Source organism: Chitinimonas koreensis (assembly GCF_014353015.1).
Lineage (GTDB): Bacteria > Pseudomonadota > Gammaproteobacteria > Burkholderiales > Chitinimonadaceae > Chitinimonas > Chitinimonas koreensis.
In genome coordinates, this window is sequence record NZ_CP060704.1 from 5,410,399 (window position 1) to 5,521,589 (window position 111,191).

General features: G+C 69.3%; 99 protein-coding genes, 1 other RNA gene and 3 pseudogenes (2 of these 103 only partly in view). 43 read left to right on the forward strand and 60 right to left on the reverse strand.

The window, feature by feature from the left end; all coding sequences use genetic code 11:
- From H9L41_RS23025 to H9L41_RS23045, 5 genes are all read left to right on the forward strand, one after another.
- Positions 1-709: the 3' portion of a helix-turn-helix transcriptional regulator gene (locus H9L41_RS23025; protein ID WP_028447467.1), read on the forward strand. 287 nt of this gene lie to the left of the window's left edge; 709 of the gene's 996 nt are visible here — the last part of the coding sequence; its start codon lies off the left edge, out of view; its stop codon occupies positions 707-709.
- A 148-nt stretch (positions 710-857) separates the two neighbouring features.
- Positions 858-1,244, forward strand: a complete 387-nt coding sequence (locus H9L41_RS23030; RefSeq protein ID WP_051319290.1) for a BlaI/MecI/CopY family transcriptional regulator — start codon at positions 858-860, stop codon at positions 1,242-1,244.
- Between the two features lie 23 nt (positions 1,245-1,267).
- Complete coding sequence (locus H9L41_RS23035; protein ID WP_028447465.1) at positions 1,268-2,821, forward strand: M56 family metallopeptidase; 1,554 nt, start codon at positions 1,268-1,270, stop codon at positions 2,819-2,821.
- Positions 2,822-2,914: 93 nt separating this feature from the next.
- A complete protein-coding gene (locus H9L41_RS23040) occupies positions 2,915-4,033 on the forward strand; it encodes a S41 family peptidase (RefSeq protein ID WP_034607742.1) in 1,119 nt (372 codons plus the stop codon).
- 233 nt (positions 4,034-4,266) lie between these two features.
- Positions 4,267-4,749, forward strand: coding sequence for a DUF6328 family protein (locus tag H9L41_RS23045; RefSeq protein ID WP_051319289.1), 483 nt, complete (start codon positions 4,267-4,269; stop codon positions 4,747-4,749).
- Positions 4,750-4,848: 99 nt separating this feature from the next.
- Here H9L41_RS23045 and H9L41_RS23050 read toward each other — a convergent pair whose 3' ends face one another.
- Positions 4,849-5,577 (reverse strand): GNAT family N-acetyltransferase, encoded by a 729-nt coding sequence (locus tag H9L41_RS23050; protein WP_028447463.1) that lies wholly within the window; start codon positions 5,575-5,577, stop codon positions 4,849-4,851.
- 114 nt (positions 5,578-5,691) lie between these two features.
- Positions 5,692-6,627, reverse strand: a complete 936-nt coding sequence (locus tag H9L41_RS23055) for a LysR family transcriptional regulator (RefSeq protein ID WP_028447462.1) — start codon at positions 6,625-6,627, stop codon at positions 5,692-5,694.
- 115 nt (positions 6,628-6,742) lie between these two features.
- Here H9L41_RS23055 and H9L41_RS25920 point away from each other — a divergent pair, with 115 nt between their 5' ends.
- Positions 6,743-7,378 (forward strand): MBL fold metallo-hydrolase, encoded by a 636-nt coding sequence (locus H9L41_RS25920; RefSeq protein ID WP_308419553.1) that lies wholly within the window; start codon positions 6,743-6,745, stop codon positions 7,376-7,378.
- Entirely contained in the window at positions 7,375-7,728 is a 354-nt protein-coding gene (locus H9L41_RS25925; RefSeq protein ID WP_373282131.1) for an MBL fold metallo-hydrolase, read from the forward strand. The genes H9L41_RS25920 and H9L41_RS25925 overlap by 4 nt, the downstream gene beginning before the upstream one ends.
- A 128-nt stretch (positions 7,729-7,856) precedes the next feature.
- Here the strand turns inward: H9L41_RS25925 and H9L41_RS23065 are convergent, their stop codons facing one another.
- Complete coding sequence (locus tag H9L41_RS23065) at positions 7,857-8,273, reverse strand: RidA family protein (RefSeq protein ID WP_028447460.1); 417 nt, start codon at positions 8,271-8,273, stop codon at positions 7,857-7,859.
- 208 nt (positions 8,274-8,481) lie between these two features.
- Here H9L41_RS23065 and H9L41_RS23070 point away from each other — a divergent pair, with 208 nt between their 5' ends.
- Positions 8,482-9,423, forward strand: a complete 942-nt coding sequence (locus tag H9L41_RS23070; RefSeq protein ID WP_028447459.1) for a LysR family transcriptional regulator — start codon at positions 8,482-8,484, stop codon at positions 9,421-9,423.
- 69 nt (positions 9,424-9,492) lie between these two features.
- On the opposite strand, the gene glmS is transcribed toward H9L41_RS23070, so the two are convergent.
- Entirely contained in the window at positions 9,493-11,316 is a 1,824-nt protein-coding gene (glmS, locus tag H9L41_RS23075) for a glutamine--fructose-6-phosphate transaminase (isomerizing) (protein WP_028447458.1), read from the reverse strand.
- 221 nt (positions 11,317-11,537) lie between these two features.
- Positions 11,538-12,905 carry a bifunctional UDP-N-acetylglucosamine diphosphorylase/glucosamine-1-phosphate N-acetyltransferase GlmU gene (gene glmU / locus H9L41_RS23080; protein WP_028447457.1) on the reverse strand — a complete coding sequence of 456 codons (1,368 nt, stop codon included), beginning with the start codon at positions 12,903-12,905 and terminating at the stop codon, positions 11,538-11,540.
- Between the two features lie 454 nt (positions 12,906-13,359).
- Between glmU and H9L41_RS23085 the strand changes: the two genes are divergently transcribed.
- Together H9L41_RS23085 and H9L41_RS23090 are read left to right on the forward strand one after the other, a co-directional pair.
- Positions 13,360-15,195, forward strand: a complete 1,836-nt coding sequence (locus tag H9L41_RS23085; RefSeq protein WP_034607740.1) for an ATP-binding protein — start codon at positions 13,360-13,362, stop codon at positions 15,193-15,195.
- Positions 15,192-16,463, forward strand: coding sequence for a response regulator (locus tag H9L41_RS23090; protein ID WP_034607739.1), 1,272 nt, complete (start codon positions 15,192-15,194; stop codon positions 16,461-16,463). Before H9L41_RS23085 ends, H9L41_RS23090 begins: the two co-directional genes overlap by 4 nt.
- Positions 16,464-16,662: 199 nt before the next feature.
- Here H9L41_RS23090 and H9L41_RS23095 read toward each other — a convergent pair whose 3' ends face one another.
- From H9L41_RS23095 to mnmG, 13 genes are all read right to left on the reverse strand, one after another.
- Positions 16,663-17,088 carry a F0F1 ATP synthase subunit epsilon gene (locus H9L41_RS23095; RefSeq protein WP_028447456.1) on the reverse strand — a complete coding sequence of 142 codons (426 nt, stop codon included), beginning with the start codon at positions 17,086-17,088 and terminating at the stop codon, positions 16,663-16,665.
- 11 nt (positions 17,089-17,099) lie between these two features.
- Positions 17,100-18,518 carry a F0F1 ATP synthase subunit beta gene (gene atpD / locus H9L41_RS23100; RefSeq protein ID WP_028447455.1) on the reverse strand — a complete coding sequence of 473 codons (1,419 nt, stop codon included), beginning with the start codon at positions 18,516-18,518 and terminating at the stop codon, positions 17,100-17,102.
- A 148-nt stretch (positions 18,519-18,666) separates the two neighbouring features.
- The gene (gene atpG / locus H9L41_RS23105; protein ID WP_028447454.1) at positions 18,667-19,533 is read right to left on the reverse strand and encodes a F0F1 ATP synthase subunit gamma; all 867 of its coding nucleotides are present in this window, start codon (positions 19,531-19,533) and stop codon (positions 18,667-18,669) included.
- A 28-nt stretch (positions 19,534-19,561) separates the two neighbouring features.
- Entirely contained in the window at positions 19,562-21,103 is a 1,542-nt protein-coding gene (gene atpA, locus H9L41_RS23110; protein WP_028447453.1) for a F0F1 ATP synthase subunit alpha, read from the reverse strand.
- Positions 21,104-21,113: 10 nt separating this feature from the next.
- Positions 21,114-21,650, reverse strand: a complete 537-nt coding sequence (locus H9L41_RS23115) for a F0F1 ATP synthase subunit delta (protein ID WP_028447452.1) — start codon at positions 21,648-21,650, stop codon at positions 21,114-21,116.
- A 6-nt stretch (positions 21,651-21,656) separates the two neighbouring features.
- Positions 21,657-22,127, reverse strand: coding sequence for a F0F1 ATP synthase subunit B (locus H9L41_RS23120; protein ID WP_028447451.1), 471 nt, complete (start codon positions 22,125-22,127; stop codon positions 21,657-21,659).
- 36 nt (positions 22,128-22,163) lie between these two features.
- On the reverse strand, positions 22,164-22,436 hold the full coding sequence (gene atpE, locus H9L41_RS23125) for a F0F1 ATP synthase subunit C (protein WP_028447450.1): 273 nt from the start codon (positions 22,434-22,436) through the stop codon (positions 22,164-22,166).
- A 58-nt stretch (positions 22,437-22,494) separates the two neighbouring features.
- A complete protein-coding gene (gene atpB / locus H9L41_RS23130; RefSeq protein WP_028447449.1) occupies positions 22,495-23,340 on the reverse strand; it encodes a F0F1 ATP synthase subunit A in 846 nt (281 codons plus the stop codon).
- 18 nt (positions 23,341-23,358) lie between these two features.
- Positions 23,359-23,766: an ATP synthase subunit I gene (locus H9L41_RS23135; protein ID WP_028447448.1), complete on the reverse strand. Its 408-nt coding sequence runs from the start codon at positions 23,764-23,766 to the stop codon at positions 23,359-23,361.
- Positions 23,767-23,869: 103 nt separating this feature from the next.
- Entirely contained in the window at positions 23,870-24,718 is an 849-nt protein-coding gene (locus H9L41_RS23140) for a ParB/RepB/Spo0J family partition protein (RefSeq protein WP_028447447.1), read from the reverse strand.
- A 6-nt stretch (positions 24,719-24,724) separates the two neighbouring features.
- The gene (locus H9L41_RS23145; protein WP_028447446.1) at positions 24,725-25,489 is read right to left on the reverse strand and encodes a ParA family protein; all 765 of its coding nucleotides are present in this window, start codon (positions 25,487-25,489) and stop codon (positions 24,725-24,727) included.
- Complete coding sequence (gene rsmG, locus H9L41_RS23150; protein WP_028447445.1) at positions 25,486-26,142, reverse strand: 16S rRNA (guanine(527)-N(7))-methyltransferase RsmG; 657 nt, start codon at positions 26,140-26,142, stop codon at positions 25,486-25,488. The genes H9L41_RS23145 and rsmG overlap by 4 nt, the downstream gene beginning before the upstream one ends.
- Positions 26,139-28,049, reverse strand: coding sequence for a tRNA uridine-5-carboxymethylaminomethyl(34) synthesis enzyme MnmG (gene mnmG, locus H9L41_RS23155; protein WP_028447444.1), 1,911 nt, complete (start codon positions 28,047-28,049; stop codon positions 26,139-26,141). The genes rsmG and mnmG overlap by 4 nt, the downstream gene beginning before the upstream one ends.
- Before the next feature lie 328 nt (positions 28,050-28,377).
- Here mnmG and H9L41_RS23160 point away from each other — a divergent pair, with 328 nt between their 5' ends.
- The 5 genes from H9L41_RS23160 (at position 28,378) to H9L41_RS23180 (ending at position 32,268) form a co-directional block, all read left to right on the forward strand.
- A complete protein-coding gene (locus tag H9L41_RS23160) occupies positions 28,378-28,791 on the forward strand; it encodes an NfeD family protein (protein ID WP_169730225.1) in 414 nt (137 codons plus the stop codon).
- A gap of 79 nt (positions 28,792-28,870) precedes the next feature.
- Entirely contained in the window at positions 28,871-29,812 is a 942-nt protein-coding gene (locus H9L41_RS23165; RefSeq protein ID WP_028447442.1) for an SPFH domain-containing protein, read from the forward strand.
- Positions 29,813-29,816: 4 nt separating this feature from the next.
- Complete coding sequence (locus H9L41_RS23170) at positions 29,817-30,587, forward strand: hypothetical protein (protein WP_028447441.1); 771 nt, start codon at positions 29,817-29,819, stop codon at positions 30,585-30,587.
- A 9-nt stretch (positions 30,588-30,596) separates the two neighbouring features.
- Positions 30,597-31,532, forward strand: coding sequence for an exopolyphosphatase (locus H9L41_RS23175; protein WP_028447440.1), 936 nt, complete (start codon positions 30,597-30,599; stop codon positions 31,530-31,532).
- Positions 31,533-31,902: 370 nt separating this feature from the next.
- On the forward strand, positions 31,903-32,268 hold the full coding sequence (locus tag H9L41_RS23180) for a TfoX/Sxy family protein (RefSeq protein ID WP_028447439.1): 366 nt from the start codon (positions 31,903-31,905) through the stop codon (positions 32,266-32,268).
- A 30-nt stretch (positions 32,269-32,298) separates the two neighbouring features.
- On the opposite strand, the gene H9L41_RS23185 is transcribed toward H9L41_RS23180, so the two are convergent.
- The 5 genes and pseudogenes from H9L41_RS23185 to H9L41_RS23205 all read right to left on the reverse strand — a co-directional run bounded on the left by H9L41_RS23185 (position 32,299) and on the right by H9L41_RS23205 (position 36,344).
- On the reverse strand, positions 32,299-33,327 hold the full coding sequence (locus H9L41_RS23185; protein ID WP_245589243.1) for a cation diffusion facilitator family transporter: 1,029 nt from the start codon (positions 33,325-33,327) through the stop codon (positions 32,299-32,301).
- Between the two features lie 4 nt (positions 33,328-33,331).
- Positions 33,332-34,072 (reverse strand): NRDE family protein, encoded by a 741-nt coding sequence (locus H9L41_RS23190; protein ID WP_028447438.1) that lies wholly within the window; start codon positions 34,070-34,072, stop codon positions 33,332-33,334.
- The gene (locus H9L41_RS23195) at positions 34,072-34,875 is read right to left on the reverse strand and encodes a sulfite exporter TauE/SafE family protein (protein WP_034607735.1); all 804 of its coding nucleotides are present in this window, start codon (positions 34,873-34,875) and stop codon (positions 34,072-34,074) included. The genes H9L41_RS23190 and H9L41_RS23195 overlap by 1 nt, the downstream gene beginning before the upstream one ends.
- Positions 34,872-35,386, reverse strand: a pseudogene (locus H9L41_RS23200) (EVE domain-containing protein). The gene H9L41_RS23195 and the pseudogene H9L41_RS23200 overlap by 4 nt, the downstream one beginning before the upstream one ends.
- Positions 35,367-36,344 (reverse strand): bile acid:sodium symporter family protein, encoded by a 978-nt coding sequence (locus H9L41_RS23205; RefSeq protein WP_028447435.1) that lies wholly within the window; start codon positions 36,342-36,344, stop codon positions 35,367-35,369. The pseudogene H9L41_RS23200 and the gene H9L41_RS23205 overlap by 20 nt, the downstream one beginning before the upstream one ends.
- Positions 36,345-36,445: 101 nt before the next feature.
- Here H9L41_RS23205 and H9L41_RS23210 point away from each other — a divergent pair, with 101 nt between their 5' ends.
- On the forward strand, positions 36,446-37,351 hold the full coding sequence (locus H9L41_RS23210; protein ID WP_028447434.1) for a cation efflux transmembrane domain-containing protein: 906 nt from the start codon (positions 36,446-36,448) through the stop codon (positions 37,349-37,351).
- On the opposite strand, the gene H9L41_RS23215 is transcribed toward H9L41_RS23210, so the two are convergent.
- The 6 genes from H9L41_RS23215 to ylqF all read right to left on the reverse strand — a co-directional run bounded on the left by H9L41_RS23215 (position 37,308) and on the right by ylqF (position 40,509).
- Positions 37,308-37,898: a 5-formyltetrahydrofolate cyclo-ligase gene (locus H9L41_RS23215; protein WP_028447433.1), complete on the reverse strand. Its 591-nt coding sequence runs from the start codon at positions 37,896-37,898 to the stop codon at positions 37,308-37,310. The genes H9L41_RS23210 and H9L41_RS23215 overlap by 44 nt on opposite strands.
- A 39-nt stretch (positions 37,899-37,937) precedes the next feature.
- Positions 37,938-38,118: non-coding RNA, 6S RNA (ssrS, locus tag H9L41_RS23220), on the reverse strand.
- A 37-nt stretch (positions 38,119-38,155) separates the two neighbouring features.
- Complete coding sequence (locus H9L41_RS23225; protein WP_028447432.1) at positions 38,156-38,464, reverse strand: cell division protein ZapA; 309 nt, start codon at positions 38,462-38,464, stop codon at positions 38,156-38,158.
- A complete protein-coding gene (locus H9L41_RS23230) occupies positions 38,461-38,682 on the reverse strand; it encodes a hypothetical protein (protein ID WP_028447431.1) in 222 nt (73 codons plus the stop codon). Before H9L41_RS23230 ends, H9L41_RS23225 begins: the two co-directional genes overlap by 4 nt.
- A gap of 73 nt (positions 38,683-38,755) precedes the next feature.
- Positions 38,756-39,601 carry a helical backbone metal receptor gene (locus H9L41_RS23235; protein ID WP_028447430.1) on the reverse strand — a complete coding sequence of 282 codons (846 nt, stop codon included), beginning with the start codon at positions 39,599-39,601 and terminating at the stop codon, positions 38,756-38,758.
- Complete coding sequence (gene ylqF, locus H9L41_RS23240; protein WP_028447429.1) at positions 39,601-40,509, reverse strand: ribosome biogenesis GTPase YlqF; 909 nt, start codon at positions 40,507-40,509, stop codon at positions 39,601-39,603. Before ylqF ends, H9L41_RS23235 begins: the two co-directional genes overlap by 1 nt.
- 147 nt (positions 40,510-40,656) lie before the next feature.
- Here ylqF and H9L41_RS23245 point away from each other — a divergent pair, with 147 nt between their 5' ends.
- Together H9L41_RS23245 and H9L41_RS23250 are read left to right on the forward strand one after the other, a co-directional pair.
- Entirely contained in the window at positions 40,657-41,160 is a 504-nt protein-coding gene (locus tag H9L41_RS23245; protein ID WP_028447428.1) for a peroxiredoxin family protein, read from the forward strand.
- 189 nt (positions 41,161-41,349) lie between these two features.
- Positions 41,350-41,886 (forward strand): DinB family protein, encoded by a 537-nt coding sequence (locus H9L41_RS23250; protein WP_034607733.1) that lies wholly within the window; start codon positions 41,350-41,352, stop codon positions 41,884-41,886.
- A gap of 194 nt (positions 41,887-42,080) precedes the next feature.
- Here H9L41_RS23250 and H9L41_RS23255 read toward each other — a convergent pair whose 3' ends face one another.
- Complete coding sequence (locus tag H9L41_RS23255) at positions 42,081-45,629, reverse strand: indolepyruvate ferredoxin oxidoreductase family protein (protein WP_211236914.1); 3,549 nt, start codon at positions 45,627-45,629, stop codon at positions 42,081-42,083.
- A 285-nt stretch (positions 45,630-45,914) separates the two neighbouring features.
- Here H9L41_RS23255 and H9L41_RS23260 point away from each other — a divergent pair, with 285 nt between their 5' ends.
- From H9L41_RS23260 to H9L41_RS23300, 9 genes are all read left to right on the forward strand, one after another.
- Positions 45,915-46,922 carry an alpha/beta hydrolase family protein gene (locus tag H9L41_RS23260; RefSeq protein ID WP_373282079.1) on the forward strand — a complete coding sequence of 336 codons (1,008 nt, stop codon included), beginning with the start codon at positions 45,915-45,917 and terminating at the stop codon, positions 46,920-46,922.
- A gap of 227 nt (positions 46,923-47,149) precedes the next feature.
- Positions 47,150-49,177 carry an NADPH-dependent 2,4-dienoyl-CoA reductase gene (locus H9L41_RS23265; RefSeq protein WP_028447425.1) on the forward strand — a complete coding sequence of 676 codons (2,028 nt, stop codon included), beginning with the start codon at positions 47,150-47,152 and terminating at the stop codon, positions 49,175-49,177.
- 112 nt (positions 49,178-49,289) lie between these two features.
- Positions 49,290-49,580, forward strand: coding sequence for a type II toxin-antitoxin system RelE/ParE family toxin (locus H9L41_RS23270; protein ID WP_028447424.1), 291 nt, complete (start codon positions 49,290-49,292; stop codon positions 49,578-49,580).
- 10 nt (positions 49,581-49,590) lie between these two features.
- Positions 49,591-49,896, forward strand: coding sequence for an addiction module antidote protein (locus tag H9L41_RS23275; RefSeq protein WP_028447423.1), 306 nt, complete (start codon positions 49,591-49,593; stop codon positions 49,894-49,896).
- A 176-nt stretch (positions 49,897-50,072) separates the two neighbouring features.
- On the forward strand, positions 50,073-52,427 hold the full coding sequence (locus H9L41_RS23280) for a hypothetical protein (protein WP_028447422.1): 2,355 nt from the start codon (positions 50,073-50,075) through the stop codon (positions 52,425-52,427).
- 213 nt (positions 52,428-52,640) lie between these two features.
- Complete coding sequence (locus H9L41_RS23285; protein ID WP_028447421.1) at positions 52,641-53,126, forward strand: YegJ family protein; 486 nt, start codon at positions 52,641-52,643, stop codon at positions 53,124-53,126.
- Positions 53,127-53,430: 304 nt separating this feature from the next.
- Complete coding sequence (locus H9L41_RS23290) at positions 53,431-53,775, forward strand: DUF6678 family protein (RefSeq protein ID WP_245589242.1); 345 nt, start codon at positions 53,431-53,433, stop codon at positions 53,773-53,775.
- A gap of 94 nt (positions 53,776-53,869) precedes the next feature.
- Positions 53,870-54,106 (forward strand): glyoxalase superfamily protein, encoded by a 237-nt coding sequence (locus H9L41_RS23295; RefSeq protein WP_157462090.1) that lies wholly within the window; start codon positions 53,870-53,872, stop codon positions 54,104-54,106.
- 169 nt (positions 54,107-54,275) lie between these two features.
- Positions 54,276-56,180 carry a multicopper oxidase family protein gene (locus tag H9L41_RS23300; protein WP_051319286.1) on the forward strand — a complete coding sequence of 635 codons (1,905 nt, stop codon included), beginning with the start codon at positions 54,276-54,278 and terminating at the stop codon, positions 56,178-56,180.
- A gap of 58 nt (positions 56,181-56,238) precedes the next feature.
- Here H9L41_RS23300 and H9L41_RS23305 read toward each other — a convergent pair whose 3' ends face one another.
- From H9L41_RS23305 to nfi, 3 genes are all read right to left on the reverse strand, one after another.
- Entirely contained in the window at positions 56,239-57,372 is a 1,134-nt protein-coding gene (locus H9L41_RS23305; RefSeq protein ID WP_034607728.1) for an acyltransferase family protein, read from the reverse strand.
- A gap of 122 nt (positions 57,373-57,494) precedes the next feature.
- On the reverse strand, positions 57,495-59,375 hold the full coding sequence (locus H9L41_RS23310; protein ID WP_028447420.1) for a ricin-type beta-trefoil lectin domain protein: 1,881 nt from the start codon (positions 59,373-59,375) through the stop codon (positions 57,495-57,497).
- Positions 59,376-59,672: 297 nt separating this feature from the next.
- Complete coding sequence (gene nfi, locus H9L41_RS23315; protein ID WP_084300518.1) at positions 59,673-60,398, reverse strand: deoxyribonuclease V; 726 nt, start codon at positions 60,396-60,398, stop codon at positions 59,673-59,675.
- Between the two features lie 475 nt (positions 60,399-60,873).
- On the opposite strand from nfi, the gene H9L41_RS23320 reads away from it, so the two are divergent.
- Positions 60,874-63,219: a DUF3141 domain-containing protein gene (locus H9L41_RS23320; protein ID WP_051319285.1), complete on the forward strand. Its 2,346-nt coding sequence runs from the start codon at positions 60,874-60,876 to the stop codon at positions 63,217-63,219.
- Here the strand turns inward: H9L41_RS23320 and H9L41_RS23325 are convergent.
- Together H9L41_RS23325 and H9L41_RS23330 are read right to left on the reverse strand one after the other, a co-directional pair.
- The gene (locus tag H9L41_RS23325; protein WP_028447419.1) at positions 63,210-63,953 is read right to left on the reverse strand and encodes a substrate-binding periplasmic protein; all 744 of its coding nucleotides are present in this window, start codon (positions 63,951-63,953) and stop codon (positions 63,210-63,212) included. The genes H9L41_RS23320 and H9L41_RS23325 overlap by 10 nt on opposite strands.
- Entirely contained in the window at positions 63,950-64,249 is a 300-nt protein-coding gene (locus H9L41_RS23330; protein ID WP_028447418.1) for an Mpo1-like protein, read from the reverse strand. The genes H9L41_RS23325 and H9L41_RS23330 overlap by 4 nt, the downstream gene beginning before the upstream one ends.
- A gap of 201 nt (positions 64,250-64,450) precedes the next feature.
- Between H9L41_RS23330 and H9L41_RS23335 the strand changes: the two genes are divergently transcribed.
- Complete coding sequence (locus H9L41_RS23335) at positions 64,451-64,834, forward strand: diacylglycerol kinase (RefSeq protein WP_028447417.1); 384 nt, start codon at positions 64,451-64,453, stop codon at positions 64,832-64,834.
- Between the two features lie 197 nt (positions 64,835-65,031).
- Positions 65,032-66,021, forward strand: a complete 990-nt coding sequence (locus H9L41_RS23340; protein WP_051319283.1) for a lipin/Ned1/Smp2 family protein — start codon at positions 65,032-65,034, stop codon at positions 66,019-66,021.
- A gap of 252 nt (positions 66,022-66,273) precedes the next feature.
- Here H9L41_RS23340 and H9L41_RS23345 read toward each other — a convergent pair whose 3' ends face one another.
- From H9L41_RS23345 to tkt, 6 genes and pseudogenes are all read right to left on the reverse strand, one after another.
- A complete protein-coding gene (locus tag H9L41_RS23345) occupies positions 66,274-67,422 on the reverse strand; it encodes a methionine aminotransferase (protein ID WP_028447415.1) in 1,149 nt (382 codons plus the stop codon).
- 448 nt (positions 67,423-67,870) lie between these two features.
- On the reverse strand, positions 67,871-68,935 hold the full coding sequence (fba, locus tag H9L41_RS23350; RefSeq protein WP_028447414.1) for a class II fructose-bisphosphate aldolase: 1,065 nt from the start codon (positions 68,933-68,935) through the stop codon (positions 67,871-67,873).
- A gap of 65 nt (positions 68,936-69,000) precedes the next feature.
- On the reverse strand, positions 69,001-69,834 hold the full coding sequence (locus H9L41_RS23355) for a DUF4349 domain-containing protein (protein WP_034607724.1): 834 nt from the start codon (positions 69,832-69,834) through the stop codon (positions 69,001-69,003).
- Position 69,835: 1 nt separating this feature from the next.
- The gene (locus H9L41_RS23360) at positions 69,836-71,005 is read right to left on the reverse strand and encodes a phosphoglycerate kinase (protein WP_028447412.1); all 1,170 of its coding nucleotides are present in this window, start codon (positions 71,003-71,005) and stop codon (positions 69,836-69,838) included.
- Positions 71,006-71,274: 269 nt separating this feature from the next.
- Positions 71,275-72,291 carry a type I glyceraldehyde-3-phosphate dehydrogenase gene (gap, locus tag H9L41_RS23365; protein ID WP_028447411.1) on the reverse strand — a complete coding sequence of 339 codons (1,017 nt, stop codon included), beginning with the start codon at positions 72,289-72,291 and terminating at the stop codon, positions 71,275-71,277.
- Positions 72,292-72,501: 210 nt separating this feature from the next.
- Positions 72,502-74,498 (reverse strand): annotated as a pseudogene (gene tkt, locus H9L41_RS23370) (transketolase).
- Positions 74,499-75,002: 504 nt separating this feature from the next.
- On the opposite strand from tkt, the gene H9L41_RS23375 reads away from it, so the two are divergent.
- The gene (locus H9L41_RS23375) at positions 75,003-76,043 is read left to right on the forward strand and encodes a GlxA family transcriptional regulator (protein ID WP_245589241.1); all 1,041 of its coding nucleotides are present in this window, start codon (positions 75,003-75,005) and stop codon (positions 76,041-76,043) included.
- 98 nt (positions 76,044-76,141) lie between these two features.
- On the opposite strand, the gene H9L41_RS23380 is transcribed toward H9L41_RS23375, so the two are convergent.
- From H9L41_RS23380 to H9L41_RS23410, 8 genes and pseudogenes are all read right to left on the reverse strand, one after another.
- On the reverse strand, positions 76,142-77,461 hold the full coding sequence (locus tag H9L41_RS23380) for a hypothetical protein (protein ID WP_157462088.1): 1,320 nt from the start codon (positions 77,459-77,461) through the stop codon (positions 76,142-76,144).
- A complete protein-coding gene (locus tag H9L41_RS23385) occupies positions 77,451-78,248 on the reverse strand; it encodes a hypothetical protein (protein ID WP_265583889.1) in 798 nt (265 codons plus the stop codon). Before H9L41_RS23385 ends, H9L41_RS23380 begins: the two co-directional genes overlap by 11 nt.
- Before the next feature lie 598 nt (positions 78,249-78,846).
- Positions 78,847-79,584, reverse strand: a complete 738-nt coding sequence (locus tag H9L41_RS23390; RefSeq protein ID WP_028447407.1) for a dienelactone hydrolase family protein — start codon at positions 79,582-79,584, stop codon at positions 78,847-78,849.
- Positions 79,585-79,617: 33 nt separating this feature from the next.
- On the reverse strand, positions 79,618-80,580 hold the full coding sequence (trhO, locus tag H9L41_RS23395) for an oxygen-dependent tRNA uridine(34) hydroxylase TrhO (RefSeq protein WP_028447406.1): 963 nt from the start codon (positions 80,578-80,580) through the stop codon (positions 79,618-79,620).
- A gap of 112 nt (positions 80,581-80,692) precedes the next feature.
- Positions 80,693-81,082: an AraC family transcriptional regulator gene (locus tag H9L41_RS25355; RefSeq protein WP_265583890.1), complete on the reverse strand. Its 390-nt coding sequence runs from the start codon at positions 81,080-81,082 to the stop codon at positions 80,693-80,695.
- A gap of 275 nt (positions 81,083-81,357) precedes the next feature.
- Positions 81,358-81,609 (reverse strand): annotated as a pseudogene (locus H9L41_RS25935) (helix-turn-helix transcriptional regulator); the annotation flags it as partial.
- A gap of 54 nt (positions 81,610-81,663) precedes the next feature.
- Positions 81,664-82,101, reverse strand: a complete 438-nt coding sequence (gene yiaA, locus H9L41_RS23405) for an inner membrane protein YiaA (protein WP_028447404.1) — start codon at positions 82,099-82,101, stop codon at positions 81,664-81,666.
- 299 nt (positions 82,102-82,400) lie between these two features.
- Positions 82,401-84,137 carry a PHA/PHB synthase family protein gene (locus H9L41_RS23410; RefSeq protein WP_028447403.1) on the reverse strand — a complete coding sequence of 579 codons (1,737 nt, stop codon included), beginning with the start codon at positions 84,135-84,137 and terminating at the stop codon, positions 82,401-82,403.
- Between the two features lie 189 nt (positions 84,138-84,326).
- Here H9L41_RS23410 and H9L41_RS23415 point away from each other — a divergent pair, with 189 nt between their 5' ends.
- From H9L41_RS23415 to H9L41_RS23425, 3 genes are all read left to right on the forward strand, one after another.
- Positions 84,327-87,416, forward strand: coding sequence for an LpqB family beta-propeller domain-containing protein (locus tag H9L41_RS23415; protein ID WP_028447402.1), 3,090 nt, complete (start codon positions 84,327-84,329; stop codon positions 87,414-87,416).
- A 559-nt stretch (positions 87,417-87,975) separates the two neighbouring features.
- Positions 87,976-89,274, forward strand: coding sequence for a sphingomyelin phosphodiesterase (locus H9L41_RS23420; protein ID WP_028447401.1), 1,299 nt, complete (start codon positions 87,976-87,978; stop codon positions 89,272-89,274).
- 7 nt (positions 89,275-89,281) lie between these two features.
- Complete coding sequence (locus H9L41_RS23425; protein ID WP_028447400.1) at positions 89,282-90,346, forward strand: lipase secretion chaperone; 1,065 nt, start codon at positions 89,282-89,284, stop codon at positions 90,344-90,346.
- 29 nt (positions 90,347-90,375) lie between these two features.
- Here H9L41_RS23425 and H9L41_RS23430 read toward each other — a convergent pair whose 3' ends face one another.
- Positions 90,376-91,491: a metallophosphoesterase gene (locus H9L41_RS23430; protein ID WP_051319281.1), complete on the reverse strand. Its 1,116-nt coding sequence runs from the start codon at positions 91,489-91,491 to the stop codon at positions 90,376-90,378.
- A 131-nt stretch (positions 91,492-91,622) separates the two neighbouring features.
- Between H9L41_RS23430 and H9L41_RS23435 the strand changes: the two genes are divergently transcribed.
- A complete protein-coding gene (locus H9L41_RS23435) occupies positions 91,623-91,838 on the forward strand; it encodes an HP1242/YdcH family protein (RefSeq protein ID WP_034607722.1) in 216 nt (71 codons plus the stop codon).
- 251 nt (positions 91,839-92,089) lie between these two features.
- Here the strand turns inward: H9L41_RS23435 and H9L41_RS23440 are convergent, their stop codons facing one another.
- Together H9L41_RS23440 and proB are read right to left on the reverse strand one after the other, a co-directional pair.
- On the reverse strand, positions 92,090-92,674 hold the full coding sequence (locus tag H9L41_RS23440; RefSeq protein ID WP_051319280.1) for a DUF924 family protein: 585 nt from the start codon (positions 92,672-92,674) through the stop codon (positions 92,090-92,092).
- Complete coding sequence (gene proB / locus H9L41_RS23445) at positions 92,671-93,792, reverse strand: glutamate 5-kinase (RefSeq protein ID WP_028447398.1); 1,122 nt, start codon at positions 93,790-93,792, stop codon at positions 92,671-92,673. The genes H9L41_RS23440 and proB overlap by 4 nt, the downstream gene beginning before the upstream one ends.
- Before the next feature lie 289 nt (positions 93,793-94,081).
- On the opposite strand from proB, the gene msrQ reads away from it, so the two are divergent.
- Both msrQ and H9L41_RS23455 read left to right on the forward strand, forming a co-directional pair.
- Positions 94,082-94,672 carry a protein-methionine-sulfoxide reductase heme-binding subunit MsrQ gene (gene msrQ / locus H9L41_RS23450; protein ID WP_028447397.1) on the forward strand — a complete coding sequence of 197 codons (591 nt, stop codon included), beginning with the start codon at positions 94,082-94,084 and terminating at the stop codon, positions 94,670-94,672.
- Positions 94,673-94,681: 9 nt separating this feature from the next.
- Complete coding sequence (locus tag H9L41_RS23455; RefSeq protein ID WP_028447396.1) at positions 94,682-95,062, forward strand: DUF7793 family protein; 381 nt, start codon at positions 94,682-94,684, stop codon at positions 95,060-95,062.
- 118 nt (positions 95,063-95,180) lie between these two features.
- Here the strand turns inward: H9L41_RS23455 and queC are convergent, their stop codons facing one another.
- The 4 genes from queC to parC form a co-directional block, all read right to left on the reverse strand.
- Positions 95,181-95,858 carry a 7-cyano-7-deazaguanine synthase QueC gene (gene queC, locus H9L41_RS23460; RefSeq protein ID WP_028447395.1) on the reverse strand — a complete coding sequence of 226 codons (678 nt, stop codon included), beginning with the start codon at positions 95,856-95,858 and terminating at the stop codon, positions 95,181-95,183.
- A gap of 136 nt (positions 95,859-95,994) precedes the next feature.
- Positions 95,995-96,639 (reverse strand): 7-carboxy-7-deazaguanine synthase QueE, encoded by a 645-nt coding sequence (gene queE / locus H9L41_RS23465; RefSeq protein WP_034607721.1) that lies wholly within the window; start codon positions 96,637-96,639, stop codon positions 95,995-95,997.
- A gap of 316 nt (positions 96,640-96,955) precedes the next feature.
- Positions 96,956-97,609: a head GIN domain-containing protein gene (locus H9L41_RS23470; protein ID WP_051319279.1), complete on the reverse strand. Its 654-nt coding sequence runs from the start codon at positions 97,607-97,609 to the stop codon at positions 96,956-96,958.
- A 118-nt stretch (positions 97,610-97,727) separates the two neighbouring features.
- Positions 97,728-100,127, reverse strand: coding sequence for a DNA topoisomerase IV subunit A (gene parC / locus H9L41_RS23475; protein WP_187523612.1), 2,400 nt, complete (start codon positions 100,125-100,127; stop codon positions 97,728-97,730).
- A gap of 136 nt (positions 100,128-100,263) precedes the next feature.
- On the opposite strand from parC, the gene H9L41_RS23480 reads away from it, so the two are divergent.
- The 6 genes from H9L41_RS23480 (at position 100,264) to H9L41_RS23505 (ending at position 107,770) form a co-directional block, all read left to right on the forward strand.
- Positions 100,264-102,249: a sensor histidine kinase gene (locus tag H9L41_RS23480; protein ID WP_051319278.1), complete on the forward strand. Its 1,986-nt coding sequence runs from the start codon at positions 100,264-100,266 to the stop codon at positions 102,247-102,249.
- Positions 102,250-102,378: 129 nt separating this feature from the next.
- The gene (locus H9L41_RS23485) at positions 102,379-103,011 is read left to right on the forward strand and encodes a response regulator (protein WP_028447391.1); all 633 of its coding nucleotides are present in this window, start codon (positions 102,379-102,381) and stop codon (positions 103,009-103,011) included.
- A 197-nt stretch (positions 103,012-103,208) separates the two neighbouring features.
- A complete protein-coding gene (locus H9L41_RS23490; RefSeq protein ID WP_028447390.1) occupies positions 103,209-104,309 on the forward strand; it encodes an ABC transporter ATP-binding protein in 1,101 nt (366 codons plus the stop codon).
- A gap of 42 nt (positions 104,310-104,351) precedes the next feature.
- Positions 104,352-105,386, forward strand: a complete 1,035-nt coding sequence (locus tag H9L41_RS23495) for an ABC transporter substrate-binding protein (RefSeq protein WP_028447389.1) — start codon at positions 104,352-104,354, stop codon at positions 105,384-105,386.
- 69 nt (positions 105,387-105,455) lie between these two features.
- Positions 105,456-106,709 carry an ABC transporter permease gene (locus H9L41_RS23500; RefSeq protein ID WP_051319276.1) on the forward strand — a complete coding sequence of 418 codons (1,254 nt, stop codon included), beginning with the start codon at positions 105,456-105,458 and terminating at the stop codon, positions 106,707-106,709.
- 239 nt (positions 106,710-106,948) lie between these two features.
- Entirely contained in the window at positions 106,949-107,770 is an 822-nt protein-coding gene (locus H9L41_RS23505) for an ABC transporter permease (RefSeq protein WP_034607720.1), read from the forward strand.
- Between the two features lie 81 nt (positions 107,771-107,851).
- Here the strand turns inward: H9L41_RS23505 and H9L41_RS23510 are convergent, their stop codons facing one another.
- From H9L41_RS23510 to H9L41_RS23525, 4 genes are all read right to left on the reverse strand, one after another.
- Positions 107,852-108,850, reverse strand: a complete 999-nt coding sequence (locus H9L41_RS23510; protein WP_028447386.1) for a sulfate ABC transporter substrate-binding protein — start codon at positions 108,848-108,850, stop codon at positions 107,852-107,854.
- Between the two features lie 238 nt (positions 108,851-109,088).
- Complete coding sequence (locus H9L41_RS23515; RefSeq protein ID WP_028447385.1) at positions 109,089-109,352, reverse strand: acyl-CoA-binding protein; 264 nt, start codon at positions 109,350-109,352, stop codon at positions 109,089-109,091.
- 73 nt (positions 109,353-109,425) lie between these two features.
- Positions 109,426-110,715, reverse strand: a complete 1,290-nt coding sequence (locus H9L41_RS23520) for a dihydroorotase (protein WP_028447384.1) — start codon at positions 110,713-110,715, stop codon at positions 109,426-109,428.
- On the reverse strand, positions 110,712-111,191 hold the 3' portion of the coding sequence (locus tag H9L41_RS23525) for an aspartate carbamoyltransferase catalytic subunit (RefSeq protein ID WP_028447383.1). Its footprint extends 474 nt past the window's final position; the window shows 480 of its 954 coding nt (coding positions 475-954); its start codon lies off the right edge, out of view; it ends in the stop codon at positions 110,712-110,714. The genes H9L41_RS23520 and H9L41_RS23525 overlap by 4 nt, the downstream gene beginning before the upstream one ends.

Below are 111,191 nucleotides of genomic sequence, written 5' to 3' on the forward strand. Positions count from 1 at the left end.
CGAGGCGACCGCGGCGCAACTGAAGCTGATGGCCAGCCTGCCGGTGGCCGCCGGCGAAGGCGCGCTGCGCATCGCCCGCCGCTTCCATATCGATCCGCTGCCCTGGTACCACCGCACCGAGGCCTCGCCCTGCCTGCCGGAGCTGGCCGGCGCGGTCTGGCGCGAGCGGCGCATCCGCATCGACTACGACAACTGGCAGGGCCAGGCCCGCCACGAGCTGGAGCCGCTGGGCCTGGTACTCAAGGGCGGGCTCTGGTACCTGGTGGCCAGCCGCGCCGGCGGCAAGCCGCGCAGCTACCGCGTCTCGGCCATCCGCGCGCTCGAGGTGCTGGACACCGGCTTCAGCCGCCCGGCCGGCTTCGAGCTGGCCGAGCACTGGCCGGCCGCCGTGGCCGATTTCGAACGCCGGCTGATGCGGGAGCGGGCGACGGTCCGGCTGTCGGAGGAAGGTTGCCGCATCCTGCGCGCCGTCAGCCCGCTAGCGGCCGAGCAGGTGCAGGCCAGCGCCCGGCCGGACGCGCGCGCCGGCTGGATCGAGGCCGAGATGCCGATCGAGACGCCCGAATATTCGGCGCGCCAGCTGTTGCGCCTGGGCGCCGAGGTCGAGGTGCTGGCGCCGCAGGCCTTGCGCGATGCGCTGCTGGACGAGGCCCGCGCCGTGCTGGCGCTCTACCTGCCGGCCGGCGGCGACGACCCCGGCGGCTCGTGACCGGCTGACGGCCCGGCATGCCATCGGCCGCGCCGTCCGCCGCCGGCCGTCGTTCTGGCGCAACAGCGGCCAGCCCTGTCTCGCCATGCTGCTTTGACATCTACTAATCACTTAGTACTATTCGATTAGTAAACACGAGGAGCAGCCCATGAACGAACCGCAAGCGACCGAAGGCGAACTGGCCATCCTGCGCGTGCTGTGGGATCGCGGCCAGCCCTGCACCGTGCGCGAGGTGCACGAAGCGCTGTCCCGCAACAAGGAGACGGCCTACACCACCGTGCTGAAGATGATGACCATCATGACCGAGAAGGGACTGCTGGCGCGCGACGAATCCGAGCGTTCGCACCGCTACCGGCCGACCCACGACGAGCCGCAGGTGCAGTCGGCCATGCTGAAGGACTTCATGCGCCGCACCTTCGCCGGCTCGGCCGCCCAGCTGGTGCAGCGCGCGCTCGACGCGGACGCGGCCAGCGCGGCCGATCTCGACGCGATCGAGGACATGATCCGGCAGGCCAAGGCGCGCCGTGGCCGCTAGAACCGAACACCAGGAGGAATGAGATGCTCGCGCTTCAACAATGGCACGCCGCGCTCGGCGGCGTGATCGTGCAGTCCCTGTTCCAGCTGACCGCGCTCGGGATGGCGGCCGCGCTCGCGCTGGCCTGCATCGACCGGCGCCGCGCCGGCCTGCGCCACGCGGTGGGCATGGCCTTCCTGCTGGCGATGGCGGCGGCGCCGATCGCCAGTTTCCTGCAGGCCATCCCATCGGCCGCGGCGCAGGGCGGCGGCATCTGGCAGGCCCCAGTGCCGGCCGCGGCGGCCGTCGACGTGCTGCCGCCGGCGGTGCAGGCCGCCCTGCCCGCGTCGGGCTGGCTGGCCTGGCTGTGGTATTTCGGCGTGAGCGCGATGCTGGCGCGGCTGGCGCTCGGCATGCGCCAGGTCGGCCAGCTGGGCCGGGCGGCGAGCCAACCGCTGCCGGCGCACTGGCAGCGCCGCGTCGAGGACATGGCGCGGGCGATGGGCATCCGCCGCGAGATCCGGGTGCGGCTGACCGGGCAGGCCGGCATGCCGTGCACCGCCCACGCCTGGCGTCCGCTGATCTGGCTGCCGGCGCGCATGCTCAGCGGCCTGGCGCCGGACCAGCTCGAAGCCGTGCTGGCCCACGAGCTGGCCCACATCCGCCGGCTGGACTGGCTGTGGAACGGCCTGCAGTGCGCGATCGAGGCCATCCTGTTCTACCACCCGGCCGTCTGGTGGCTGAGCCGGCAGATCCGCCAGGACCGCGAGCACGCCTGCGACGACCTGGCAGTGGCGGCCTGCACCGATCCGATCGCGCTGGCCGAGGCGCTGGTCTCGCTGGAACGCGGCCGCCAAACGCCGCGGCTGGCCCTGGCCGCCGACGGCGGCTCGCTGCGGCAGCGGGTGGAACGCCTGCTCGGCGGGCCGGCCGCGCCGGCGCCGGGCTGGCAGCGCTCGCTGCTGCCGATCTGCCTGGTCGGCGCGGTGCTGCTGCTGGGGGCCCAGGCCAGCATCGCCGGGACCGAGCCGGGCACCCGCGGCCCGGCTGCGTCGCGGCAGGCGACGACGTCCCATATCGAGATCGATGACGGCAACATCCATATCGCGACGACCGAAGACGGCCAGTCGCGGGAATACCGGCGGGCCGAGAGCGGGTCCGGCACGGTGAGCGAAAGCTATCGCGTCGGCGGCAAGCCGGCCGCCATCGACGCCGCGGCGCGCAAGTGGATCGACGCCCGCATCCAGGCCGCGGTGCAGCCCCCGCCCGAACCGCCCGCGGTGCCCGAGCCGCCCGCCCCGCCGGCGCCACCCGAGCCGCCGTCGATGGCCGACAACGGCGCCTACAAGGAAGCCGTGCGGCTGGCGCTGGCCGACCCCGCGCTGCAGGCCCGGCTCGGCGCGCCGCTGAGCGCGGGCACCGAGGTGAACGGCTCGATCCAGGAACACGACTGGGCCGGCCGGCAGGTCGGTTCGGCCGACCTCTACATTCCGCTGCGCGGCCCCAAGGGCAGCGCCACCGTGCACGCGGTGGGCGGACGCGTGAACGGCGCCTGGCGCTTCGCGCCGCTGCAGCTCGAATCGGTCGCCCTGCGCTGAACCCGGCGGCGCGCCAAGCGCCGCTTTTTTCCGACCCGACGTCCTAATCGATTAGTAGACCAACGCGGGCGATCCGCCCGGAAAGGCTGTGACATGTTTGCCGGAAGTATCCAGAAGAATGCCGTCGCCGGCGCCCTGTGCGCGCTGGGCCTGTGGCTGGCGGCGGCCCCGGCCGCTGCGGAAGGCCCCGCGGCCGGCCAGAAGCTGGACGCCGCGGCGCGCGGCGCGGTGCTCGACGCGCTGGCGACGCAGATCGCCGCCAACTACGTCTTCCCCGAGCAGACCGGCAAGACCATCGCCGCGGTGAAGGCGAAGGCGGCCCGCGGCGGCTACGACCAGGCCACGACCAGCGAGGCCTTCGCCGCCATCCTCACCGAAGACCTGCGGCAACTGGCCCGCGACAAGCATTTCGGCGTGGAATTCGACCCGGAATTCAGGTCCGAGGGCGGCCCGGCAGCGGCCCCGTCGGCAGCGCAGCTGGCCGAGGAACGCAAGGACGCGGCCGGCCGGGCCTGGGGCATCGCGCGCGTCGAGCGGCTGGCCGGCAACGTCGGCTACCTCGACCTGCGCGGCTTCCCGTCCGCCTATCTGGTCGGCACGGCCTACCAGTCGGCGCTGTCGCTGCTGGCCGGCACCGATGCGCTGATCCTGGACCTGCGCCGCAACGGCGGCGGCGATCCCGCCGGCGTCTCCCTGCTGCTGAGCCACTTCTTCGCCGAGGGCGACGAGCGCCACCTGAACGACATCTACAACCGCCCGACCAACACCACGCGCGCCTACTGGACCCACGGCGTGGCCGGCCCGCGCTACACGCGGCCGGTCTACGTGCTGACCTCGGCGCAGACCTTCTCCGGCGGCGAGGAATGCGCCTACGACCTGCAGACGCAGAAGCGCGCCATCCTGGTCGGCGAGACCACCGGCGGCGGCGCCAACCCGGTGGACGCGTTCGGGCTGCCGCACGGCTTCGTGGCCATCGTTCCCACCGGCCGCGCCATCAACCCGGTCACCGGCACCAACTGGGAGCACGTGGGCGTGAAGCCCGACGTGGCGGTGCCGGCGGACAAGGCGCTGGAAACGGCCTGGCGCGCGGCGCTCGACAAGCTGCTGAAGGAAAGCACCGACCCGGAGATCAAGGAAGGCCTGCAGCGCACGCTGGCGCGGCTGGACAAGGGCGAGGCGGAGCTGCCGGCCTACCGGCCGGCCCGGCGCTGAGGCGCGTGGCCGGCTAGCCGGCGGGTTCGCCCTTCTTCGCCGGCCCGGCATCCGGTCGGCGCCGCGACGCGCCGGATACGGGCAGGATCGGCATGGCGGCACCGGCCGCCGGCGTCGTGCCATGGCACGGCGCTTGCTGAACCGATCGGAAATCGGCGGTCCGCATCGGGCGGACCGCCGCCGCCGCGGCCGCCCGAGGCCGAGCCGCGGCTTCCCGATCGAGCGAGGCCCGCATGAACGACTCATTCCGCCCTGACGACCCGACCGTGGCGACCGAAGAAGACGAGGACGGCGACCTCGCCGACCTGCTGGGCGAATTGCGCGTGCTGCTGCCGACCGCGCAACTGCTGTCGGCCTTCCTGATCTCGGTGCCCTTCATGCCGGGGTTCGCCAGGATCGTCCAGGCGGAGAAGCAGGTCTTCCTCGCCACCTTCGTCCTGGCCGTGGCCAGCCTGGTGCTGTTCAGCGCGCCGGCGGTCCAGCACCGGCTGATGCGGCCGCTGCGGCGGCGCGAAAGCTTCAAGACGCTGGCCAGCCGGCAGATGCTGGTGGGCGCCTGCATGCTGGGGACCGCGCTGGTGCTGGCCACCCAGCTGGTGCTGTCCGAAGTGCTCGGGCATGCGGTGGGCAATATCGCCGCTACCGTCATCGCGGTGCTGATCCTGACGATGTGGGTGGTGGTCCCCTCGATCTGGAAATCCCGCAAGGATTGCTGAGCGGCGGGCAGGCGCGTTCTTGCCCGCCATGCTGCAAAAACGGCGCACCGCGCTCGGCCGCATCGGCCACGGCGGGCCGCATGCGCGGCCGGCGTACCGCTATTCGGCGGAATCGGGCGAGACCACTTCCCAGCTCGCGAACAGCGTCAGCCCGGCGGCCCGGGCCAGCGCGACCGAGGCCCGGTTGTCGGTCTGGCAGCGGTATTGCGGCTCGTAGCCCTGGTTGCAGGCATGCCGGCCGATCGCTCGCACGACCCGGCGGGCATGGCCGCGGCCCCGCGCAGGCGGCAGGGTCAGCACGCCGGTATCCGCGATCCGCTGGCCGGCCCAGGGGTACATGCTGGCGGCACAGACCAGGCAATCCTGCTCGAACGCACCGAACACCGCCCAGTGGTCGAGCTCGACGTAGGCATCGTCCAGATCCTGCTCCGACGCGGCGGACTGGAAGGCGGCGAACGCCGCCTCGTCCGCGCCGCTCAGCCGGCGCAAGGCGGCCGGCGGCGTCTCCTGCAGCAGGGCCTGCTTGTCGGCCTCGGCGAAATGGAAGACGTAGTCGGCGCCATGCAGTTGGATGCCGCCGTCGTGCAGCTTCTGCCGCAGTCCGGCTTCGGTCAGATCCGGCCCGCGATCGAGCCGGATCTTGTCGGCCAGCGCCGGGGTCAGCACCGCCCGGACCTTGCCGTCCGCGGCCCGCAGCAGCATGACCCGGCGGTCCTCGTCCAGCCCGGGGTCCAGCGCGACCGTCAGTGCGTCGTTGCGGCACAGCACGTCGCTGCCGCGGAAGGCGTCTTGCCAGAAGGATTCGATCGTTCGCGAAAACAGGGACATGTCTCTATTCGATTCGATGGTTGAGAAAACGCGGGACCGGCCATTTCCTTTTATTTCCTTTTGCGCCGGGATGCCGAGCAGGATCCCGATCGGCGCCGCGCCCGATCGTTCCCGTCAGATCGCCTCCGCCACCACCGCCTCGATCTGCGCCCGCAGCCAGCGCAGGGCCGGATCGCGGTCGCGGGTGACATGCCAGATCATGCCGGCGGTGAAGCCGGGCAGCGCCAGCGGGATCGGCGAGGTCGCCAGGCCGAAATGCTGGCGCCAGTGTTCCGCCAGCACTTCGGGCACGCAGGCCAGCGCGGGCAGCTGGCGCAGCAGATTGGGCAGGACGCCGAAATGCGGCGTGGTATAGGCCAGGCTGCGCACCCGGCCCTGCTCGGCCAGCATGCGGTCCACCACGCCTTCGTTGGCGACGCGGTAGGTGACCAGCAGGTGCGGAAAGGCGAGGAACTGGTCGAGCGTCAGCGGCGACGGCAGGTCGACCTGGCGCGGATCGTAGACGCAGGCGAAGCCCATCCTGCGCAGCGGCTGGGCATGGCGCGGCGGCGTGCCGCTGTCGAAGGTGGAGCAGGACGGCAGGATCGCCAGCGCGATCTCGTCCTGCTCCAGCATGTCCTGCACCTGGAACGGGTCGGAGGTCTTCACCGCGATGCGCAGCCCCGGCGCCAGCCGCTGCAGCCGGGTGAACAGCAGCGGCATCAGCCAGATCTCCACCCAGTCGGGCATGCCGAGCACGAAGGTGCGCTCGGCCTCGGCCGGATCGAACACGGTCGGCTCGAACAGCACCGACTGGATGTTGGCGACGGCCGGCTTCAGCGCAGCCTCGAGCTCCAGCGCCTTGACCGTCGGCACCATGCCCTGGGCGGTGCGCACCAGCAGCGGATCGTCGAACAGGCTGCGCAGGCGCGCCAGCGCGGCGCTGACGGCCGGCTGGCCCAGGTAGAGCTTCTCGGCGGCGCGCGACACGCTGCGTTCGCGCAGCAGCACCAGCAGGGTCACCAGCAGGTTGAGGTCGACCCGGCGGAAATCGATTTCCTTGATGGTCATTATCTTTTCAATCGATTTGAACGATGCAAGCCCGGATTGGATCATTGCCGCACCCGCCGACGCAAGTCTCCATCGCGGACGGCCCCCGCAACGATCGAACCGAGAGAATGAATCCATGCCCGCCCTGACCACCACCCTGCTCCGCTCCGCCCTGATCGCCGCCCTGTCGGCGCTGCCGGCGGCGGGCCTCGCGCTCGCCCCGCAGGCCGCCCAGGCCGCCGCGCCGCAGGTCAAGACCCAGTCCGGCTTCTACCGCATGATGCTGGGCGACTTCGAGATCACCGCGCTGTCCGACGGCACCGTCACGCTGCCGCTGGACAAGCTCCTGACCGACACCACGCCGGAGCGAATCCGCAGCCTGCAGGCGCGCGCCGAGCTGGGCAGTCAGGTGGAGACCTCGATCAACGCCTTCCTGATCAACACCGGCAAGCAACTGCTGCTGGTGGACGCCGGCGCCGGCCGGCTGTTCGGCGAGAACGGCGGCGGCCGGCTGCTGGCCAGCCTGCAGGCCGCCGGCTACCGCGCCGAAGACGTCGACGCGGTGCTGCTGACCCACGTCCACGGCGACCATTCGGGCGGCCTGACGGTCGACGGCAAGGCGGTCTTCCCCAACGCCACGGTCTACACCGACCAGCATGAGGCCCAGTTCTGGCTCGACCCGGCCAACGCGGCCAAGTCGGCCGAACGCCACCGTCACGCCTTCCTCGAAGCCTCCGCGGCGCTCGCCCCTATGCCGCCGCCGGCCGGCTGAAGACCTTCGCCGGCGACGCCGAGCTGTTCCCGGGCGTGCGCAGCGTGGCCGTGCCGGGCCACACGCCGGGCCATACCTTCTACGTGGTGGAAAGCCGCGACCAGCAACTGCAGTTCTGGGGCGACACCGTCCACGCCCAGCACGTGCAGCTCCCCGATCCGGCGGTGACGGTGCTGTTCGACATCGACAGCCCGGCGGCAGCCAAGCAGCGCAAGCGGGTGTTCGCCGATGCGGCGGCCAAGCATTACTGGGTCGCGGCGGCGCATATCGCCTTCCCGGGCATCGGCCATCTGCGCAAGGAAGCAACGGGCTTTGGCTGGGTGCCGGCGAATTATTCGATTCCTCGCTGAACGAGCCGGGGCGCGCCGACGGCGTGCCCCGTTTCCGATTGCGTTCGAGCGCCGGCAGGCTGCGGCCAGCCTTCGGACATGCAAGCGCCGGCCGGCCGGAACCGCGGCTGGCGTTCGCCTTTGCAGCTTTAGCCGCCGGACACGGCAGCGGCGGACTCGGGCAGCCGCGCGATCGCCTTGATCTCGAACTGGTAGCCGTAGAGCCAGGTCACCCCCACCCCGGTCAGCGTCGGATAAGGCGCCTCGCCCCAATGGTCCGGGAATATCTTCCAGATCCGCTCGAAGTTCTGGGCGGGATCGACGATGAAGACCGTCACGTCGACCACGTCGCTGAACGTGCAGCCGGCAGCCGCCAGCACCGCGTTCAGATTGTCGAAGGCGAGCCTGACCTGGGCTTCCAGCTCGGGTTCGGGCGAACCGTCCGGCCGGCTGCCGACTTGGCCCGAGATGAAGAGGAAGCCGTTGGAACGGACGGCGGGCGAGTAGCGGTTCCGCTCGTACAGCGCTTGGCGCTCGGCCGGAAAGACGACGTCGCGTGCAGACATGATTCACCTCCTTGGATTTCACAGGAACGAATACGAACTGCCGAGCGGCTGTGGATGTGCCGCCCGGAGAAGCGGCACGCCATCACGTTCGATCGACGGCGTACTGCGAACGAGGAAATTCTAGGAATTCGTCCTATGCGGATAAACAAGCGAGACGCACAATCACTGTTTGCATTATCCAAATAATCGATCGAATACCGGGAGTGAAATGGACCGTTTCGATGCCTTGCAGGCTTTCGCCCGCGTCGTGGAAGCCGGCAGCTACACCAAGGCGGCGCAGACGCTGCGGATCAGCAAGACCACGGTGACGCAGCTGGTCCAACAGCTGGAGGCACGCCTGCGCGTCAAACTGCTGAATCGCACCACCCGCAAAGTGCAGGTCACGGCCGATGGCGCCCTCTATTACGAGCGCGTCGTCCGCCTGCTCGCCGATCTGGAGGAGGCCGATACCAGTCTGTCGAATGCGTCCGCCTCGCCCAAGGGACGCTTGCGGGTCGACGTGCCCAGCCCGCTCGCCACCTTGATCCTGGCGCCCGCTTTACCGGCTTTTCATGCGCGCTATCCCGACATCCAGCTCGATCTGGGCGTCAGCGATCGGCAGGTGGATCTCATCGGCGACAACGTGGATTGCGTGCTGCGCGGCGGCGAGCTCGGCGACTCCTCCCTGATCGCCCGCCGCGTGGGCGAGTTGCGGTTCGGCGTCTACGCGGCGCCGCGCTATCTGGAACGGGCCGGCACGCCAGCGCATCCGCGCGAGCTGGAAGATACGCACCACCGCATCGTCGGCTTCCTGCGCGCCAACAGCGGCAAGGTTGCGCCGATCGACATGCGGCACGGTGACGAATGCATCACGGTGCGGGGCCGCCACGTGGTGGCGCTCGACGACGGCAACGCCTATCTCGCGGCCGGCCTGGCCGGGATGGGCGTACTCTGGCTGCCGCACTACATGGCGCAGGCGCATGTCGCACGCGGCGAGCTGGTGCCGCTGTTCGACGACTGGCAGTTCGATCCGATGCCGCTGCATCTGGTTTTCCCGCCCAATCGGCATGTCGGCGCGAAACTTCGAGCCTTCATCGAGTGGATCGACGAGCTGATGGCCCGCCATGCGCCGGTTGCCGCCGGCAAAATGCATGACAACGGCGGCACATAATCAAAGGCCCGCTTCAAGCGGGCCTTTGAACAACGGGACATCGTCGGTCGCTTCGAACCGGCCGCCGACCTACTCCACCGTCACCGACTTCGCCAGGTTGCGCGGCTTATCCACATCGGTCCCGCGCGCCAGCGCGGTATGGTAGGACAGCAGCTGCACCGGGATCGCATGCACCACCGGCGACAGCACGCCGACGTGGCGCGGCGTGCGGATCACGTGCACGCCGTCCGATTCGCCGAAATGGCTGTCGAGATCGGCGAACACGAACAGCTCGCCGCCGCGCGCGCGCACTTCCTGCATGTTCGACTTCACCTTCTCCAGCAGGCTGTCGTTCGGCGCGATCACCACCACCGGCATCTCCTCGTCGACCAGCGCCAGCGGGCCGTGCTTGAGCTCGCCGGCGGCGTAAGCCTCGGCGTGGATGTAGGTGATCTCCTTGATCTTGAGCGCGCCTTCCATCGCGATCGGGTAGTGCACGCCGCGGCCCAGGTAGAGCGCGTGGTGCTTGGGCGCGAAGCGGTCGGCCCAGGGCTTGATCTGCGGCTCGAGGTTGAGCGCGTGCTGCACGCTGCCCGGCAGCTGGCGCAGCGCGTCGAGGTGGGCATGCTCCTCGTCGGCGCTCAGCTTGCCGCCGAGCTTGGCCAGCGTCGCCGCCAGCGTGAACAGCGCAACCAGCTGGGTGGTGAAGGCCTTGGTCGAGGCGACGCCGATCTCGGCGCCGGCCCGGGTGTAGAACACCAGCCGGCTGGCGCGCGGAATCGCCGACTCGCGCACGTTGCAGATCGACAGGCTGAGGTCGTGGCCGAGCGACTGCGCGTACTTCAGCGCTTCCATGGTGTCGAGCGTCTCGCCCGACTGCGAGATGGTGACGATCAGGTACTTCGGATTGGCCACCGCCTCGCGATAGCGGTATTCGCTGGCGATCTCGACCGTGCACGGCAGCTTGGCGATGCGCTCGATCCAGTACTTGGCCACCGAGCCGGCATAGAAGCTGGTGCCGCAGGCCAGGATCTGCACGCCTTCGACCTGGCGCAGCACCTCGCCGCTCTCGTCGCCGAACAGCGCCGGGCTGAAGCCCTGCTCGAGCACCTGTTCGATGGTGTCGGCCAGCGCCTTGGGCTGCTCGTGGATTTCCTTCTGCATGAAATGGTTGTACGGGCCGAGCTCGAGCGAGGCGAGCGAGACGTCGGACAGCCGCACCGCGCGCTCGATGGCCGCGCCGTCACGATCGAACACCTGCACGCCGTCCAGCCGCAGCGCGACCACGTCGCCCTCTTCAAGGAACATCACCCGGCGGGTGGCGGCCAGCACGGCCGAGACGTCGGAGGCGATGAAGTTCTCGCCCTCGCCCAGGCCCACCAGCAGCGGGCAGCCCATGCGCGCGCCGACCAGCAGGTCGGGCTGGCGGGTACTGACCACGCCGATCGCGTAGGCGCCGTCGAGCTCGCGCACCGCGCGCTGCACGGCGGCCAGCAGTTCGCCCTCGGTCTGCAGGTAGTGGTGCACCAGGTGGGCGATCACCTCGGTATCGGTCTGCGACTCGAAGGTGTAGCCCAGGTCGCGCAGGCGCTGGCGCTGCGACTCGTGGTTCTCGATGATGCCGTTGTGCACCACCACCACGTCGCCCGACACGTGCGGATGCGCGTTCGGCTCGGTCACGCCGCCGTGGGTGGCCCAGCGCGTATGGCCGATGCCGACGTGGCCGTGGGCGCCCTCTTCCGCCGCCGCCGCTTCCATCTCGGCCACGCGGCCGACCCGGCGCACGCGGTGGATGCCGTCGTTCAGCACCGCGATGCCCGAGGAATCGTAGCCGCGGTATTCGAGCCGCTTGAGGCCGTCGATCAGGTGGGCAACAACATCACGCTGCGCAATGGCGCCGACAATTCCGCACATCTATTTCACTCCAGTCATTCCAAGATATGGCCGCAAGTCTAGGCTGGCATGGCCATGCCGTGAGTATGTTTTCGTCATTGTGAATTCTAACAAAACTATTCCATAAGCATTAAATGCCATGGAAACAGCCATGACCACTCAAGAAAGGTGGTCATGGCAGGTACTTCCGAACCGGTTACGCTGGCCATCCAGCCTGCATACCGGTCCTATTTATGTATTTGTCATTTATTCTTGACCGGCTTTTTCCAGCCATCGATGGACTTCTGTCCGCGTGCGCGGCAGATGGTCAGCGCATCCTCGGGCGCATCGAGCGTGATGGTCGAGCCGGCCGCCACGTAGGCGCGCGCGCCGATGGTCACCGGCGCCACCAGCTGGCTGTCGGTGCCGATGAAGGCGTCGTCGCCGATGGTGGTGACGAACTTGTTGGCGCCGTCGTAGTTGCAGGTGATCACGCCGGCCGAGACGTTGACGCGCTCGCCGATCACCGCGTCGCCCAGATAGGCCAGGTGGCCGGCCTTGGTGCCGTCGCCGAGCCGCGATTTCTTGATCTCGACGAAGTTGCCGACGTGTACGCGCTCGCCGAGCACCGAATCGGGCCGGAGCCGGGCGAACGGGCCGAGGTCGGAGCCGGCGCCGACCGTGCTGTCCTCGATCACGGTATTGGCCTTGACCACCACGCCGTCGCCGAGCGTGACGTTGCGTAGGTAGACGTTGGGGCCGATCTTCACGCCGTGGCCGAGCCGGATCTCGCCTTCGAGGATCACGTTGACGTCGATCTCGACGTCCTGGCCATGGCTGACGCGGCCGCGCAGGTCGAAACGCGCCGGGTCGATCAGCGTCACGCCGGCAGCCAGCAGCGCGTCGGCCTGGCGGCGCTGGTAGACGCGCTCGAGCTCGGCCAGCTGGCGCTTGTCGTTCACGCCGGCCGGCTCCCAGGCATCGGCCGACAGCACGCTAGCGACCTCGACGCCGTCGGCCACCGCCAGCGCGATCACGTCGGTCAGGTAGTACTCGCCCTGGGCATTGGCGTTCCTGAGCTGCGGCAGCCATTGGCGCAGCCGCGCCAGCGGTGCGGCGATGAAGCCGGTGTTGATCTCGCGGATGGCCTTCTGCGCCGCGTCGGCGTCCTTCTGCTCGACGATGCGCACCACCCGGCCGGCCTCGTCGCGCACGATGCGGCCGTAACCGGTCGGATCGTCCATCTGCGCGGTCAGCACCGCCAGCCGCTCGCCGCCGGCGGCCTCGAGCAGGCGGCGCAAGGTGGCGGCGCCGATCAGCGGGCAGTCGCCGTAGAGGATCAGCGCCATGCCCTCGCCGCACTCGGGCAGCGCCTGGGCCACCGCGTGGCCGGTGCCGAGTTGCTCGGCCTGGTGCGCCCAGCGCAGATCCTGCTGGCCGTCGAACGCGGCGCGCACCTGGTCGCCGCCGTGGCCGTAGACCACCACCAGCCGTTCGGCCGCCAGCGCGCGGCCGGCGTCCAGCACGTGGGCCAGCATCGGCCGGCCGGCCAAGGGCTGCAGCACCTTGGGCAGTTTGGAATTCATGCGTTTGCCCTGGCCGGCGGCCAGGATGATGACGTCGAGCGACATGGTGCGGTCCGGGGAGGAATTGGAGGCGGGCAAAACGCGATTATCGCGAGGCCGGGCACGGGACGCCAATCCCCCTTCCGGCCAGGCCTCGCCGTTCCGCACCGGCCATCGCCTTGCACCCGCCGCCGCGGCCGGCATCCGCGCGTCGTTCAGACCAGGGCCCGCACCCGACGCGGTCCGGATCATCCGCGCCGGCGCGGCCAGCCCCAAGCCGCCAGGGCGGACCGCGAACCGCGATCCACCTCGCACCAAGGCGATCTGATCAACGTTTCCCTAGGGATTCTCCCGATCCCGGCCGGGTACTCGACCTAGCTCTCGCCCGGCGACCGAATCGATACAGTCCTCTCCATGCCGGCCCCCGCCCGAGACCGGCCCATGCGCCGGCCGATCGCGGCCGCCGGGGAGATCCTCCGCCGGCCAGCCGATCCGCGACGATGCTCAACGGAGAAGCGCCATGGCAGACCTGGCCAGCCTGTTCGACAGCACCTATTTCATGCCGCACGGCCACTGCTACCTGTGGACGCCGTCGCTGCTCTACCTCAACGTGATCTCGGACTCGATCATCGCGCTGGCCTACCTGTCGATCCCGATCACCCTGATCTATTTCATCCGCAAGCGGCGCGACCTGCCGTTCAACTGGATGTTCGGCGCCTTCGGCGTGTTCATCCTGGCCTGCGGCGCCACCCACCTGATCGACATCTACACCATCTGGACTCCGGCCTACTGGCTGGCCGGCTTCTTCAAGGGCATTACCGCCCTCGCCTCGATCGTCACCGCCGTGCTGCTGGCCAAGCTGGTGCCGGTGGCGCTGCGCATCCCGAGCCGGCAGCAGCTGGCCGCCATCAACAGCGAGCTGGTGGCCGCCAATGCCCAGCTGCAGATCAGCAACCAGCGGCTCGAGGAGGCCAACAACGCCAAGCGCGACTTCCTCGCCAACATGAGCCACGAGCTGCGCACGCCGCTCAACGCCGTGCTCGGCTACGCCCAGCTGCTGCAGCGCGCGCCGGAACTGGCCGAATCGCAACGCCACGGCCTGAAGGTGATCGAGCAGAGCGGCCAGCACCTGCTGTCGCTGATCAGCGATCTGCTCGACCTGACCAAGATCGAGGCCGGCAAGCTCGAGCTGCAGCCCGAGACGCTGCACCTGGGCCATTTCCTCGAAACCGTCGGCGACATCGTTCGCCTGCGCGCCGAGGACAAGGGCCTGGCCTTCGTACTGCGCGCCAGCCCCTCGCTGCCGGTGATCGTCGCCGACACCCGGCGGCTGCGCCAGGTCCTGCTGAACCTGCTCGGCAACGCGGTGAAATTCACCGACCAGGGCCAGGTCAGCCTGGCGGTCAGCGCCGTGACGCTGGGCGACGACACCGCCCGGCTGCGCTTCGAGGTGCGCGACAGCGGCATCGGCATCGCGCCGGAGCAGCAGCAGATCATCTTCCAGCCGTTCGAGCAGGTCGGCGACCGCCAGCGCCGCGCCGGCGGCACCGGCCTGGGCCTGTCGATCAGCCGCCGCCTGGTCGCGCTGATGGGCGGCAGCATCGAGGTCGACAGCGAGCTCGGCCAGGGCAGCCGCTTCTCCTTCGAGCTGAGCGTCCCCCTGAGCGCCGAGCGGAACGCCGTCGCCGCGGTGCCGACGCAGCGCGTCGGCGGCTACCTCGGCCCGCGTCGGCGCGTGCTGGTGGCCGACGACATCGAGACCAACCGTTCGCTGCTGGTCGACCTGCTGCGGCCGCTCGGCTTCCTGGTCGACGAGGCGCACAACGGCCAGGCGGCGCTGCAGCAGATCGACGCGGCACCGCCGGACCTGGTGGTGACCGACCTGGCGATGCCGGTGCTGGGCGGGCTGCCCCTGCTCCAGCGCCTGAACGCGCGGCCCGGCGACCGGCCGCCGGTGATCGTGGTCTCGGCCAGCGCCACCGAACACGACCGTCTCGCCTGCCGGAACGCCGGCGCGCACGCCTTCCTGAGCAAGCCGATCGAATACGCCGCGCTGCTGCACGAGATCGGCACCTCGCTGGCGCTGGAATGGACCCGCGAAGCCGCACCGCAGGCCACCCGGCCGCTGGAACAGCCGGCCTGGCGGGTGCCCGGCCTCGACGAGATGCGCATCCTGCGCGAGCTGGCGCTGGCCGGCGACATGCGCGGCGTGCGCGATCACGCCGCCCACCTGGTCCGGCTCGACGCCGGCTACCGTGCCTTCGCCGCCCGGCTGGAGCAGTTCGCCCGCAACTACCAGTCGGCCGACCTGCTGGGCTTCGTCCTGGCCCACCTCGATGAAGGGAGCGCAACATGAACGCGCGTGCCGACAAGCCCTCGCCGATGATCCTGATCGTCGACGACACCCCGACCAACCTCGGCGTAATGGTCGACAGCCTCGAAGCCCAGGGCTTCCGCGCGCTGGTGGCGCAGAGCGGCGTGGAAGCGCTCGAACGCGCCCGCTACGTCAGCCCGGACCTGATCCTGCTCGACGTGATGATGCCCGGCATGGACGGCTTCGAGGTCTGCCGCCGGCTCAAGCAGGACGAGGCGACCCGGTCGATCCCGGTGATCTTCATGACCGCGCTGGCCGATACCGACAACACGGTCGCCGGCCTGCAGGCCGGTGCGGTCGACTACGTCACCAAGCCGTTCAAGATGCCCGAGCTGCTCGCCCGCATCGACACCCAGCTGGCGGTGCAGGCGATGCAGCGCCAGCTGCAGCGCCGCAACGCCGAGCTGCACGCGCTCAACGAGCGGCTGCTGCTGGCGCAGGTGCAGCTCGAACAGGCCGACAAGCTCGCCTCGATCGGCCAGCTCGCCGCCGGCATCGCCCACGAGATCAACAACCCGATCAGCTTCGTGTTCGCCAATCTCGGCGTGCTGGAGGACTACGTGGTACAGCTGTTCGCCCTGATCGCCGCCTACGAGGCCGCCGAGTCCAGGCTCGGCGCACCGCCGCAGCGCGCCGAGCTGGCGCGGCTGCGCGAGCGGATCCAGCTCGAATTCCTGAAGGAAGACGTGCCGGCGCTGCTCGAACAGACGCTCGACGGCATCGGCCGGGTGCGCCAGATCGTGCAGGATCTGCGCGACTTCTCGCATGTCGACGGCAACCACGACTGGCAATGGGCCGACCTGCACCGCGGCATCGACACGACGCTCAACATCATCGGCCGCGAGCTCAAGGACAAGGCCGAGCTGGTCAAGGACTACGGCCCGATCCCCGAGGTCGAATGCCTGCCGTCGCAGCTGAACCAGGTGGTGATGAACCTCGCCACCAACGCGGCGCAGGCGATCGGCGCCGAGCGCGGCCGCATCGTGATCCGCACCGGAGTGGCCGGCGAGCAGGTCTGGCTCGAGATCAGCGACAACGGCACCGGCATCCCCGAGGAAAACCTGCCGCGCATCTTCGACCCCTTCTTCACCACCAAGCCGATCGGCAAGGGCACCGGGCTCGGCCTGTCGCTCAGCTACGGCATCGTGCAGAAGCACCGCGGCCGCATCGAGGTCGAAAGCGTGGTCGGCCAGGGCACCACCTTCCGCGTCATGCTGCCCATCCGGCGCGCGGCGGCAGATCGAGGCTGAACGAGCCTGCGCGATCTCCGTAGCAGCGGCTTCAGCCGCGAATGGGTGGAAATTCCGCCCTGGTCATTCGCGGCTGAAGCCGCTCCTACAAGTGGCTGCAGCTTTCGAAATCGGGCCGCCAAGGCGGCGCCGGCATCGCCAAAGAAAAAGGGCAACCTCGCGGTTGCCCTTTTTCCTGCAGCATCGAAATCCGATCGGATCAGGCGCGGTTGCGCAGCTTCTTGATCGCGGCGAGCTGAGCGACGGCCTCGGCCAGTTCGGCCTGGGCGCGTGCGTAGTCCACCGAACCGGTGCGGTTGTTCAATGCTTCTTCGGCCAGCTTCTTGGCTTCCAGCGCCTTCGCCTCGTCGAGGTCGCTACCGCGGATCGCGGTGTCGGCCAGGACCGTCACCACGTGCGGCTGCACTTCGAGAATGCCGCCGGACACGTAGACCAGCACTTCCTCGTCGTTGCTGTTGGCGACCTTGATGCGCAGCGCGCCCGGCTTGATGCGGGTGAGCAGCGGAGCGTGGCGCGGCAGCACGCCGATCTCGCCCATCTCGCCCGGCGCGGCCAGGAATTCGGCCGTGCCCGAGTAGATCTGCTCTTCAGCGCTTACTACGTCCACATGCATCGTCATGGCCATGTCTCGCTACCTTATGCCAGGGTCTTGGCTTTTTCGACAGCTTCGTCGATGCCGCCGACCATGTAGAAGGCCTGTTCCGGCAGGTGGTCGTACTCGCCGTTGAGGATGCCACGGAAACCGCGCAGCGTTTCCTTCAGCGAGACGTACTTGCCCGGTGCGCCGGTGAACACTTCGGCGACGTGGAAGGGCTGCGACAGGAAGCGCTGGATCTTACGGGCGCGAGCCACGACCAGCTTGTCTTCCGGCGACAGTTCGTCCATGCCCAGGATCGCGATGATGTCGCGCAGTTCCTTGTAGCGCTGCAGCGTCGACTGCACGCCACGGGCCACCGAGTAGTGCTCTTCGCCGACGATCTGCGGGTCCAGCTGGCGCGAGGTCGAATCGAGCGGATCCACGGCGGGGTAGATACCGAGCGAAGCGATGTCGCGCGACAGCACGACGGTGGCGTCCAGGTGGGCGAAGGTCGTGGCGGGCGACGGGTCGGTCAAGTCATCGGCAGGCACGTAAACGGCCTGGATCGAGGTGATCGAACCGGTCTTGGTCGAGGTGATGCGCTCTTGCAGGCGACCCATTTCGTCGGCCAGCGTGGGCTGGTAGCCCACGGCGGACGGCATGCGGCCCAGCAGGGCGGACACTTCGGTACCGGCCAGGGTGTAGCGGTAGATGTTGTCCACGAAGAACAGCACGTCGCGGCCCTTGCCGTTTTCGTCCTTCTCGTCGCGGAAGTACTCGGCCATCGTCAGGCCGGTCAGCGCGGCGCGCAGACGGTTGCCCGGGGGCTCGTTCATCTGGCCATAGACCATGGCCACCTTCGATTCCGGCAGGTTGTCGAGCTTGATGACGCCCGAGTCGGCCATCTCGTGGTAGAAGTCGTTCCCTTCACGGGTACGCTCGCCCACGCCGGCGAACACCGACAGACCCGAGTGGGCCTTGGCGATGTTGTTGATCAGCTCCAGCATGTTCACGGTCTTGCCCACGCCGGCGCCGCCGAACAGACCCACCTTGCCGCCCTTGGCGAACGGGCAGATCAGGTCGATCACCTTGATGCCGGTTTCGAGCAGGTCGACCGAGCTCGACAGTTCGTCGAACTTCGGCGCCTTGCGGTGGATCGCCCAGCGCTCGGTCGCCTCGACCGGGCCGACTTCGTCCACCGGGTTGCCCAGCACGTCCATGATGCGGCCCAGCGTCGCCTTGCCGACCGGCACCGAGATCGGGTTGCCGGTGTTCAGGACTTCCTGGCCACGCTTCACGCCATCGGTCGAACCCATGGCGATCGCGCGGACCACGCCGTCGCCGAGCTGCTGCTGGACTTCCAGCGTCAGCTGCGGGTTGGCGAGCGTCAGCGCGTCAAATACCTTGGGCAGGCTGTCGCGCGGGAATTCCACGTCGACCACCGGACCAATGATTTGCACGATTTTACCTTGGCTCATCGTTGCATTCCTTGCAGGTGGCAGCGCCGATTTTCGGTCGGCGCTGCCGTTTCACTTCGAATCCCACTTGCCCCGCCCTCGCCGGTCGGCGAGGTGCCCGCGACGCGCGCCGAGGGCCGGGAAGTGGTGCGATATTACTTTCCGCGTATCAGACCGCTGCCGCGCCGGCGACGATTTCCGACAGTTCCTTGGTGATCGCGGCCTGGCGGGTCTTGTTGTAGACCAGCTTCAGTTCGTCGATCACGGAACCGGCGTTGTCGGAGGCGGCCTTCATGGCCACCATCCGGGCACTCTGCTCGGAGGCGATGTTTTCGGACACCGCCTGGTAGACCAGCGCCTCGATGTAGCGGACCAGCAGATCGTCGATCACCACTTCCGGAGCCGGTTCGTAGATGTACTCGAACGGGTGCTCGCTGACCGGCTTCATGCGGTCCGCCGGCACCGGCAGGAGTTGTTCCATCACCGGTTCCTGCTTCATCGTGTTGATGAAGCGGGTGTAGACGATGTGCAGTTCGTCGATCTGGCCGGCCATGTATGCGTCGAGCATGACCTTGACCGGTCCGATCAGCTTGTCGAGGTGCGGCGTATCGCCGAGCTGCACGGCGTGCGAGACCACACGGCCGCCGGCGCGCTGCATGAAGCCGAAGCCCTTGTTGCCGATGGCGGTGACGTCGACTTCGATGCCGGCCTGTTGCCAGGCCTTCATCTGGTTCAGCGCGGTGCGCAACACGTTGGTGTTGAGGCCGCCGCACAGACCCTTGTCGGTCGTCACCACGATCAGGCCGGCACGCTTCACTTGCGCGCGCTTTTGCAGGAAGGGGTGGACGTAGTCCTGCAGGGCCTGGGCCAGGTGAGCGCTCACGTTACGGATCTTTTCACCGTAGGGGCGAGCCGCCTTCATCCGGGCTTGGGCCTTGCGCATCTTGGACGCGGCCACCATTTCCATGGCGCGGGTGATCTTGCGCGTGTTTTGCACGCTCTTGATCTTGTTGCGTATTTCCTTGCCGCCAGCCATGACTTGACCTTTCTTTCGTCAGTTCAAATCAGAAGGCGCCGGTGGCCTTGAACGACTTGATGGCTTCCGCCAGCTTCTTGTCGTTGTCGCCGGACAACTCACCCTTGCCGTCCATCTCGGCGACGATCTCGGGGTTGTTGGCCTTGACGTAGGCGTACAGGGCGGCTTCGAAAGCCAGGGCCTTCTCGACCGGAACGTCGTCGGCCAGGCCCTTTTCCACCGCGTACAGGGTCACCGACAGCTGGGACACCTTGAACGGGGCGTATTGGCCTTGCTTCAGCAGTTCGGTCACCAGGCGGCCGCGGTCGAGCTGCTTGCGGGTGGCTTCGTCGAGGTCCGAGGCGAACTGGGCGAAGGCCGCGAGTTCGCGGTACTGGGCCAGCGCGGTACGGATGCCGCCGGCGAGCTTCTTGACGACCTTGGTCTGGGCTGCACCGCCGACGCGCGACACCGAGATACCTGCGTTGATGGCGGGGCGGATACCGGCGTTGAACAGGTCCGATTCCAGGAAGATCTGGCCGTCGGTGATCGAGATCACGTTGGTCGGCACGAAGGCGGACACGTCGCCGGCCTGCGTTTCGATGATCGGCAGGGCAGTCAGCGAACCGGTCTTGCCCTTCACGGCGCCGTTGGTGATCTTCTCGATGTAGTCCTCGTTCACGCGCGAAGCACGCTCGAGCAGACGCGAGTGGATGTAGAACACGTCGCCCGGGTAGGCTTCGCGGCCCGGCGGACGGCGCAGCAGCAGCGAGATCTGGCGGTAGGCGACGGCCTGCTTGGACAGATCGTCGTACACGATCAGCGCGTCTTCGCCGATGTCGCGGAAGTATTCGCCCATCGAGCAGCCGGCGTACGGCGACAGGTACTGCATCGCGGCCGATTCGGAAGCCGAGGCGGCGACCACGATGGTGTGGTCCAGCGCGCCGTGCTCTTCCAGCTTGCGCACCACGTTGGCGATCGACGAAGCCTTCTGGCCGATGGCGACGTAGATGCAGGTAACGCCGTTACCCTTCTGGTTGATGATCGCGTCGAGCGCCACGGCGGTCTTGCCGGTCTGGCGGTCGCCGATGATCAGCTCGCGCTGGCCGCGGCCGACCGGCACCATAGCGTCGATGGCCTTGATACCGGTTTGCAGCGGTTGCGACACCGACTGGCGGGCGATCACGCCGGGGGCGATCTTTTCGATCGGGCTCGACGAGGACGCGTTGATCGGACCCTTGCCGTCGATCGGCTGGCCCAGCGCGTTCACGACGCGGCCCTTCAGCTCGGGGCCGACCGGCACTTCGAGGATGCGGCCGGTGCACTTCACTTCCGAACCTTCGGAAATGTGTTCGTAGTCGCCCAGCACCACGGCGCCGACCGAGTCGCGCTCGAGGTTCAGCGCGAGGCCGAAGGTGTTGCCGACGAATTCGAGCATTTCGCCCTGCATCACGTCCGACAGGCCGTGAATACGGACGATGCCGTCGGTCACCGACACGACGGTGCCGGTGGTGCGCGTTTCGGCACCAGCGGACAGGTTCTGAATCTTGCTCTTGATCAGCTCGCTGATCTCGGACGGATTCAATTGCATGTTTGCACTCCTAACTGGTGAGGCGGGCCGACAGGGCCGCCAGCTTGCCACGCACCGAGGCGTCGATGACATCGTCGCCGACCGTCATGCGAACGCCGCCGATCAGCTCGGGGTCGACGCTGACGGCGGTATCGATCTTCTTGCCGAAGCGGGCGGCCAGGGTGGACTTGATCTCGTCCAGCTGGGCGGGCGTCAGCTCGAAGGCGGTCTCGATGTGCGCAGTGACCGAACCTTCGACCGCGGCCTTCAGTTGCTCGAACAGTTCGGCAATCTTGGGCAGCAGGACGAAGCGGCGGCTCTCCAGCACGGCGGCAACGAAGTTGCTCACCTCGGGAGTGGCGCGCGCGCCGAGCAGTTCGGTCAGCAGGGTTTGCACCTGGCTCGCGGAGAACTTCGGGTTGGCAGCGAACTCGACCGCCAGCGGGTCTTGCGCCGCGGCGGCCAGCACGGCCAGCGCGTCCGACCAGGCCGGCAGGCTGTTCGTCTCCTGCGCCAGGCGGAACACGGCCTCGGCGTAGGGTCTTGCGACGGTGATGAGTTCAGCCATGAGCGTTTACAGCTCCGTTTTAAGGGAAGCCAGCAAGTCGGCGTGACGCGCAGCATCCACTTCGCGGCGCAGGATCTTCTCCGCGCCGGCCAGCGCCAGGGCGGAAACCTGCTGACGCAGTTCTTCCTTGGCGTGGTGGACCTGCTGGTCGACTTCGGACTTGGCGCCGGCGATCAGACGGTCGCCTTCGACGCGCGCGGCGTCCTTGGCTTCCTCGACGATCTGGCTGGCGCGCTTCTCGGCTTGGGCGATGATCTCGGCTGCCTGCGACTTGGCCTTGCGCATTTCCTCGGCAGCGCGCTTTTCGGCGAGCTCGAGGTCGTGCTTGGCACGGTCGGCGGCGGACAGACCATCAGCGATACGCTTGGCACGCTCATCCAGGGCGGCGGTCAGTGGAGGCCAGATGAACTTCCACGTGAACAGCACCAGGATGGCGAACACCAGCGCCTGCAGAAACAGGGACGCATTGATGTCCATGGATTAAACCCTCGACTCGTTGAACGACGACGCGAATTAGCGAACGGCGGCGAGCAGCGGGTTGGCGAAAGCGAACATCAGGCCGACGGCCACGGCGATAATGAAGATGGCGTCGACGAGACCGGCGATCACGAACAGCTTCGGTTGCAGGGCGGCGGCGGATTCCGGCTGGCGGGCGGCGCCTTCCAGGAACTTGGCACCCACGAGGGCCACACCGATAGCTGCGCCGACGCCGGCCAGGCCGATCATCAGGCCGATGGCGATCACGGTCAGGCTTTGGATGTTAGCGATCAGGGCCAGGTTTTCCATTTACTTAACTCCTAGAGAGGATGGGTGATTAAAAAACAAGAAAAGGTGGAACGGGAAATCAGTGGTCTTCGACGGCCATCGAGCAGTACACGATGGTCAGCATCATGAAGATGTAGGCCTGCAGGATGACGATCAGGATGTGGAAGATCGCCCACACCGAGCCGGCCAGCACCTGGCCGAAGGCGGTCAGCAGCGAGCTGCCGTTGAAGCCGGTCCAGGTCGCGCCGAGCAGGGCGATCAGCAGGAACACCAGCTCGCCGGCGAACATGTTGCCGGCCAGCCGCAGCGCCAGCGACAGGATGCGCGAGCCGTACTCGATGCACTGCATGGCGCCGTTGATCGGGATCAGCACGATCTTCATGCCCAGGCTCTCGGCGTGGAACGGGGCGGTGAAGAATTCGGCGATGAAGCCACCCAGGCCCTTGGCCTGGATGCCCAGGAAGATGGTGATCAGGATCACCGACAGCGACATCGCCAGGGTCTGGTTGATGTCGGCGGTCGGCACCACCTTGAGGTATTCGACGCCGAACACGCTCATCACCTTGGGCAGCAGGTCAACCGGCAGGAAGTCCATTGCGTTCATGAGGACGACCCACATGAACACGGTCAGCGCCAGCGGCGCGACCAGCGTGCTCTTGCCATGGAAGACGTCCTTGACCGTACCGCCGACCATTTCGACGATCATTTCGATGAACAGCTGGAACTTGCCCGGCTTGTCGACGCTCGCACGGCGAGCAACCAGGCCGAAGACGGCGAGGAACAGGAAGCCGATGATCAGCGAGACCCAGAAGGTATCGAGGTGGAATTCCCAGAAGACCTTGTCGTGCTGGACCGTGCTGAGGTTGGCCAGGTGATGTTGGATGTATTCGGTAGGTGTAGCGGGGGCGTGATGGGTGGCCGACATAAGCTTAGCGACGAAGTTTTATTTAAGAACCAGTACCAGCAGATAAGCCGCCAGGGCGGCCACGAACGCAGCGGCGAACCACACTGCGTTCGCCCCGAAGATCACGTAGCCGGCGACGAGCAGCGCCAGGGCGACGACGATCTTGACGATCTCGGCCAGCAGGAACTGGGCGAGCATCGCATTCGGGGCCGGAATTCCATCGTTGCGGGCAACCCGGCCATAGACCCAGACCGCCGCGATCTGGCTCAAGCCACCACAGCTGGCGGCGAGCATCGCTTTGGCACCGGCGATAAAAAATGCTGTCGCGGCAACGACCCCGGTGAGGGCCGACATCGCGAGCAGCACGGCGCGGATTTGTCTACGCAACTTGTCGGCGGGCGACAGCGGGTGCGAAAACGGCCGGATATTAGCTTTCTCTTGGTGCATCGGTCAAGCCAGGCGCCCATAAACAGGGCGCAGTAATCGCCTGTTTTTTCGAGCGAATTTCAATCGGTAGCGCGGCCCGGCCGGTTACGGCCGGACCGCCAAGTCACTGTCGCAGCAGGGCGAGCAGGCCATCGAGCTGGTCGAGCGAGCCGTATTCGATGGTGACCTTGCCGCGGCCCTTGCGGCCCGAGGCGATCTGCACCTTGGTGCCGAGCTTGTCCGACAGGTCTTCCTGCAGCCGCGCGAGGTCGGGGTCGACCCGCCTGGCCGGCTTCTCGGCCGGCGCCGGCTGGCCGGCCTGCAGCGCGGCGGCCAGCTTCTCGGTCTCGCGCACCGACAGCCCCTTGGCGGCGATCAGCTTGGCGGTCTCGATCTGCTGGATCACCGGCAGCGTCAGGATGGCGCGCGCATGGCCCATGTCGAGCGCGCCGTGCAGCAGCATCTCGCGCACCGGCTCGGCCAGGTTCAGGAGGCGCAGCAGGTTGGTGACCGCCGAGCGCGACTTGCCGACCGCGTGGGCACAGGCTTCGTGGGTCATGCCGAATTCCTCGATCAGCCGCTGCAGGCCGACCGCTTCCTCGAGCGGGTTGAGGTTCTCGCGCTGGATGTTCTCGATCAGCGCCATCACCAGCACCACCTCGTCCGGCACCTTGCGCACCACCGCCGGGATCTCGGCCAAGCCGGCCTTCTGCGAGGCGCGCCAGCGCCGTTCGCCGGCGATGATCTCGTAGCGGTCGACGCCGACTTCGCGCACCAGCACCGGCTGGATCACGCCCTGGGTGCGGATGCTCTCGGCCAGGTCGGCCAGCGCGTGCTCGTCCATATGGGTGCGCGGCTGGTACTTGCCCGGCTGCAGGTGGTGGATCGGCAGCGTCTGCAGCTTTTCCTCGACCGGGGCGGCCGTGCCCAGCAGGGCATCGAGGCCGCGGCCGAGGCCTTTGAGTTTGGCCATGTCTGTTTACTTTCCGAATCTCTGAAGCAGCTCGGCCGCGAGCTCCTGGTAGGCCAGCGCGCCGCGCGAGGATTTGTCGTAGGCGAAGATCGGCCGGCCGTAGCTCGGCGCCTCGGCCAGGCGGATGTTGCGCGGGATCACGGTGTTGAACACCTTGTCGCCGAAGTGCTGGGCGAGCTGCGCCACCACCTGCTGGGCCAGCGTGCTGCGCGGGTCGTACAGCGTGCGCAAGAGGCCGTCGATCTCGATGCGCGGGTTGAGCGCCAGCCGGACCTTGCGCAGCGTGTTGACCAGGTCGGTCAGCCCTTCGAGCGCGTAGTACTCGCACTGCATCGGGATGATCACGCCGTCGGCGGCCGCCAGGCCGTTCACCGTCAGCAGGTTCAGCGCCGGCGGGCAGTCGATCAGGATGAAGTCGTAGTCGGCGCGCGCCGGCACCAGCGCCTCGCGCAGCCGCAGTTCGCGCCGGCCGAGCTCGATCAGCTCGACCTCGGCGCCGCCGAGCTCGCGGTTGGCCGGCAGCACGTCGAAGCCGTGCTCGGTGCTCACCTTCACGTCGGCCAGCTCGGCATGGCCCAGCAGCAGGTGGTAGACGCTGCGGCCGAGCGCGTGCTTGTCGACGCCGCAGCCCATGGTGGCGTTGCCCTGCGGATCGAGGTCGATCAGCAGCACGCGGCGCTCGAGCAGCGCGAGGCCGGCGGCCAGGTTGACCGCGCTGGTGGTCTTGCCGACGCCGCCCTTCTGGTTGGTGATCGCGATGATGCGGCTCATGCCAGCGGCTCCAGCCAGACCAGGCAGCGCTCGGCGTCGAGCCCCGGCACGTCCAGCGGCAGCACTTCGCCCAGCGCCACGCCGGCCGGCAGCGCGGTGATTTCCTCGTAGGGGTGCACGCCCTTGAGCGCGGCCCAGCGGCCGCCCTCCGCCAGCAGGTGGCGGGTCAGCCGGCAGAAGTCGTTCAGGTCGGCGAAGGCGCGCGAGGTGACGATGTCGTAGGGCACGGCCGGCTGCAGGTTCTCGACCCGGTCGCAGACCACCTCGACGTTGGCCAGATTCAGCTCGATCGCGGCCTGGCGCAGGAAGGTGGTCTTCTTGTGATTGCTGTCCAGCAGGGTGATCCGCCAGTCGGGCCGCGCGATCGCGAACGGGATGCCGGGCTGGCCGCCGCCGCTGCCGACGTCGACCAGCCGCAGCGGCCGGCCGGCCGGCCGGCGCGCCGCGATCGGCGCCAGTGCCGCCAGGCTGTCGAGCAGGTGGTGCGACACCATGCGCTCCGGCGCGGTGATCGCGGTCAGGCTATAGGTCTTGTTCCACTTCAGCAGCAGGCCCAGGTAGGCCAAGAGGCGCGCCTGCACGGCGCCGTCGAGCGCCAGGCCGAGCGCCGCGAGGCCTTCACTGAGCTGGGTTTCCTGTCTTTGGCCGATCATGCGGTCTTGAACGTCGTGTCGTTGTCGGTCGCGGCCTTGAAGCCGCGTTTCAGATGCACCAGCAGGAGGCCGATGGCGGCCGGCGTCATGCCCTGCAGCCGCGAGGCCTGGCCCAGCGTCTCGGGCCGGTGCTGGTTGAGGCGCTGCTGCACCTCCTTGGAAAGCCCCGGCACCTTGCCGTAATCGAGATCGGCGGGCAAGCGCACGTCCTCGATCTCGGCGCGGCGCGCCACCTCGTCGCGCTGGCGCTCGACGTAGCCGGCGTACTTGACCTGGATCTCGACCTGTTCGGCCACCAGCGGGTCGGCCACCGCCTCGCCGGCCACCGGCAGGCTCAGCAGCGCGGCGTAGTCGACGTTGGGACGACGCAAGAGTTGTTCCAGCGTGTACTCGCGCTCGATGGCCTGGCCGAACACCCGCTCGGCGTCCTCGGCCGAGACCAGGCGCGGATTGACCCAGGTGCTGCGCAGCCGTTCGAGCTCGGCCGCCACCGCGTCGCGCTTGCGGCTGAACAGCGCCCATTGCGCGTCATCGACCAGGCCGAGCCGGCGGCCGTCCTCGGTCAGCCGCAGGTCGGCGTTGTCCTCGCGCAGCTGCAGGCGGAACTCGGCGCGGCTGGTGAACATGCGATAGGGCTCGGATACGCCGCGGGTGATCAGGTCGTCGACCAGCACGCCGAGGTAGGCCTGGTCGCGCGTCGGCGTCCAGCTGTCCCGGCCCTGCACCTGCAGGGCCGCGTTGAGGCCGGCGAACAGGCCCTGGGCCGCCGCCTCCTCGTAGCCGGTGGTGCCGTTGATCTGGCCGGCGAAGAACAGGCCGCCGATCGCCTTGCTCTCGAAGGTGGCCTTGAGCGCGCGCGGATCGAAGTAGTCGTACTCGATCGCGTAGCCGGGCCGCAGGATGTGGGCGTTCTCCAGGCCGCGGATCGAGCGCACCGCGGCGAGCTGGATGTCGAACGGCAGGCTGGTCGAGATCCCGTTCGGATAGAACTCGTGGGTGTCGAGACCCTCGGGCTCGAGGAAGATCTGGTGCGCGTCCTTGTCGGCGAAGCGGTTGATCTTGTCCTCGATCGACGGGCAATAGCGCGGGCCGACGCCCTCGATCACGCCGGTGAACATCGGCGAGCGGTCGAAGCCCGAGCGGATGATGGCGTGGGTGCGTTCGTTGGTGTGGGTGATCCAGCACGGCAGCTGCTTCGGATGCATGGCGCGGTTGCCGCGCACCGAGAACACCGGCGTCGGGTCGTCGCCCGGCTGCTCTTCCATCACCGAGAAATCGATGCTGCGGCCGTCGATGCGCGGCGGCGTGCCGGTCTTGAGCCGGCCGACCGGCAACGCCAGCTCGCGCAGCCGGCTCGACAGGGTGACCGAGGCCGGATCGCCGGCGCGGCCACCGGTGTGGTTCTCCAGGCCGACGTGGATCTTGCCGGCCAGGAAGGTACCGGCGGTCAGCACCACCGTCGGCGCCTCGAAGCGGATGCCGATCTGGGTGACCACGCCGACCACCCGTTCGCCCTCGACCACGATGTCGTCGACCGCCTGCTGGAACAGCGTCAGGTTGGGCTGGTTCTCCAGCATCCGGCGGATGGCGGCCTTGTACAGCACGCGATCGGCCTGGGCGCGGGTGGCGCGCACGGCCGGACCCTTGGAGCCGTTCAGCGTGCGGAACTGGATGCCGCCGATGTCGGTGGCCAGCGCCATCGCGCCGCCGAGCGCGTCGACCTCCTTGACCAGGTGGCCCTTGCCGATGCCGCCGATCGAGGGATTGCAGCTCATCTGGCCGAGCGTCTCGATATTGTGGGTCAGCAGCAGCGTGCGCACGCCCATGCGCGCAGCGGCCAGCGCGGCCTCGGTGCCGGCGTGGCCGCCACCGATCACGATCACGTCGAAGCGTTCGGGGTAGAGCATAAGAGCACCTCTGAACAATCACCTCGCGAGCGCCGGCGAGGCCCCCTCGCGGCGGCGAGGGCGGGGGAAGTCGGAATCAATCAGCGGATCAATCGGTTGATCGTACAAAATGGCCGGCACCCGGCCTGGCCGGCTGGCGAGCTGAAAGCCGAGTGCCTGGACCGGTTCAGCGCACTCAGTAAGTGACTGAATCTGAAAGGCAAAGGGGCGCTATTGTACGACAGAACGACAGCATGCCGCCATCGGCCCGGCGCAGGGCTGGTCGGCGCAGGCCCCGCACGCTATAACGGGAGCGTCTTCATCACCCTTGCCGTCCATGACCCCCTACATGCTCTGGTTCGTCTTCGCGCTGATCCTGGCCGGCGCGGAAATGCTCACCGGCACCTTCTACCTGCTGGTCTACGGCGGTGCCGCCGCGGTCGGCGGCCTGGCCGCGCTGGCCGGCCTCGGCACCGTGCCGCAGCTGATCGCGGCCGCGCTGTGCGCGGTAGCCGGCACGGTCTGGCTGCGCCGCCACCCGATCAGCCGCAAGACCGTCGGCAGCCAGTCGCTCGACCTGGGCCAGCGCGTCGAGATCGAGCAGTGGAAGAGCGAGACCCTCCTGCGGGTGCGCTACCGCGGCACCGGCTGGGACGCCGAGCTGGCCGGTCCGCCGGCAGCCCTGCCCGAACGGCCTGCGACGCTGTACATCGTCGGCCAGCGCGGCAACACGTTGCTGCTGTCCAGCGTGCCGCCGGCCTGAGTGGCGGAATACCCCGTGCATACTTTCTGATCGTTTCAATTCGTCGCAGCAGCACGACCCGAACCCGGAGCCCGTCCCGATGCCTTTCGCAATCGCCTTATTCGTCGTCGCCCTGATCTTCGCCGTGAAATCGCTCAAGGTCGTGCCGCAGCAGCACGCCTGGATCGTCGAGCGGCTCGGCCGCTTCCACGGCATCCTCAATCCCGGCCTCAACGTGGTCGTCCCCTTCATCGACCGCGTCGCCTACCGCCACGACCTGCGCGAAGTGCCGCTCGACGTGCCGAGCCAGGTCTGCATCACCAAGGACAACACCCAGTTGCAGGTCGACGGCATCCTCTACTTCCAGGTCACCGATCCGCAGCAGGCCTCCTACGGCTCGAGCAACTTCGTGCTGGCCATCACCCAACTGGCGCAGACCACGCTGCGCTCGGTGATCGGCCGGATGGAGCTGGACAAGACCTTCGAAGAACGCGACGAGATCAACCGCACGGTGGTGACCGCGCTCGACGAGGCGGCCTCGAACTGGGGCGTGAAGGTGCTGCGCTACGAGATCAAGGACCTGACGCCGCCGAAGGAGATCCTGCACGCGATGCAGGCGCAGATCACCGCCGAGCGCGAGAAGCGCGCGCTGATCGCGGCGTCCGAGGGCCGCAAGCAGGAGCAGATCAATATCGCCACCGGCCAGCGCGAGGCCTCGATCCAGAAGTCCGAGGGCGAACGCCAGGCCGCCATCAACCAGTCCGAGGGCGACAAGACCTCGGCCATCAACCGCGCCGAGGGCGAGGCCGAGGCGATCCGCCTGGTGGCGCGCGCGACCGCCGAGGCGATCCACATGGTGGCCCAGACCATCCGCCAGCCCGGCGGCACCGAGGCGGTCAACCTCAAGGTGGCCGAGCGCTATATCGAGGCCTTCGGCAACATCGCCCAGGAAGGCACCACCATGTTGCTGCCGACCAACGCGGCCGACGTCGCCGGCATGGTGGCGACCGCGCTCAACGTCGTGAAGCAGCAACAGCACTGATCCCATGCTTCGGCTCGCCCGCGCCCTGCTGCCGCTCTGCCTGCTCGCCTGCGCGGCGGCGGACGGCCTGCGCGTCGCCTGGGTCGACCAGCCGCCCTACTTCTACCTGGACGGCGGCAAGATCGACGGCATCGTGGTCGCCGTCTTCGACGCGCTCAACCAGATCGACCCCGAACTCGGCATCGCCATGGGCGACCCGCTGCCCAGCGTCAGGCGAGCCGAGGAAGAGCTGTCCAACGGCGGCCGCGAGATCAGCTTCGGCGTGATCAGCGAAGCGCGGCGCCAGCGCTACGTGCTGCTCGATCCGCCGCTGGTACGCGGGCGCTTCCGCGTGCTGTCGCGCGCCGGCGAGAGCGAGCGCATCGACAGCATGGCGGCGCTGGCGCGCGCCAGCGAACGGGAACCGGTGCTGGTCACCTCCGGCGTGCCGGTCGAGCAGTTGCTGGCCGCCACGCCGGGGCTGCACCTCGACGCCGCGCCGATGCAGGCGCCCGGCCAGATCCGCAAGCTGCTGGCCGGCCACGGCCGCCATCTGGTGCTGCACGAGCCGATCGCGCGCTACGCCGCCTACCACCTGGGCGTAAGCGAGCAGCTGCGCTTCCAGCCGCTGATCGTCGCCGAATACGCCGCCACGCTGGCCGCCTCGCCCAGGCTGGAGCCGGATCGCGCCGAGCGGCTCGCCGCGGCCTGGCGCAAACTCGCGGCGAGTCCCAAACTTCAATCCATCCTTACCCAGCCGCGCCACAATGGCGCGGCCATCGCCGAAATCCGCTAGGAGCCTCTCATGTCCACGTCCAAACCCAAGTACCGCCTGATCACCCGCAGCGATTTCGACGGCCTGGTCTGCGCCGTGCTGTTCAAGGAACTCGACATGATCGACGACATCCTGTTCGTCCATCCCAAGGACATGCAGGACGGCAAGGTCGCCGTGTCGGACCGCGACATCAGCACCAACCTGCCCTACGTGGCCGGCATCCACCTGGCCTTCGACCATCACCTGTCGGAGACGCTGCGCAACGAGAAGCACGACAACCACATCATCATTCCGACCGCGCCGTCGGCCGCGCGGGTGGTGTACGAGCACTTCGGCGGCCGGACGACCTTCCCGCGCGTGTCGGACGACATGATGGAAGCGGTCGACAAGGCCGATTCGGCCGATTTCAGCGCCGACGAGGTGCTCAGCCCCGAGGGCTGGGTGCTGCTCAACTACCTGATGGACGCGCGCACCGGGCTGGGCCGCTTCCGCGAGTTCCGCGTCAGCAACTACCAGCTGATGATGGACCTGATCGACTACTGCCGTAACCACGGCATTGAGGACATCCTGACGCTGCCCGACGTGCGCGAGCGGGTCGAGCTCTACTTCGAGCACGAGCCGCGCGCCAAGGACCAGCTGCTGCGCTGCACCACGGTGCACGGCAACCTGGCGGTGCTGGACCTGCGCGGCGAGGAAATGATCTACGCCACCAACCGCTTCATGATCTACGCGCTGTTCCCCGAGACCAACATCTCTATCCATGTGCTGTGGGGCCGCGACAAGCAGAACACCGTGTTCGCAATCGGCAAGTCGATCCTCGACCGCTCGAGCACCACCAACGTCGGCGAGCTGTGCCTGCAGTACGGCGGCGGCGGCCACGGCGCGGCCGGCACCTGCCAGGTCGAGAACGAAGATGCGGCGAAGGTGCTGGGCGAGCTGATCGCGAAGATCAACGCCGACGGTTGATGCGCCGACGTTGTGAATCTGCGTGAAGCGATAGACCGTTGGTTCAGCGCAGCGCCCGGCCAAGCCGGGCGTTTGCGTTTGGTGCTTGCTGAATCGTGTCGGCGCCCCTGATCGACTCCTACTCCCCCGCCCCCGCCGGGGCCCCACGAAGTCGAAGATTTCGCGGGGTGGTCCGGAAGGGGCCTCGCTGGCGCTCGCCAGTGACTTGATCGAGCCGGCAGCCAAGCACCTCACCGCGCTTATGCCCCTTTGCATCGATAAATGCTTGACCCCGCTCCCCGCGCGGGAGCGAGAGCGGGGTGAGGGCCGCATTCAAACCGCGGCCTTTTCCAGCCCGTAACGCGCCATCTTGTCCAGAAAGGACGACCCCATGAAACGCAACGAATACGTCGGCTGGCTGTGCGACCGCCTGGCGCCGCTGGGCACCATCAGCGCGCGCGCCATGTTCGGCGGCTGGAGCCTGTATTGCGACGGGCTGATCTTCGCCATCGTGGTGGACGAGGTCTGCTACCTCAAGGCCGACGACGAGACCATTCCCAGCCACGCCGCGGCCGGCTGCGGGCCGTTCGAATACGCCAGCAAGGACGGCCGCATCAACCAGATGCGCTACTACCGGCTGCCCGACGAGTCGCTCGAGGACGACGCGCTGCTGCTGCAATGGTCGCGCGGCGCGCTCGGCGCGGCCCTGCGCGCGCAGGCCGCCAAGGCAGGCAAGGGGAAGGGCAAGCCGCGCTGAGGCGGCCGCCGGGCGCTCGCCAGCCCGCGATCAGCGCTCGTGGCGGCCGCCATGGGCATGGCCCGAATGGTCGTGAGCGGAATGGTCGTGGCCATGGCGCCCGTGGGCGTGGCCATGACCATCGCGGCCGTGCGCATGGCCCGCGTCGCCCTCGCCCGCCAGCGCGGTCAGCGGGATCACCTTGCCGGCCGGCGGCACGGTCCGCCACGACGGCTGCAGCGTGACGTGGTCGATCGCGTAGTCCTTAGCCAGCAGCGCCTGGGTGGCGGCCAGCAGGCGCGGCCACTGCTCGGCGCTGTCGATCACCAGGTGGGCCGACAGCGCGACGCGCTCGGGGCCGAGGTGCCAGACGTGCAGATCGTGCACCGACTGCACGCCCGGCTGGGCCGCCAGCGTGCGGCCGATGGCGGGCAGGTCGAGATGGGCCGGCACGCCCTCCATCAGCATATGGCTCGACTGCAGCACCAGCGCCCAGGTCGAGCGCAGGATCAGCAGCACCACCAGCAGCGACAGGATCGGATCGATCGGCTTCCAGCCGGTCAGCCAGATCACCGCGCCGGCCGCGATCGCCGCCACCGAGCCGAGCAGGTCGCCCAGCACGTGCATCAGCGCCGCACGCGAATTCATGTTGTGGCTGTCGGCCGACAACAGCCAGGCCGCCAGCAGGTTCACCGCCAAGCCGACCGCAGCGATGCCCATCACGCCGACGCCGTCGACCTCCTTCGGGTTCATCAGCCGGCCGATCGCCTCGAACGCGATCCAGCCGACCATCGCCAGCATAAGCAGGCTGTTGACCAGCGCGCCGAGGATCTCGGCCCGCGCATAGCCGTAGGAATTGCGCGCCGAGGCCGGCCGGCGCGACACCAGCTGGGCGAATAGCGCGAGGCCCAGCGCGGCGGCGTCGGTCAGCATATGGCCGGCGTCGGACAGCAGCGCCAGCGAGCCGGTCCACAGCCCGCCGCCGGCCTCGACCACGGCGTAGCCGGCGGTGAGCAGCAGGGCCAGCGCCATCCGGCGGCGGCTGGCGGAATGGGGGTGGTGGGCGTGGTCGTGGCTCATGCGTTCAATCCAGTTCGAAGCGGAAACTGCGCTCTCCGGCAGGGACTCCGCGCGCATAGCTCAGTTCGGTCATGCCGACGGTGCGCCGGCCCAGCCGCAGCACGGTCGAGGCGCGGGTGCCGTAGTCGGGCGTGCGGATCAGCGCCGCCGACAGCGCGCGCTCCCACTCGAGCGGCACGCCGGTGGCCGGCAGCCGCTCGTCCGGCGCGATGGCCGGGTCGGCCAGCAGCGCGAACAGCGCCGCGTCGTCGTCGGCCTCGATCGCGAGGCCGGCCTTGAGCGCCTCGACCTTGGGCCAGGGCGTGTCGAAGGCCGCGTTCGACACCGCGTGCACGCCGGTGTCGAAGCGCAGCACGCGGTCGGCGCGGCTCTCGTAGCCGAGCAGTTCGCGGCCGTCGTACAGCAGCAGGTTGAAACCATTGTAGGCCGCCGCCGGCCGCAGCCCGGCCAGGTAGTCGGCCGCGCCTGTCGAGCCTGCCAGGAAGCCGGCCACCAGCGCGCCGCGCGACGGCGCGCCGGGCTTGATGTCGCGCGGGTCGCGGTAATTGGTCAGCGCGGCGAAGCGGCCGTCGCGCGTCACGCCCATCCAGCTGCCGCCGGCCTGCAGGTCGCGGCCGGCCAGGATGCGGCCGTCGGGCCACCAGGCGAGCGGCGCAGCCGGCCGGGCGTAGAACTCGTCGCGGTTGGCCGCCACCAGCAGCGGCGTGTCCGTGTCGGGCTGCCAGCGGAAGGCGATCAGGCACATCAGGCCAGCAGCCCGTAGAGCATGCGGCTGGCCAGCACGATCAGCAGCGCGGCGAAGCACTTCTTCAGCGTCGCCACCGGCAATCGGTGCGCCACCGCGGCGCCGGACGGCGCGGTCAGCACGCTGGCCAGCACGATGCCGGCCAGCGCCGGCAGGTAGACGAAGCCGAGGCTGCCGGCCGGCAGCCCCGCCACGCCCGCGCCGTTGGCGGCATAGCCGACCAGGCCGGCCAGCGCGATCGGCAGGCCCAGCGCCGCCGAGGTGCCGACCGCACGCTGCATCGGCACGTTGCACCAGCTCATGAACGGCACCGATAGCGAGCCGCCGCCGATGCCGACGAAGCTCGACACTGCGCCGATCGCACCGCCGGCCGTGCTCAGCCCGGCCAGGCCCGGCAACTGGCGCGTCGGCCGCGGCTTGAAGCCCGACAGCATCTGCGCGGCCACCAGGTAGGCGAACACCACGAAGAACCACTTCAGGCCCACCGAGGGCAGCCGCGCCGCCAGCCAGGAGCCGGCCAGCGTGCCGATGACGAGGCCGCCGGCCATGCCGCGCACGGTCGACCAGTCGACCGCGCCCTTGCGGTGGTGCGCGCGCAGGCTGGAGATCGAGGTGAACACGATGCTGGCCAGCGAGGTGCCGAGCGCGATGTGCAAGATGTGCTGCTGCGGGAAACCGCCCGCCTCGAACACCGCCACCAGCGTCGGCACGATGATCAGCCCGCCGCCGACGCCGAGCAGGCCGGCCAGGAAGCCGGCGGCGCAGCCGATGGCGAGGAAGGCCGCGATCGCCGCCAGCGTCATGCCGGCTCCCCGATCAGCCGCATCACCGTGCGCCAGTGCGCCGGCGACACCGGCGTGATCGACAGCCGGTTGCCGCGCGCCAGCACCTGCATGCCCTCGAGCTCGGGCGTGGCGCGCATCTGCGCCAGCGTGAGGTAAGCGGTCTTCTTCGCCAGCCGCACGTCGACCTGCTGCCAGCGCGGCGTCTCGCGGGTCGACTTGGGATCGTAGTAACGATGGTCCGGGTCGAACTGGGTCGGGTCCGGATAGGGCCGGAGCAGATCTCGACGATGCCGGCCACGCCGGGCTCCTTGCAGCCCGAGTGGTAGAACAGCGCCAGGTCGCCGCGCTGCATCTGGTCGCGCATGAAGTTGCGTGCCTGGTAGTTGCGCACGCCGTCCCAGCCGATGGTCCGGTCGGGCAGCGCGGCGAGATCGTCGATGCCGAGCACGTCGGGCTCGGCCTTCATCAGCCAGTAGCGCATGGTCCTGTTCTCCTCGGGTTCTTCGTCTTCAGTCGGCCCGCCTGGCATAGCGCTCGGCCAGGATCGAGCATACGAACAGCTGCAGCTGGTGATAGAACATGATCGGCAGCACGATCAGCCCCAGCGCCGGGTGCGCGCCGAACAGCAGCTTGGCCATCGGCACGCCCGAGGCCAGCGTCTTCTTCGAGCCGCAGAACACCGTCACGATCTCGTCCTCGACCGCGAAGCCCAGCGCCCGGGCCGCCCGCCGCGTCAGCCACAGCACCACGGCCAGGATCAGGCCGGCACCGAGCAGAGTCTGCAACAGGATGGCCGGGCCGTAGCGCGTCCACAGCCCGGAGGCGACCGAATCGCTGAACGAGTTGAGCACCAGCAGCAGGATCACGGTCTTGTCGAAGGCGCCGGTATAGCGCTTGTAGCGGCCGAACCAGGCGCCGAACGCCGGCCGCAGCGCCTGGCCCAGCATCAGCGGCAACAGCAGCAGGGTGGCGAGCTTGAGCACCGCATCGCCCAGCGGCAGCTGGCCGGACGCGGTGGCCACCAGGCTCACCAGGAGCGGCGTGAGCACGATGCCGAGCAGGCTCGACAGCGAGGCGTTGAAGATGGCGGCCGCCACGTTGCCGCGCGCAGCGCCCGTCATCGCCACCGAGGAGGAGATGGTCGAAGGCAGTGCGCACAGGTAGAGGAAGCCGAGCAGCAGGCCGGCCGGCAGCCAGTGGCCGAACAGCGCGGCGAAGCCGAAGTACAGCAGCGGGAACACGGCGAAGGTGAAGCCCTGCACCAGGAGATGCAGGCGCCAGCGCAGCAGGCCGGCCTTCATGCGCTCGGTCGACAGGCCGATGCCGTGCAGGAAGAACACCAGGAAGATGCCGGCATCGGCGGCCTGGTCGAGCCGCAGCCAGCCGCCGCTCCTGCCGAGCGAGGGCAGGAAACTGGCCAGCAGCACCGCGGCGATCATGCCGCGCATAAACCAGTCGCTCAGCAAGAGACGCAAGCGGTTCGGCATGGGAAGCGCAGAAACGGTCGGGAGCCGCAGTTTCCCACCCGTCCGCGGCCGCGGGTGATTTATATTTGGCCAGGACGGCCAACGCCCGCCGGAGACTGCACGTGTCCGCATCGCCCGCCTCATCCAGATCGATCCCCTACGCGCTCGGCGCCGAACTCGCCGCGGCGCCGGCGGCGTTCGTCGCGGCGGCCTGCACCGGTTCGGTCGCGCTGCTCGCCGTCGCGCTGCAGGCAACCGCCGCCAGCGCCGGCCTCGGCCTGCTGCAGTGGAGCCGCCACGCGGCCGACCGGTCGGCCGCCGCCGCGCGCCAGGCCTGGGCCGGCGTCGCCGCGGTGCTGCTGTACGGCATGGGCGGCCTCGCCGCGCTGTACGAGGGTGCACACAAGCTGGGCCAGCCCGAACAGATGGAAGCGCCGTGGATCGCGCTCGGCGCGCTGCTGTTCGCGCTGCCGGCGCTGGCCGCCGCGCTGTGGCGCTGCCTGCGCGAGCGCGGCGAAATCGCCGCCGAGGCGGGACGGCGGTTGTGGACCTGGCGCCTGATCCTGGGCCAGTTGCTGGCGTCGTGCGCCGGCCTGCTGCTCGCGCTGGCCGCCGTGGCCTTGGCCGGCGTCGGCGAAAATCCGCTGTTCGATGCGCTCGGCGGCCTCGCGCTCGGTCCGCTGCTGATCGGCACGGCGATCGGCTGCGGCGCCGAGCTGGCCAGCGCCGCGCGCAGCGAGCGGATCGAACCGCGCCTGCGCGAGGCGATCGCGGCCTGGCTGGCCGGCGACCCGGCCGTGGCCGGACTCGAGCGGCTGGTGGTGATGCGTATCGACGGTCTGCTGGTGGTGGCGGCGGAACTGCGCTGGCGGCTCGCGGCAGCGGTCGAGCGGCCGCAGGCGGCACTGCGGATCGAGACAGCGCTGAAGGCCGCCTTCGGCCAGGTCGACGCGGTCTACCTGGCCGGCGACGTCGACGAAGCGGCTACGGCCGCGGCGGACGCGGCCGATACAGCGCCGTCTCGCTGATCACCGCGTCGAGCGGCGCATCGTGCGGCTCGCGCGGGATGCGCTCGACGCGCTGGCATTCGAAGCCCACGCCGATCAGCCGCGGCTTCTTCCAGGCCTGCCGGCCGGCGCGGAAGGCGAAGGTGGTGTCGTAGTAGCCACCGCCCTGCCCCAGCCGGCCGCCGTCGGCATCGAAACCCACCAGCGGCACGAACACCACGTCGAGCCGATTCGCCGGCAATTGGCGGGGCGAATGGTATTCGGCGATGCCGTAGCGGTTGCACCGCCAGCGGCCGCGCGGATCGTCGAGCGCGGCGAAGCGCATGCGGCGGCCGCGCCGCGGCACCAGCGGCAGGTAGAGCCGCACGCCGCGGCGGCGCGCCAGCTCGATCAGCGGCGCCAGCGACAATTCGGCGCCGAGCGCCCAATAGGCCGCCACCCGGCGGCCGCGCCGCAGCCAGGGCCGCGCACGGCGCGCCACCATGGCCTCGGCGGCTTCGCGCAGCGCGGGTGCCAATGCCTTGCGCCGCCGGCGCAGTTCCTTACGCAGGGCGGCCTTGTCGGTCATGGATGTCGGATCGGAATGATCGAGGAAAGTGCGGGGAGGGGGATCCCCGCGGGCGCCGTCCCGGCTCACATCTTGAACCTAACGGTTCAAGTGGTCGCAAGCGGCACGCCTTCAGGTGCATCGGATGAACGATGCGCGCAACGGGCGCGGCCAGCCATACAACCCGGTTCAATATATTGGTTCAAAGAATATCGAGCCGGAACGAACGCCGCAGGGAAACTTTGAAAGCGGCACAGCGGAAAAACGGTCTGCGAAACTCAGAACAACTGCTGCTGTTCCTTCAATGCATCCTCGACCGTCTGCTGCATGCGGCCGATTCTACGCCGAAAGTCCGCCACGTCCAAACCGCCCGTGACGCGGGTGTTCATGAACTCGTGGGCGATGTTGAGCGCGGCCATGATGGCGACCTTGTCGATGCCCATCACATTGCCGCTGTCGCGGATCTCGCGCATCTTGCGGTCGACGAAGCCGACCGCCTCCAGCAGCGCATCTTCCTCGTCGACCGGGCAGGCCACGCGGAATTCGCGGCCCATGATGGTCACGTCGAGCTGCTTCGTCTCGCTCATCGCGCTTGCTCCTGCTCGTCTTCGTCCTCATCGGGCAGCCGGGCGATCAGCGCCTCGACGCGGACCTTCGCCACCTCGACCTTGTCGGTCAGACGACGGTTGTCGTTCTTCAGCACCAGCACTTCCTGGCGCAGCTCGATGTTCTCGCGGCGCAGCTGCCGGCACAGCATGGCCAGCGAGCCGATGCGGTCTTCGAGGGTCTGGAGGTCTGCTTCCATTGGCGATCGGGCGGTTGGTTGGTTCGGCCGATTCTAAGAGCCTGCCGTGGAGCTGGCTACTTCTACCGGCAGTTCAGCCGCCGCGCAGCGCGTCGAGCCGCAGGCACAGCGCTTCGCCGGCGGCCAGGATGCGCGAGGTGGGCCGGCCCAGCGTGTCGGCGTCGACCGCCAGCAGCGCCGGCCGGCCGGGCAGCGTGCGCCAGCGCGCCAGCCAGCCCTCGGCGACCGCCGGCGTGGCCAGCGCGACGATGGCGCGCGGCCGCGCCGCCGCCAGCGCCTCGACCGACATCAGCGGCACCGCGGCGCGCTCGGCGCCGAACGGGTTGCGGGTGTTGCAGGCGCGGAAGGCGGCGGCGACGAACTGGCGGTCGTTCACCGTCATGGCCGGCGCGTCACCGACCTGCGGCACCACCGATAGCGGCGTCGACTGGCGGTAGCGCCGTTCGAGCGCGGCCCAGCCGGTCTCGAAACGCGCGGCGCGCCGCTCGGCCTCGGCCGCCTGGCCGCTCAGCGTACCGAGCGCGCGCAGCGTGGCCGGGATCGCGGCGACGTCGCCGGGCTGGCTGGCGAACACCGGGATGCCGAGCGCGCGCAGCCGGCGGGTGGCCGCACCGGCCTGCGGGCCTTCCCAGGCGACCACCAGGTCGGGCTTGAGCGCGACGATGGCCTCGACGTTGAAGGCGCCGTACAGGCCGACCGCCGGCAACTTCGCCGCGGCGGCCGGGTAGTCGCTGGCGCCGTCGCGGCCGACCAGCCGGTCGCCGGCGCCGATCTCGTACAAGAGCTCGGTGGCGTGCGGGCTCAGGCTGACGATGCGGCGCGCCGGCGCGGCCAGCTTCACCGCCTGGCCGGCGTCGTCGCGCGCCTCGACGGCGGCCGGCGCCGGCAGGGCCAGCAGCAGGGCGAGCAGAGCGCGCATCACGACGCCGTCTCGTCGCCCGCCGCGTCGGCGGCATCGGCGTCGTCTTCGCCGAGGTCCAGGTCGAGCGCGTCGTTCGGCCGCTCGAGCGAGATGCGGCCCAGCGTGGCGGCGCGGAAATCGGTCAGGATGCGCTCGGCGGTCTTCTGGCCGTCGATGCGGTTGCCCGGCAGCACGTAGCCCATGGCGCGGCCGGCCTGCTCGAACAGCACGTCGCCGGGCTGGGTCAGGTCGGCCAGCCGGTAGCGGGTGCGGATCGCATCGGAGTAGTGCAGCGCCAGCCAGCCCATCGCATACCAGGCCACGTCCTCGGCGTCGAAGGCGTTGCGGCCGATGGTGCCGGACAGCGCGAGCTTGTAGCCGTCGTTGTTCGACATGATCTTGGGCCACATCATGCCGGGGGTGTCGACCAGCACGGTGCCGTCGGGCAGCTCGATGCGCTGCTGGGTCTGGGTCACGCCCGGGGTGTCGGCGACCTTGGCGAGCTTGCGCTTGGCCAGCGCGTTGATCAGCGTCGACTTGCCGACGTTGGGCACGCCCAGGATCATCGCCCGCACCGGCTTCTCGCCGCCGGTGCGGTGCGGCACCAGCTCGCGGCACAGCTTGAGCAGCTTGCCGGCGTCGCGCGACTTGCCGCCCTCGTCGAGCGTGATCACCGCGGTATCGGGCTGCTGGCGGAAGTGGCGCACCCAGGCCGCCGTCACGTCCGGGTCGGCCAGGTCGGCCTTGTTGAGCACCTTGAGGCTGGGCCGCTGGCGGTGCAGCCGCAGTTCATGGATCAGCGGGTTGGTGGTGATGCGCGGCAGGCGGGCGTCGAGCACCTCGATCACCATGTCGACCTTCGCCATGGTCTCGGCGATCTGCTTCTTCGCCTTGTTCATATGGCCGGGGAACCATTGGATCGCCATGTCGGGACTCGCTGTCGGAAAGGGCGCGGATTATACAGGGGCGACGAAAGCGCCGATAAATCAATACAATATCGGCCTTTGCAACTTTTCGCGCGCGGCGGGCTCAATGCGCCATCGCTTCAACCGCGGCACGCAGCAGGCATTCGCATGAAACCCATCGTCAAAATCGGCATCGCCGCGGCGCTCGCGGCCGCCATCGGCACCATCGTGCTGGTCGGCAATTCGGCCCAGGCCGAGGCGCCCGCCGTGCAGTACACCTCGATCAAGGGCCAGCAGACCAGCCAGGCGGCGCTCAAGGGCAAGGTCGTGCTGGTGAATTTCTGGGCCACCAGCTGCACCGGCTGCATGGCCGAGATGCCCAAGCTGGTCGACACCCACCGCAAGTACGCCAAGCAGGGCTTCGAGACCGTCGCGGTGGCGATGAGCTACGACCCGCCCAACTACGTGGCGGCCTATACAGAGAAGGCCCAGCTGCCGTTCTTCGTGGCGCTCGACGTCGACGGCGGCATCGCCCGCCGCTTCGGCGAGGTGCAGCTGACGCCGACCACCTTCCTGATCGACAAGCACGGCCGCATCGTCCAGCGCTACCTGGGCGAGCCCGATTTCAACCAGCTGCATGCGCTGATCGAGGAAAAGCTCAAGGAAGCCTGAGCCCCGCGGAGGTTTTATATATGATCCGGACGAACGGCCGCCTCGCGCGGCCGTTCGGTTTTTGCGGCGCGACATACGGCGAACTATGCTGATGCCATGCCTTCCAAGCGGCAGTGGGTGCGCTGCGCGGCAAGGCTTGGGCAAGCCGCGCGAATGGCGCACGGTGATTCGACTTCTCGGAGTGGTGTGATGATTTCTTGGAAAAACCATTTTCTGTACCAGATCGATTACCAGCATTGGGCCAACGACAAGCTGTTCGAGAGCTGCGACATGCTGTCCGACGAGGCGCGCAAGCGCGACGCCGGGCTGTTCTTCAAAAGCATCCACGGCACCGCCAACCACCTCCTGGTGACCAACCTGCTGTGGTTCGCCCGCCTGCGCGGCGACCACGTCGACCTGCGGCCCGACCAGCAGGTGCATGACGACTGGCGCGAGCTGAAGCTGGCGCTCAAGCAGACCGTGCGGCAGACCCAGCACTGGCTGCAGGCGCAGCCGCACGAATTCTTCGAGGGCGAATTGCGCTACCGCATCGCCTCGGGCGTCGAGCATTCGAACTGGGTGCACGACGTGCTCACCCATTTCGTCACCCACTATGCCCACCACCGCGGCCAGATCGCCGGCATCGCCACCCAGCTCGGCGCGCCGATCCCCGAGATGGACTACATCGGCTACCGGCGCGACATGCAGGACAGCCTGGCCAATCTGCGGCAGGCGGCCAATGGTTGACCGAAGCTGAATGCCGCCCGGGCGCCCCGGCCGGGCCTGGAAACGACGACGCCACCCCGAGGGGTGGCGTCGTTCTTTTGCGAGCTGCGCTGCGCGTGGCCAGGCATTCGTAGGAGCGGCTTCAGCCGCGAATGGTGGTTCGAGCACCGAACGCCATTCGCGGCTGAAGCCGCTCCTACAGGGCCGCGGCCAGCTTACAGCCGGATCGCGGCCGGCTTGGCCGCCACCGGCGCCGGGGTGGCCGTGCCCTGGTACTGCTTGAGCTTGGCATCCCAGTCGCGCTTCACCGTCTCGTAGGCCGCCAGCTTGATGTGGCCGTAGCCGCGCACCTGCTGGATCAGCCCGACGATGTCGGCCGCCGATTGCAGCTTGTCGGCGTCGAGGCCGGCCAGCAGCGTGTCGAGGCCCTGTTCGAATTCGCCGATCAGGCGGCGTTCCATCTTGCGGTCCTCGGCGTAGCCGAACACGTCGAGCGCGCTGCCGCGCAGGCCCTTCATCTTCGCCAGTACGCCGAAGGCGCCCATCACCCAGCCGCCGAGCTTGAACTTCTTGGCCTGGCCGTTCTTGGCCAGCCATTGCAGCCAGGTCGGGCCGAGGCTGAAGTTCAGCGTGTAGCTGCCGTCGAACTGCTCGGCCAATTGCTTCCTGAACTCGCCGTCGGTGTACAGCCGCGCCACTTCGTACTCGTCCTTGTAGGCCAGCACCTTGAAGTAGGCGCGTGCGGCGGCCCAGCTCAAGAGCTCGGACTCGGGCGCCACGCGGCGCTCGGCCTGGCGCACCTTGTCGACCAGCGCGGCGTAGCGCGCGGCGTAGGCGGCGTCCTGGTACTGGGTCAGGTCGGCGACGCGGCGGGCGACGAACTCGTCGAGCGTCTGGCTGGCCAGCTTGATCGCCTCGCGTACCTGCGGGAAGGCGATCTTCTCGACGCGGATACGGTCGTGCGCGGCGTGGCGGCCCCAGACGAAGGCCTGCTTGTTCATCTCGACCGCGGCGCCGTTGAGCTCGATCGCCTGCATGATGGCCGGCTCGCTGAGCGGGATCAGGCCGCGCTGCCAGGCGAAGCCGAGCATGAACATATTGGTCGCGATCGAATCGCCCATCAGCGCGGTGGCGATCTGGGTGGCGTCGACGGTGTCGAAGTGGCCGTCGCCGACCGCCTGTTTCACCGTGTCGAGCATCGAGCGCGCCGGGAACTTCATGTCCGGGTTCTTGGTGATGTCGCCGGTGGCCGCTTCGTAGCCGTTCAGCACCGCGAAGGTATGGTCGCGCCGCATCTTGGCCAGGCAGTCGTTGGTGGCGGTCACCACCATGTCGCAGCCGAGCACCACGTTGGCGTCGCCGGCGGCGATGCGCACCGCGTGCAGCTTCGATTGCTCCGAGGCGAAGCGCAGGTGGGTGGTCACGGCGCCGCCCTTCTGGGCCAGGCCGGTCTGGTCGAGCACGGTGGCGCCGATGCCGTCGATGCGCGCGGCCACGCCGAGCACGCCGCCGATCGTCACCACGCCGGTGCCGCCCACGCCGGTGACCAGCACGCCCCAGGGGTGGTCGAGGCTCGGCAGCCTCGGCGACGGCAGCTCGGGCAGGCCGGCGAACGCTTCCTTGCCCAGCTTGCTGCGCTTGGGCTTCACCTCGCCCTCGAGCGTGACGAAGCTCGGGCAGTAGCCCTTGAGGCAACTGAAGTCCTTGTTGCAGCTCGACTGGTCGATCTTGCGCTTGCGGCCGTACTCGGTCTCGACCGGGATCACCGACAGGCAGTTGGACTGCTTGGAGCAGTCGCCGCAGCCCTCGCAGACGCGCTCGTTGATGAACACCCGGCGCGGCGGGTCGATCATCTTGCCGCGCTTGCGGCGGCGGCGCTTCTCGGCGGCGCAGGTCTGGTCGTGGATCAGGATGGTGACGCCGGGGGTGTCGCGCAGCTGCTTCTGGATCTCCATCAACTCGTCGCGGTGATGGATGGTGATGCCGGCCGCGAGGCCCTGCACGCCCTGGTACTTCTCCGGCTCGTCGGTGGTGATGACGATCTTGTTGACGCCCTCGGCCTCGAGCTGGCGCGTCAGCATCGGCACCGTCAGCGTGCCGTCGACCGCCTGGCCGCCGGTCATCGCCACTGCGTCGTTGTAGAGCAGCTTGTAGGTGATGTGCAGCTTGGCGGCGATGGCCTGGCGGATGGCCAGGATGCCGGAGTGGAAATAGGTGCCGTCGCCGAGGTTGACGAACACGTGCCGGGTATCGGTGAACGGCTGGATGCCGGCCCAGGTGACGCCCTCGCCGCCCATCTGGCTGAACATCTTGGTGCCCGGCGTGACCCACATCGCCATGTAGTGGCAGCCGATGCCGGCCAGCGCCATCGAGCCCTCGGGCAGCTTGGTCGAGGTGTTGTGCGGGCAACCCGAGCAGAAGTAGGGCTGGCGCAGGATGATGTCGCGCGGCTTCTTCAGCGCGTTTTCCTTCTCGTCGAGGAACTTGAGCCGCTCCTCGATGATGGGGCTGGTGTAGAAGCGGGCGATGCGGCTGGCGATCACGCGGGCGATCATGGCCGGCGTCAGCTCGCCGGCGGCCGGCAGCAGCCACTGGCCCTCGGGCAGCGTCCACTCGCCCTTCTCGTCGAACTTGCCGATCACGCGCGGGCGGACTTCTTCCTTCCAGTTGTACAGCTGCTCCTTGAGCTGGTACTCGAGCACCTGGCGCTTCTCTTCGACCACCAGGATCTCGTCCAGGCCCTCGGCGAAGTGGTGCGTGCCTTCGCTCTCGAGCGGCCAGGTCAGGCCGACCTTGAAGATGCGCAGGCCGATGTCGGCCGCCAGCTGCTGGTCGATGCCGAGGTCGTCGAGCGCCTGCATCACGTCGAGGTAGCTCTTGCCGGCGGTCATGATGCCCAGCCGCGGCTTGGGCGAATCGACCACGATCTTGTTCAGGCCGTTGGCGCGCACGTAGGCCAGCACGGCGTACAGCTTCTGGTGCAGGAGGCGCTCTTCCTGCACCAGCGGCGGATCGGGCCAACGGATGTTGAGGCCGCCCTCGGGCATGTTGAAGTCGGTCGGGATCTTGATCTGCACGCGGTCCGGATCGACGTCGACGATGGCCGACGATTCGACCGTGTCGGAGATCGCCTTGAGCGTGACCCAGCAGCCCGAGTAGCGGCTCATGGCCCAGCCGTGGATGCCGAAGTCGAGGAATTCCTGCACGCCGGCCGGATTGAGCACCGGCACCATGAAGGCGTCGAAGGCGTGGTCGGTCTGGTGCGGCAGGGTGGACGACTTGGCGGCGTGGTCGTCGCCGGCGATCAGCAGCACGCCGCCGAGCGGCGAGGAGCCGGCGGCGTTGCCGTGGCGGATCACGTCACCGGAGCGGTCGACGCCCGGGCCCTTGCCGTACCACATGGCGAACACGCCGTCATACTTGGCGCCGGGGAACAGGCCGACCTGCTGCGAACCCCACACGGCGGTCGCGCCGAGATCCTCGTTCACGCCGGGCGTGAAGACGATCTTGTGCGGTTCGAGGAATTTCTTGGCGCGGAACAGCTCCTGATCCAACCCGCCCAGCGGCGAGCCGCGGTAGCCGGAGATGAAGCCGGCGGTGTTGAAACCGGCGGCCTGGTCGCGCTGTTGCTGAAGCATGGGAAGCCGGACGAGCGCTTGCGTACCGGTCATGAACACCCGACCGGAAGCCAGGGTGTACTTGTCGTCCAGGGAAATCATTTTTCCCATGATGTCTCCTTCTTCGTGGCTGGCAGCCGCGGCCATGTGGGGCGGCGGGGCGTGGCTAACTCCGTTGTAGCTTGTGGCCGGACGGAGCGAGGGGGCATTTTTCGCCCTGTTGTGGGCGCGCATTCTAGGCGCTTTCCAGAGCAATTGCTCGGGTTATTTGACGTTAACGTCAATTGGCTTGCGCACCACATCAAGCAACTGCTTGATTGACTACTTACTACTTAGTAAGTATCTTGCCGATCAAAGACTTGGCGGCTTCGCTCTTCCTCCCCTTCAAGGGGAGGGTCGGGGTGGGGATGGGGTTCATCGACAGAGGCTTTCGTGTCTGCCCGTGCAGCAACCCCATCCTCCACCCGGCCGCCCCTTCGAGGGGAGGAGCGGTCCGTACGCAGGTCATGGAGACAACCGAATGAGCCTCGAAACCACGCTGGACGTCCACGCCGCCGACGGCTACCCGCTGGCCGCCCGCCTCTACCGGCCGCAGGGCACGGCCAAGGGTGTCGTCCTGCTGGTTTCGGCCATGGGGGTGCCGCAAAGTTTCTATGCCCCGCTGGCGCGCTGGCTGGCCGCCCGGGCTGGGCCGCGCTGAGCTTCGACTATCGCGGCATGGGCGATTCGCGCCGCGGCCCGCTGAAGGCGCTCGATGTCGACCTGATCGGCTGGGCGCAGCGCGACTGCGCCGCGCTGGTCGAGGCGGCGCGGCTGCAGGCGCCGGGCAAGCCGCTGCTGTGGATCGGCCACAGCCTGGGCGGCCAGCTGCCGGGCCTCACGCCGAACATCGGCCGGGTCGACCGCATCGTCACCGTCGCCGCCGGCAGCGGCTACTGGCTGGAGAACGCCTGGCCGCTCAAGCGCCGCGCCTGGCTGTTCTGGTTCGTGTTCGCGCCGATCCTCACCCCGCTGTTCGGCTACTTCCCCGGCAAGCGGCTCGGCATGGTGGGCGACCTGCCGGCCGGCGTGATGCGGCAGTGGCGGCGCTGGTGCCTGCACCGCGACTACGCGGTCGGCGTCGAGGGCCAGGCGGTCGCGCAGGGTTTCGCCGCGGTGCGCGCGCCGGTGCTGGCGCTGGGCATCGAGGACGACGAGATGATGTCGCGCCGCAATACCGAATCGCTGCACGGCCTCTACCGCGGCGCCGCCGTCGCGCTGCGGCGGGTGGCGCCGGCCGAGCACGGCCTCGCCCGCATCGGCCACTTCGGCTTCTTCCGCAAGGAACACGCGACCACGCTGTGGCCGCGGCTGATCGGGCCGGAGCTGGCGGCGCTGGAGGCCGAGGCGCCGAAGCCGGTCGAATCGCCGGCGGAAGCCGCCACATCCGCCCTGCCCTAGGTCGGGATTTACTCCCGACAGCGCCCTGAATCGATATCGCGGTCGGGAATGAATCCCGACCTACGCCGGTTGCCAGCCGGTAAGTCGGCATGAATTCCGACCTACGAAAGCCCCCCGGCCAGCCGCCCGCGCGGCGCTGGGCTAACTTGATCTGAACTGATCTGAACGACCGAAAACACCCGCCGGCCACGTCCCGGTGCAACCATCCCCGTCCTGGAGAGTTCTTCATGCCGCATCCGCGCTACCCCAACCTGCTCGCCCCGCTCGACCTCGGCTTCACCACGCTCAAGAACCGCGTGCTGATGGGCTCGATGCACACCGGCCTCGAGGAATCGCCCAACGGCTTCGAGCGCATGGCCGCCTTCTACGCCGAGCGCGCCGCCGGCGGCGTCGGCCTGATCGTGACCGGCGGCGTGGCGCCGAACGAGGCCGGCCGCGTCTACGAGGGCGGCGCCATGCTGCACGATGCCGCCGAGGTGGCGCACCACCGCATCGTCACCGACGCGGTGCACGCCGCCGGCGGCAAGATCTGCCTGCAGGTGCTGCATACCGGCCGCTACAGCTTCCAGCCCAAGCCGGTCGCGCCGTCGCCGATCATCTCGCCGATCGCCTTCTACGAGCCGATCGAGATGAGCGAGGAGCAGATCCTGGCCACCATCGCCGACTTCGCCCGCTGCGCGGTGCTGGCCAAGGAAGCCGGCTACGACGGCGTCGAGGTGATGGGCAGCGAGGGCTACCTGATCAACCAGTTCATCGCCGAGAAGACCAACAAGCGCACCGACCGCTGGGGCGGCAGCTACCAGAACCGCATCCGGTTCCCGATCGAATCGGTGAAGGCGGTGCGCGAAGCGGTCGGCACCGACTTCATCATCATCTACCGGCTGTCGATGCTCGACCTGGTCGACAACGGCTCGGTGCTCGACGAGACCATCGAGCTGGCGCAGGCGGTCGAGGCGGCCGGCGCCACCATCATCAACACCGGCATCGGCTGGCACGAGGCGCGCATCCCGACCATCGCCACCATGGTGCCGCGCGCCGGCTTCACCTGGGTGACCCGCAAGCTCAAGGGCAAGGTCGGCATCCCGCTGGTCACCACCAACCGCATCAACATGCCCGACGTGGCCGAGGAAGTGCTGGCCCGCGGCGACGCCGACATGATCTCGATGGCGCGGCCCTTCCTGGCCGACAGCGACTGGGTGAAGAAGGCCGAGGAGGACCGCGCGCTCGACATCAACACCTGCATCGGCTGCAACCAGGCCTGCCTCGACCATATCTTCCAGGCCAAGATGACCAGCTGCCTGGTCAACCCGCGCGCCTGCCACGAGACCGAGCTCAACTACACGCCCACGGCGCAGAAGAAGCGGCTGGCGGTGATCGGCGCCGGCCCGGCCGGCATGGCCTTCGCCTCGGTCGCCGCCGAGCGCGGCCACAGCGTGACGCTGTACGAGGCGTCCGGCGAGATCGGCGGCCAGTTCAACGTCGCCAAGCAGATCCCGGGCAAGGAGGAATTCCACGAGACGCTGCGCTACTTCAAGCGCCGGCTCGACCAGACCGGCGTCAAGGTGCGGCTCAACCACCGCGCGGTGGCGGCCGAGCTGGAGGATTTCGACGAAGTGATCCTGGCCACCGGCATCGCCCCGCGCCGGGTCGACATCCCCGGCATCGACCATCCCAAGGTGATGAACTACCTCGACGTGCTCAAGCACAAGAAGCCGGTCGGCCAGCGCGTGGCCATCATCGGCGCCGGCGGCATCGGCTTCGACACCGCCGAATACCTGACCACCGAGGGCGTGCCGACCAGCCTCGACGTCGACGGCTTCCTCAAGGAATGGGGCATCGACAAGACGCTGACCGAGAAGGGCGGCCTGGCGCCGCAGGGCCCGCAGCCGCACGGCTCGCCGCGCCAGGTGTGGCTGCTGCAGCGCAAGAGCAGCAAGGTCGGCGACGGCCTGGGCAAGACCACTGGCTGGATCCATCGCCAGAGCCTGAAGATGAAGCAGGTGGAGATGCTGTCGTCGGTGCAGTACGAGCTGATCGACGACGCCGGCCTGCACGTCAGCATCAAGGGCAAGCCGGCCCTGCTGCCGGTCGACAACGTGATCGTCTGCGCCGGCCAGGAGCCGCTGCGCGAGCTGGAAGCGGCGCTGAAGGCAGCCGGCAAGCCGGTGCACCTGATCGGCGGCGCCGACGTGGCGGCGGAGCTCGACGCCAAGCGGGCGATCAACCAGGGATCGCGGCTGGCGGCGGTGATCTGACGCTGCGGCCGGTTCTTCCGGCAGCGGATCGACCATGGAACGCGGGCTTCGGCCCGCGTTTCGCATTGGGCATCGGCTATCCAAACCGTAGCCCATGTGCTACACAACTTGCATGGTCGAGATACGTCAAACGGACGGTTACGCCCACTGGTTCGCAGGACTGCGGGATCGCACGGCACGCGCCCGGATCGACATCCGCATCCGCCGCCTGTCGCTCGACAACCCCGGCGACGTCAAACCCGTAGGCGGCGGCGTATCCGAGCTTCGCATCGACCGTGGGCCGGGCTATCGCATCTACTTCGTCCGGCGCGGCGACACGCTCGTCGTCCTGCTGGCCGGCGGCGGCAAGTCCACGCAGGAACAGGACATCCGGAACGCGCTCGAACTGGCCCGTTCGATCTGAGGAGACTCGCATGGCAGACACTGCAACCCGCGCCTGGGACCCGGCGGAACACCTCGATAGCGAAGAAGATATGGCGGCCTATCTCGAGGCCGCCCTCGAAGACGGCGACCCGGCCCTGGTCACCGCCGCCTTGGGCGATATCGCCCGCGCCAAGGGCATGACCCGCATCGCGCGCGAGGCCGGTCTGAGCCGCGAAAGCCTGTACAAGGCGCTTTCGCCCAACGGCAACCCGGAGCTGGCGACGATCCTGAAGGTCGTCTCCGTGCTCGGCCTGCGGCTGCACGCTACCCCCGCACCGGCGAAGCTACCGGGATAGGGCGTCCGATCCTTCGTAGAAGACCTGCGATCAATCCTCTCGTCCGGTCCAGCCGCAGCCCGGTTACCTGGTTTAACCCTCATTCGGCACCGCCCGCCGTCCGGTTTTCTCACCATCTGCCGATACCTCCAGGCACGACGGCATCCGCCGTCGCGCCCACCCGAAAGCCCGCCGCCATGACCACACCCGCGCCGACCCCGACCTTCCCCAGCTGGACCTTCGACATCCCCGCCGACGTCGCCAAGCTGGGCTTTCAGCTCGCCATCTACGGCCAGGACCCGGACAGCCTCGGCTGGCTCTACTGGGACGCCACGACCGGCGCCTACGTCGCCTTCGCCGACACCGACAGCGGCCAGGACACCACGCCGCTGATCGACGCCACGCCGACCCAAGCGGGCGGCTACCCGGATGGCGCCAGCTACGCGGTGACGCTGGCGGCCAGCCAGTACATCCAGTCGGGCGTGGTGGCGATGTTCATCGGCGGCTCCAGCGGCGTCCCGGTCTCGTCCGGCGTGCCGGCCTCGCCGACCACCTCGACCAATCCGGCCGACCTCTACAGCCTGTTCGAATTCAGCTACCTGCCGGCCGCGGGCAGCAGCACGCCGACGCTGGACATCGACATCTCCAACGTCGACCAGCTCGGCTTCACCTACACCGTGACCAGCAGCAGCGCGCCCTTCCCGCTGACCGAGGTCGGCAGCTCGGTCGCGCAGCAGACCGTGTTCAGCCGGTTCGCCACCGCCTTCCCGGCCGGCCACGCCTTCAACGAATGCGTGGTCTACGGCCAGGAAAACGTCGGCGGCACCGCGACCCAGCTGCGCCTGCTGGCGCCGCAGGACGTGCTGCAGGCCATCATGCCGCCGCTGGCGCCGAGCTACCTGGCGCCGACCGGCGCGCCGTCCTCGACCGAGCCGTTCGCCGACAGCACCTACTTCTACCTGGTGTCGGAAACCTCGCCCTCGGGCGAGACCGCGCCGAACGCCGGCGGCCTCTTCGGCGGCTTCCTGCTGAGCAGCACCGGCCAGCCGCAGGCGGCCAGCATCGCCATCGGCTGGCAGAGCGGCGGCACCCCGGTCGCCTACGTGCCGACCAATCCGAGCGCCACCGGGCTCAACCTCTACCGCGCCTCCGGCCCCGCCGCCGACGCCGGCACCACGCCGCCGAGCGCGCCGAGCGACGGCTACGGCCTGCTGGCCAGCCTGAGCATCGCCGACTGGAACGCACAGACCGGCTACGTCTACCTCGACAGCAGCACCCGCATCGGCAGCCAGGCGCCCAAGACCTCGTCCTACGGCTTCAGCGCGCTGTCGACCTGGTTCGACCAGCCGCTGCAGGCGTTCTTCACCCACTACGCGACGAATACCTTCGCGCTCTACCAGTACAACCAGGGCGGCGGTTCCGGCGGCACCCTATGGACCGGCACCGTGCTCGACGTCGTGCCGCAGCAGGGCCAGGCGATCAGCAGCCAGCAATACATCGACGAGACCGGCACGGCGCAGTCGATCGCCGCGACCTGGCAGTGGGGCGACGGCACGCAGACCTACAAGGTGCTGCAACTGGTCGGCAACGCCTACGACCCGGACGACTGGGCGAGCACCGACCTGAAGGGCCAGTCCGGCCTCAGCCAGGGCGAATACCAGGGCGCCGTGGTGAACCTGTATTTCCCCTACTTCGCCGGCAACACCGGCCTCGGCTCGATGACGCTGCCCGACGGCACGATCTACACCCCGCCGCCGGCGCCGGACTGGCTGAACAACGCGGTCAACGGCCCGAGCCAGATGGTGTTCGGCTGCGCCGGCACCTTCGCCACGCCGAACGCCCCGGACGCGATCGCCCAGCAGGCCGGCGGCGCCAATGCCGTGCTGGCGGCCAATGCGCTGACCAATCTGCAGAACGTGATCGTCTCGGCGCTCAACCGCGGCGTCGCCACCGGCTACGGCTTCGCGCTCGGGCCGCAGCAGTACACCTGCCCGATCGGCTTCTCGGCCGCACCCGCATCCGCCGCGCAGGCCGGCGCCATCCCGACCGGCAGCTACACCTACCACCTCTCGGCCACGCTGAACGACGGCAGCGAGACCGCGCTGTCGTGGCCGCAGACGATCGCGCTCACCGGGCCGTCGACGGTCGTCCTGAGCTGGCTGCCGCAGCCCGCCGCGCTCTACCAGCAGGCCAACGTCTACCGCCAGGCCGGCACCGGCACCATCGAGCTGGTCGGCACGGTCGCCAATACCACGACGTCGCAGGCGACCGGCTTCACCGACGCCAACGTGGCGGTCACCCAGCCAACCAACGGCGCACCGTATCGCTTCTACCCGGACTGGAACGATGCATCGGGCGCGGACTACGTGCCGTCCAACCTGTTCGCGGCCTTCCTGCACCAGAACCTGAGCGCGGACAGCACGGCCGGGATCAGCCTCAATGGGCTGGTGTATGGCTATCCGTTCGACGACCAGGGTAGTTTCTCGACCAACATCAATTACGGGACGGCGATTCCGAGCGGGATCACGTTCCAGGTCACCTCGCTGAGCTGAAATAGGCGGGCGGCTCCGGTCGGCTGGGGCTGCCCGCTCGAGCTCGCCCCCCTACTCCCGCTCGAATATCCAACCAGCACCCGCCGCCGAGCCGGGAAGCAGGTAGCATCACAGCCAGTTCTTATTGCGCATTCCAGTTTGGCAACTTGAATCGAACGCAGCGACGCTCAGCATATGCGGCGGGCATCTTTAAAATAAACGCCAGGAAATTTCATGATTCGGCCACTGATCCTTGTGCTTGCACTTTCGATTTCTTGCCATGCAGCCGACGAGAAAGTGGAAGATCGACCGATCCGCATCGATCAAACCGACCGGGATATGAACAGCGCCATCGCCAAAGCCCGATCGACGCTGGACGATTTCCTGAAACTGGCCGATCACCCGCCCGCCGGCAGTTCGGGATTCAAGGTCAAGGTCATGTTCCGCGACCGGAACGGTACGGAACATTTCTGGGTGACGCCCTTCAAGCGATACGCCGATCGCTTCGCCGGCGTCGTCGCCAACGAGCCATCGGTGGTGACCTCGGTCGAACTCGGCAAGGTCTATCCGTTCACCCGGGATCAGATCACCGATTGGGGTTATGAAAAAAATGGCAAACAGATCGGCAGCTACACAGTTTGCGTGCTGTTCAAGAAAATGCCTGCGGATGAAGTCGCGCGCTATAAGAAGGACCACGGTTTCGAATGCAGGGATCAATGAATCTTCACCCAATCGGACGGCAATAGCAGATGGTGAAACACGCGTCCTCCGCCTGTCGTATCGAATTGATTCGATTGCATGACCAACCGTAGTGCTGCGGTGACCATTGGGCATCAACTCATTCGGCCCAGCCTGCATGCCGGACCGATGCTGACGGTGCCGCGGCAAGGCAATGTCCAATCGAATATGCAGACGATATGAAATCGCTACCAACCGCCGCCATGGCTTCGCAAGGCATAGACCGGGAAACGATCGCCATGCAAGCCCACCGGCGCTATTCGGCCGCGCTGGCGAACGACACGAAATGGGATGCCCTGATCGACCATTCCGCGCCCAGACGAACTGGTGTCCTTCGTATCGCTGGAAATGGCTGAACGGCCATATCTCGGGATGGGACACCGAGTGGTTCCATCACCTGCCGTTTCCCTTCGTCGGCGTCGAATGGTTCGACATCGGCCCGCATGAGTATCGGCAGGAAGGCCGCCTGCTGCCGCCGCAGCGGATCGATCATTCCGCGGCCATCCTGGGCAAGCTGACCGAGCTTGGTTTCGAATTCGAGGCCAAAGGCGACATTGCCAGGATCTGGGGCTATCTCCCCAAGACCTTCGAGGACTTTCCGCCAGCCGATCCTGAGCGGGATCAAGCCTGAAATCCGGATCGAACCGGACTCGACGTCTCCGCCACGATCCCGGTCATCGGGACGGTTTCCTCCGCACCTATTTCCCGGCCTGGCGCCGACATCGATGCAAACCGTCATCCCGCAGCTCCGCATGACCGAGGCTGCGCGCAACCTGGCCTTTTACATCGAAGGCCTCGGCTTCGCCATCGACTGGGAGCACCGCTGCGCCCCTGAGGCCAGCGCGTTCCTACGGTCAACACTGCACGCCGCCTCGGCAGACCGCGCGCGCACCATCCGTCGCTTCCCGCCCCCAGCTGTTACTTCTCGCCCTGGCAAGGCGCTAACCCGCTACCTATCTTGATCCATGGCTGCGAGCAGCCTCGGCTGTTACCGTGCTCCACGTGAAGCGAAGCCCGATGGCGGCCTGCATGCGCGGGGCACGACCCGGCCCAACGGTGCTCCGCGATAATCCGTCGGCCCGCCCCGCCCACACCTACGATTCGAATAAACCATCAGGGAGCACAACAACTATGCAGCGGACGCTCAAACCCACCCTCTCCGCCCTCGCGCTCTGCCTCGGCGCCGCCTCCACGCTCCACGCCGCCGAACTGCAGATGCCGCCGACCATGCAGCCCGACAAGCACGGCTGGCGCCACCTGACCGCAACCAGCGGCAGCTACGGCATCGTCAACGGCCCGTCGGCCATCGCCACCCGCAGCTACGTGCCGGCCGGCGAGACGCTGCTGGTCGGCCCCACCGTGCGCGCCAGGCCGGGCGAGAAGGTGAAGATCCGCTACGTCAACGCGCTGCGGTACTCGGTCTCGCAGGGCGACGCCTACATGAGCGACACCGTGCCGCACGGTTTCGACGTGATCAACCTGCATGCCCACGGCCTGCACGTGAGCCCCAGGGGCCACAGCGACAACGTACTGGTCAACCTGCTGCCGCAGGACACGCCTTCGGCCGGCATGGAGGCCTGCAAGCACAGTACCCATCACGACGTCGACCACCCGCACCTGTGCGTGAAGGGCACCTTCGACTACGAGTACAAGATTCCGAGGAACCATCCGGCCGGCACCTACTGGTACCACCCGCACAAGCACGGCGCGGTGTCGCTGCACCTGGGCAGCGGCATGGCCGGCGCCTTCATCATCGAGGACGACAAGCACGGCATCGACAGCCTGCCGGCGGTGAAGGCCGCCAAGGCGGCCGGCGGCGAGAAGGTGCTGGTGCTGCAGGAGATCACTTACGCCGCCACCAGCAGCAGCACGGCCGATCCTGCCTATGCGGTGAACTGCCTGTCGTCCTACGGCCCCGGCAATCCGCCGCTGTGCGTCTACCCCGGCGGCAGCACGCCGGCGGCCAACACCGGCAACATCAACGCCAAGCTCGCGGTCAACGGCCAGTACGACGCCACCATCACCATGGCGCCGGGCGAGGCGCAGCTGTGGCGGGTGGTCAACGCCACGGTCGGCAACGTCCAGCCGATGTGCCTGGTGCCGGTCGGCCAGCAGGCCGCGGCGGCGCCGACGCTCTACGCGCTGGCCGCCGACGGCGTGCCGATCCAGCAGCCGGCGGCCAGCCTCGCCGCCGGCGCCCTGCCCTTCGTGGTCGGCGCGCCGGTCCCGATCCTGACGCCGGGCACGCCGGCCGCCTCCACCGGCGTGGTCAACAACGAATTGCTGTTCCTGGCCGCCGGCCAGCGGCTGGACCTGATGGTGCAGGCGCCGACCCAGCCGGGCCAGTACGCGCTGCTGCAACCGGACCCGGCCAATCCGCCCGCCATCGGCGGCCTGTGCCAGCCGGCCACCCAGCCGATCCCGGAGACCCAGCTGGTGCTCTACGTGAACGTGGTGCAGCCGAGCGGCGGCGCGACGGTGAACACCGCGGTGCCGACCCAGGCCGAGCTGAACACGCTGCGCGTGCCCAAGATGCTGGCCGGCGCCCGCGACGTGCCGGCCGGCCCGACCCAGGGCGTGGTCTACGGCTTCACCAGCAGCACTTACGCCTCGGGCATCGGCGGCGCCTCGGTCATCAACGGCCGGCCGTTCAACGCCCAGCGCGTGCAGCGCAAGCTCAAGCTGGACCAGATGGACCTGTGGGGCGTGCAGAGCGCGGCCGACACCCACATGTTCCACATCCACATCAACCCGTTCCAGATCGTGAAGCGCGGCACGGTCGACTATGCGTTCCCGGTCTGGCGCGACACGGCGCTGATCAACTGCGCGCCGACGGCCGAGCAGAACGGCTCGAACTGCACCTTCCCGGGCGGGCTGACCAATACCTCCAGCAGCGGCAGCATCAGCAACAATTACGGCGAAGTGCTGCAGTTCCTGAGCCGGGCTGTCGACTTCACCGGGCCGATGGTCATGCATTGCCACAATGTGGGGCACGAGGACAATGGGATGATGGAGTTGGTGGAGCTCGTGAAGTAACCGGCATCGAACGCTCGAGCCCGGCGGCGGTGCACACCGGGCTCGCCGCCGATTGATCTCAGGCCAGCTGCACCGCCGCAGCCCCACCCACCCGCCGCCGCAACCACCGATTAGCCGGCTCCGCAAACCCTCGCGCCACCAAACCCGCCACCAGCAGCGAAACCGCCAGATAACCCAGCAGCAGCACCAACTTGATCTCCGGCGCCACCGCCGCCCGCGGCAAGTAATCGCGCAGTACGCCCAGCACCACGATATGGAACAGGTAGAGCTCGTAGCTGTGCCGGCCCATCCAGCGCAAGCCGCGGGCCGGCAGGCTGCCGAGCCAGCGGCCGGCCGGGCCGTCGGCCGGTGCGAACAGCAGCAGCACCGCCGTGCCGGCCGCCACCTGGCTGAAGCCCCACACCTCGTGGCCGCCGATGCCGCGCCAGAAGCTGAAGCCGATCAGCCCGGCCGCGGCCCATTGCAGCGCCCGGCCTGCCGAGGCCGGCAGCCGTAGCGCCGGCGCCAGCACGGCCGCCGCGATGCCCAGCGCGATGGCGTCGAAGCAGGCCCAGTAGCCGTACATGTAGAAGATCTCGTTGTCGGCATGGCGGGCGCGGTACCACGGGCCGACCGCCACCAGCACCAGGCAGGCCGCCAGCAGCCAGCGGCGCCGGCGCAGCAGCAGGCAGGCCAGCGGGAAGCCGAGGTAGAACATCTCCTCCACCGACAGCGACCAGTACACGTTCAGCGCGTAGTTGAAATAGCCGGCGTCCTGCATCAGCAGGTTGTGCCAGAAGGTCAGCACCGACGGGATCGCCACCCAGAAGTAGCCCAGCGGCAGGCCGGACCCGCCGTCGCCGTTGCCGAAGGAAGGCAGGCCGGCGCAGGCCAGCGCCACGATCAGGACCAGCGCCAGCAGCAGCGGCGGCAGGATGCGCGCCGCGCGCCGCAGGTAGAAGGCGCCCGGTGCGACCGCGGCCGGGCTGCCCCAGCGGCGCAGCGCATGGTCGGTGATCAGGAAGCCGGAAATCGCGAAGAACATGGTGACGCCGTAGTTGCCGTTCCACAGCAGCGCGTCGAGCAGACCGGCCGGCAGCCAGGCGGCCAGCGGGCTGGCGTTCAGCCGGTAGCTCAGGTTGAAGTGCAGCAGCAGCACCGCCAGGATGGCGATGCCGCGCAGCAGGTCGATGCGGGCGTTGCGCTGCGTCATCGTCTTCCTACGGGCGGGATCGAGGGGCCGGCATCATCGCGCGGCCCGCAGGCCGCCACAAGGCCGGCGACGAGCCGGCCCCGCCCAGGCGGGATGGCCCGCAGCCGGCCTTCCCCGGCCCGCTACTGCCAGTTCCACTGCTGCGACCACCCGCCGTGCGCATCCCACAGGTGCGCATCCTGCCCGTCGAACGCGCCCCAGGCGCTGTCCTTGATGTCCAGCGCCTTGTCCGGCGCGTTGGACACCCGGAACGAGGCGTTCGCCCCGCGCAGCCAGCGCTGGTTGGCGCCGCCGTTGCAGTCCCACAGCACGATCGGCGTGCCCTTGGCGGTGCCGGCGCCGCTGGCGTCGGCGCACTTGCCCGGCGCGGCCTTCGGGTGCAGGCGGCCCTGCTCGTCGTACCACCACAGCTGGCTGTCGGCGCCGTGGCAGGACCAGTGGTGGATGCGCGTGCCGTTGCCGGTGGCGCGGTCCTCGAGGTCCAGGCACTTGCCCTTGCCGTTGGCCAGCTTGCGCCAGGCCGGCGGCTGCGGCGCGGCCGCGGCCGGCTCGATCGTCACCGTCAGGTAGTTCGGCGCGGCCACGCCGGCGCCGAGGTATTCGACGATCACGCCGCCGTCCTCGATCGTGAACTCGCGCAGGCCGATGTAGCCGCCGAGCGTGGCACGCAGGGTGCGCGCGCTGTCGTAGATGCGCAGGCCGTCGGCGGCCAGCGTCACGCTGCCCTGCACTTTCACCTTCACCGCCGTGGCGCCCGGCAACTGCAGCGAGCCGTAGCGCTGCGGCGCGGCATCGGCGCGCCATTCGGCCGCGCGGTAGGCGTAGTCCTGCCACTCGCCTTCGCGCGCCTGGTCCGAATACGCCAGCCAGGCTTCGCCGCCGCCGAGCGCGGCGCGCAGCTTGCGGTTCTGCCATGGCGTGGCCGGCACGGCGAAGCGGAAGCCGGGGAATTCGGCGGCGCAGCGCGCGGCGCCGTCCTGCCAGGCGCCGCGCGCCACGGTCACCCGCCAGTCGTCGGCGTTGGCCTCGCTGCGGCAGGCATAGCGCAGGCCGGCGCCGCAGCCGAGGTCGTTCCAGCGGCCGTCGCCGCGCGCCTGGGCGCAGTGCTCGGCATTGCCGGCGTTGTTGGGCTCGCCGTCGGCCCAGTTCCATACCGCGGCGCGGAACAGGCCGTCGTCCCAGCGGTCGGCGTCGACGATGTTGATGCCGCAAGCCAGCAGGCCCGGGATGTTGCCGGCGTCGATCGTGCCGGTCTCGTCGACCCAGGCGTCGGGCAGCACCTCCTTGGCCAGCTTGCTGTCCGACACCGTGTAGAACTGCCCGCCCGGCACGATGGCCTGGCCGTTCAGCGTGCAGGCGTTCGCATCGGCGAACTTCACCTGGCGCGAATTCCAGCCGCCGTCAGCGCCGTAGGCGAACAGCCGGCCGTCCCATACCGTGCGGCCGTCGTAGACGGCGTTGGCCGATTTCACGATCACCCGCTTGCCGCCCGCCACCATCTCGCGCGGCGTCTCCCAGCGGCCGGCCGGCTTGTCGGCGGGCAGGTAGAGCAGGCTGCCGAAGATCTGCTGCAGCGGGCCGACCACGCCGGCCTGATCGTTGGCGCGGTCTTCCAGGTCGATCAGCACGATGTCCTTGGGGTTGCGCCGCAGCCAGTCGGCGATCTTGCGCAGCTCGGCCGGGTAGTCGTCGTCGGCGCTGTAGATCTGGCCGCACTTGGAATGGCACAGCTTCACCGTGCCGCCGTCGAGGTGCACGTCGAGGTCGACGTTGCGCACGCCGCCGGTCAGCAGCTGGTCCAGCGGCAGCCGCTGGTTGGCCCACAGCGCCGAGGAGTCGTTCCAGGCGTTGTGGGCGCCGAGGATCTGCACCCGGTTCAGCGGCGTGTCGTATTGCAGCTGGTTGATGCCGCGCAGGGCGAAGGTGGAATCGGCGGCCAGGGCCGCGGGCGCACACAGCGCCAGGGCGGCCACGGCCGCGGCCGCCAGGGTCGGATGCTTCATGTCGTCTCGCGTTTATGTTGTTTGGATAGGGTGACGCGCGAGCAGACTAGGACATCTTCATGACGGCCGGACGAACCGGGATTGCCAATAAATCGAGCGCTTGCTTCTACGCAACAGCGCAGCGGCCGAAGGGGCTTGTTCCCGGCCAGACGCCATGCCGATGAGTCGAGCATGTAGGAGCGGCTTCAGCCGCGAATGGTCGTCAAATCACCAACGGGCAATCGCGGCTGAAGCCGCTCCTACAGGGCAAGCCCGGCGCCGGCCCCATCCGGAGCGGCGCATCGGGCGGGCGACGCCTCAGTCCTCCGCCAGCAGGTTGCCGCTGTCGCCCGTCGCCGGCGCCTTGCGCGATCGCCGATAGGCATTCACCGCATCGTGCGCCGCGCGGGTCGTGATCGGCAGCCGGTAGCCCTGCAGCATGCTGCGCACCAGCGCCAGCGCCTCGTCGTGGGTGATGCGGTGGCCCGGCGAGACCAGGATGGGCTTGGAGCGGGCCTTGCTCTTGAAGGCGGTGCCGAGCAGCTCGCCGCTCCTGGGGTCGAGGATGGGCTGGCCGTCGCCGGGCCGCACGGGCTCCTGCCAACTGCCGTAGAGGCTGGACTTGGCCACTCCGACGCTGGGCAGGTCGAGCAGCACGCCGAGATGGGCGGCGATGCCGAGCCGGCGCGGATGGGTGATGCCCTGGCCGTCGACGAACAGCACGTCGGGCGCCTGCCGCAGCTGGGCGAAGGCCTTGAGCAGCGCCGGGATCTCGCGGAAGGACAGGAAGCCCGGCACGTAGGGAAAGGCCGATTCGTGTTCGGCGAACACCGACTCGACCGGCGTCAGCGACGGGTAGGCGAACACCACCACGGCGGCCGACAGCAGGGAGCCGTGCCATTCGGACGAGACGTCGACCCCGGCCACGAAGCGGACCGGGCCGGCCAGCGGCTCGAGCCGCACCTCGGCGGCCAGCCGGCGCTGCAGCGCGGCGGCCTCGGGCAGGCTCATCCGGTAATCGTCGGGCAGGCTGGGGACGTGCATGGCGGGTCCTGGTCGGGGCGCCACCAAGCGGTGGCATGAGATGGAGCGGCGGACGCCGGGAAATATCCCGGTCGCCGCCTCGTCGGCTCCGGCTGGCTACAATTGCGGCTTCGGCTATCAACCCTGCCCGGCGCCGCGGCGAGCCCTTTCGCGGCTAAAGCCGCTCCTGCATGGACTTCGAACGGTGGCGGGTAAGACGGCGGTTGCGGAGCCCCGAAGTCATCGGCGCATGCCGACAGCGAGTGCGCGCCCGCCGCCGCCCGGGGAACGCCGGCGCCCCGAAGCGGTTCGAACCCGGCAGGGCCGCCGCACGGCACCGCCCGGCGGCTGGCCCCCGCCCAGACTTGACGCGCACGTCCATCGCCCCTAATTTCAGCATGTTGCATCGCACAAAACAGGGTGGACCCGCCGCTCGGCCAAAGCCGGACCGAGCCGGCCGAGGCGCCGCCCATCGTACCCACCGAGAGGTTCCCCGATGACCACCGCCCTCCCCGCCGCCTCCGAGCTGCTGTCCCATGCCTACCGCCCCTATACCAACCTGCTCGGCGACGCGGCCGACTACTGGCGCGACAGCTGGCAGCGCACGGTGCTGACCCTCGACGTGCTGCGCCGCCGCGGCAACCTCTACCTCGAGCATTCGCGCGCCGGCAAGCCGCCGGTGCTGGTGTTCGACTACGAGATGGTGCTCGACGGCCGCGAGCTCGAGCGGCCGGCCAATTACGCGCTGGTGCGCATCGTGCCGCCCGAGGGCTGTACGACCGACGCGAAGAAGCGGCCGATCGTGGTGGTCGACCCGCGCGCCGGCCACGGTCCCGGCATCGGCGGCTCCAAGATCGACAGCGAGATCGGCCTGGCGCTGCGCGGCGGCCATCCGTGCTACTTCGTGATGTTCTTCCCCGAGCCGGTCGAGGGCCAGACCATCGAATGCGTGGCGCGCGCCGAGGCCGAGTTCCTGCGCCGCGTGCTCGAGCTGCACCCCGAGAGCGACGGCCTGCCGCTGGTGATCGGCAACTGCCAGGGCGGCTGGGCGCTGATGATCATCGCCGCGGTGGCGCCGCAGCTGGTCGGCCCGCTGCTCCTGGCCGGCTCGCCGGTCTCCTACTGGTCGGGCGTCGAGGGCAAGAATCCGATGCGCTACAACGGCGGCCTCTCCGGCGGCACCTGGCCGGCTTCCTTCCTCGGCGACATCGGCGCCGGCCATTTCGACGGCGCCTGGCTGGTGCACAACTTCGAACAGCTCGACCCGGCCAACACCTACTGGAGCAAGCCCTACAACCTGTATGCCAAGGTCGATACCGAGGCCGAGCGCTTCCTCAGCTTCGAGCGCTGGTGGGGCGGCCACTTCCTGCTCAACCGCGAAGAGATCGACTGGATCGTGCAGAACCTGTTCGTCGGCAACCGCCTGACCGCCGGCGAGATCGCCACCGCCGACGGCGAGTACCGCGTCGACCTGCGCAACATCCGCTCGCCGATCATCGTGTTCGCCTCCTGGGGCGACAACATCACCCCGCCGCAGCAGGCGCTCAACTGGATTCCCGACCTGTACGCCGATGTCGACGAGATCCGCGCCCACGGCCAGGTCATCGTCTACTGCCTGCACGAGAAGATCGGCCACCTCGGCATCTTCGTCTCGGCCGGCGTGGCCAACCGCGAGCACGCCGAGCTGGTCAGCGCGATCGACCTGATCGACACCCTGCCGCCCGGCCTCTACGAAGCCAAGATCGAGGACACCCAGCCCGATACGCCCCGGCTCGAGCAGATCAGCGACCGCTACCTGATCCGCTTCGAACCGCGCCAGGTCGACGACATCCTGGCGCTCGACGACGGCCGCGACGACGAGCGCCCGTTCGAGCTGGTGCGCCGCGTAGCCGAGGTGAACCAGGCGCTGTACGACAAGCTGGCCTCGCCGCTGGTGCGCGCCTGCAGCAACGAGATGACCGCCTTCACCACCCGCATGCTGCATCCGGCCCGGGTCGAGCGCTACGCGCTGTCCGACCTCAACCCGTGGCTGTGGCCGGTGCAGGCGCTGGCCGAGATGACCCGCGCCCAGCGCGCGCCGGCCGCCGCCGACAATGCCTTCGTGCAGATGGAGAAGCACTTCTCCAAGCTGGTCGAGCAGGGCCTCGACTACTACCGCGACCAGCGCGACCACGCCTCCGAGCAGCTGTTCAAGCACGTCTACGGCTCGCCCTGGCTGGCCACGCTGTTCGGCGGCGGCCAGGCGCCGGCGCCGGGCCGTGCCAAGGCCGGCCCGGCCTCGCTGCGCGCCCAGCTCGAGCGGCTCAACATCAAGGCCGCGCTCGACAACTTCGACCGCGGCACGCCGCTCGACGCCTTCGTGCGGGTCATGGCCTACATCGGCGAGGACCACGTGGTCGACGAGCGGCCGTTCAACCTGCTGCGCCAGATGGTGGCCGAGCGCCGCATCGAGGCCGGCAGCCTGGCCGAGTACCGCGAATCGGTGCAGCGCCAGTCCTTCGTGCTGATGCTGGACGAGGAACGCGCGCTGGCCGGCCTGCCCAAGCTGGTGCCGGAGCCGCCCGAGCGGCGCCGGCTGATGGATACCGTGCTGCAGCTGCTGAACGCGGCCGGCCCGGTACAGGGCGCGATCCAGCGGCGCTACGAGGCGGTCTGCGCGATCCTCGACCTGGCCGCCGAACCCGCCGCCGATCCGGTGCCGGTGAAGCAGGAACTGGCCGCCCTCGCCGAGCCGCGCCGCAACCCGCGGCCGACGCGCCAGGCGGTGCCGGCCGCGCAGGCGGCCCAGCCGGGCACGCCGGCCAAGACCACGGCGACGCGCAAGCCCAAGGCTCAGAAATAACGCCGGTAGGCCGCGCGGATGCGCTCGAGGCTGCCGTCGCGGCGCATGGCCTCGAGCGCGGCGTCGAAGCGGTCGCGCACCGGCGCGTCGCGGAAGGCCACCGAATAGTCGATCGGCGGGAACAGCTGCTGGTAGTCGAGCGGCTCGACCACGTCCATCTCGGCGGCCAGCCAGTCGCGGTAGTAGTTGAAGATCATGCGGTCGCTGACCACCACGTCGACCTTGCCCGAATACAGCAGCTTGACCTGCAGCACCTGCTGGCCGGTCTCGCCGTAGCGCTGATGGCGCCTGGCCATCTCGGCGTAGGCCGGGCCGAGCTCGACGCGCGCGTTCTGGAAGGCCAGCACCGAGTAGCCGAGCAGGTCGTCCGGCCGCTTCACCACGATGGCGCGGCGCTTGAGCGTGATCGCGTAGTCGGTGTAGCTGACCACCGGGCGCGAATAGTGCGCCGCCACGCCGCTGGCCGGGTTCAGCGTCATGGCGGCGTCGACGCGGCGGCTGTCCAGCACCGCGCCGATCTGGCCGTAGGCGACGTAGACCGGCTGCATCGCATAGCCGGCGCGCCGCAGCGCCTCGGCCACCTGCTCGTATTCGAGCCCGGCCCCGCGCTCGCGGATCACGTAGGGCGGCAGCGACAGCCCGACCGCCACCCGCAGCGGCGCCAGCCTGGCCGCCATCCCCAGCGCCGACCACGCCAGCGCGGCCAACAGGCAGATCGGTCGTGCGGCCCTCATAGCGGGATCTTCCCGGTGAGCATCTGCCAGAACATCACCCAGTCGCCCATCAGGCTGTAGAACGGATGGCGGAAGGTGGCCGGCCGGTTCTTCTCGAACACGAAATGGCCGATCCAGGCGAAGCCGTAGCCGATCAGCGGCAGGCTCCACAGCCAGACCAGCCGGCCGCTGAGCAATGCGCCGGCCAGGACCGCCAGCACCAGCAGGCTGCCGGCGAAGTGCAGCCGGCGGCAGGTGCGGTCGCGGTGCTCTTCGAGGTAGTAGGGGTAGAAATCGCGGAATCGGCGGTAGCGCATGACGGGGCTCCCAGCGGCCGGGCATCGCGCCGGCCGGATCGAATCTATTTCCTGATGTTAATGGAAGATTAAGGAAAGGCTGGTCTAATCGCGGCGCGCCGCTCCATGCGGCGACGAATACGCCGTCCGAAGACAGCCGACGCCCGTACGGGCCAACCGGCCGCCGGTCCGGCCCGACGACCCACCGCCGCAGGAGCCCCCATGGAACAGCCCACGTCGGAAAGCCCGTTCAAGGGCAAGACCGGCATCCGCCGCCTGATCAACGCCACCGGCTACTCGATCGACGGCCTGCGCGCCGCCTGGCGCCACGAGTCGGCCTTCCGCCAGGTGTGCCTGCTGGCCGCCGTCGGCATCGGCCTCGCGCTGTGGCTACCGCTGCCGGCCTGGGGCCGCGCGCTGATCGCCTTCGCCCACATCCTCAGCATCGTGGTGGAGCTGCTGAACTCGGCCATCGAGGCGGCGGTCGACCATACCTCGCTCGACCATCACCTGCTGGCCAAGCGCGCCAAGGACCTCGGCAGCGCGGCGCAGCTGGCCAGCCTGCTCAACATGGCGATCATCTGGAGCGTGGTGTTGCTCAACTAGCGCGCGGCGCCCTACGCCGAACCACGGCGTCGCCGCCATCGCGCCGCGGCGACGCGTGCCTGCCACACTCGGTCTTTCGCATAAGATCGAGCGCTTGCTTTCATGCGGTTGTCATCTATGTTCTCCACCATCGCCGGCTTCGCCCGCTGGCGATGATGAACAATCCATTCCGGAAAAGAACAAAGGAGCAGACAACGATGAAGCCACGTACCGCCACCCGCCTCGCCGCCGCCCTGGCGCTGGGCCTGAGCCTCGCCGCCGGCGCGGCTTGCCCCGACTACCAGACCGCCCAGCAGCCGCCCAGCCTGAGCAAGCCTGCCAAGAAGGCCTTCCGCCACTTCGGCAGCAGCCTGCTGGCCTCGCTGTACCAGCCCTGGCACATGGTGCACGACAGCCTGGTCGCCACCGGCCAGTCGGCCATGCTGGTCGGCAAGTTCGACTACGACGCGGTGCTGCACAAGGACCTGGAGGACGAGCGCGTGCACGTCTACCTCTACGGCAGCGGCATGAGCGGCTGGCAGTACCTCGGCAGCCAGCTGACCGACAGCGACGGCAAGGTCTACGTCAGCATCGGCCCGCGGCCGGCCGGCGAATACCGCGTGCGGATGGTGGTGGAAGGCGACGGCAGCAGCGTCGACGGCTTCCTCAGCGTGGTCGAGCCGGGCCGCGAGACGGTGCTGTTCGACATCGACGGCACGCTGACCATCAACGATTTCGAGGCCTACGCCGACTACGTCGGCATCAAGACCGCGGCGGCCTACTACTACGCGCCGGAGACGGTGCGCGCCTACCAGCAGAAGGGCTACCAGATCGTCTACCTGACCGCCCGCCCCTACTGGGTGACGCGCGATGCGCGCGAGTGGTTCGGCAAGCAGGGCCTCCTGGGCTGGCACTACCGCAGCAATCCTTACGGCGACGGCCCGATCCCGCCCAACACCGAGCAGCACAAGACCGACTACGTGCGCTACCTGCGCGACACGGTCGGGCTGAAGATCGTGCGCGCCTACGGCAACGCCACCACCGACATCGCGGCCTACGCCAACGGCGGCATCCCCAAGGCCGACACCTGGATCATCGGCAGCCATGCCGGCGAGAGCGGCACCCAGGCGATCCGCGGCGACTACCTGGGCCACTACAGCGCGGTGGTCAGCGCGACGCCGGTCGCGGCCTGCGCGCGTCTCCCTTGAACCAATCCGGCAGATACATGTAACGGACTACAGGACAGGCCCTCAGGGAAATCCGGGAGCCTGTCAGCGACGCGTAGGAGGGGCTCCAGCCGCGAATGTCGGCAGCGTCATCACCAGCAGCGGTTCGCGGCCGAAGCCGCTCCTACAAGGGGCTGCTTCGCCTGACCCGGGCGAGCGCGGCGATAGCCGATGCCTGCCGCGCCCCACTGCGCCTCATCGGGCCCGGCGCGATTCGACCCGGCGTTTGACGCCTCAGGCGGCCAGCGCCGCCAGCTTGCCGAGCGCCGCATCCAGCGTCTCCTCGCGCTTGGCGAAGCAGAAGCGCACGAGGTGCTGGTCGCGGCCGTCGGCATAGAAAGCCGACACCGGGATGCTGGCCACGCCGTGTTCGCGCGTCAGCCATTCGGCGAAGGCCCGCTCGCCGAGGTCTGGCCGGATCGCCGAATAGTCGACCAGCTGGAAATAGGTCGAAGCGCTCGGCTGCAGCCTGAAGCCGGCCGCGGCGAGGCCGGCCGCCAGCCGGTCGCGCTTGGCCTGGTAGAAGCCGGCCAGGCCCTGCCAGTGGGCCGGCTCCTGCAGGTGGGCCGCCAGCGCGTGCTGCATCGGAGTCGAGACCGAGAACACCAGGTACTGGTGCAGCTTGCGGAATTCGGCCGTGAGCCTGGGCGCGGCGACGCAGTAGCCGATCTTCCAGCCGGTGGCGTGGAAGGTCTTGCCGAAGGAATAGACCGCGAAGCTGCGCTCGCGCAGGCCCGGATGCGACAGCACGCTGGCGTGGCGACGGCCGTCGAACACCAGGTGCTCGTAGACCTCGTCGCTGAGCACCAGCAGGTCGTGCCGCTCGGCGATGGCGGCCAGCGCGTCGAGATCGGCCGCCGAGAACACGCTGGTGGCCGGGTTGTTGGGGTTGTTGACCACGATCAGCCGGGTGCGCGGCGTGACGGCGGCGGCGACCTGGTCCCAGTCGACCGCGAAATCGGGTGCGGCCAGGCTGACGCGCACCGGCACCGCGCCCTGGGCGACGATGGCCGGCGCGTAGCTGTCGTAGGCCGGCTCGAGCACGATCGCCTCGTCGCCGGTCCGCAGCACGGCGGCGATCGCGGTGTAGAGCGCCTGGGTCGCGCCGGCGGTGACGGTGACCTCGCTATCGGCATCGACGCGCGGGCCCTGGCTGCCGAACTTGGCGGCGATCGCCTGGCGCAGCGCCGGCAGGCCCGGCATCGGCGCGTACTGGTTGTGGCCGGCCTGCAGCGCGGCCGTCACGCCGTCGAGCAGCGCGGCGTCGCAGGCGAAGTCGGGGAAGCCCTGCGACAGGTTGATGGCACCGGTCTCGGCCGCCAGCGCGCTCATGCGGCTGAAGATGGTGAGGCCGAGATCGGGGAACTTGGACTGGAAGGACATGGCGGCAGCCGTGGCGATGACGATGGCCCATGCTGCCGTGCCGCACCGGCGCTGACAAATAGCCAGCGCGCATGAGCTTGTAGCTGGCTGCGCACCGATTACGGAGGCGGGGTCGATGTGAGGCCGGCCTGTACCCGCTTAGCGCGCCGTGGTCGCGACCTTGTCCGATGCATCTGCCTACCTCCGGGCAGGTCGCACTTCAGTCCGACAGCGATGGCGGTCGACGACAGCGTCGGACTGAAGTCCGAGCTACCGCGGCGATGGCGCGGTTTGCGTAGGAGCGGCTTCAGCCGCGCATGGCGTTCGGGGCACGGAGGTGGTTCGCGGCTGAAGCCGCTCCTGCGGTACGCCGCGCAAGAACGCGGCGGGCACCTTGCGTGCCGGATCGCCGCACCAAACAAAACGCCCCGCAACGCGGGGCGTTCGATACCTCGGGGCAAAGCAGCGCTTACTTCACGATCGCGGCCAGCTCGCCCTTCTTGTACAGGTCGCTCATGCGGTCGAGCGACATCGGCTTGATCTTGTCGGCCTGGCCGGCGCAGCCGAAGGCTTCGAAGCGGGCCTTGCAGATGTCCTTGGCGCTCAGCATCGCGTCCTTGAGGAATTTGCGCGGATCGAACTCGCTCTTGTTGTTCACCAGGTAGCGGCGGACCGCGCCGGTCATCGCCAGGCGGATGTCGGTGTCGATGTTGATCTTGCGCACGCCGTACTTGATGCCGGTGACGATCTCCTCGACCGGCACGCCGTAGGTCTCCTTCATCTCGCCGCCGTACTCGCGGATGATCTCGAGCCATTCCTGCGGCACGCTCGACGAGCCGTGCATCACCAGGTGGGTGTTGGGGATGCGGGCGTGGATCTGCTTGATGCGCTCGATCGCCAGGATGTCGCCGGTGGGCTTGCGGGTGAACTTGTAGGCGCCGTGGCTGGTGCCGATGGCGATCGCCAGCGCGTCGACCTGGGTGCGCTTGACGAAGTCGGCCGCCTCGTCCGGATCGGTCAGCAGCTGGTCGTGGCTCAGCACGCCCTCGGCGCCGTGGCCGTCCTCGGCCTCGCCCATGCCGCTCTCGAGCGAACCGAGGCAGCCGAGTTCGCCTTCCACGCTGACGCCGATCGCGTGGGCCATGTCGACCACCCGGCGGGTCACGTCGGCGTTGTATTCGTAGCTCGACGGGGTCTTGGCGTCTTCCATCAGCGAGCCGTCCATCATCACGCTGGAGAAGCCTGAGCGCATGGCCTGGATGCAGACCGCCGGCGAGGCGCCGTGATCCTGGTGCATCACCACCGGGATGTGCGGATAGGCTTCGACCGCGGCCAGGATCAGGTGGCGCAGGAAGGGTTCGCCGGCGTATTTGCGGGCGCCGGCCGAGCCTTGCATGATCACCGGGCTGTTGCACTCGTCGGCGGCCTGCATGATGGCCTGGACCTGCTCGAGGTTGTTCACGTTGAAGGCCGGCAGGCCGTAGCCGTTCTCGGCAGCATGGTCCAGCAGCTGGCGCATCGATACGAGGGACATCGGGTTCACTCCACGAAAGATTGTTCGCGTGGGATTTTAACAGCGCTGTAGTGCTGTAATCCCAACTACATTTTGGCCGCGCGGCGTTTGCGCCAGCGGCGGCGGATCAGGACGAAGGCCGGCACGATCAGCAGCAGCCAGGGCAGCGCCGCCGCGACGAAGGTCAACAGGCCGGCGAAGCTGGCCGCGGCGGTGAAGCCGATCGAATGCCAGGCATCGCGCAAGGGGGCCAGCGCGCTGCGCTCGATCGCGCTGCGCGGGGCATGGATGTTCAGTTCAATGCGGACCTTTTCGGTCTGCTGCGCCAAGGCGGCGCGCTGGCCGGCGTAGCTGTCGAGCTGGCTCTGGGTCTCGGTCAGCGCCTTCTGCACCTCGAGCACGTCGGATAACTTGCCGGTGCGGTCGGCCAGCATCTGGCGCAGCCGGTCGCGCGCGTCGGTCAGGTTCTTCAGCCGCGCCTCGACGTCGATCACCTCGGCGGTCTTGTCCTCGCTGTCGGTGCGCGTATTGACCAGCTCGCCGCCCTCGGCCAGCAGCGCGAACAGCGCCGGGACTTGCGCCGGGGGCAACCGCAGCGACAGCTGGGCATTCGGCGAGCGGACCTCGCCGCGCGACAGCTCGGCGCTGGTCACCTCGCCGCCGAGCGCCGTGCACTTGGCCTGTACGCTGCGCCACAGCGGCTCGACGCGCTCGGCCGCCGTCTCGACCTCGATCGCGTGGCTGACCGCCAGGTAGCGCCGGCCCGCGGCCTCGCCGCCGGGCACGGCCGGCGCCGCCGCCATCGCTTCGGCCGCGGGCGCCATCGCCCCGGCCGCCGCGACGGCCGGCTCGGCCTGGCGGCCGCAGCCGGCCAGGCCGAGGGCCAGCAGCAACATCGGAACGAGCGCGCGACGGCGCATGTCAGGCTCGCTGGCCAAGGATCTCGACCGCCGGCAGCGTCTTGCCCTCGAGGAATTCGAGGAAGGCGCCACCGCCGGTCGAGATGTAGGACACCTGCTCGGTGATGCCGTACTTGGCCACCGCCGCCAGCGTGTCGCCGCCGCCGGCGATCGAGAACGCCGGGCTCGCCGCGATCGCGCGCGCCAACGTCTCGGTGCCATGGCCGAACTGGTCGAATTCGAACACGCCGACCGGGCCGTTCCAGACGATGGTGCCGGCCTTGGCCACCAGCGCGGCCAGCGCCTGGGCGCTGTCGGGACCGATGTCGAAGATCATGTCGCTGGCGGTGACCTCGGCCAGCGGCTTGACCACGGCCGGCTCGGCCGCGTCGAACTTCTGGCCGACCACCACGTCGGCCGGCAGCGGCACGTCGCCGCCGCGGGCGCGGATCTTGGCGATCACGCTGCGCGCCTGCTCGACCAGGTCGGGCTCGGCCAGCGACTTGCCGATCTGGCGGCCCTCGGCCAGCAGGAAGGTGTTGGCGATGCCGCCGCCGACGATCAGCTGGTCGACCTTGTCGGCCAGCGATTCGAGGATGGTCAGCTTGGTCGACACCTTGGAGCCGGCCACGATGGCGACCAGCGGGCGGGCCGGCTGGGCCAGCGCGCGGCCCAGCGCGTCGAGCTCGGCGGCCATCAAGAGGCCGGCGCAGGCTTCGGGCGCGAACTTGGCCACGGCGTAGGTCGAGGCCTCGGCGCGGTGCGAGGTGCCGAAGGCGTCGTGCACGAACACGTCGCACAGCGCGGCGTAGGCCTGGCCCAGCTCGTCGCTGTTCTTCTTCTCGCCGACGTTGGTGCGGATGTTTTCCAGCATCACCAATTCGCCCGGCTTGACCGCGTAGCCGCGCCAGTCGGCGATCACCGGCACCTCGCGGCCGAGCAGCTCGCCCAGGCGGGCGGCCACCGGCGCCAGCCTGTCTTCTTCGGCGACCGTGCCCTCGGTCGGGCGGCCCAGGTGGGTCATCAGGATCACGCCGGCACCGGCCGCAAGCGCATGCTCGATGGTCGGCAGCGAAGCACGGATGCGGGTGTCGTCGCCGATCGCGCCGTCCTTGACCGGCACGTTCATGTCGACGCGGATCAGGACCCGGCGGCCGTTCAGGTCGAGGTCGGTGAGCTTCTTGAAATTCATGGCGGAAACCTTTCGAAGAGAGCGGACAGAAAACGAAGAGGGTAATGCGAAGGCGGCCTGTAAGGGCATTGCGCCCCACTACGCCATATCGGCATTACCCTCGACGCCCGTCATGGCCGGTCGGCGACTCATGAAGCGCGGTTCCCCCGCCGCGGTGGGGGCGGAGGGGGTGGAATCGATCGGACCGCAATCGACGATCGACCGCTGACGGTTCGCGCCCGGCTGCGCCGGGCGATGAACCGAACGGCCGGGATTCCACTCCGCTCGAATTATTTCGCCGCCATCATGGCGCGCGCGGTGTTCAGCATCTGCACCGAGAAGCCCCACTCGTTGTCGTACCAGGCGCCGACCTTCACCAGGTCGCCGTTGCTGACCTTGGTCAGGGTGGCGTCGAAGATGCTGGCTTCGTTGGTGTGGTTGAAGTCGATCGACACCAGCGGCAGGTCGTTGTAGCCGAGCACGCCCTTGAGCGGACCGCCGCCGGCGGCGTCGCGCATCAGCGCGTTGATCTCTTCCTTGCTGGTCGCGCGCCGGGCCTGGAAGGTCAGGTCGACCATCGAGACGTTGATGGTCGGCACGCGCACGGCGAAGCCGTCGAGCTTGCCGTTCAGTTCCGGCAGCACCAGGCCGACGGCGGAAGCGGCGCCGGTTTTGGTCGGGATCACGCTCTGGGTGGCCGAGCGGGCGCGGCGCAGATCCTTGTGGCGGACGTCGGTCAGCACCTGGTCGTTGGTGTAGGCGTGGATCGTCGTCATCAGGCCCTTTTCGATGCCGATGTGATCGTTCAGCACCTTGGCGACCGGGGCCAGGCAATTGGTGGTGCAGGAGGCGTTGGACACCACCGTCATGTCGCGCGTCAGCACGTCGTGGTTGACGCCGTAGACCACGGTGGCGTCGACGTCCTTGTCGCCGGGCGCCGAGATCAGCACCTTCTTGGCGCCGGCGTTCAGGTGGGCCTGGCACTTGGCCTTGCTGGTGAAGGCGCCGGTGCATTCGAGCACGATGTCGATGCCGAGGTCGCCCCACGGCAGCTCGGCCGGATTGCGGGTCGAGAAGAAGCGGATGTTCTCGTCGTTGACGCGCAGCCAGTCGCCGTCCGCCTTCACATCGGCATTGAAGCGGCCATGCACCGTGTCGAACTTGGTCAGGTGCGCATTCGTGGCGAGATCGCCCGAAGCGTTGACGGCGACGATCTTGAACTCATTGCCGAGGTTCAGTTCGTACAGCGCGCGCAAGACGTTGCGACCGATGCGTCCGTAGCCGTTGATGGCGAGGCGGATGGACATGAAGGGGGTTCTCCTGGCTGGCGGCGACTATTTTGTAGTCGCGGATGGTTCAACTACAGGGGCGCGATTGTAACCCGCCGAAGAGGCTGAAAGGGGATTACAAACGCGGCCTTTTGTTGCGATGCGACATCGGCACGATGGGGGTCGCCGCGGCCGACGCCACAAGCAAAACGGCCCCGTGATCGACGGAGCCGTTGTGCAGAGCAATGCTTACAGGACGGACTTGGCCGCCTCGACCACGCGCTCGACGGTGAAGCCGAAGTGCTTGAACAGCGCGCCGGCCGGAGCCGATTCGCCGAAGGTGTCGATGCCGACCACGGCGCCTTCGAGGCCGACGTACTTGCGCCAGAAGTCGCTGACGCCGGCTTCGATCGCCACCCGCGCGGTGCCGCGCGGCAGCACGGCTTCGCGCCAGGCCTTGTCCTGGCGGTCGAACACGTTGGTCGACGGCATCGACACCACGCGGGTGGCCACGCCTTCGGCTTCGAGCGCCTCGCGCGCCTTCAGCGCCAGGTCGATCTCCGAACCGGTGGCGATCAGCACCAGCCGGGGCGCGCCGTTGCCGGCCTCGCGCAGCACGTAGCCGCCGCGCGCGATGGCGGCCAGCTGATCGGCTTCACGTGGAACGAAGGGCAGGTTCTGCCGGCTCAGCACCAGGCTGCTCGGGCGGGTGGCCTGCTCGATCGCGTGGCCCAGGCCACCGCGGTCTCGGCGGTGTCGCACGGGCGCCAGACGTCCATGTTCGGGATGTAGCGCAGCGTGGCGGTCTGCTCGACCGGCTGGTGGGTCGGGCCGTCTTCGCCCAGGCCGATCGAATCGTGGGTGAACACGAAGATCGGGTTGATCTTCATCAGCGCGGCCATGCGCAGCGCGTTGCGCGCGTATTCGCTGAACATCAGGAAGGTGCCGCCGTAGGGGCGCAGGCCGCCGTGCAGCGTCATGCCGTTCATGATGGCGGCCATGCCGAACTCGCGCACGCCGTAGCTGATGTAGTTGCCGGCGCCGCTGTCGGCGTCGATCCACTTGCTGCCCGACCAGTTGGTCAGGTTGGAGCCGGTCAGGTCGGCCGAGCCGGCCAGGAATTCGGGCAGGCTGGGCGAGAACGCTTCGAGCGCGATCTGGCTCGCCTTGCGGGTAGCGACGGTCTGGGCGGCCTCGTTGATCTTGGCGATGGCGGCGGCCTTGGCGGCCTCCCAGCCTTCGGGCAGCGCGCCGCTCATGCGGCGCTCGAATTCGGCGGCCAGTTCGGGGTGGGCGGCGCGGTAGGCGGCGAACTTGTCGGCCCAGGCGGCTTCGGCGACGGCGCCCTTGGCGCGCGCATCCCAGCCTTCGTAGATTTCGGCCGGCAGCTCGAACGGCCGGTGCGGCCATTCGAGGTGGACGCGGGCCGCCTCGATCTCGGCGGCGCCCAGCGGCGCGCCGTGCACGTCGTGGCCGCCCTGCTTGTTGGGCGCGCCCTTGCCGATCACGGTGCGGCAGCAGATCAGCGTCGGCTTGCCGGTCTCGAGCTTGGCCAGCTTGATGGCGGCGTCGACCGCGTCGACGTCGTGGCCGTCGACGTTGCGGATCACCTGCCAGCCGTAGGCTTCGAAGCGGCCGGCGGTATCGTCGGTGAACCAGCCTTCGACGTGGCCGTCGATCGAGATGCCGTTGTCGTCCCAGAAGGCGATCAGCTTGCCGAGCTTCCAGGTGCCGGCCAGCGAGCAGGCTTCGTGGCTGATGCCCTCCATCAGGCAGCCGTCGCCCATGAAGACGTAGGTGTGGTGGTCGACCACGTCGTGGCCGGGCCGGTTGAACTGGGCCGCCAGCAGCTTCTCGGCCATGGCCATGCCGACCGCGTTGGTGATGCCCTGGCCCAGCGGGCCGGTGGTGGTCTCGACGCCGGGCGCGTAGCCGTACTCGGGATGGCCCGGGGTCTTGCTGTGCAGCTGGCGGAACTGCTTGAGGTCGTCGACCGTCAGGTCGTAGCCGGTCAGGTGCAGCAGCGAATAGATCAGCATCGAACCGTGGCCGTTGGACAGCACGAAACGGTCGCGGTCGGCCCACTTCGGATTGGCCGGGTTGTGCTTGAGGTGGCCGCCCCACAGCGCCAGCGCGATCTCCGCCATGCCCATCGGCGCACCGGGGTGGCCGGAGTTGGCTTGTTGCACGGCGTCCATCGACAGGACTCGGATCGCATTGGACAGGGCAGGACGGGTGGCGGCCATCGGGGTCTCTTTTCGCTTGGGGTAGGCGGAAAACGAACGGCCCGAACACGGCGGGCCGTAGCAAAAGCGCGCGCATTATCCCCGCTCGGCCCCGTCAGGGCAAGCCAAGTCTTTGATAATGCGCTGGAATTTATACTCTAGGCGTAGTTTTGTTACAGCCGACGAGCACCCAATCGTTGAGCGCCGCTACAGTCTGGCGCAGGCTTGCGCGAGACCGCGGCTGGCGGCAGCGTCGAGACCGGGAAGGCCGGCCCCGCAGGAGCGACGCAAGCGGTGAACGCAAGCCCGGACGAATCGAGCGCAAACCGGGTGTCATATATTTTATTGAATCGCGCGGCGGCTACTTGCTAAGCTGCCAGGGAAGGCCCGTCCTGACCGCAAACCCTGTAGCAGCGCGGCGCACGACTACTGCGCTGCGAGTGAAAAGACATACGACCCGCACCATCGCCACGCCCTTACCGTCGTGGCATGAGATAGCGGGCTGATCGAGAGAGGAATCACACCATGCGCGCGTCCCAGCTGTTGCCGGCCCTGCCCGGCAATCCGCCCCGGCTCGGGGAATCCACCATGAAACGCGCCTATTTCCTGGTATTGCCCAATGTGCACGTACTCGATCTGGCCGGCCCGCTGCAGATCGTGGCGACCTTGAACGAACTCGGCCTCGCCTCCGTCGCGGTCGAATGCATCGGCCCGCAGGCGCGGGTGCGCGCCTTCCAGGGCAACTGGCTGGCCGAGCTGCGGCCGCTGCCGCAGGCGCTGGTCGAAGGCGACGTGCTGTTCGTGATCGGCAGCAAGCTGGTCGAGCAGACCACCCGCTCGCCGGATTGGCTGGCCGCGGCGCAATGGCTGAAGGACGTGGTCGGCCGCGCGCCGGACAGCGTGCGGATCTGCGGCGTCTGCACCGGCAGCTTCCTTCTGGCCGAGGCCGGCCTGCTCGACGGCCGCCTGTGCACCACCCACCACGGCTTCATCGACCGCTTGCGGCGCCAGTACCCGCGTGCCCATGTGATGGACAAGCGCGTGCTGGTCGACGATGGCCGCTTCCTGACCTCGGCCGGCGTCACCACCGGCATCGACCTGGCGCTGTACCTGATCTCCGAGCATTTCGGCAGCGAAGTGGCGCTCAGGGTGGCGCGCGAGAACGTGACCCACATCCGCCGCTTCGGCAACGACCCCCAGCTGAGCGCCACCTTGCGCTACCGCGAGCACGAGAACCAGTTTATCCACGAGGTACAGGACGCGCTCAACGAGAACCTGGCCAGCGATGCCGGCTGCGAGGCGCTGGCCGAGCGCTTCGGCCTGAGCTACCGCCACCTGGCGCGGCTGTTCCGCAGCGAGACCGGCATCAGCCTCAAGCAGTACCAGCTGGAGCTGCGCATCGACCTGGCGCGGCGGCTGATCGTCGAATCGAACCTGCCGCTGGAGCGGCTGGTGGAGCGCTGCGGCTTCGGCAGCATGCAGGCCTTCCGCGCCAACTGGAACAAGCGCGAGACGCTGTCGCCGTCGAACTTCCGCCGCCAGCGGCGGCTCGAGCGGGCGGACTAGAAAGACGAATCCCCGGGCTGACCGGGGATTCGTCTTTACTACCCACCACCACGGCGACCGTCACAGGCCGCTTGCCGCTGCGGGCGCAAAGGCCGCGCTCAACGCTGCGCGACGCAATTGCCGCCGGCGTCCACCGTGCCCTGGCAGCTTCCCTCGCTCAGGCGGTTGACCTGCTCCTGCGCCGCCGCCACGTCCTTGCCGTATTCGGCCAGGTAGCGCGCGCGCTCCTCGCTGCTCCATTCGGCGTCGGAGAAGCTCGCCGGGCTGTAGCTGCGCGTGGTGTGGATCACGCCGGCGAGCCGCGGCAGCAGCGCGCGGTCGGGGTAGGACTCGCGCAGCTGGTAGGCCTCGACGTCGCGCAGCGCGAGCGGGAAGGCCGGCCGGCCGTCGCGGATCAGCTTGCCGAACACCGTCAGCTTGATCTGCTGCGGACCGGCGGCCAGTTCCTCGTTGAAGCTGGCCAGCGCGAACGGCTTGCCTTGGGCGTCGTCGATGCGGCCGCTGGCCAGGTAGCGGCCCGCCACGCGCACCTCGACCGGCAGGTAGAGCACCAGCGAGCCGCCCTCCTGCGCCTCGCGCACCGGCCCGGCCCACAGCGCAGGCGGCTGCGGCGTGTAATAGATGTCGAAGAAGTGGTAGCCCTCGCGCTCGCCGATGCGCAGGCTCAGTTCGACCCGGATGCCGCCGTCGAACTGGGCGAAGGCGGTCTGGCCCGGCGCCAGCAGCGTCGACAGCACGCCGTCGCCGGCCACCGCGTCGCCGTTGCTGCCGGCATCGGCGAAAGCCAGCGCCAGCTGCGGCAACTGGGCGTTGACGCCCGGCTGCGGCAAGCCGCGCGCGACGGCACGGCTGATGGTCAATGGCAGCGGATTGCCGTTGCGGTCGCGCGCCGCCACGGTGAACTGCACCGTCTCGCCGCCGGCGACGAACACGCGGCTCTGCGAAGTCTTGATGCTGACGCTGGCGTCGACCTGGCCGCCCGCGGTCTTGAGCAGCCCTTCCTCGCCGACCGGGCGGTTCGGGTAGACCTGGTCGGTCTGCTCGGCGATCGGCCGCGATTCGTGCGGGTAACGGGTGCTCTCGCGGTAACTGGCCAGCGTCTGCTGGGCACGTTCGAGCCGTTCGCGCCATTGCGCGAGTTGGGCTGGCCGGCCGGCCGGATCGCCCTGCGCCGGCTTGGCCTGGCCGGCCAGCGCCGGCCATTGCGGCGGCGGCTCGGCCGCGCCGCCGGCGGCCGCGGCGGCGCCGGGCCGGTGCGGCACGCTGCTGGCGCCGGCCGGGGCCAGCCACCAGAACAGCGCGCCGACCAGCGCCAGCGGCACCAGCGCGGCCAGCCAGCGCCGGCCGCTCCAGCCACGGCCCTCCCCTTCGGGCGGCGGCGGTGGCGGCCGGCGGCGTTGCGCTGCCTTACTTGGCATTGTTCACGACGTCGGTCCGGACCACCGAGATGATCCCGGCCCAGTTGCCGTTGGCGTAGTGGTTGTAGCTTTCGTTGTCGTCGCGGAACTTGACCGTGTGGTAGCTCCACTTGGCGCTGCCGCCCTCGTTGGCCGCGGTGCCGAGCGTGAGGTCGTTGCAGAACCAGTCGCTCGGATTGCAATAGCTGCCGCCCGAGGAGCCGGCCACGCCGCCGGTCGAGTGATAGGCGACCGCTTCGTCGTCCTGGCCCGGCAGGATGGCCGAATAGACCGTGCCGCTGGCGCCGGCGAACATGTTGAACCAGATGCTGCGCGTGGCGTTGTGGTTGTACAGCGCGCGCGCCGTGGTGGTCTTGAGATCCTGCACCAGCGGCTCGGAGGTGGTCCAGGAGCCGACGTCGGACAATTCGGAACCGCCGCCGGCGCCCGAGGCGACATTGACCCACTTGAGGTTCCAGCCGACCTGGGTGCTGCCGTCCGAATTGCCGCACTGGCCGGCCGAGTTGGGCGAGGCGTTCTTCTTGTAGCGGGTCGAGCCGCCGTAGTTGGCCAGGGTGTAGCCGATCATCAGGTCGCCGGCGCTGTGGGCGGCGATGTAGCACCAGTTGGAGCCGGTGCAGAAGCAGTCGAGCGCGTCGCGGATCAGCGCGTTCTGGTCGGCGATATGGCTCTTGCCGTCCCAGTTGACCGCCTTCTTGTTGACGCCGGCCGCAGTGCTGGCCGGCCCCAGTAGGTGAAGCTGTTGTAGTTGCCGATCTGTCCGCCGCCGGTGCGGCCGTTGATCCACAGCGTGTAGTTGGTGGCGTTCGCCGGAATCGCGGCGAGGCCCAGACCTGCAATGACGAGTGCGACGAAAAAGCGGTACATCCTGACCATGACAACCCCTCCGTTCTCATGCTTCGAATGAAGGCAGGACCCGAACCGGCGCCTGCCGATGGGGCGGTCGGCGACACGCTCCCCACGCTGCACGACCGCCACGCCGCGCCCCCTGGGTGCGATGCACCAGGGTGGCGCGGGGTGTCCGCGGATACTAGAGCAATTGATCTAATCCGCAAGCCGAGCAACCGCTTGAGAGGCCTTTGTTGCGCAAATGCCATGAGCGTAGCGGAGGCGTAAATGCTTGATTCGGCTGGAATGCAGGCGCAGCAAGGCTTGCAGCGGCTTCGGCCGCGCACCGGCCCGGCACGGGGCCGGCGGCTCGCAGCCGAAGCCGCTGCAATGGGGGGTGGGGATCGGTGCAGGTCGGACTTCAGTCCGACAACGATGCCGGTTCGCTGCGCGGCCGTACCGGAGTCCGGCCGGCCGGCCGCATTGGGGATCGCGGAAACGGAATCGCGAACGCCATGCGGGATGGAGAGGGCGCGCCGGCCGAGGCCGGCCGGTGCTCAACGCAAGGTGCGGTGGAACAGCCCCAGCGCGAGCTGGTAGCCCAGCAGCGCCAGCTCGGGGTCGTAGCGCTCGCCCTCGTCGCGCATGAAGGCGTGCTGGCCGTTGAATTCGTGCCAGGTGAAGGCCAGCCCGGCCGCCGCCAGCGCGGCGTAGACCTCGGCGCGGCCGGCGGCCGGGATGTGCGGGTCCTGCTTGCCCCAGATCATCAAGAGCTCGCCGCCGATCTCGCCGAGCCGCTCCATACCGTGGCCGCCCGGCGCGCTCGGGATCAAGCGGGTGTGCAGGTCGGTGGCGTAGAAGCAGGCGGCGGCGCGCACCTCGGGCTGCAGCGCGGCGCGGAAGGCCAGGTGGCCGCCAAGGCAGAAGCCCATCGCGCCGATGCGGCCGCTGCACCACGGCTGGCCGGCCAGCCAGGCGATCATGGCGGCGTTGTCGGCGTCGTAGCCCTCGACCGGCTTGGCCGCCTTGTCGGCATTGCCCTTGTCGCGGCCGGCGTCGTCGTAGGCCAGCACGGTGCCGGGCGGGTTCGACTCGTGGAACACCTCGGGCACCAGCACCGCGTAGCCATGGCCGGCGATCAGCCGCGCGGCCCGCTCGATCGGGCCGGTCTGCTGGAAGATCTCGGAATAGAACAGCACCGCCGGCCAGGCGCCGTCGCCGGCCGGCCGATGGACGTAGGTGCGCATCGGCCCGCTCGGCGTGGCGAGGTCGACGGCGTGGCTCTGGATCAGCATGGCGGTGGCTCCGGTCGGGCGATGGGAAAGCGGCTAGCCGGCCTTGCGCGCCTGGGCTGCGGCACGCGGGTCGTGGCCCATCGGGTGCGGCTCCTGCCGCGCCTTGGCCAGTTCGATCTGCTTCTGCCGCTCGCGCGCGCTGGCGCGGGTCTTCTCGCTCAGCGTGTCCCAGCAATGCGGGCAGCTCACGCCGGGCGAATAGTGCGGCGACTGCCGCTCCTCGGCCGAGACGGCGCCGCCGCAGGCATGGCACAGGCCGTAGTCGCCGGCGCTGAGGTCGTGCCGCACGGTGACGCGGCCGTCGAACACGAAGCAGTCGCCCTGCCAGCGGCTGTCGGCCTGCGGCACGGTCTCGAGGTATTTGAGGATGCCGCCGCGCAGGTGGTAGACCTGCTCGAACCCCTCGCCGAGCATGAAGCTCGAGGCCTTCTCGCAGCGGATGCCGCCGGTGCAGAACATCGCCACCTTCTTGTGCCTGGCCGGGTCGAAATGCTGCCGCACGTAGTCGGGGAATTCGCGGAAGCTCTCGGTCTTCGGATCGACGGCGCCGTCGAAGGTGCCGAGCGCGACCTCGTAGTCGTTGCGCGTATCGATCAGCAGCACCTCGGGATCGGCGATCAGCGCGTTCCAGTCCTGCGGCTCGACATAGGTGCCGACGCGCAGATTGGGATCGACGCCGTCCACCCCCATGGTGACGATCTCGCGTTTGAGCTTGACCTTGCAGCGGTAGAACGGCTGCTCGGCGCAGTAGCTCTCCTTGTGGTCGAGGTCGGCCAGCCGCGGATCGGCGCGCAGCCAGGCCAGGAGGCCGTCGATGCCGGCGCGGTCGGCGGCGACGGTGCCGTTGATGCCTTCGGGCGCCAGCAGCAGCGTGCCTTTCACGCCGTGCTCGGCCATGCATTGCTGCAGCGGCGCGCGCAGCGCCTGGAAATCGGGGAGGGTGACGAACTTGTAGAGGGCCGCCACCACGATGGGCGGGGCGTCGGGTCGGGTCATGCGGATGCTCCTGGCGATCGTCCTCGCAAAGGACGGACCGGGTGGGTGGAATCGTGCGACGGGCGCCGTCGGCGCCCGTGCGGATTCTACCAAGCGCGCATGGCCGGCGCGGCTACAGCGGCTTCACCGGGATGCACAGCTCGCAGCTGAACTCGCCGGTCACCGGGTCGGTCCGGCCTTCCGGCGCGTAGTACTCGAAGCTCGGCCGCGCGTCGTACTGCAGGCCGCTGCCGGGCAGCCAGGCGCCGCACAGCTCGATCCAGGCCGCGCCGATGGTGGCCGGCGCGCCGCGGAAGGTGGTCACCGCGTAGCGGCCGCCCGGCAGCGTGGCCGGCAGGGCAGCGCCGCCGGGCACGAAGCCGTCGGGGATCTCGACGCAGGCGTCGTAGCGGCATTTCTCCGGCGGCGTGACGCTCGGATCGTCGAGGCCGATGCCGTAGCAGGCGCGGCCTTCGAGCCCGTTGGCGCGCAGCCAGGGGCCGACCGTCTCGCGCCAGAACACGCCGATTCCGGGTCCGTAGGGCCGATGTAGCGCAGGTAGGCCACCTTGACCGGGGCCAGCTCGACCAGTTTCACGTCCATCTCGTTCTCCATCTCGTCGCAGGAGCCCGCATCATGGCCGCCGCCGTCCGGGCCGGCCTGATCGCGCTTGCTGGACGCCTGATCGGGATTGCTGTCCTGCGGCTGCCGCACCCGCGCCAGCAGCGCCGCCTGCCGCGCCGGGGTGTCGCTGCGCCAGGCGCTCGGCGTGACGCCGAACTGCAGCTTGAAGGCGCGCGCGAATGCCTCGCCCGAGCCGAAGCCGACCGTCAGCGCGACTTCGAGCACCGGCATCGCCGGCCGCTGGGCCAGCAGGTGCGCGCCGACCTCGAGCCGGCGCCGGCGCAGGTAGTCGCCCAGCGTCTCGCGCATCCAGCCAGCGAACAGGCGATGGAAATGGTAGGGCGAGAAATGCGCCACCTCGGCCAGCGCGGCGAGATCGAGCGGCGCGTCGAGGTGGCGGTCGATATGGTCGAGCACGCGGTTCATGCGCCGCGCGTATTCGGCGCGGCTGTGCCGCGCTGCGGTGCGGTCCACGGCGGCCTAGGGCGTTTCGCCCGCGTCCTTGTCGAAGCCGTCGCCGCCGAGCAGCGCGACGTCGCGCACGTTCTTCTGCACCGCCACGGCGCCGAACAGGCTGAACAGGTAGCCCATGGCGTAGAAGCCCTTTTCGCTCATGCCCAGCGTGGCGTTCCACAGCCCGACCAGCAGCAGCAGGACCGACAGGACGAGCGACAGCCAGCACAGGCCGTAGTAGAGCCCGGTGACCGGGATGCCTTCGAGCCGGTCGCGCACCGACTTCTGCAGCGAGACGGCGGAGAACAGGCCGTACAGCAGCAGCACCAGGTAGTAGCCCTTCTCGTTGAGCTGCATCGCGGCGTTCCACAGGCCGGCGAGGAAGCCGCCGGCGCCGACGCACAACGCTGCCCAGGACGCGCCGATGAAGGCGCCGGTCGGCCGCTGCGTGATTGCTTTTCTCATGGTTTCTCCCCGAAAGAGATCGCTTCGGTGCGAAGCGAACGGGAGTATGCCGGGAGGCACGAAAGGTGGAAGGTGAAAAGTGAGAAAGACGCGTGAAACGTGAAAGGTGAAATGTGAAAGGTGGAACCCCATCCCCACCCCAGCCCTCCCTTGAAGGGGAGGGAGCCCGATTGCGACACGTTCGACGAGCGCTGCCGATAGGGCTGGCACGCCCTGCCCCTCCCCTTCAAGGGGAGGTTGGGAGGGGGATGGGGTTCCACGTTTCACCTTTCACGTTTCACCTTTCACATTTCATGGCCTCACCTGAACACATACGTCCCCGGCGCATCCCCCAGCTTCCGATACTGCCGATTGCTCATCGGCGGCGGATTGACGCGCGGCCCGCAACGCTCCGCCAGCCAGGCCGCCCAGCCCGGCCACCACGAGCCCGGCGTCTTGTGCTGCGCCGCCAGCCAGACTTCGGGCCGCTCGCCGCGGCCGGCCTCGCCCTGCCAGAAGCTGCGGCGCGAAGCCGGCGACGGCGGGTTGACCATGCCCAGGATGTGGCCCGAGGTCGACAGCGTGAAGCGCACCGGGCCGCGCACCCGCTCGACCAGCTTGAAGGTGCTCTTCCACGGCGCGATGTGATCCTCCTCGGCTGCCACCATGAACAGCGGCTGGGTGATCCGGCCCAGGTCGATCGGCTGGCCGGCCAGGGTCAGGCTGTCGGGCTGCACCATCCGGTTGTTGAGGTAGAACTCGCGCAGGTAGAAGCGGTGCATGGCGGCCGGCATGCGGGTGGCGTCGGTGTTCCAGAACAGCACGTCCATCGCGCGCGGCGTCTCGCCCATCAGGTAGTTCGACACCACGTAGTTCCAGATCAGGCTGTTGGGCCGCAGCATGCGGAAGCTGGCCGCCATCTGGCCGCCGTCCAGATAGCCCTGCTTCTCCATCAGCCCGTCGATCACGGCGAGGCCGTCCTCGTCGATGAACACCTCGATGTCGCCCGGCTCGCTGAAATCGGTCAGCGCGGTCAGGAGCGTCCAGTGCGCCACCGGCACCTTGGCCGGATCGCGCCGGTTGGCCCAGGCCATGTACAGCGCCAGCAGCGTGCCGCCGATGCAGTAGCCCAGCGCATGCACCTGCTCGCTGCGGCCCACGCTCTGCGCCACCTCGATCGCGCGGGCGGCACCGTCGACCAGGTAGTCGTCGAAGCTCAGCCCGGCATCGTCGGCGCCGGGATTGTTCCAGCTGGTGACGAAGACGTTGAAGCCCTGGCCGACCAGGTACTCGACCATCGATTTGCCCGGCGCCAGGTCGAGGATGTAGTACTTGTTGATCCACGGCGTGATCAGCACCAGCGGCATGGCGTGCACCGTGTCGGTGGCCGGCGCGTAGTGGATCACTTCCAGCAGTCGGTTGCGGTAGACCACGCTGCCCGGCGTCAGCGCCAGGTTGCCGCCGACGGTGAACGGCGCGGTGTCGGTCATGCTCACCTCGCCTTGCTTCAGGTCGCCCGCCAGGTTGCGCAGGCCCTGCGCCAGGCTGGCGCCGCCGGTCTCGGCCGCACGCCGCTGCGCCACCGGGTTGGTGGCCAGGAAATTGGTCGGCGCCAGCGCGTTCAGGCTCTGCCGCAGCCAGAACGCGCTCTTGCGCCGCTCGGCCTCGGTCAGGCCCGGCGAGCGGTACAGCATGTCCTGGATCCAGCGCGTCTGCATCAGGTAGGCCTCCTTGACGAAGTCCCAGCGCGGATCGTCGCGCCAGACCGGGTCGGCGAAGCGCTGGTCCTCCGGGTTGGGCGGGAACACGTCGCTGTCGGGCGCGCCGAGGAAACGCGCCAGGGTCTGCTGCTGCAGGGTGGCGACGTCGTGGCCGTAGCGCGTCAGCGCCGAGGCCAGCTCGACCGGGCTGCACAGCCAGGAGGCGGCCGCCTTGGCGTGGATGCCGGCCAGGCCCCACGGGTCGAAGGCCTGGCGCAACTGGTGCTTGAGCGTGGCGTAGCGGACTTCCTGCTCCTCGAGCCAGCGCGCGCGGCCGGCGGCAAGCGAATCGGACATCGGTGGACTCCATACGGATGGTATGTCCAGCTTAGCCCAAGGCAGCCGATGCATCGCCAGGCGGACGGCCGCACGGGGTCGTCTGCCCGCCGGCCCGATAGGCCTCGCCGCAACACGGCCGGCGGTCCGCTCGCGTAGCGCGGCGGCCGCCCACTACACTGCCGCCTTTCGTCCCGCCCGCCGACCGCCATGCGCCTCGCTCCGCTGCTCGCCCTCTTGTCCCTGCCCCTTTCCGCCGCGCCGCTGCTGTACGAGCCGGCGCTGTCGCCCGACGGCCGCACGCTGGCCTTCGTCTCGGGCGGCGACATCTGGACCGTGCCGGCCGCGGGCGGCGAGGCGCGCCTCTTGGTGTCGCACCCGGCCACCGAATCGCGCCCGCTGTGGTCGCCCGACGGCAGCAAGCTGGCGTTCGCCTCGGCCCGCAGCGGCAACGGCGACCTCTACCTGCTCGACCTGGCCGCCAACCAGCTGCGCCGGCTGAGCTGGGACGACCGCGCCGAACAGCCGAGCGGCTGGTCGGCCGATGGCCGCTGGATCTACTTCCACTCGGTGTCGCACGACATCCAGCGCATGAACGACGTCTACCGCGTCTCGGTCGACGGCGGCACGCCGATGCCGCTGGCGGCGCAGCGCTACCTCGACGAGAGCCAGGCGGCTCCCTCGCCCGACGGCCGCTGGCTGGCGCTGAACGCGCGCGCCTTCGGCCAGTGGTGGCGCCGCGGCGGCGCCCATATCGACCAGGACGAGCTGTGGCTGGCGCCGCACGACGGTGCCGGCGACTGGCGCAAGCTGTCGCAGGACGGCAGCCGGTCGAGCTGGCCGATGTGGTCGGCCGACGGCCGGGCGCTGTGGTACGTCGGCAATCCGGGCGGCCAGGACAACCTGTACCGCCGGCCGCTCGACGGCCCGGCGCAGCGCATCACCGGCTTCGGCGACGGCCGCGTGCTGTGGCCGAGCATCGCGGCCGACGGCCGCACCATCGCCTTCGAGCGCGGCTATGCGCTGTGGACGCTCGACACCGCCAGCGGCGCGACGCGGCAGATTCACGTGAAACTGAGCGGCAGCGGCGCGGCGCCGGCGGTCGAGCGCTTCGCCGTCGGCGACAAGATCGAAGAGCTGCGGCTGTCGCCCGACGGCAAGCAGCTGGCCTTCGTCGCGCGCGGCGAGATCTGGCTGGCGCCGGCCGCCGGCGGCGCCGCGACGCGGCTGACCCGCACGGCCGCGGCCGAAGCGCAGCTCGACTGGTCGCCCGACGGCAGGCAATTGGTCTACCAGTCGCTGCGCAACGGCGCCGGCGAGATCTGGCGCATGGAACTGGCCAGCCGCAGCGAAAGCCGGGTCGGCGCGGCGACGGCGTCCGCAGCGACGGCTGCCGATGCCTTCCCGCGCTTCTCGCCCGATGGCCGCCGCGTGGCCTGGCTGCGCGACGGCCGCGCGCTGATGGTGCGCGAGCTGGCCGGCGGCGCCGAGAAGCTGCTGGCCAAGGTGCGGACCGGCCGCCCGCCGATCTGGGCCGACGCGCCGCTGGCCTGGGCGCCGGACGGCCAGGCGATCGCCGTGGTCGAGCTCGGCGAGCGGCTGCTGGCCAACGTGACGCGCATCGCGCTCGACGGCCGCGCCGAGCGGCTGACCGCCTTCGCCAGCCCCGGCACCGGCAAGAAGCTGTGGTTCCGGCCCGAGGACCAGGGCTACGGCCAGCCGGTGCTGCAATGGCGCGCCGACGGCCGCGTGCTGTGGTGGCGCGGCTTCCAGCACAGCGAGGCCGGCGGCCGGCTGGTCGAGATCCCGCTGGCGCCGCCGGCGCCGCTCGGGGCCGACGGCGAGCCGCAGCGCACGCCGTTCACGGTCGACGCCGCCTGGGCGCGCAGCCATGCCGCGCTGCTGCCGATCGCGCTCGACAGCCAGTATTTCGCCGCCGAGCGCGACGGCAAGGCGCTGGCCCTGGTCGGACTGGTCGCCGGCCAGGCCAATATCTGGCGCTGGCGTCCCAATGAACTGCCGCGCCAGCTGTCGTTCAGCAACGGCACCAAGCATTCGCTGCAGCTCGACGCCGACGGCCGCAACGCCTGGTACCTCGACGGCGGCAAGCTCTGGACGGTGGCGCTCGACGACGGCGCCGTGCCGCGCGCGGTGGCGCTGCAGGCCGAGGCCGAGGTGGAATTCGAAGCCGACAAGCAGGCGGTGTTCGCCGAGGCCTGGCAAACGCTGGCCGAGTTCTTCTACGACCCGGCCTTCCACGGCCAGGACTGGGCCGCGCTGAAGGCGCGCTATGCGCCGTGGGTGGCCGCCGCGCAGAGCCGCGACGAATTGCGCCGCGTGCTGTGGCTGATGATCGGCGAGCTCGACAGCTCGCACACCGGCCTGTCGGCGCCGCGCAGCGAGACGCCGACCACGCTGGGCCGGCTGGCGGCCGACTTCGACCGTACCGCCGCCGAGCGCGACGGCACGCTGCGACTGGCCGCGGTGGTGGCCGACGGCCCGGCCGCCAACGCGGGGCTCGCGGCCGGCGACACGCTGCTGGCCGTCGACGGCGAAACGCTGGCGCGCGGCGACAACCTCGACCGGCTGCTCGACGGCAAGATCGGCAAGCGCGTCGCGCTCGCCGTGGCCGGCCGCGACGGCAAGCCGCGCACGGTCTGGCTCAAGCCGGTCGGCTTCGCCGACGAGGGCACGCTGCGCTACCGCCAGTGGGTGGCCGCCAACCGCACCGAAGTGCGCCGGCTCAGCGGCGGCAAGCTCGACTACCTGCACCTGATCGACATGCGCGAGTCCTCGCTCGACCAGTTCCACCTCGACCTCGACGCCGAGCGCCAGGCGGCCGAGGGGCTGGTGATCGACGTGCGCAACAACTACGGCGGCATGATCGACAGCTGGGCGCTCGACACGCTGGCGCGGCGCAGCCACTACAGCTTCACCGCCCGCGCGCTGCCGACCGCGCCGGGCCGGCTGGCGGTCGGCCAGCAGCTGCTCGAACGGCCGACGGTGCTGCTGACCAACAAGATCACGCTGTCGGACGGCGAGGTGTTCACCGAGGGCTACCGCGCCATGGGCCTGGGCCGCGTGGTCGGCGAGCCGGGTGCGGGCTGGGTGATCTTCACCTCGTTCAAGGTGCTGGTGGACGGCTCGGTGCTGCGGCTGCCGTTCGGCCGGGTGCTGTCGACCGCCAATGGCGACGATCTCGAAAGCGGGCCGCGGCCGGTCGACGTGGCGGTGCCGGCCTCGATCGGCACGGCCGGCGATGCGCAGCTGAAGGCGGCGGTGAAGGTGCTGCTGCATTGATAGCAATGTAGGAGCGGCTTCAGCCGCGAATGGCGTCTGCTCGCCTGTCGCGATTCGCGGCTGAAGCCGCTCCTACAAGACCCGCACCCCAGGTAGGTCGGACTTCAGTCCGACTGCGCCGCCAGGAGAAATCGCCGTCGGACTGAAGTCCGACCTACGGTGCATGACCGGACGGTGGAGCCCGCTCGGCCAACCCTCTCCCCCCGGGAGAGGGCAGGGTGAGGGAGCGACGGTCGAGCAACAGCCGACCGCAGTGACTGAGCGGAACCGTCGCCCCCTCACCCGCCCCGCTCCCGCACAACAGGAACGGACGCCTCCCCCTGACGGGAACGGTGCTTTGAAGCCCGCACCTGCCCATGCCAGGGGCTCCGAGCAGCGCACCGTCCCCCATCGAAAAATCCCCGCCCCCCATCGGCCGGCTTATGTCGCCCGACATGGCCGCGACACACGCGGTCCGCACGATCGCCCCCTGGCCCGGACCGGACCGCCGCACGGCGGCCGAGCGACGGCCCGCAGTCGTCGCCCGGCGCCTGCGCATCGCACCGAGGGGGCCGTTTCCATGCACCACATCCTTCGCCTCGCGCTGCTGGCCCTGTGCCTGCTGGCATCGCGCGCATTCGCCGAGACCTATGTCTACGTCACCAACGACACGGCGCAGACCGTCTACCTGAATACCGTCCAGTCCGGCGACAAGCAGCTGGCCGAAGGCACCCACTGGGGCCGCTACGCCACCAGCATCGCGCCCTACGCCACCGCCAAGGTGCTGTGGATGAACCGCGACCAGGGCATCACCAACGGCAAGACCTTCCGCTTCGACACCACCGTGAGCCAGGGCAGCGGCAGCGTGGTGCTGCAGCAGCAGCTGACCGGCAAGCTGATCGGCAGCAGCATCGTCCACTCGGCCAAGGCGGCCGATTTCAACGAGCCGTGGCGCAGCGACCGCGACATCCACAACGCCGCCACCCGCTTCAACGCGCTGGCCACCACGCTGTCCTACCGCGCCCAGTTCACCGGCGGTTACGACGACATCTACTACGTGGTCCACCCGCAGCCGAAGCAGGAAACCCTGGCCGCCGCCGACGAATTCAAGGTGCTGAGCTGGAACATCTGGGGCGTGGTCGGCGCCTCGCAGATCTGCGAGCGCTGGGCCCAGGTGCCGGCCTTCGCCCGCAACTACGACGCCATCGTGTTCTCCGAGGCCTTCGACAACGGCTGCCGCGACCAGCTGCGCGCCGGCCTCGCCGCCGAGTTCCCCTACCAGACCCAGGTGGTCGACCAGTCGGGCAACTTCGAGGACGGCGGCGTGTTCATCGCCAGCCGCTGGCCGATCGCGCGCGAGGCGCAGATCGTCTACCCGAACTGCGCCAACACCGACTGCCTGTCGAACAAGGGCGCGATGTACGTGCAGATCCTCAAGCAGGGCCGGACCTACCACCTGGCCGGCACCCATACCCAGGCCTGGAACGGCACCAGCGAGCGCGCGGTGCGGCTGGATCAGCTGAGCCAGCTCAAGCGTTTCGTCGACGGCCTCGCGCCGGCCGCCACCGACGCGCTGCTGTACGCCGGCGACCTCAACGTCGACTACTACGCCACACCCGACGACTACCAGCGCATGCTGAGCATCCTCAACGCCAGCAAGCCGGCCAGCCTGGGCCACCGCTACAGCTACGACCCGGTGGTCAACGCGCTCGGCTCGGACGGCCAGGAATACCTCGACTACGTGCTGGTCTCCAACGCCCACAAGCCGGCGCGCAGCGGCCAGAACGAGGTGATGGTCTACCGCAGCCTGGCGCCGGCGCTGTGGTCGACGCGCGACCTGTCGGACCACTTCGCGGTCGCCGGCCGCTTCGCCTTCTGAGGCGGCGGTGAACGCGCAACGCAAGCTGGGACGGTCGGGCGGCGCTCCGTCGGGCGGCGCTCCACGCCCGGCCGGCCGCCGCCGCGCCGGCTTCTACCTGGCCGGCGGCCTGCTGGCCGCCGCGCTGGGCCTGGCGGCCTGGCGCCTGGCCGGGCCGCCGGACGACTGGCGCGCGGCGGCGCCAGCCGACGGCGCAGCGCAGGCCGACGGAACCGTGCAAGCCGCGGCCACCGGCCAGGGCCTGTTCGAGCGGCCGCCGGCCGCCGCGGCAGCGGCCGGCGACTGGAGCGACCCGGCCCGGCGCCAGTCGGCGCTGCAGGCGGTACTGGCCGGCCGCCGCTCGCTGCTGCCGCTGCTGGAGGCGGTGCGGCGCGACTGCGCCGACCGCCGCGACGACGCGCGCTGCCGCGGCTGGCCCGACGCCGACCTGGCCCGGCTGGCGCCGGCCGACGCGGCCCGGCTGCGGCGGGCGCTGACGCTGAAGGAGACGGTCGAGCACGGGCTCGGCGCACTGGTGCAAAGCACCGACCGGCCGCTGGCCGAACGGCTGGCCGCGGTCAGCGCGGCGCGGCGCGAGCTGGCCGGCGCCGACATGGCCAGGCTGCTGTACGGCGAGGAGGAGGCGCGGCTCGGCTTCCAGATCGCCGCGCGCGACTTCGCCGCCGGCGAGGCGGCGCGGCTGCCGCAGGCGGAACGCCAGGCGCGGATCGAAGCGCTGCGGCGGCAGGCCTATGGCGACTACTACGACACCCTGGCGCAGGCGGAGACGCCGAGCGAACGGCTGTACTGGGCGCAGCTGGCGGCCGAGTCCGGCCTGCCGGCGGACCAGCGCGCGGCGGTGCGGCAGGCCTTGCGGCGCGACTACCTCGGCGCCGAGATGGCCGGGCGGCTGGCCGCCCAGGACGCGGCCGACGCGCGCCATGCCGCGGCGATGGCCGGTTACCGGCGCGACAGCGCGGCGCTGCTGGCGGAAATCCGTAGGCGCGGAGAGCCGGAACGCGATGCGGCGCTGGCGGCGGAACTCGACGGCAAATCGGCGGCGTTGCAGGCGAAGTGGTTCGGCCATTCCTGATCGCCGGTAACGCCAGCTCGCAACCCGCCTCAATCCATCTCGATCGCCCCGCTCCCGTCATCCGCCCCCGCCGGCAACGGCAGCCGCCGCCCATCGCTGAGCCCGCGCCACAGCTGCCCGTTGTCCCACAGCAGCAGTTCGCCGCGCTCGCCGTCCTTCAGCCCGGCATCGATGCCGACCACCTTGCCGCCGTACAGCGAGCGCACCTCGGCCTGGGTGGTATGGCCGACCACGATGCGCTGCGCGCCGAGCCGCGCCAGCAGCGCATCGATCTCGGCCGCGGTCGCGCGCGGGGCCAGGAAGTAGCCGCGGTACCACAGCGGCCCGTCGCGGCCGAACAGCGCGGCCGCGGCCGGGTCGGCCGCCAGCGCCTGCCTGGACAGGCCCAGCCCGGCGCGGATGCCGGCGTTGATCGCCGCCAGGTCGATCGGCTGCGCCGCCAGCGCCGGATGCAGGCCGCCGTGCAGGAACACCGTGTCGCCGAGCTTGAGCACCGTCGCGCGGCTGCGCAGCCAGCGGCCCAGCGCGGTATCGGCGCCGTACAGGCCGGAGTAGGTCTCGCCGAGCCGCTCGGCCACCGCCCGGTAGCGCGGATGGATGTAGCGCAGGTCGCCGGCCAGCACCATGGTCTCGTGGTTGCCGAGCAGCGCATGCACCGCGCCGCCGGCCGCGCGCGCCTGCTGGGCCAACCGGTAGAGGCTCCACAGCGCCTCGTTCACCGTCGGCCCGCGGTCGAACACGTCGCCGGCGATCACCAGCACGCCCTCGCCCCAGGCCCAGTCGCCGTGCTCGTCGACGATGCCGTGGCGCGCCAGCAGCGTGAGCAGCAGGCCAGCCTGGCCGTGGATATCCGACACCGCCGCCCAGCGCACCGGCGCCGGCAACCGGTCGGGCGCCGGCGCGTCGGCGGCGTTCACCGCCAGGCGGCCGAGCGCGCCGCACGGCGGCACCAGCAGGCGCGAAGGCGGCAGCGGCTGGCGGCGCACTTCGCCGTCGCACAGCCAGACCGCCTGCTCGGCGCCGGCGCGCAGGAACACGTAGGGGCCGTCGTCGCCGGGCGGCTCGCCCGCCGGTGCGCCGCCCGGATCGTCGGCCAGGGCCGGCAGGACGGCGAGCAGCAACAGCAGGCGGCGCAGGAAGGACATGGCGGGACTCGCGAATTGGACCGGCGCGATTGTCGGCGCGGCGCCCGGCCGCCACAAGCGCTTGACCTGGGTCAAGTCCGGCGCGTGGCTGCGCCGCTACGCTGCATGGCATCGAACCCAGGAGCACGCCGATGGAGACGCCCCACCCGTCCGCCGAACCCCGGCCGGCCGCCGAACCGGGCCGCGGCGAATTCGCCCGACTGGCCGACGACTACCTGATGCTCGACCAGGCGATCGCCCGCATCGAATACGGCGAGGCGCCGCTGGACGAGCCGGTGCTGGCGCAGATGAGGCAGCAGCGCAGCGCGCTGCGGGAAGAATTGCGGGCCCTGACCGACCGGGCCTGAACAGATCGACGCACGCAGGCATTGGCCGGGTTTGCCCGGCTTTTTTACTGCCTGCCTTCAAACAAAGCTGGGTCGATCAGCCCCTCTCCCGTGCACGGGAGAGCACCCGCTTCTGCGTAGCAGAAGCGGGGTGGGGTGAGGGCTGTAGTTTGATGAACCGGCCCTCATCCGGTCCTTCGGACCACCTTCTCCCGCGCGCGGGAGAAGGGATAAAGCGGCCAGCGGCAGAGACTAAATCTTTCTACGCGGCCCTAGAAGCCACTCCCCGGCTGCGCCAGATAAACCTGCTCTTCAGCGGTCGCCTCGCGACCCAGCACAGCATTGCGATGCGGAAAGCGGCCGAAGCGCGCGATCACCTCGCGGTGGCGCTGCGCGTAGTCGAGGTAGTTCGCCCCGGCCGGCCACTCGGCCGCCAGCGCTTCGAACAGCGCCACCGAGCGGTCCTGCTCGGCCAACGATTCGGCATGCTCCAGCGGCAGGTAGACGAACACGCGGCGCACCGGCGGCAGCGTCCGGTCGACGCCGGCCTCGAGCGCCGCATGGGCGGCGGCCAGCGCCAGCGCATCGCCGGCGAAGGCGCGCGGCGTGTCGCGGTAGATGTTGCGGCTGAACTGGTCGAGCAGCAGCAGGTAGGCCAGCAGCCCGTCGGGCGTGGCGCGCCAGTGCTGCAAGCCGCCGGCCTGGGCGGCCGCGACCTGCTCGCCGAAGCGGGCGGCGATCGCGGCGTCGAAGGCCGGGTCCTTGACGAACCAGGCCTGCCGCGGCGCATCGCCGCCGGCGAACCAGAATTCGAGCACTGCGGCGATCAGGGCCGCATCGTCGTGAGCGGCCGTCATCCCAGCACCACCAGGTTGTCGCGGTGGATCAGCTCGGGCTCGTCGACGAAGCCGAGCACCGCCTCGATCTGGCCGGTCGGCAGGCGCACGATGCGGCGCGCGTCGGCCGCGTCGTAGTTGCACAGGCCGCGCGCGATCTCGGCGCCGTCGGGGCCGATGCAGCGCACCATCTCGCCGCGCAGGAAATCGCCGTCGACGCTGGCCACCCCGATCGGCAGCAGGCTGGTGCCCTGCTGCGCCACCGCGCGCACCGCGCCGGCGTCGAGCACCAGCGTGCCGCGCACCTGCAGGTGGTCGGCCAGCCATTGCTTGCGCGCCGCCATGCGGCTCTGGCCGGCGCTGAGCTGGGTGCCGATCGCTTCGCCGGCCGCCAGCCGGGTCAGCACGCGCTCCTCGCGGCCGCTGGCGATCACCGTGCTGGCGCCGCTGCGGGCGGCGCGCTTGGCGGCGACGATCTTGGTGTACATGCCGCCGGTGCCGACGCCGCTGCCGGCGCCGCCGGCCATCGCCTCCAGCTCGGGCCGGCCGGCCGGGTATTCGTGGACGAACTCGGCGTCCGGCACCTTGCGCGGATCGGCACGGTAGAGGCCGCGCTGGTCGGTCAGGATCACCAGCGCGTCGGCGTCGATCAGGTTGGTCACCAGCGCGCCGAGCGTGTCGTTGTCGCCGACCTTGATCTCGTCGGTCGACACCGTGTCGTTCTCGTTGATGATCGGGATCACGCCGAGGTCGAGCAGGGTCAGCAGCGTCGAGCGCGCATTGAGGTAACGGGTGCGGTCGGCCAGGTCCTCGTGGGTCAGCAGGATCTGGGCGGTCTTGAGGCCGTGGGCCTTGAAGCCGCGCTCGTAGGCCTCGACCAGGCCCATCTGGCCAACCGCGGCGGCCGCCTGCAACTCGTGCACCGCGTGCGGCCGGCGCGGCCAGCCGAGCCGCGCCACGCCCTCGGCGATGGCGCCCGAGCTGACCAGCACCACCTGGCGGCCGAGCCGCGACAGCGCGGCGATCTCGGCCGCCCAGCGGTTGAGCGCGGCGTGGTCGAGACCGCGGCCGTCGTTGGTGACCAGGGAGGAGCCGACCTTGACGACCAGGCGGTGGGCGGTGGCGATGCAGCTTTGCATGGAAAAATCCGTGGATGGTCGAATACCGCCGAAGCGCATCACTCGGCGCACGTCGGGCGGATACTTGCGTCGAAGCATCCGCCGACGAGCGCAGCGAGGCCCCTCGCGGCGGCGAGGGCGGGGGAGTCGGGATCGATCAGGGAATTGCCGGCGGTGGAACAGACTCTGACCGCCTAGCGTCCGGCTTTGCCGGGCGCCTGCACCGGCGATCGGATACGAACCGGCGTATCCAAACGGCGACCGGGCAATTATGCCGTCAGGGCGGCAGACCTTGAACGACTAAAACATCATGAACCTGCGCACCTTCAGCTATTTCAAAGCCGCCCTCTTCGTCCTCTGCCTGCTGCCGCTGGCGCGCGCCGTCTGGATCGTCGCCAGCGGCGGCGCGGTCAACCCGATCGAGTTCGTCACCCGCTCGACCGGCACCTGGACGCTGAGCTTCCTCTTGATCACGCTGGCCATGACCCCGCTGCGGCGCCTCACCGGCCGGCCCGAGCCGCTGCGGCTGCGCCGCATGCTCGGGCTGTACGCCTTCTTCTACGCCTGCCTGCACTTCACCACCTACATCTGGCTCGACCAGTTCTTCGACCTGGCCGCCATCGTGCGCGACATCGCCAAGCGGCCCTTCGTCACCGTCGGCTTCGCCGCCTTCGTGCTGCTGATCCCGCTGGCGGCGACCTCGACCGACCGCATGATGCGGCGGCTCAAGCGCAACTGGGGCCGGCTGCACCGGCTGGTCTATCCGATCGCGATCCTCGGCGTGCTGCATTATTGGTGGCTGGTGAAGAAGGACCTGACCCAGCCGGCGCTGTTCGCGGCCGCGCTGGCGGTATTACTGGGGATGCGGCTGTGGTGGCGGCGGCGGCGGCGCTCGGCTTGAATGGGGAGCATGGACGCTCCCGACTACCCGGCGGTCTGGCTGCGCGACGACGGCATCCTGCGCATCGACTACGGCCTGCATCCGCGCGTCGACCTCGCCGCCATCCGTTCGGCCCATCGTCAGCACCTGGCGCTGGCCGACCGACCGCTGCCGGTGCTGGTGACCGGCCGCGGCACCATGACCGCCACGCCGGAGGCCGAGGCCTTCAGCGCCAGTCCCGAGGTCTGCGCGGTCACCGTCGCGGTGGCGGTGATCGCCAGCAATCCGGTGGCCCGCATGGCGGTGCAGCTCTACCGCCGCTACCGGCGGCCGCCCTACCCGTTCCAGGCCTTCGACAGCGAAGCGGCCGCGCTGCAATGGCTGGCGCGCTTCCTGCCGCCGGTCGGCTGATCGCCGAGACACCGGCAGGTCGGACTTCGCTCCGAAGAGGTCCCGGATCGACCGGGCCTTGCGGTCGGGCTGAAGTCCGACCTGCCGCCGCGATCGGCGATCTCCCGACTTCAAGCCATCAGCGATAGCGCGTCGGATCGGCCACCCCGGCCGCCTCGAAGCCGGCCCGGCGCAGGCGGCAGGCATCGCACCGGCCGCAGGCGCGGCCGTCGTCGTCGGCCAGGTAGCAGCTCACGGTCAGGCCGTAGTCGACGCCGAGCGCCATGCCGGCGCGGATGATCTCGGCCTTGGACAGCTTGAGCAGCGGCGTGCGGATATGTAGCGAGGCGCCCTCGACGCCGACCCGGGTGGCCAGGTTGGCCATCATCTCGAAGGCCGAGATGTATTCGGGCCGGCAGTCCGGGTAGCCCGAGTAGTCGACCGCGTTGACGCCGATGCAGATGTCCCGGGCGCCGAGCACTTCGGCCCAGCCGAGCGCGAAGCTCAGCATGATGGTGTTGCGCGCCGGCACGTAGGTGACCGGGATCTCGCCTTCCTTCACGCCGTCGGTCGGCACCTCGATGCTGGCGTCGGTCAGCGCCGAGCCGCCGAAGGCGGCCAGGTCGATGCGGGCGACGTGATGGCGGGCGGCGCCGAGCGCCTCGGCCACGCGCCGCGCGGCGGCCAGCTCGGCATTGTGGCGCTGGCCGTAGTCGAAGCTCAGGCAATAGGCCTCGAAGCCCTGGTTGCGCACCATGGCCAGCACGGTGGCGGAATCGAGCCCGCCGGACAGCAGGATGACGGCTTTCTTGCTCATTTCGGATCCTCGGAATCGGTTTGCAGCTCGGCTCCGGAATCGCCCGGAGCTTCGTGTAGGAGCGGCTTTAGCCGCGAATGGACATGCTACATCGGGCATTCGCGGCTAAAGCCGCTCCTACCGGAGGGACGGCGCCTCACACGCCCGGCTTGTCGCCCCACAGGATCTTGTGCAGCTGTACCTGCACCCGCACCGGCAGCCGATCGGCGATCACCCACTCGGCCAGCTCGCGCGGCGGCAGCGATTCCCACACCGGGCTGAAGATCAGCGGGCACAGCGCCTGCAGCTGGTTGTCGCGCACCAGGTCGCGCGCCCATTCGTAGTCGTGGCGATGCACCAGCACGAACTTGAGCTCGTCGTGGCCGGTCAGGTGGCGCAGGTTGTCCCAGCGGTTCTTCTCGACCTCGCCCGAGCCCGGCGTCTTGATGTCGACGATGCGCGACACGCGCGGGTCGACCGTTTCGATCGGCAGGTGGCCGCTGGTCTCCAGGCTCACCGAGTAGCCGGCGTCGCACAGCCGGGTCAAGAGCTCGTGGCAGCCGGCCTGGGCCAGCGGCTCGCCGCCGGTGACGCAGACATAGGGCGTGCCGTGGCGGCCGACCTCCTCGAGGATGGCCGCGATCGAGCGGCGCTCGCCGCCGTGGAAGGCGTAGGCGCTGTCGCAGTAGCCGCAGCGCAGCGGGCAGCCGGTGAGCCGCACGAACACCGTCGGCAGGCCCATGCGGCTGGTCTCGCCCTGCAGCGAGTGGAAGATTTCGGTGATGCGGAGCGAGGTGGACATCGGGTCTGCAAATGACAAACGGCATGGGCGCCGGCCCATGCCGCGAACGCCCGGAGCGGACGTGCAACTGGCTGAATTGTCTCAGAGCTCGACCAAAGTCTCCATCCCGAAACGGGCTCGCGGTCACGCAACCGGAGAACAATCCACAAGCGGTCGATGCATGCACATACGAGCGACAGCGAGGCTCCCTCGCGGCGGCGAGGGCGGGGGGAGTTGGAATCGATCAGGAAGCGCCGGCGCTCGAGCCATCGCTGAACACGAACACCCGGCTCCGCCGGGTGCTGCGATGACGATCGACCTGCCCCAAAAGTATCCGTCAGTCCCCGGCGCGCACCGTGCCGATGCCGCTGACCGCCTTGGACACCTTGGCCGGCTTGCCGAAGTAGGTCAGCGAGCCGATGCCGTCGACCGCCGCGGTCAGCGATTCGCTGGCGTAGACGCTGACCGCGCCGACGCCCTCGAGGTTGACCGTGGCGTTGCGCGTCTTCAGGCCGTCGAGGTCGAGCGAGCCGGCGCCGCTGGCCTGCACCGTCAGGTTGTCGACGCGGCCGGTCGCGGTGATCAGGCCGGCGCCCTCGTAGCTCAGCGCGAAGCGCTCGCCGGCCAGGTCGCGGAACACCGTCTTGCCGGCGCCCTCGTGGCTGTAGCCGGACAGCCTGGGCACCGTGACCTCGATGCGCAGGCTGCTCTTGTTGTCGAGGCTGATCGACTGGTGCTCCTTGAAGCGGATCGTCAGCTCGCCCTTCTGCACCGTGGTCTCGATCAGCGGCAGCAGGTTGTCGTCGGCGCGGATCTTCAGCGACGGCGCCGGCCCGACCTTGACGTCGAGGCTCCAGGCGCCCTCGCTGCGGATGGCCTGGAAATCGGACACCGGCCGGCTCTGCTCGACCACGCGGCCGCTGCCGCGGATCTCGGCGGCAAAGCCGGTGGTGGCCAGCAGGGCGGCGGCCAGGATGACGAGACGTCGCATGGGATACTCCTTCACATAAACATACCAATGAGTATCTTACTATTGCGATGCGCTTGCAAACGACGACGCCCGGCGTGGGGCCGGGCGTTGCATCGATCGGACGGCGCGCGGGCGGCGCTCAGAAACCGGCGAGCTTCAGGCCGCCCACCAGCGGCTTTCCTTTCTTGGCCCGCTTGCCGACATAGGGCGCCAGGTCGTTGGCGTCGAAGGTCACGCTCATCGGCCGGCCGCCGCGGCCGGTGCCGTTCAGCGTCAGGCTGTTGCCGTCGCTCACCGTCACCGCCGCCAGCGTGTCGCCGTCGTCGAGCGCCATCGCGATCATGCCGCGGCCGCCGCCCGACAGCGCCTTCAGCTCGGCCAGCGGGAAGGCGTGCAGCCGACCGCCGGCCGACAGGCAGCAGACCAGGTTGGATTCGGCCGGCGCGAACGGCGCGATCTTCAGCAGCGTCTCGCCCTCGTCGAGCGAGAGGAAGGCCTTGCCGGCCTTCTGCCGCGTCAGCAGGTCCTTGAATTCGCAGTGGAAGGCATAGCCCGAGCTGCCGGCGATCAGCAGCGCCTGCTCGGGCCGCGCCGCCAGGAGCTGGACCACGCGGGTGCGCGCCGCCAGGTCGATCAGCGAAGCCACCGGCACGCCGTCGCCGCGGCCGCCGGGCAGGTTGCCGGCCAACAGGTTGTAGACCCGGCCGTCCGAGCCGAACAGCGCCACGGTGTCGACCGAGCGGCATTCGAGCGCGGCCAAGAGGCGGTCGCCTTCCTTGAAGCCGAGGTTCTGGGTATCGACGCCGTGGCCGTTGCGGCTGCGGATCCAGCCCTTCTCGCTGAGGATCACGGTGACCGGCTCGTCCACCACGGTGGCGGTCACCGAGGCGCGGCCGGTCGCTTCGATCAGCGTGCGGCGCGCGTCGCCGAAAGCCTTCGCGTCGTCCTTGATCTCGCGCACGATCAGCCGCTGCATGGCGGCCTCGTCGGCCAGCAGGTGCTCGAGCTCGGCCTTCTCGTCGCGCAGCTTGGCCAGCTCCTGCTCGATCTTGATGCCTTCGAGCCGCGCCAGCTGGCGCAGCCGGATCTCGAGGATGTCCTCGGCCTGGCGCTCGCTGAGCTTGAAGGCCGCGATCAGGTCGGCCTTGGGGTCGTCGGCCTGGCGGATGATGCGGATCACCTCGTCGATATTGAGGTAGACCAGCAGCCGGCCTTCGAGGATGTGGATGCGGTCGTCGACCTGGCCCAGCCGGTGGCGGGTGCGGCGGCGCACGGTGGTGAAGCGGTAGGCTATCCACTCCTGCAGCAGCTGCTTGAGCGTCTTCTGCTGCGGCCGGCCGTCGAGGCCGATCGCCACCAGGTTGATCGAGGCGCTGCCCTCGAGGCTGGTGTGGGTCAGCAGCATGTTGGCGAATTCGTCGGCGTTCTGGGTGCGCGACTTCGGCTCGAACACCAGCCGCACCGCCACGTCCTTGCCCGATTCGTCGCGCACCGTGTCGAGCTGGCTCAGCAGCAGCTGCTTGAGCTGCACCTGCTCCTGGGTCAGCGCCTTCTTGCCCTTCTTGATCTTCGGATTGGTCAGGTCCTCGATCTCCTCGAGCACCTTCTGCGCCGAGGTGTTGGGCGGCAGCTCGGTGACCACCAGCTGCCACTGGCCGCGCGCCAGTTCCTCGATCTTCCAGCGCGCGCGCACCGCCAGGCTGCCGCGGCCGCTTTCGTAGGCGGCCTGGATCTGCTCGCGGCTGGAGATGATCTGGCCGCCGCCGGGGAAGTCAGGCCCGCGCACGATGTCGAGCAGGTCGGCGACTTCGAGCCGCGGATTGCGGATCAGCGCCACCGCGGCCTCGGCCACCTCGGTCAGGTTGTGCGGCGGCATCTCGGTGGCCATGCCGACCGCGATGCCGGAGGCGCCGTTCAGCAGCAGCATCGGCAGCCGCGCCGGCAGCAGCTTGGGCTCCTCGAAGGCGCCGTCGTAGTTGGGCACGAAGTCGGCCGTGCCCATGTCGATCTCGGACAACAGCAGCTCGGCGATGCGGGTCAATCGCGCTTCGGTGTAGCGCATCGCCGCGGCGCCGTCGCCGTCGCGCGAACCGAAGTTGCCGTGGCCGTCGACCAGCGGGTAGCGCATCGAGAAGTCCTGCGCCAGCCGCACCATCGCGTCGTAGGCCGAGGTGTCGCCGTGCGGGTGGAACTTGCCGAGCACCTCGCCGACCACCCGGGCCGACTTGACCGGCTTGGCGGTCGGGCCGAGGCCCATCTCGTGCATGGCGTAGAGGATGCGGCGCTGCACCGGCTTCTGGCCGTCGCAGACGTCGGGCAGCGCGCGGCCCTTGACCACCGAGACGGCGTATTCGAGGTAGGCGCGCTCGGCGTAGCGGCCCAGCGGCACCGCGTCCATGCCGGTGAAGTCGGTCGGGCTGGGCGGCGGCGGCAGCTCGGCGCCGCCGGCCGCGGCGGGCGCGGGCTCGGCCGCGTCGTCCTCGGGCAGTTCCGGGTCGTCCAGGGCAGGTCGGGTGTATCGGTCATGGCGGTGCGGCATCAGGGAAATCGGGCGGGCGGATGATGGCACGAGCGGGGGGGACGGACAAACAGCGGCATGGCGCGCGGCGACGGCCGTTCGCCGGCCGGCGCCGCGGCGCTGGCAATTTGCCGGCGAACCCGGCATTTTTGTCGGAATGTCGCCAGCCCTGCGCCTCTGCCTGCTGCTCGCCGTCCCCTGCCTGCCGGCCCGGGCCGAGGAGGCGCTGCGCGTCGGCGTGCTGCTCGATCCGCCCTATGTGCAGCGCGAGGCCAGCGGCAGCCGGCTGACCGGCGCCAGCGTCGACCTGGCCGAACTGCTGGCGCGCCGGATGGGCCGGACGCTGAGCTGGCAGGTCTACGACAGCCCTGCGGCGCTGGCCGCCGCCCAGCAGGCCGGCCGCCTCGATCTCGCCCCGCTGCTGCCGCAGACGCCGGCCGGCCTGCGCTACTGGCGCTTCAGCGAGCCCGCCGTGCGCGTGCCGGTCAAGCTGGTGGCGCGGCGCGGCTTCCGCATCGGCACGCTGGACGAGCTGACAGTCGGCTACCGCGTCGCGCTGCGCGACGACGGCCCGCTGCGGCGCTTCGTCGCCGAGAACTACCCGGCCCTGCCGCGGCTGGGCCTGGCCGGCGAGCGCGCCGCGCTGGACGCGGTGGTCGACGGCCGGGCCGACGCGGCGCTAATCGACCTGCCGCATGCCCACGCGTTGCTGGGGCGCGGCGACTACCTCGACCTCGAACTGATCGGCGACGCCGGCTACACCCTGACGCTGCGGGTCGCCAGCCGCGCCGACCGGCCGGAACTGGGCCGTGCGGTCGACGCGGCGCTGGCGCGGATCGAGCCGGCGGCGCTGGCCGCGCTGCAGGCCCGCTGGCTGCGGCCGCCGGCCACCCCGGCCTGGCAGCGGCCCGGCTTCTGGCGCGGCGCCAGCTGGCTGCTGCTGGCCGCGCTGCTGGCGCTGGGCCTGGCGCTGGCCTGGCAGTCGCGGCAGCGGCGCGAGCTGCGGCAGCAGCTGGCGCAGACCCGGCGCGAACTCGAAGCGCGCGAATCGAGCGAGGCGGCGCTGCAGCTGACCCAGTTCTCGCTCGACCGCAATACCGCCGGCGTGCTGTGGCTGGGCTGGGACGGCCGCATCTGCTATGCCAACGAGGCGGTGCTGCGCATGCACGGCCATGCCGCCGGCCAATTGCTGGGCCAGGGCATCCGGGCGCTCGATCCGGCGCTGGACGTGGACGGCTGGCTGGCCTGCTGGCACCACATCCGGCAGGCCGGCGCCGACGAGTACGAGACCGTCCACCGTTGCGCCGACGGCAGCCAGCTGCCGGTGGACGTGCGGCTGTCCTACCTGCGCTACCGCGACAGCGAATACCTGGTGGCCTTCGTCACCGACGCCACCGAACGCCGCCGCGCCCGCGCCGCCCTGTTGGCCAGCGAGGCCGACCTGCGCGAGCTGGCCGCCCATATCGACACGGTGCGCGAGGAAGAGAAGGCCCGCATCGCCCGCGAGGTGCACGACGAGCTGGGCCAGGTGCTGACCGGCCTGCGGCTGGAGACCAGCATGGCCGGCCAGGCGGCCGGCGCGGCCGCCCCGGCGCTGGCCGAGCGCATCGGCCGCATGCAGGGCCTGATCGACCAGACCTTCCTGATCGTGCGCAGCATCGCCAGCGAATTGCGCCCGCCTATCCTCAACGCCGGCCTGCCGGCGGCGCTGGACTGGCTGGCGCGCCGCTTCGAGGAACGCTACGGCCTGCCCACCGTGGTCAGCGTGCACGGCGCGGTGCCGGCGCTGGACGCCAAGACCGAGATCGCGCTGTTCCGCATCGCCCAGGAATCGCTGACCAACGTCGCCCGCCATGCCCAGGCCCAGACCGTGCGCATCGACCTGACCGTGAGCGACGGCACGCTGTTCCTCGCCATCGAGGACGACGGCCGCGGCTTCGCGCCCGATCCGGGCCGGCCCGCCTCGTTCGGCCTGATCGGCATGCGCGAGCGGGCGATGGCCATCGGCGGCAGCTGCATGGTGGAAAGCCGCGAGGGCGAAGGCACCGATGTCACCGTACGCTTGCCAATTGTCGAGAAAGGCGCGGACCTCGCGCCAGCGGGGCTCCCTCGCAGCGGCGAGGGCGGGGGGAGTGGGATATAAACCGCGATCACTCTTTGATTTCCACGTGCACCAGCGCGCCCGGCTTTGCCGGGTGGATCGCAGAACCAGGTGCTTAACTGCCTCAACAGCCTACTCGGCGCTGTCCCCATCCTTGCAGGAAGACCCCCGATGATCCGTGTCCTGATTGCCGAAGACCATCCGATCGTGCGCGAAGGCGTCAAGCAGCTGGTGCAGCTCAGCGGCGACATGCGGGTGGTCGGCGAGGCCACCGACGGCGAGCGGGTGCTGGAAGCGCTGCGCCAGACGCCGTGCGACGTGCTGCTGCTCGACCTGTCGATGCCCGGCCTGAGCGGGCTGGAGGCGTTGCCGCGGATCCTGGCGCAGGCCAAGCCGCCGGCCATCCTGGTGCTGTCGATGCACGACGAGGCGCAGATGGCGGCGCGCGCGCTCAAGCTCGGCGCGGCCGGCTACGCCACCAAGGCCAGCGATCCGGCGCTGCTGATCGCCGCCATCCGCAAGCTGGCGGCCGGCGGGCGCTACATCGACCCGCAGCTGGCCGACCGCATGGTGTTCGAAGTCGGGCTCGGCAGCGACAAGCCGCCGCACGCCCAGCTGTCGGAGCGCGAGTTCCAGATCTTCCTGCGGCTGGTCCGCGGCGAAGGCATCAACGACATCGGCCAGCAACTGGCCATCAGCGCCAAGACCGTCAGCACCCACAAGCTGCGGCTGCTGCAGAAGCTCGGGCTCGGCTCCACCGCCGAGCTGGTGCGCTATGCCATCGAGCACAAGCTGATCGACTGAGGCCGGCCGGCCCGGTCCATTTCGGTCCAGTCCGGTCCAGTCCGGTTCGGCCCGGCTCGGCCGAACGGCTCACGCCGCCCTAGGAATTTCCTTACAAGCGGGTCAGCCGAGCCGTACGGCAAAATCCGCCCCGACTATAGGACGGCCGATCGCGCCGGCGCACCATGCGGCATCCCCCACCTTCCGGGCCTGCCGCGATGAGCGCCACCGATACCCTGGTCAGTTTCCGCAACGTGCAGAAGAGCTACGACGGCGAGACGCTGATCGTGCGCGACCTGAACCTCGATATCCGCAAGGGCGAGTTCCTCACCCTGCTCGGACCGTCCGGCTCGGGCAAGACCACCAGCCTGATGATGCTGGCCGGCTTCGAGACGCCGACCGCCGGCGAGATCTGGCTCGGCCAGAAGCGGCTGGACCGGGTGCCGCCGCACCGGCGCGACATCGGCATGGTGTTCCAGAACTACGCGCTGTTCCCGCACATGACAGTGGCCGAGAACGTGGCCTTCCCGCTCAAGGTGCGCGGCATGAACCGCAGCGACATCGCCGCCAAGGTCAAGCAGGCGCTGGAGATGGTGCAGCTGGGCAAGTTCGGCGGCCGCTACCCGGGCCAGCTGTCGGGCGGCCAGCAGCAGCGCGTGGCACTGGCCCGCGCGCTGGTGTTCCAGCCGCAGCTGGTGCTGATGGACGAGCCGCTGGGCGCGCTGGACAAGCAGCTGCGCGAGCACATGCAGATCGAGATCAAGCACATCCATGCCCGCCTCGGCGTCACCGTGGTCTACGTGACCCACGACCAGGGCGAGGCGCTGACCATGAGCGACCGGGTGGCGGTGTTCCACCAGGGCGAGATCCAGCAGATCGACACCGCCCGCACGCTCTACGAGCAGCCGAAGAACACCTTCGTGGCCAACTTCATCGGCGAGAACAACCGCCTGGGCGGCACCCTGCAGGAGCGCGCCGGCGAGACCTGCACGGTGCGCCTGCCGCACGGCGAGACCGTGCGGGCGCTGGCGGTCAACGTCGGCGAGCCGGGCGGCCCGGTGTCGCTGTCGATCCGGCCCGAGCGCATCCGCCTGAACGGCGCCAGCGAGGGCTGCGCCAACCGGCTGACCGGCCGGGTCGAGGAATTCATCTACCTGGGCGACCACGTCCGCATCCGCCTGCAGGTGGCCGGCGCCGACCACTTCGTGGTCAAGCAGCCGATCGCCGAACTCGACGGCGAGCTGAAGGTGAACGACGTGATCCCGCTGGGCTGGGATGTCGAGCACGCCCGCGCGCTGGACCCGGTCCGCACCCCCTGATTTCCCCGCTGCCTCATTCCGCACAACGATAAAGGAGTCGACATGCCGCAGTTCCGCTTTGCCCGCTTGCCCCTCTTGCTCGCCTGCCTGGCCGCCGCCACGGTCTCGGCGCGCGACCTGACCGTGATCTCCTTCGGCGGCGCCAACCGCGACGCCCAGGCCAAGGCCTTCTACGAGCCGTTCCGGCAGACCGGCGTCAACCTGGTCGCCGGCGACTACAACGGCGAACAGGCCAAGATCAAGGCCATGGTCGAGACCGGCAGCATCGGCTGGGACGTGGTCGAGGTCGAGTCGCCCGAACTCGCCCGCGGCTGCGACGAAGGCCTGTACGAAAAGCTCGACATGGGCCGGATCGGCAACAAGTCCTTCTTCGTGCCCGGCGCGGTCAGCCCCTGCGGCGTCGGCATCTTCGTCTGGTCGACCGTGCTGGCCTACAACGCCGACAAGCTCAAGGCCGCGCCCGCCAGCTGGGCCGATTTCTGGAACGTGCAGAAATTCCCCGGCAAGCGCGGCCTGCGCAAGGGCGCCAAGTACACGCTGGAATTCGCCCTGATGGCCGACGGCGTGGCGCCGAAGGACGTCTACAAGGTGCTGGCCACGCCGGCCGGCCAGGACCGCGCCTTCAAGAAGCTCGACCAGCTCAAGCCCAACATCCAGTGGTGGGAAGCCGGCGCCCAGCCGCCGCAGTACCTGGCGGCCGGCGACGTGGTGATGAGCTCGGCCTACAACGGCCGCATCGCCACCGCGCAGAAGGAAGGCAAAAACCTGAAGATCGTCTGGAACGGCGGCATCTACGACTTCGACGCCTGGGCCATCGTCAAGGGATCGCCCAACAAGGAGCAGGCGATCAAGTTCATCGCCTTCGCCTCGCGGCCGGAGAACCAGAAGGTCTATTCGGAAAACATCGCCTACGGCCCGACCAACACCAAGGCCAACGCCCTCCTGGGCAAGGACGTGGCGGCCGGCCTGCCCACCGCCCCGGCCAACATCGCCGGCCAGGTCGGCATCGACGTGAACTTCTGGGCCGACTACGGCGAACAGCTGGAACAGCGCTTCAACGCCTGGGCCGCCAAGTAAGCAGCCAGCAGCAGCGCATCGGCGGCGGGCGCGGGCGACCGCCCCGCCGCCCGCCGCGAGGAATCCGCCATGACCACGCCCGCCCCCACGCCCCTGCTCAGCCAGGACGGCATCCCGCTCAAGCGCCAGCTGGCCCGGGCCGAACGCACCGGCACGCTGAAGGCGCTGGCCCTGATCGCGCCGCTGGCGCTGTTCCTGGCCGTCGTGTTCGTGCTGCCGCTGTTCGGCCTCTTGGCCAAGAGCGTGGACAACCCCGAGGTGCGCGGCTCGCTGCCGCTCACGGTCCAGGCGCTCGCGCGCTGGGACGGCCGCGGCCTGCCGGCCGAGCCGGCCTACCGGGCGGTGGCGCAGGACCTGGCCGCCGCGCGCGAGGCGCAGACGCTGGGCGACCTGGGCAAGCGGCTGAACATGGAAGTGCCCGGCTATCGCAGCCTCTTGGGCAAGACCGCCCGCCGCCTGCCGCTCGAACCATCGCCGGCGTCCTACCGGCAGGCGCTGGTCGAGCTCGACGAGCGCTGGGGCGACCCGGTCTACTGGCAGGCCATCCACCGCAACGGCGGCAGCCGCACGCCGTTCTACCTGCTGGCGGCGGTGGACCGGCACATCGACGAGCAGGGCGAGGTCGCCCGCGTCGATCCCGGCCAGGCCATCTACCTCGAGGTGTTCGCCCGCACCTTCTGGATGAGCACGGTGGTGACGCTGGTCTGCCTGCTGCTGGCCTACCCGCTGGCCTATCTGCTGGCCAGCCTGCCCACCCGCCGCGCCAACCTCCTGATGATCTGCGTGCTGCTGCCGTTCTGGACCTCGGTGCTGGTGCGGGTGGCGGCCTGGATCGTGCTGCTGCAGTCGGGCGGCCTGATCAACGGCGCGCTGCAGCTCCTGGGCCTGATCGACGCCCCGCTGCAGCTGGTGTTCAACCGCCTCGGCGTCTACATCGCCATGGTGCACATCCTGCTGCCCTTCATGATCCTGCCGATCTACAGCGTGATGAAGGGCATCTCGCCCAGCCACCTGCGCGCCGCGGTCTCGCTCGGCTCGCATCCGTTCGGCGCCTTCTGGCGGGTCTACTTCCCGCAGACGCTGAGCGGCATCGGCGCCGGCGGCCTGCTGGTGTTCATCCTGTGCATCGGCTACTACATCACGCCGGCGCTGCTGGGCAGCCCGAACGACCAGATGGTCAGCTATTTCGTGGCCTTCTACACCAACAGCACGGTGAACTGGGGCATGGCCACCGCCCTGGGCGGCCTGCTGCTGCTCGCCACCCTGCTGCTCTACGTGGTGTACGGCTGGCTGGTCGGCGCCAAGAGCCTCAAGCTGGGCTAATTGAATGCAGCCCAAGTGCCTGCTTCCGAGATCCGCCCGGCGAAGCCGGGCGCTTTGGTGCATGTGGCCATCAAACGAATCCTCGCTGATTTATTCCACTCCCCCGCCCTCGCCGCCTTGGGTCCCCATGAAGTCGAAGACTTCGTGGGGTATCCAGAGGGAGCCTCGCTGGCGCGAGGTTGCATCTTCAACGGCCGGCTAGGCCCACCCGTCTCCCGCGACCCGGAAGGATCATCCCGATGCCCCCCTTCGCCTCCCCGATCGAACGCGCCTGGCAGGTCCTGCACCGCCTGTTCTGCGGCGCGGTACTGCTGTTCCTGCTGCTGCCGATCCTGATCATCGTGCCGCTGTCGTTCAACGAGAGCTCCTTCCTGCTCTATCCGCTGACCGGCTTCTCGCTCAAGTGGTACGCGGCCTTCTTCGAATCGCCCGAGTGGATGCTGTCGCTGAAGAACAGCCTGATCGTGGCGCCGGCCGCCACCGCGATCGCCATGGTGCTCGGCACCGCGGCCTCGGTCGGCCTGACCCGCGCCGATTTCCGCGGCAAGGCGCTGCTGCAGAGCGTGCTGATCTCGCCCATGGTGGTGCCGGTGGTCATCGTCGGCGTCGGCAGCTACCTGTTCTACGCCCCGCTGGGCCTGGTCAACGGCTACGCGGCGCTGATCCTGGTGCATGCCGCGCTCGGCGTGCCCTTCGTGGTCATCACCGTGACCGCCACGCTGGCCGGCTACAACCACAACCTGACCCGCGCCGCCGCCAGCCTGGGCGCCAATCCGCTGACGGTGTTCCGCCGCGTCACGCTGCCGATCATCGCGCCCGGCGTGATCTCGGGTGCGCTGTTCGCCTTCGCCACCTCCTTCGACGAGGTGGTGGTGACGCTGTTCCTGGCCGGCCCCGAGCAGGCCACGCTGCCGCGGCAGATGTTCGGCGGCATCCGCGAGAACATCAATCCGACCATCGCCGCGGTGGCGACCCTGCTGATCGTCTTCTCGACCGTGCTGCTGCTGGCGCTGGAATGGTTGCGCGGCCGCGCCGAACGGATGCGCACGGCGCAGCAATAGCCGCCCGGCCGGATCGGCGGACGCGAAAAAGCCCGGCTCGCGAGCCGGGCTTTCGCATCGGGCGCGCAGGCGCCCATCGCATCACTTGCTGGCGTAGATCTGGTCGAACACGCCGCCGTCGCCGAAGTGGGCCTTCTGCACCTTGCCCCAGCCGCCGAACACCGCGTCGATGGTGAACAGGTTCACCTTGCCGAACTGCTTGGCGTACTTGGCCGCCACCGTGGCGTCGATCGGGCGGTAGTAGTTCTGCGCCGCGATCTCCTGGCCGGTCGGGGTGTAGAGGTAGTCGAGGTAGGCCTGCGCCACCTTGGTGGTGCCGTGCTTGGCGGCATTCTTGTCGACCAGCGAGACGGTCGGCTCGGCCAGGATCGACACCGACGGGGTGACGATCTCGAACTTGTCCGGACCGAGCTCCTTCACCGACAGGTAGGCCTCGTTCTCCCAGGCGATCAGCACGTCGCCGATGCCGCGCTCGACGAAGGTCACGGTCGAGCCGCGCGCACCGGTGTCGAGCACCTTCACGTTCTTATACAGCCGGGCCACGTAGTCCTTGGCCTTCGCCTCGCTGCCGCCGGGCTGCTTGAGCGCCCAGCCCCAGGCCGCCAGGTAGTTCCAGCGCGCGCCGCCCGAGGTCTTGGGGTTCGGCGTGATCACCTCGACGCCGGGCTTGACCAGGTCGGCCCAGTCCTTGATCTGCTTGGGGTTGCCCTTGCGCACCAGGAACACGATGGTCGACTGGTAGGGCGCGCTGTTGTGCTTGAGGCGCTTCTGCCAGTCGGCCGGCAAGAGCTTGGCCTTTTCCGAGATCTCGTCGACGTCGCCGGCCAGCGCCAGCGTCACCACGTCGGCCTCCAGCCCGTCGATCACCGAGCGCGCCTGCTTGCCCGAGCCGCCGTGCGACTGCTTGACCACCACGTCGTCGCCGGTCTTCTTCTTCCAGTCGGCGGCGAAGGCCTTGTTGAAGTCCTGGTACAGCTCGCGCGTCGGATCGTAGGAGACGTTGAGCAGGTCGATCTGGGCGGCCAGGGCCGAGAGGGGCAGGGCCGCGGCAAGGACGAGGCCGAGAGTGGTGCGCTTCATGAGGGGTGCTCCGGCGGTGTTGGTTTTGGTGACGCCCACTCTAGCCGCGGAGCTTAAATTCAAAAAAAGAATTAAATTTACTCTTTTTATACCGTTAAATTATTAATAGGCAAGCTGCCGCCGTGGGCGGAAACAGCACGGCGGTGCTCGGCTACGGTGCCCCGGCCGTTCGGTACAGACGTGAAAAAAGGCCGGTCCGCGTATGCGGCCGGCCTTCTCGGTACGCGCGGCAGGAAGCTTATTCCTTGGCCTTCAGCGCCTCGACCAGGTCGATGTACTTCTGCTTGGCGGCGTCGCTGTCGGTGCCCTTGAGCTCGGCCCAGGCGTTGTACTTGGCCGCGCCGACGAAGTCGAACATCGACGGCTTGTCGCCGCTCACGTCGCCTTCGCTGGCCTGCTTGTACAGCGCGTACAGCTTGAGTTTCACCGAGTTGTCGGGCGCTTCGGAGAGCTGGGTGACGTCTTCGGCGGCCTGCTTGAATTGCGCATCGATATCGGACATGGCGTGTTCCTCACTGAATCAGAAGTCGGGGGATCGGCTTGCTCGGGTCTGATCGGATAACTTGGCGTGAGACTCACGCTGCTCCCGGTTCGGTATGGGCCAGGCGGCCACCGACCAAGGTATGGCGGACTCTACCACGCAACGACAGGCCGGCAAACGGCGTGTGCTTGCCGCTGCTGAGCAGCGTTTCCGGCCCGACGCGCCACTCGGCGTGCGGGTCGAACAGGCACAGGTCGGCCGGCGCGCCGACGCCGATGCGGCCGGCATCCAGCCCCAGCAGCGCGGCCGGCGCCGAGGTGACGCGCGCCAGCGCCTGCGCCAGCGGTACGCGGCGCTGCTCGGCCCAGGCCAGCGTCAGCGGCAGCAGCAGCTCCAGCCCGCTGGCGCCCGGCTTGGCCTCGCCGAACGGCAGCAGCTTGTCGTCGTTGCCGACCGGGGTGTGGTCGGAGCAGATCGCGTCCACCGTGCCGTCGAGCAGCGCATGCTGGATCGCATCGCGGTCGCTCACGCCGCGCAGCGGCGGGCTGAGCCGCATATTGCTGTCGAAGTAGCCGATGTCGACGTCGGCCAGGTGGACGTGGTTGATGGCGACGTCGCAGCTGAGCGGCAGGCCGTAGGCGCGCGCGGCGGCCACCATTTCGAGGCCCTCGCGGCTCGACACGCGCTCGAGGTGGATGCGCGCGCCGGTGTCCTTCATCAGGATCACGATGGTCGAGATCGCCACCGTCTCGGCCGCGGTCGGGATCGCCGGCAAGCCCAGGCGCGAGGCGACCTGGCCGTCGTGGGCGACGCCGCCGGCGGCCAGCCGGGCGTCCTGCGGCCGCACCCGCAGCGCGATGCCGTGAGTGGCGGCGTACTGCATGGCGCGGTACAGCACGCGGGTGTCGGACAGCGGCGCGTCGGCCTGGCTGAAGCCGACGCAGCCGGCGTCGCGCAGCTTGGCGAACTCGGTCAGCTCCTGGCCTTCGAGCCCGCGCGTCAGCGCGCCGAGCGGCAGCACGCGGGCGAGGCCGAGCGCCTCGGCGCGCTGGCGCAGCATCTGCACCAGGCCGGTCTCGTCGAGCGCCGGATGGGTGTCGGGCATGGCGCAGACGGTGGTGACGCCGCCGGCCACCGCGGCACGCAGCTCGCGCGCCAGCTTCTGCTTGTGCTCGCCGCCGGGCTCGCCCAGCCGCGCGGCGAGGTCGACCAGGCCGGGGATCACGGTCAGGCCGGCCGCCTCGATGCGCGTCGCGCCCTCGAAGCCGTCCGGCGCCGCGCCGATGGCGGCGATGCGGCCGTCGGCCAGGTGCAGGTCGGCCACGGTGTCCAGGCCGCTGGCCGGATCGATCACCCGGCCGTTGAGAATGCTGCTGCGGTTCATGCGCGCGCCTCCGACAGAATGCTCATCACGGCCATGCGGACCGCGATGCCGAACGTGACCTGGTCGAGGATGACCGACTGCGGGCCGTCAGCCACCGCCGAATCGATCTCCACGCCGCGGTTCATCGGGCCCGGGTGCATCACGATGGCGTCGGGCTTGGCCAGCGCCAGCTTGTCGCTGCTGAGGCCGTAGCACTGGTTGAATTCGCGCGCGCTCGGCAGCAGCGCGCCGTTCATGCGCTCGTTCTGCAGCCGCAGCGCGATCACCACGTCGGCATCGCGCAGGCCGTCCTCGAGGCCGTGGCAGACACGCACGCCGAGCTGCTCGACGTCGCGCGGCAACAGCGTGCGCGGACCGACCACCCGCACCTCGGGCACGCCGAGCGTGGTCAGCGCGTGGATCTGCGAGCGCGCCACGCGCGAATGCAGGATGTCGCCGACGATGGCCACGGTCAGGTTCTGGAAGTCGCCCTTGAA

Excerpts from the sequence above, each read along its gene's own strand:
- H9L41_RS23030 (WP_051319290.1), top strand. The coding sequence starts at position 858 with ATGAACGAACCGCAAGCGACCGAAGGCGAACTGGCCATCCTGCGCGTG.
- H9L41_RS23035 (WP_028447465.1), top strand. The coding sequence starts at position 1,268 with ATGCTCGCGCTTCAACAATGGCACGCCGCGCTCGGCGGCGTGATCGTG.
- H9L41_RS23040 (WP_034607742.1), top strand. The coding sequence starts at position 2,915 with ATGTTTGCCGGAAGTATCCAGAAGAATGCCGTCGCCGGCGCCCTGTGC.
- H9L41_RS23045 (WP_051319289.1), top strand. The coding sequence starts at position 4,267 with ATGAACGACTCATTCCGCCCTGACGACCCGACCGTGGCGACCGAAGAA.
- H9L41_RS23050 (WP_028447463.1), bottom strand. The coding sequence starts at position 5,577 with ATGTCCCTGTTTTCGCGAACGATCGAATCCTTCTGGCAAGACGCCTTC.
- H9L41_RS23055 (WP_028447462.1), bottom strand. The coding sequence starts at position 6,627 with ATGACCATCAAGGAAATCGATTTCCGCCGGGTCGACCTCAACCTGCTG.
- H9L41_RS25920 (WP_308419553.1), top strand. The coding sequence starts at position 6,743 with ATGCCCGCCCTGACCACCACCCTGCTCCGCTCCGCCCTGATCGCCGCC.
- H9L41_RS23065 (WP_028447460.1), bottom strand. The coding sequence starts at position 8,273 with ATGTCTGCACGCGACGTCGTCTTTCCGGCCGAGCGCCAAGCGCTGTAC.
- H9L41_RS23070 (WP_028447459.1), top strand. The coding sequence starts at position 8,482 with ATGGACCGTTTCGATGCCTTGCAGGCTTTCGCCCGCGTCGTGGAAGCC.
- glmS (WP_028447458.1), bottom strand. The coding sequence starts at position 11,316 with ATGTGCGGAATTGTCGGCGCCATTGCGCAGCGTGATGTTGTTGCCCAC.
- glmU (WP_028447457.1), bottom strand. The coding sequence starts at position 12,905 with ATGTCGCTCGACGTCATCATCCTGGCCGCCGGCCAGGGCAAACGCATG.
- H9L41_RS23085 (WP_034607740.1), top strand. The coding sequence starts at position 13,360 with ATGGCAGACCTGGCCAGCCTGTTCGACAGCACCTATTTCATGCCGCAC.
- H9L41_RS23090 (WP_034607739.1), top strand. The coding sequence starts at position 15,192 with ATGAACGCGCGTGCCGACAAGCCCTCGCCGATGATCCTGATCGTCGAC.
- H9L41_RS23095 (WP_028447456.1), bottom strand. The coding sequence starts at position 17,088 with ATGGCCATGACGATGCATGTGGACGTAGTAAGCGCTGAAGAGCAGATC.
- atpD (WP_028447455.1), bottom strand. The coding sequence starts at position 18,518 with ATGAGCCAAGGTAAAATCGTGCAAATCATTGGTCCGGTGGTCGACGTG.
- atpG (WP_028447454.1), bottom strand. The coding sequence starts at position 19,533 with ATGGCTGGCGGCAAGGAAATACGCAACAAGATCAAGAGCGTGCAAAAC.
- atpA (WP_028447453.1), bottom strand. The coding sequence starts at position 21,103 with ATGCAATTGAATCCGTCCGAGATCAGCGAGCTGATCAAGAGCAAGATT.
- H9L41_RS23115 (WP_028447452.1), bottom strand. The coding sequence starts at position 21,650 with ATGGCTGAACTCATCACCGTCGCAAGACCCTACGCCGAGGCCGTGTTC.
- H9L41_RS23120 (WP_028447451.1), bottom strand. The coding sequence starts at position 22,127 with ATGGACATCAATGCGTCCCTGTTTCTGCAGGCGCTGGTGTTCGCCATC.
- atpE (WP_028447450.1), bottom strand. The coding sequence starts at position 22,436 with ATGGAAAACCTGGCCCTGATCGCTAACATCCAAAGCCTGACCGTGATC.
- atpB (WP_028447449.1), bottom strand. The coding sequence starts at position 23,340 with ATGTCGGCCACCCATCACGCCCCCGCTACACCTACCGAATACATCCAA.
- H9L41_RS23135 (WP_028447448.1), bottom strand. The coding sequence starts at position 23,766 with ATGCACCAAGAGAAAGCTAATATCCGGCCGTTTTCGCACCCGCTGTCG.
- H9L41_RS23140 (WP_028447447.1), bottom strand. The coding sequence starts at position 24,718 with ATGGCCAAACTCAAAGGCCTCGGCCGCGGCCTCGATGCCCTGCTGGGC.
- H9L41_RS23145 (WP_028447446.1), bottom strand. The coding sequence starts at position 25,489 with ATGAGCCGCATCATCGCGATCACCAACCAGAAGGGCGGCGTCGGCAAG.
- rsmG (WP_028447445.1), bottom strand. The coding sequence starts at position 26,142 with ATGATCGGCCAAAGACAGGAAACCCAGCTCAGTGAAGGCCTCGCGGCG.
- mnmG (WP_028447444.1), bottom strand. The coding sequence starts at position 28,049 with ATGCTCTACCCCGAACGCTTCGACGTGATCGTGATCGGTGGCGGCCAC.
- H9L41_RS23160 (WP_169730225.1), top strand. The coding sequence starts at position 28,378 with ATGCTCTGGTTCGTCTTCGCGCTGATCCTGGCCGGCGCGGAAATGCTC.
- H9L41_RS23165 (WP_028447442.1), top strand. The coding sequence starts at position 28,871 with ATGCCTTTCGCAATCGCCTTATTCGTCGTCGCCCTGATCTTCGCCGTG.
- H9L41_RS23170 (WP_028447441.1), top strand. The coding sequence starts at position 29,817 with ATGCTTCGGCTCGCCCGCGCCCTGCTGCCGCTCTGCCTGCTCGCCTGC.
- H9L41_RS23175 (WP_028447440.1), top strand. The coding sequence starts at position 30,597 with ATGTCCACGTCCAAACCCAAGTACCGCCTGATCACCCGCAGCGATTTC.
- H9L41_RS23180 (WP_028447439.1), top strand. The coding sequence starts at position 31,903 with ATGAAACGCAACGAATACGTCGGCTGGCTGTGCGACCGCCTGGCGCCG.
- H9L41_RS23185 (WP_245589243.1), bottom strand. The coding sequence starts at position 33,327 with ATGAGCCACGACCACGCCCACCACCCCCATTCCGCCAGCCGCCGCCGG.
- H9L41_RS23190 (WP_028447438.1), bottom strand. The coding sequence starts at position 34,072 with ATGTGCCTGATCGCCTTCCGCTGGCAGCCCGACACGGACACGCCGCTG.
- H9L41_RS23195 (WP_034607735.1), bottom strand. The coding sequence starts at position 34,875 with ATGACGCTGGCGGCGATCGCGGCCTTCCTCGCCATCGGCTGCGCCGCC.
- H9L41_RS23205 (WP_028447435.1), bottom strand. The coding sequence starts at position 36,344 with ATGCCGAACCGCTTGCGTCTCTTGCTGAGCGACTGGTTTATGCGCGGC.
- H9L41_RS23215 (WP_028447433.1), bottom strand. The coding sequence starts at position 37,898 with ATGACCGACAAGGCCGCCCTGCGTAAGGAACTGCGCCGGCGGCGCAAG.
- H9L41_RS23225 (WP_028447432.1), bottom strand. The coding sequence starts at position 38,464 with ATGAGCGAGACGAAGCAGCTCGACGTGACCATCATGGGCCGCGAATTC.
- H9L41_RS23230 (WP_028447431.1), bottom strand. The coding sequence starts at position 38,682 with ATGGAAGCAGACCTCCAGACCCTCGAAGACCGCATCGGCTCGCTGGCC.
- H9L41_RS23235 (WP_028447430.1), bottom strand. The coding sequence starts at position 39,601 with ATGCGCGCTCTGCTCGCCCTGCTGCTGGCCCTGCCGGCGCCGGCCGCC.
- ylqF (WP_028447429.1), bottom strand. The coding sequence starts at position 40,509 with ATGGCGATCCAATGGTTCCCCGGCCATATGAACAAGGCGAAGAAGCAG.
- H9L41_RS23245 (WP_028447428.1), top strand. The coding sequence starts at position 40,657 with ATGAAACCCATCGTCAAAATCGGCATCGCCGCGGCGCTCGCGGCCGCC.
- H9L41_RS23250 (WP_034607733.1), top strand. The coding sequence starts at position 41,350 with ATGATTTCTTGGAAAAACCATTTTCTGTACCAGATCGATTACCAGCAT.
- H9L41_RS23255 (WP_211236914.1), bottom strand. The coding sequence starts at position 45,629 with ATGGCCGCGGCTGCCAGCCACGAAGAAGGAGACATCATGGGAAAAATG.
- H9L41_RS23265 (WP_028447425.1), top strand. The coding sequence starts at position 47,150 with ATGCCGCATCCGCGCTACCCCAACCTGCTCGCCCCGCTCGACCTCGGC.
- H9L41_RS23270 (WP_028447424.1), top strand. The coding sequence starts at position 49,290 with ATGGTCGAGATACGTCAAACGGACGGTTACGCCCACTGGTTCGCAGGA.
- H9L41_RS23275 (WP_028447423.1), top strand. The coding sequence starts at position 49,591 with ATGGCAGACACTGCAACCCGCGCCTGGGACCCGGCGGAACACCTCGAT.
- H9L41_RS23280 (WP_028447422.1), top strand. The coding sequence starts at position 50,073 with ATGACCACACCCGCGCCGACCCCGACCTTCCCCAGCTGGACCTTCGAC.
- H9L41_RS23285 (WP_028447421.1), top strand. The coding sequence starts at position 52,641 with ATGATTCGGCCACTGATCCTTGTGCTTGCACTTTCGATTTCTTGCCAT.
- H9L41_RS23290 (WP_245589242.1), top strand. The coding sequence starts at position 53,431 with ATGGGATGCCCTGATCGACCATTCCGCGCCCAGACGAACTGGTGTCCT.
- H9L41_RS23295 (WP_157462090.1), top strand. The coding sequence starts at position 53,870 with ATGCAAACCGTCATCCCGCAGCTCCGCATGACCGAGGCTGCGCGCAAC.
- H9L41_RS23300 (WP_051319286.1), top strand. The coding sequence starts at position 54,276 with ATGCAGCGGACGCTCAAACCCACCCTCTCCGCCCTCGCGCTCTGCCTC.
- H9L41_RS23305 (WP_034607728.1), bottom strand. The coding sequence starts at position 57,372 with ATGACGCAGCGCAACGCCCGCATCGACCTGCTGCGCGGCATCGCCATC.
- H9L41_RS23310 (WP_028447420.1), bottom strand. The coding sequence starts at position 59,375 with ATGAAGCATCCGACCCTGGCGGCCGCGGCCGTGGCCGCCCTGGCGCTG.
- nfi (WP_084300518.1), bottom strand. The coding sequence starts at position 60,398 with ATGCACGTCCCCAGCCTGCCCGACGATTACCGGATGAGCCTGCCCGAG.
- H9L41_RS23320 (WP_051319285.1), top strand. The coding sequence starts at position 60,874 with ATGACCACCGCCCTCCCCGCCGCCTCCGAGCTGCTGTCCCATGCCTAC.
- H9L41_RS23325 (WP_028447419.1), bottom strand. The coding sequence starts at position 63,953 with ATGAGGGCCGCACGACCGATCTGCCTGTTGGCCGCGCTGGCGTGGTCG.
- H9L41_RS23330 (WP_028447418.1), bottom strand. The coding sequence starts at position 64,249 with ATGCGCTACCGCCGATTCCGCGATTTCTACCCCTACTACCTCGAAGAG.
- H9L41_RS23335 (WP_028447417.1), top strand. The coding sequence starts at position 64,451 with ATGGAACAGCCCACGTCGGAAAGCCCGTTCAAGGGCAAGACCGGCATC.
- H9L41_RS23340 (WP_051319283.1), top strand. The coding sequence starts at position 65,032 with ATGAAGCCACGTACCGCCACCCGCCTCGCCGCCGCCCTGGCGCTGGGC.
- H9L41_RS23345 (WP_028447415.1), bottom strand. The coding sequence starts at position 67,422 with ATGTCCTTCCAGTCCAAGTTCCCCGATCTCGGCCTCACCATCTTCAGC.
- fba (WP_028447414.1), bottom strand. The coding sequence starts at position 68,935 with ATGTCCCTCGTATCGATGCGCCAGCTGCTGGACCATGCTGCCGAGAAC.
- H9L41_RS23355 (WP_034607724.1), bottom strand. The coding sequence starts at position 69,834 with ATGCGCCGTCGCGCGCTCGTTCCGATGTTGCTGCTGGCCCTCGGCCTG.
- H9L41_RS23360 (WP_028447412.1), bottom strand. The coding sequence starts at position 71,005 with ATGAATTTCAAGAAGCTCACCGACCTCGACCTGAACGGCCGCCGGGTC.
- gap (WP_028447411.1), bottom strand. The coding sequence starts at position 72,291 with ATGTCCATCCGCCTCGCCATCAACGGCTACGGACGCATCGGTCGCAAC.
- H9L41_RS23375 (WP_245589241.1), top strand. The coding sequence starts at position 75,003 with ATGCGCGCGTCCCAGCTGTTGCCGGCCCTGCCCGGCAATCCGCCCCGG.
- H9L41_RS23380 (WP_157462088.1), bottom strand. The coding sequence starts at position 77,461 with ATGCCAAGTAAGGCAGCGCAACGCCGCCGGCCGCCACCGCCGCCGCCC.
- H9L41_RS23390 (WP_028447407.1), bottom strand. The coding sequence starts at position 79,584 with ATGCTGATCCAGAGCCACGCCGTCGACCTCGCCACGCCGAGCGGGCCG.
- trhO (WP_028447406.1), bottom strand. The coding sequence starts at position 80,580 with ATGACCCGACCCGACGCCCCGCCCATCGTGGTGGCGGCCCTCTACAAG.
- yiaA (WP_028447404.1), bottom strand. The coding sequence starts at position 82,101 with ATGAGAAAAGCAATCACGCAGCGGCCGACCGGCGCCTTCATCGGCGCG.
- H9L41_RS23410 (WP_028447403.1), bottom strand. The coding sequence starts at position 84,137 with ATGTCCGATTCGCTTGCCGCCGGCCGCGCGCGCTGGCTCGAGGAGCAG.
- H9L41_RS23415 (WP_028447402.1), top strand. The coding sequence starts at position 84,327 with ATGCGCCTCGCTCCGCTGCTCGCCCTCTTGTCCCTGCCCCTTTCCGCC.
- H9L41_RS23420 (WP_028447401.1), top strand. The coding sequence starts at position 87,976 with ATGCACCACATCCTTCGCCTCGCGCTGCTGGCCCTGTGCCTGCTGGCA.
- H9L41_RS23430 (WP_051319281.1), bottom strand. The coding sequence starts at position 91,491 with ATGTCCTTCCTGCGCCGCCTGCTGTTGCTGCTCGCCGTCCTGCCGGCC.
- H9L41_RS23435 (WP_034607722.1), top strand. The coding sequence starts at position 91,623 with ATGGAGACGCCCCACCCGTCCGCCGAACCCCGGCCGGCCGCCGAACCG.
- H9L41_RS23440 (WP_051319280.1), bottom strand. The coding sequence starts at position 92,674 with ATGACGGCCGCTCACGACGATGCGGCCCTGATCGCCGCAGTGCTCGAA.
- proB (WP_028447398.1), bottom strand. The coding sequence starts at position 93,792 with ATGCAAAGCTGCATCGCCACCGCCCACCGCCTGGTCGTCAAGGTCGGC.
- msrQ (WP_028447397.1), top strand. The coding sequence starts at position 94,082 with ATGAACCTGCGCACCTTCAGCTATTTCAAAGCCGCCCTCTTCGTCCTC.
- H9L41_RS23455 (WP_028447396.1), top strand. The coding sequence starts at position 94,682 with ATGGACGCTCCCGACTACCCGGCGGTCTGGCTGCGCGACGACGGCATC.
- queC (WP_028447395.1), bottom strand. The coding sequence starts at position 95,858 with ATGAGCAAGAAAGCCGTCATCCTGCTGTCCGGCGGGCTCGATTCCGCC.
- queE (WP_034607721.1), bottom strand. The coding sequence starts at position 96,639 with ATGTCCACCTCGCTCCGCATCACCGAAATCTTCCACTCGCTGCAGGGC.
- H9L41_RS23470 (WP_051319279.1), bottom strand. The coding sequence starts at position 97,609 with ATGCGACGTCTCGTCATCCTGGCCGCCGCCCTGCTGGCCACCACCGGC.
- parC (WP_187523612.1), bottom strand. The coding sequence starts at position 100,127 with ATGCCGCACCGCCATGACCGATACACCCGACCTGCCCTGGACGACCCG.
- H9L41_RS23480 (WP_051319278.1), top strand. The coding sequence starts at position 100,264 with ATGTCGCCAGCCCTGCGCCTCTGCCTGCTGCTCGCCGTCCCCTGCCTG.
- H9L41_RS23485 (WP_028447391.1), top strand. The coding sequence starts at position 102,379 with ATGATCCGTGTCCTGATTGCCGAAGACCATCCGATCGTGCGCGAAGGC.
- H9L41_RS23490 (WP_028447390.1), top strand. The coding sequence starts at position 103,209 with ATGAGCGCCACCGATACCCTGGTCAGTTTCCGCAACGTGCAGAAGAGC.
- H9L41_RS23495 (WP_028447389.1), top strand. The coding sequence starts at position 104,352 with ATGCCGCAGTTCCGCTTTGCCCGCTTGCCCCTCTTGCTCGCCTGCCTG.
- H9L41_RS23500 (WP_051319276.1), top strand. The coding sequence starts at position 105,456 with ATGACCACGCCCGCCCCCACGCCCCTGCTCAGCCAGGACGGCATCCCG.
- H9L41_RS23505 (WP_034607720.1), top strand. The coding sequence starts at position 106,949 with ATGCCCCCCTTCGCCTCCCCGATCGAACGCGCCTGGCAGGTCCTGCAC.
- H9L41_RS23510 (WP_028447386.1), bottom strand. The coding sequence starts at position 108,850 with ATGAAGCGCACCACTCTCGGCCTCGTCCTTGCCGCGGCCCTGCCCCTC.
- H9L41_RS23515 (WP_028447385.1), bottom strand. The coding sequence starts at position 109,352 with ATGTCCGATATCGATGCGCAATTCAAGCAGGCCGCCGAAGACGTCACC.
- H9L41_RS23520 (WP_028447384.1), bottom strand. The coding sequence starts at position 110,715 with ATGAACCGCAGCAGCATTCTCAACGGCCGGGTGATCGATCCGGCCAGC.